This is a genomic window from Nonomuraea polychroma (assembly GCF_004011505.1).
GTDB classification, from domain to species: Bacteria; Actinomycetota; Actinomycetes; order Streptosporangiales; family Streptosporangiaceae; genus Nonomuraea; species Nonomuraea polychroma.
This window is the reverse complement of sequence record NZ_SAUN01000001.1, coordinates 8,486,677-8,597,168: the sequence shown is the minus strand read 5'-3', so window position 1 is coordinate 8,597,168 and position 110,492 is coordinate 8,486,677. Positions and strand designations below refer to the sequence as shown.

At 68.8% G+C, this 110,492-nt stretch carries 113 protein-coding genes, 1 tRNA gene and 2 pseudogenes (1 of these 116 running past the window's edge); 52 read left to right on the top strand and 64 right to left on the bottom strand.

From position 1 onward, the window contains the following. The 3 genes from EDD27_RS39415 to EDD27_RS39405 all read right to left on the bottom strand — a co-directional run. A protein-coding gene (locus tag EDD27_RS39415) for a fatty acid desaturase family protein (RefSeq protein ID WP_421916499.1) crosses the window boundary here: on the bottom strand, positions 1 to 994 show its 5' portion. Its footprint begins 23 nt before the window's first position; 994 of the gene's 1,017 nt are visible here — the first part of the coding sequence; its start codon is at positions 992 to 994; its stop codon lies beyond the left edge, outside the window. Positions 995 to 1,115: 121 nt separating this feature from the next. Next, the gene (locus tag EDD27_RS39410; protein ID WP_127936909.1) at positions 1,116 to 1,853 is read right to left on the bottom strand and encodes a hypothetical protein; all 738 of its coding nucleotides are present in this window, start codon (positions 1,851 to 1,853) and stop codon (positions 1,116 to 1,118) included. Positions 1,854 to 1,897: 44 nt separating this feature from the next. Continuing rightward, a complete protein-coding gene (locus EDD27_RS39405) occupies positions 1,898 to 3,151 on the bottom strand; it encodes an FAD-dependent oxidoreductase (RefSeq protein ID WP_206641857.1) in 1,254 nt (417 codons plus the stop codon). Positions 3,152 to 3,214: 63 nt separating this feature from the next. On the opposite strand from EDD27_RS39405, the gene EDD27_RS39400 reads away from it, so the two are divergent. From EDD27_RS39400 to EDD27_RS39380, 4 genes are all read left to right on the top strand, one after another. Continuing rightward, on the top strand, positions 3,215 to 3,817 hold the full coding sequence (locus tag EDD27_RS39400) for a TetR/AcrR family transcriptional regulator (protein ID WP_127936908.1): 603 nt from the start codon (positions 3,215 to 3,217) through the stop codon (positions 3,815 to 3,817). Between the two features lie 36 nt (positions 3,818 to 3,853). Further along, a complete protein-coding gene (locus EDD27_RS39395) occupies positions 3,854 to 4,822 on the top strand; it encodes an NAD-dependent epimerase/dehydratase family protein (protein WP_127936907.1) in 969 nt (322 codons plus the stop codon). A gap of 218 nt (positions 4,823 to 5,040) precedes the next feature. After that, positions 5,041 to 5,388 carry a helix-turn-helix transcriptional regulator gene (locus EDD27_RS39385; RefSeq protein ID WP_127936906.1) on the top strand — a complete coding sequence of 116 codons (348 nt, stop codon included), beginning with the start codon at positions 5,041 to 5,043 and terminating at the stop codon, positions 5,386 to 5,388. Between the two features lie 10 nt (positions 5,389 to 5,398). Continuing rightward, entirely contained in the window at positions 5,399 to 6,070 is a 672-nt protein-coding gene (locus tag EDD27_RS39380; RefSeq protein WP_241564497.1) for a glycosyltransferase family 2 protein, read from the top strand. Here EDD27_RS39380 and EDD27_RS39375 read toward each other — a convergent pair. Further along, the gene (locus EDD27_RS39375; RefSeq protein ID WP_127936905.1) at positions 6,040 to 6,978 is read right to left on the bottom strand and encodes a beta-ketoacyl-ACP synthase III; all 939 of its coding nucleotides are present in this window, start codon (positions 6,976 to 6,978) and stop codon (positions 6,040 to 6,042) included. The genes EDD27_RS39380 and EDD27_RS39375 overlap by 31 nt on opposite strands. Positions 6,979 to 7,025: 47 nt before the next feature. On the opposite strand from EDD27_RS39375, the gene EDD27_RS39370 reads away from it, so the two are divergent. Further along, complete coding sequence (locus EDD27_RS39370) at positions 7,026 to 7,625, top strand: TetR/AcrR family transcriptional regulator (RefSeq protein WP_127936904.1); 600 nt, start codon at positions 7,026 to 7,028, stop codon at positions 7,623 to 7,625. Here the strand turns inward: EDD27_RS39370 and EDD27_RS39365 are convergent. The 17 genes from EDD27_RS39365 to EDD27_RS39285 form a co-directional block, all read right to left on the bottom strand. Beyond that, positions 7,534 to 8,754, bottom strand: coding sequence for an MFS transporter (locus EDD27_RS39365; protein ID WP_127936903.1), 1,221 nt, complete (start codon positions 8,752 to 8,754; stop codon positions 7,534 to 7,536). The two genes, EDD27_RS39370 and EDD27_RS39365, sit on opposite strands and share 92 nt — an antisense overlap. An 88-nt stretch (positions 8,755 to 8,842) precedes the next feature. Next, positions 8,843 to 9,511: a CGNR zinc finger domain-containing protein gene (locus EDD27_RS39360; protein WP_127936902.1), complete on the bottom strand. Its 669-nt coding sequence runs from the start codon at positions 9,509 to 9,511 to the stop codon at positions 8,843 to 8,845. A 143-nt stretch (positions 9,512 to 9,654) separates the two neighbouring features. After that, complete coding sequence (locus EDD27_RS39355; RefSeq protein WP_127936901.1) at positions 9,655 to 9,867, bottom strand: hypothetical protein; 213 nt, start codon at positions 9,865 to 9,867, stop codon at positions 9,655 to 9,657. A gap of 37 nt (positions 9,868 to 9,904) precedes the next feature. Continuing rightward, entirely contained in the window at positions 9,905 to 10,255 is a 351-nt protein-coding gene (locus EDD27_RS39350) for a nuclear transport factor 2 family protein (RefSeq protein ID WP_241564496.1), read from the bottom strand. 5 nt (positions 10,256 to 10,260) lie between these two features. Next, positions 10,261 to 10,578, bottom strand: coding sequence for a DUF3140 domain-containing protein (locus EDD27_RS39345; RefSeq protein ID WP_127936899.1), 318 nt, complete (start codon positions 10,576 to 10,578; stop codon positions 10,261 to 10,263). A 29-nt stretch (positions 10,579 to 10,607) separates the two neighbouring features. Continuing rightward, positions 10,608 to 11,261 (bottom strand): response regulator, encoded by a 654-nt coding sequence (locus EDD27_RS39340; RefSeq protein WP_127936898.1) that lies wholly within the window; start codon positions 11,259 to 11,261, stop codon positions 10,608 to 10,610. Continuing rightward, positions 11,258 to 12,421 carry a sensor histidine kinase gene (locus tag EDD27_RS39335; RefSeq protein ID WP_206641855.1) on the bottom strand — a complete coding sequence of 388 codons (1,164 nt, stop codon included), beginning with the start codon at positions 12,419 to 12,421 and terminating at the stop codon, positions 11,258 to 11,260. Before EDD27_RS39335 ends, EDD27_RS39340 begins: the two co-directional genes overlap by 4 nt. A gap of 16 nt (positions 12,422 to 12,437) precedes the next feature. After that, entirely contained in the window at positions 12,438 to 13,022 is a 585-nt protein-coding gene (locus EDD27_RS39330) for a hypothetical protein (RefSeq protein WP_127936896.1), read from the bottom strand. A 331-nt stretch (positions 13,023 to 13,353) separates the two neighbouring features. Continuing rightward, positions 13,354 to 14,091, bottom strand: a complete 738-nt coding sequence (locus EDD27_RS39325; RefSeq protein WP_127936895.1) for a CAP domain-containing protein — start codon at positions 14,089 to 14,091, stop codon at positions 13,354 to 13,356. A 223-nt stretch (positions 14,092 to 14,314) separates the two neighbouring features. Further along, positions 14,315 to 15,337 carry a LacI family DNA-binding transcriptional regulator gene (locus tag EDD27_RS39320; RefSeq protein WP_127936894.1) on the bottom strand — a complete coding sequence of 341 codons (1,023 nt, stop codon included), beginning with the start codon at positions 15,335 to 15,337 and terminating at the stop codon, positions 14,315 to 14,317. Between the two features lie 67 nt (positions 15,338 to 15,404). Further along, a complete protein-coding gene (locus EDD27_RS39315) occupies positions 15,405 to 15,674 on the bottom strand; it encodes a sulfurtransferase TusA family protein (RefSeq protein ID WP_127936893.1) in 270 nt (89 codons plus the stop codon). A gap of 94 nt (positions 15,675 to 15,768) precedes the next feature. Next, positions 15,769 to 17,805: a sensor histidine kinase gene (locus EDD27_RS39310; RefSeq protein WP_127936892.1), complete on the bottom strand. Its 2,037-nt coding sequence runs from the start codon at positions 17,803 to 17,805 to the stop codon at positions 15,769 to 15,771. Positions 17,806 to 17,870: 65 nt separating this feature from the next. Continuing rightward, positions 17,871 to 21,863, bottom strand: coding sequence for a galactose-binding domain-containing protein (locus EDD27_RS39305; RefSeq protein ID WP_127936891.1), 3,993 nt, complete (start codon positions 21,861 to 21,863; stop codon positions 17,871 to 17,873). 18 nt (positions 21,864 to 21,881) lie between these two features. Further along, positions 21,882 to 23,678 (bottom strand): glycoside hydrolase family 127 protein, encoded by a 1,797-nt coding sequence (locus EDD27_RS39300; RefSeq protein ID WP_127936890.1) that lies wholly within the window; start codon positions 23,676 to 23,678, stop codon positions 21,882 to 21,884. Further along, positions 23,671 to 24,435 carry a carbohydrate ABC transporter permease gene (locus tag EDD27_RS39295; protein WP_127936889.1) on the bottom strand — a complete coding sequence of 255 codons (765 nt, stop codon included), beginning with the start codon at positions 24,433 to 24,435 and terminating at the stop codon, positions 23,671 to 23,673. The genes EDD27_RS39300 and EDD27_RS39295 overlap by 8 nt, the downstream gene beginning before the upstream one ends. After that, the gene (locus tag EDD27_RS39290; RefSeq protein WP_127936888.1) at positions 24,432 to 25,346 is read right to left on the bottom strand and encodes a carbohydrate ABC transporter permease; all 915 of its coding nucleotides are present in this window, start codon (positions 25,344 to 25,346) and stop codon (positions 24,432 to 24,434) included. Before EDD27_RS39290 ends, EDD27_RS39295 begins: the two co-directional genes overlap by 4 nt. Then, entirely contained in the window at positions 25,343 to 26,623 is a 1,281-nt protein-coding gene (locus EDD27_RS39285) for an ABC transporter substrate-binding protein (protein WP_127936887.1), read from the bottom strand. The genes EDD27_RS39290 and EDD27_RS39285 overlap by 4 nt, the downstream gene beginning before the upstream one ends. Before the next feature lie 111 nt (positions 26,624 to 26,734). Here EDD27_RS39285 and EDD27_RS39280 point away from each other — a divergent pair, with 111 nt between their 5' ends. Beyond that, positions 26,735 to 27,748, top strand: coding sequence for a LacI family DNA-binding transcriptional regulator (locus tag EDD27_RS39280; protein ID WP_127936886.1), 1,014 nt, complete (start codon positions 26,735 to 26,737; stop codon positions 27,746 to 27,748). A gap of 102 nt (positions 27,749 to 27,850) precedes the next feature. On the opposite strand, the gene EDD27_RS39275 is transcribed toward EDD27_RS39280, so the two are convergent. Continuing rightward, positions 27,851 to 29,449: a cellulase family glycosylhydrolase gene (locus EDD27_RS39275; protein WP_127936885.1), complete on the bottom strand. Its 1,599-nt coding sequence runs from the start codon at positions 29,447 to 29,449 to the stop codon at positions 27,851 to 27,853. Between the two features lie 115 nt (positions 29,450 to 29,564). After that, positions 29,565 to 30,206, bottom strand: a complete 642-nt coding sequence (locus EDD27_RS39270) for a TetR/AcrR family transcriptional regulator (RefSeq protein WP_127936884.1) — start codon at positions 30,204 to 30,206, stop codon at positions 29,565 to 29,567. A 96-nt stretch (positions 30,207 to 30,302) separates the two neighbouring features. Between EDD27_RS39270 and EDD27_RS39265 the strand changes: the two genes are divergently transcribed. From EDD27_RS39265 to EDD27_RS39255, 3 genes are read left to right on the top strand one after another with little or no spacing between them, the layout of a single operon-like run. Then, positions 30,303 to 30,740, top strand: a complete 438-nt coding sequence (locus tag EDD27_RS39265; RefSeq protein WP_206642272.1) for a (2Fe-2S)-binding protein — start codon at positions 30,303 to 30,305, stop codon at positions 30,738 to 30,740. Further along, a complete protein-coding gene (locus EDD27_RS39260) occupies positions 30,737 to 31,726 on the top strand; it encodes an FAD binding domain-containing protein (RefSeq protein WP_127936882.1) in 990 nt (329 codons plus the stop codon). The genes EDD27_RS39265 and EDD27_RS39260 overlap by 4 nt, the downstream gene beginning before the upstream one ends. Next, positions 31,723 to 33,981, top strand: a complete 2,259-nt coding sequence (locus tag EDD27_RS39255) for a xanthine dehydrogenase family protein molybdopterin-binding subunit (protein ID WP_127936881.1) — start codon at positions 31,723 to 31,725, stop codon at positions 33,979 to 33,981. Before EDD27_RS39260 ends, EDD27_RS39255 begins: the two co-directional genes overlap by 4 nt. Here the strand turns inward: EDD27_RS39255 and EDD27_RS39250 are convergent. Then, complete coding sequence (locus tag EDD27_RS39250) at positions 33,959 to 34,513, bottom strand: TetR/AcrR family transcriptional regulator (protein ID WP_127936880.1); 555 nt, start codon at positions 34,511 to 34,513, stop codon at positions 33,959 to 33,961. The two genes, EDD27_RS39255 and EDD27_RS39250, sit on opposite strands and share 23 nt — an antisense overlap. A 79-nt stretch (positions 34,514 to 34,592) precedes the next feature. Here EDD27_RS39250 and EDD27_RS39245 point away from each other — a divergent pair, with 79 nt between their 5' ends. Beyond that, positions 34,593 to 35,042: a nuclear transport factor 2 family protein gene (locus EDD27_RS39245; RefSeq protein WP_127936879.1), complete on the top strand. Its 450-nt coding sequence runs from the start codon at positions 34,593 to 34,595 to the stop codon at positions 35,040 to 35,042. On the opposite strand, the gene EDD27_RS39240 is transcribed toward EDD27_RS39245, so the two are convergent. Then, positions 35,035 to 36,318: an ArsB/NhaD family transporter gene (locus EDD27_RS39240; RefSeq protein ID WP_127936878.1), complete on the bottom strand. Its 1,284-nt coding sequence runs from the start codon at positions 36,316 to 36,318 to the stop codon at positions 35,035 to 35,037. The two genes, EDD27_RS39245 and EDD27_RS39240, sit on opposite strands and share 8 nt — an antisense overlap. Before the next feature lie 346 nt (positions 36,319 to 36,664). Between EDD27_RS39240 and EDD27_RS39235 the strand changes: the two genes are divergently transcribed. The 4 genes from EDD27_RS39235 (at position 36,665) to EDD27_RS39220 (ending at position 41,381) form a co-directional block, all read left to right on the top strand. Beyond that, positions 36,665 to 38,251 carry a pectate lyase family protein gene (locus tag EDD27_RS39235; RefSeq protein ID WP_206641854.1) on the top strand — a complete coding sequence of 529 codons (1,587 nt, stop codon included), beginning with the start codon at positions 36,665 to 36,667 and terminating at the stop codon, positions 38,249 to 38,251. 10 nt (positions 38,252 to 38,261) lie between these two features. Further along, positions 38,262 to 39,209 carry a pectate lyase family protein gene (locus EDD27_RS39230; RefSeq protein WP_127936877.1) on the top strand — a complete coding sequence of 316 codons (948 nt, stop codon included), beginning with the start codon at positions 38,262 to 38,264 and terminating at the stop codon, positions 39,207 to 39,209. Between the two features lie 126 nt (positions 39,210 to 39,335). Then, positions 39,336 to 40,574, top strand: a complete 1,239-nt coding sequence (locus EDD27_RS39225; RefSeq protein ID WP_338324684.1) for an FAD-dependent oxidoreductase — start codon at positions 39,336 to 39,338, stop codon at positions 40,572 to 40,574. Between the two features lie 171 nt (positions 40,575 to 40,745). Then, the gene (locus tag EDD27_RS39220) at positions 40,746 to 41,381 is read left to right on the top strand and encodes an HNH endonuclease family protein (protein ID WP_127936876.1); all 636 of its coding nucleotides are present in this window, start codon (positions 40,746 to 40,748) and stop codon (positions 41,379 to 41,381) included. Position 41,382: 1 nt separating this feature from the next. On the opposite strand, the gene EDD27_RS39215 is transcribed toward EDD27_RS39220, so the two are convergent. Together EDD27_RS39215 and EDD27_RS39210 are read right to left on the bottom strand one after the other, a co-directional pair. Continuing rightward, positions 41,383 to 42,060 (bottom strand): response regulator, encoded by a 678-nt coding sequence (locus EDD27_RS39215; RefSeq protein ID WP_127936875.1) that lies wholly within the window; start codon positions 42,058 to 42,060, stop codon positions 41,383 to 41,385. Between the two features lie 10 nt (positions 42,061 to 42,070). After that, on the bottom strand, positions 42,071 to 43,216 hold the full coding sequence (locus EDD27_RS39210) for a sensor histidine kinase (protein WP_127936874.1): 1,146 nt from the start codon (positions 43,214 to 43,216) through the stop codon (positions 42,071 to 42,073). A 210-nt stretch (positions 43,217 to 43,426) separates the two neighbouring features. Between EDD27_RS39210 and EDD27_RS39205 the strand changes: the two genes are divergently transcribed. From EDD27_RS39205 to EDD27_RS39195, 3 genes are read left to right on the top strand one after another with little or no spacing between them, the layout of a single operon-like run. Further along, positions 43,427 to 44,125, top strand: coding sequence for a hypothetical protein (locus EDD27_RS39205; RefSeq protein ID WP_127936873.1), 699 nt, complete (start codon positions 43,427 to 43,429; stop codon positions 44,123 to 44,125). A 33-nt stretch (positions 44,126 to 44,158) separates the two neighbouring features. Next, the gene (locus EDD27_RS39200) at positions 44,159 to 44,707 is read left to right on the top strand and encodes a hypothetical protein (protein WP_127936872.1); all 549 of its coding nucleotides are present in this window, start codon (positions 44,159 to 44,161) and stop codon (positions 44,705 to 44,707) included. Between the two features lie 21 nt (positions 44,708 to 44,728). Further along, a complete protein-coding gene (locus EDD27_RS39195) occupies positions 44,729 to 45,496 on the top strand; it encodes a class I SAM-dependent DNA methyltransferase (protein WP_241564495.1) in 768 nt (255 codons plus the stop codon). Positions 45,497 to 45,502: 6 nt separating this feature from the next. Here the strand turns inward: EDD27_RS39195 and EDD27_RS39190 are convergent, their stop codons facing one another. Continuing rightward, positions 45,503 to 45,886, bottom strand: coding sequence for a nuclear transport factor 2 family protein (locus EDD27_RS39190; protein WP_127936871.1), 384 nt, complete (start codon positions 45,884 to 45,886; stop codon positions 45,503 to 45,505). A 116-nt stretch (positions 45,887 to 46,002) separates the two neighbouring features. On the opposite strand from EDD27_RS39190, the gene EDD27_RS39185 reads away from it, so the two are divergent. After that, positions 46,003 to 46,662, top strand: coding sequence for a maleylpyruvate isomerase family mycothiol-dependent enzyme (locus EDD27_RS39185; protein ID WP_127936870.1), 660 nt, complete (start codon positions 46,003 to 46,005; stop codon positions 46,660 to 46,662). 27 nt (positions 46,663 to 46,689) lie between these two features. Next, positions 46,690 to 47,442, top strand: a complete 753-nt coding sequence (locus tag EDD27_RS39180; RefSeq protein WP_127936869.1) for a DUF429 domain-containing protein — start codon at positions 46,690 to 46,692, stop codon at positions 47,440 to 47,442. A 4-nt stretch (positions 47,443 to 47,446) separates the two neighbouring features. Here EDD27_RS39180 and EDD27_RS39175 read toward each other — a convergent pair whose 3' ends face one another. The 3 genes from EDD27_RS39175 to EDD27_RS39165 form a co-directional block, all read right to left on the bottom strand. Beyond that, entirely contained in the window at positions 47,447 to 48,835 is a 1,389-nt protein-coding gene (locus EDD27_RS39175; RefSeq protein ID WP_164903992.1) for a type 2 periplasmic-binding domain-containing protein, read from the bottom strand. A gap of 8 nt (positions 48,836 to 48,843) precedes the next feature. Then, a complete protein-coding gene (locus tag EDD27_RS39170) occupies positions 48,844 to 50,712 on the bottom strand; it encodes a vWA domain-containing protein (protein ID WP_127936867.1) in 1,869 nt (622 codons plus the stop codon). Positions 50,713 to 50,980: 268 nt separating this feature from the next. Next, positions 50,981 to 51,604, bottom strand: a complete 624-nt coding sequence (locus EDD27_RS39165; RefSeq protein ID WP_127936866.1) for a dihydrofolate reductase family protein — start codon at positions 51,602 to 51,604, stop codon at positions 50,981 to 50,983. Positions 51,605 to 51,893: 289 nt separating this feature from the next. Here EDD27_RS39165 and EDD27_RS39160 point away from each other — a divergent pair, with 289 nt between their 5' ends. Then, the gene (locus EDD27_RS39160) at positions 51,894 to 54,626 is read left to right on the top strand and encodes a SpoIIE family protein phosphatase (RefSeq protein WP_206641853.1); all 2,733 of its coding nucleotides are present in this window, start codon (positions 51,894 to 51,896) and stop codon (positions 54,624 to 54,626) included. A gap of 25 nt (positions 54,627 to 54,651) precedes the next feature. Here EDD27_RS39160 and EDD27_RS39155 read toward each other — a convergent pair whose 3' ends face one another. The 4 genes from EDD27_RS39155 to EDD27_RS39140 all read right to left on the bottom strand — a co-directional run bounded on the left by EDD27_RS39155 (position 54,652) and on the right by EDD27_RS39140 (position 57,464). After that, a complete protein-coding gene (locus EDD27_RS39155) occupies positions 54,652 to 55,362 on the bottom strand; it encodes a hypothetical protein (protein WP_164903991.1) in 711 nt (236 codons plus the stop codon). A gap of 128 nt (positions 55,363 to 55,490) precedes the next feature. Then, the gene (locus tag EDD27_RS39150) at positions 55,491 to 55,991 is read right to left on the bottom strand and encodes a hypothetical protein (protein WP_127936864.1); all 501 of its coding nucleotides are present in this window, start codon (positions 55,989 to 55,991) and stop codon (positions 55,491 to 55,493) included. A 124-nt stretch (positions 55,992 to 56,115) separates the two neighbouring features. Further along, on the bottom strand, positions 56,116 to 56,481 hold the full coding sequence (locus EDD27_RS39145) for a GntR family transcriptional regulator (protein ID WP_127936863.1): 366 nt from the start codon (positions 56,479 to 56,481) through the stop codon (positions 56,116 to 56,118). Continuing rightward, positions 56,481 to 57,464, bottom strand: coding sequence for a hypothetical protein (locus EDD27_RS39140; protein WP_127936862.1), 984 nt, complete (start codon positions 57,462 to 57,464; stop codon positions 56,481 to 56,483). Before EDD27_RS39140 ends, EDD27_RS39145 begins: the two co-directional genes overlap by 1 nt. Positions 57,465 to 57,640: 176 nt before the next feature. Here EDD27_RS39140 and EDD27_RS39135 point away from each other — a divergent pair, with 176 nt between their 5' ends. The 3 genes from EDD27_RS39135 to EDD27_RS39125 all read left to right on the top strand — a co-directional run bounded on the left by EDD27_RS39135 (position 57,641) and on the right by EDD27_RS39125 (position 61,809). Further along, positions 57,641 to 59,941: a winged helix-turn-helix domain-containing protein gene (locus tag EDD27_RS39135; RefSeq protein WP_127936861.1), complete on the top strand. Its 2,301-nt coding sequence runs from the start codon at positions 57,641 to 57,643 to the stop codon at positions 59,939 to 59,941. A gap of 99 nt (positions 59,942 to 60,040) precedes the next feature. Beyond that, positions 60,041 to 60,277 carry a hypothetical protein gene (locus tag EDD27_RS39130; RefSeq protein WP_127936860.1) on the top strand — a complete coding sequence of 79 codons (237 nt, stop codon included), beginning with the start codon at positions 60,041 to 60,043 and terminating at the stop codon, positions 60,275 to 60,277. Further along, complete coding sequence (locus EDD27_RS39125; RefSeq protein ID WP_127936859.1) at positions 60,274 to 61,809, top strand: nitrilase-related carbon-nitrogen hydrolase; 1,536 nt, start codon at positions 60,274 to 60,276, stop codon at positions 61,807 to 61,809. Before EDD27_RS39130 ends, EDD27_RS39125 begins: the two co-directional genes overlap by 4 nt. 101 nt (positions 61,810 to 61,910) lie before the next feature. Here EDD27_RS39125 and EDD27_RS39120 read toward each other — a convergent pair whose 3' ends face one another. Both EDD27_RS39120 and EDD27_RS39115 read right to left on the bottom strand, forming a co-directional pair. Beyond that, positions 61,911 to 62,987, bottom strand: coding sequence for a serine hydrolase domain-containing protein (locus tag EDD27_RS39120; RefSeq protein ID WP_241564494.1), 1,077 nt, complete (start codon positions 62,985 to 62,987; stop codon positions 61,911 to 61,913). A gap of 78 nt (positions 62,988 to 63,065) precedes the next feature. After that, positions 63,066 to 63,710 (bottom strand): response regulator, encoded by a 645-nt coding sequence (locus EDD27_RS39115; RefSeq protein ID WP_127936858.1) that lies wholly within the window; start codon positions 63,708 to 63,710, stop codon positions 63,066 to 63,068. Between the two features lie 515 nt (positions 63,711 to 64,225). Between EDD27_RS39115 and EDD27_RS39105 the strand changes: the two are divergent. Further along, positions 64,226 to 64,420, top strand: a pseudogene (locus EDD27_RS39105) (response regulator transcription factor); the annotation flags it as partial. Between the two features lie 77 nt (positions 64,421 to 64,497). Here EDD27_RS39105 and EDD27_RS39100 read toward each other — a convergent pair. After that, complete coding sequence (locus EDD27_RS39100) at positions 64,498 to 65,022, bottom strand: MarR family winged helix-turn-helix transcriptional regulator (protein WP_127936857.1); 525 nt, start codon at positions 65,020 to 65,022, stop codon at positions 64,498 to 64,500. 40 nt (positions 65,023 to 65,062) lie between these two features. Between EDD27_RS39100 and EDD27_RS39095 the strand changes: the two genes are divergently transcribed. Together EDD27_RS39095 and EDD27_RS54875 are read left to right on the top strand one after the other, a co-directional pair. Further along, complete coding sequence (locus tag EDD27_RS39095; protein ID WP_241564493.1) at positions 65,063 to 65,986, top strand: EamA family transporter; 924 nt, start codon at positions 65,063 to 65,065, stop codon at positions 65,984 to 65,986. A gap of 154 nt (positions 65,987 to 66,140) precedes the next feature. Further along, entirely contained in the window at positions 66,141 to 66,305 is a 165-nt protein-coding gene (locus tag EDD27_RS54875) for a hypothetical protein (protein ID WP_164903990.1), read from the top strand. Between the two features lie 60 nt (positions 66,306 to 66,365). Here EDD27_RS54875 and EDD27_RS39090 read toward each other — a convergent pair whose 3' ends face one another. After that, on the bottom strand, positions 66,366 to 66,983 hold the full coding sequence (locus EDD27_RS39090; RefSeq protein ID WP_127936855.1) for a dihydrofolate reductase family protein: 618 nt from the start codon (positions 66,981 to 66,983) through the stop codon (positions 66,366 to 66,368). Then, positions 66,980 to 67,228 (bottom strand): SRPBCC family protein, encoded by a 249-nt coding sequence (locus EDD27_RS57220; protein WP_241564492.1) that lies wholly within the window; start codon positions 67,226 to 67,228, stop codon positions 66,980 to 66,982. The genes EDD27_RS39090 and EDD27_RS57220 overlap by 4 nt, the downstream gene beginning before the upstream one ends. 29 nt (positions 67,229 to 67,257) lie before the next feature. Here EDD27_RS57220 and EDD27_RS57215 point away from each other — a divergent pair, with 29 nt between their 5' ends. Next, the gene (locus tag EDD27_RS57215) at positions 67,258 to 67,611 is read left to right on the top strand and encodes a hypothetical protein (RefSeq protein ID WP_241564491.1); all 354 of its coding nucleotides are present in this window, start codon (positions 67,258 to 67,260) and stop codon (positions 67,609 to 67,611) included. 36 nt (positions 67,612 to 67,647) lie between these two features. On the opposite strand, the gene EDD27_RS39080 is transcribed toward EDD27_RS57215, so the two are convergent. After that, positions 67,648 to 68,118 carry a hypothetical protein gene (locus tag EDD27_RS39080; RefSeq protein WP_206641851.1) on the bottom strand — a complete coding sequence of 157 codons (471 nt, stop codon included), beginning with the start codon at positions 68,116 to 68,118 and terminating at the stop codon, positions 67,648 to 67,650. A 1,340-nt stretch (positions 68,119 to 69,458) separates the two neighbouring features. On the opposite strand from EDD27_RS39080, the gene EDD27_RS39065 reads away from it, so the two are divergent. From EDD27_RS39065 to EDD27_RS39045, 6 genes are all read left to right on the top strand, one after another. Further along, the gene (locus EDD27_RS39065; RefSeq protein ID WP_127936853.1) at positions 69,459 to 69,884 is read left to right on the top strand and encodes a hypothetical protein; all 426 of its coding nucleotides are present in this window, start codon (positions 69,459 to 69,461) and stop codon (positions 69,882 to 69,884) included. 164 nt (positions 69,885 to 70,048) lie between these two features. Further along, positions 70,049 to 70,420, top strand: a complete 372-nt coding sequence (locus tag EDD27_RS39060; RefSeq protein WP_127936852.1) for a hypothetical protein — start codon at positions 70,049 to 70,051, stop codon at positions 70,418 to 70,420. Between the two features lie 409 nt (positions 70,421 to 70,829). Continuing rightward, a tRNA-Sec gene (locus tag EDD27_RS39055) sits at positions 70,830 to 70,925 on the top strand. 21 nt (positions 70,926 to 70,946) lie between these two features. Further along, positions 70,947 to 71,387, top strand: coding sequence for a rhodanese-like domain-containing protein (locus EDD27_RS39050; protein ID WP_127936851.1), 441 nt, complete (start codon positions 70,947 to 70,949; stop codon positions 71,385 to 71,387). Beyond that, positions 71,378 to 71,512, top strand: a complete 135-nt coding sequence (locus EDD27_RS58050) for a hypothetical protein (protein ID WP_277750787.1) — start codon at positions 71,378 to 71,380, stop codon at positions 71,510 to 71,512. Before EDD27_RS39050 ends, EDD27_RS58050 begins: the two co-directional genes overlap by 10 nt. Before the next feature lie 577 nt (positions 71,513 to 72,089). Continuing rightward, on the top strand, positions 72,090 to 73,364 hold the full coding sequence (locus tag EDD27_RS39045) for an ABC transporter substrate-binding protein (protein ID WP_127936850.1): 1,275 nt from the start codon (positions 72,090 to 72,092) through the stop codon (positions 73,362 to 73,364). Positions 73,365 to 73,868: 504 nt separating this feature from the next. Here the strand turns inward: EDD27_RS39045 and EDD27_RS39040 are convergent. Together EDD27_RS39040 and EDD27_RS58995 are read right to left on the bottom strand one after the other, a co-directional pair. Next, positions 73,869 to 74,234 carry a hypothetical protein gene (locus EDD27_RS39040; protein ID WP_164903989.1) on the bottom strand — a complete coding sequence of 122 codons (366 nt, stop codon included), beginning with the start codon at positions 74,232 to 74,234 and terminating at the stop codon, positions 73,869 to 73,871. Between the two features lie 122 nt (positions 74,235 to 74,356). Continuing rightward, positions 74,357 to 74,533, bottom strand: a pseudogene (locus EDD27_RS58995) (DUF6640 family protein); the annotation flags it as partial. Positions 74,534 to 74,717: 184 nt separating this feature from the next. Here EDD27_RS58995 and EDD27_RS39035 point away from each other — a divergent pair. Together EDD27_RS39035 and EDD27_RS39030 are read left to right on the top strand one after the other, a co-directional pair. Beyond that, positions 74,718 to 74,960, top strand: a complete 243-nt coding sequence (locus EDD27_RS39035; protein ID WP_127936848.1) for a GntR family transcriptional regulator — start codon at positions 74,718 to 74,720, stop codon at positions 74,958 to 74,960. A 103-nt stretch (positions 74,961 to 75,063) separates the two neighbouring features. Next, positions 75,064 to 75,627 (top strand): hypothetical protein, encoded by a 564-nt coding sequence (locus EDD27_RS39030; protein WP_127936847.1) that lies wholly within the window; start codon positions 75,064 to 75,066, stop codon positions 75,625 to 75,627. Positions 75,628 to 75,888: 261 nt separating this feature from the next. Here the strand turns inward: EDD27_RS39030 and EDD27_RS39025 are convergent, their stop codons facing one another. Beyond that, positions 75,889 to 76,143, bottom strand: a complete 255-nt coding sequence (locus EDD27_RS39025; RefSeq protein WP_127941257.1) for a DUF397 domain-containing protein — start codon at positions 76,141 to 76,143, stop codon at positions 75,889 to 75,891. Between the two features lie 21 nt (positions 76,144 to 76,164). Next, positions 76,165 to 77,019, bottom strand: a complete 855-nt coding sequence (locus EDD27_RS39020) for a helix-turn-helix domain-containing protein (RefSeq protein WP_127936846.1) — start codon at positions 77,017 to 77,019, stop codon at positions 76,165 to 76,167. Between the two features lie 252 nt (positions 77,020 to 77,271). On the opposite strand from EDD27_RS39020, the gene EDD27_RS39015 reads away from it, so the two are divergent. Both EDD27_RS39015 and EDD27_RS39010 read left to right on the top strand, forming a co-directional pair. After that, a complete protein-coding gene (locus EDD27_RS39015; protein ID WP_127936845.1) occupies positions 77,272 to 77,724 on the top strand; it encodes an ATP-binding protein in 453 nt (150 codons plus the stop codon). Positions 77,725 to 78,065: 341 nt separating this feature from the next. Then, a complete protein-coding gene (locus EDD27_RS39010; protein WP_206641850.1) occupies positions 78,066 to 78,797 on the top strand; it encodes an HNH endonuclease in 732 nt (243 codons plus the stop codon). A gap of 539 nt (positions 78,798 to 79,336) precedes the next feature. Here the strand turns inward: EDD27_RS39010 and EDD27_RS39005 are convergent. Continuing rightward, entirely contained in the window at positions 79,337 to 79,708 is a 372-nt protein-coding gene (locus EDD27_RS39005; protein WP_127936844.1) for a hypothetical protein, read from the bottom strand. A gap of 104 nt (positions 79,709 to 79,812) precedes the next feature. Between EDD27_RS39005 and EDD27_RS39000 the strand changes: the two genes are divergently transcribed. Then, on the top strand, positions 79,813 to 80,100 hold the full coding sequence (locus EDD27_RS39000) for a cupin domain-containing protein (protein ID WP_127936843.1): 288 nt from the start codon (positions 79,813 to 79,815) through the stop codon (positions 80,098 to 80,100). Here the strand turns inward: EDD27_RS39000 and EDD27_RS38995 are convergent. The 4 genes from EDD27_RS38995 to EDD27_RS38980 all read right to left on the bottom strand — a co-directional run bounded on the left by EDD27_RS38995 (position 80,095) and on the right by EDD27_RS38980 (position 82,463). Beyond that, on the bottom strand, positions 80,095 to 80,310 hold the full coding sequence (locus EDD27_RS38995) for a hypothetical protein (protein WP_127936842.1): 216 nt from the start codon (positions 80,308 to 80,310) through the stop codon (positions 80,095 to 80,097). The two genes, EDD27_RS39000 and EDD27_RS38995, sit on opposite strands and share 6 nt — an antisense overlap. 219 nt (positions 80,311 to 80,529) lie before the next feature. After that, entirely contained in the window at positions 80,530 to 80,964 is a 435-nt protein-coding gene (locus tag EDD27_RS38990; protein WP_127936841.1) for a nuclear transport factor 2 family protein, read from the bottom strand. A gap of 813 nt (positions 80,965 to 81,777) precedes the next feature. Further along, positions 81,778 to 82,107 (bottom strand): type II toxin-antitoxin system PemK/MazF family toxin, encoded by a 330-nt coding sequence (locus EDD27_RS38985; protein WP_127936840.1) that lies wholly within the window; start codon positions 82,105 to 82,107, stop codon positions 81,778 to 81,780. Then, complete coding sequence (locus EDD27_RS38980; protein WP_127936839.1) at positions 82,107 to 82,463, bottom strand: hypothetical protein; 357 nt, start codon at positions 82,461 to 82,463, stop codon at positions 82,107 to 82,109. The genes EDD27_RS38985 and EDD27_RS38980 overlap by 1 nt, the downstream gene beginning before the upstream one ends. Positions 82,464 to 83,186: 723 nt before the next feature. Here EDD27_RS38980 and EDD27_RS38975 point away from each other — a divergent pair. Continuing rightward, the gene (locus EDD27_RS38975; protein WP_241564490.1) at positions 83,187 to 83,450 is read left to right on the top strand and encodes a nuclear transport factor 2 family protein; all 264 of its coding nucleotides are present in this window, start codon (positions 83,187 to 83,189) and stop codon (positions 83,448 to 83,450) included. Between the two features lie 27 nt (positions 83,451 to 83,477). Here the strand turns inward: EDD27_RS38975 and EDD27_RS38970 are convergent, their stop codons facing one another. The 3 genes from EDD27_RS38970 to EDD27_RS38955 form a co-directional block, all read right to left on the bottom strand. Further along, positions 83,478 to 83,846: a DUF6461 domain-containing protein gene (locus EDD27_RS38970; protein ID WP_127936837.1), complete on the bottom strand. Its 369-nt coding sequence runs from the start codon at positions 83,844 to 83,846 to the stop codon at positions 83,478 to 83,480. A gap of 251 nt (positions 83,847 to 84,097) precedes the next feature. After that, positions 84,098 to 84,322, bottom strand: coding sequence for a hypothetical protein (locus EDD27_RS38960; RefSeq protein ID WP_206641849.1), 225 nt, complete (start codon positions 84,320 to 84,322; stop codon positions 84,098 to 84,100). Positions 84,323 to 84,373: 51 nt separating this feature from the next. Further along, positions 84,374 to 84,682 carry a hypothetical protein gene (locus EDD27_RS38955; protein ID WP_206641848.1) on the bottom strand — a complete coding sequence of 103 codons (309 nt, stop codon included), beginning with the start codon at positions 84,680 to 84,682 and terminating at the stop codon, positions 84,374 to 84,376. 372 nt (positions 84,683 to 85,054) lie between these two features. Between EDD27_RS38955 and EDD27_RS38950 the strand changes: the two genes are divergently transcribed. Then, positions 85,055 to 87,043, top strand: coding sequence for a hypothetical protein (locus tag EDD27_RS38950; protein WP_127936836.1), 1,989 nt, complete (start codon positions 85,055 to 85,057; stop codon positions 87,041 to 87,043). Between the two features lie 135 nt (positions 87,044 to 87,178). On the opposite strand, the gene EDD27_RS38945 is transcribed toward EDD27_RS38950, so the two are convergent. Genes EDD27_RS38945 through EDD27_RS38930 form a run of 4 tightly spaced genes read right to left on the bottom strand, consistent with a single transcriptional unit; the run spans position 87,179 to position 90,452 of the window. After that, a complete protein-coding gene (locus EDD27_RS38945) occupies positions 87,179 to 87,877 on the bottom strand; it encodes an IclR family transcriptional regulator (protein WP_127936835.1) in 699 nt (232 codons plus the stop codon). After that, positions 87,874 to 89,148, bottom strand: a complete 1,275-nt coding sequence (locus EDD27_RS38940) for a cytochrome P450 (protein WP_241564489.1) — start codon at positions 89,146 to 89,148, stop codon at positions 87,874 to 87,876. The genes EDD27_RS38945 and EDD27_RS38940 overlap by 4 nt, the downstream gene beginning before the upstream one ends. A gap of 21 nt (positions 89,149 to 89,169) precedes the next feature. Continuing rightward, complete coding sequence (locus EDD27_RS38935) at positions 89,170 to 89,934, bottom strand: alpha/beta fold hydrolase (RefSeq protein WP_127936834.1); 765 nt, start codon at positions 89,932 to 89,934, stop codon at positions 89,170 to 89,172. Next, positions 89,880 to 90,452 (bottom strand): ATP-binding protein, encoded by a 573-nt coding sequence (locus EDD27_RS38930; RefSeq protein WP_127936833.1) that lies wholly within the window; start codon positions 90,450 to 90,452, stop codon positions 89,880 to 89,882. The genes EDD27_RS38935 and EDD27_RS38930 overlap by 55 nt, the downstream gene beginning before the upstream one ends. Before the next feature lie 648 nt (positions 90,453 to 91,100). Here EDD27_RS38930 and EDD27_RS38925 point away from each other — a divergent pair. Beyond that, positions 91,101 to 91,568 (top strand): GNAT family N-acetyltransferase, encoded by a 468-nt coding sequence (locus EDD27_RS38925; protein WP_127936832.1) that lies wholly within the window; start codon positions 91,101 to 91,103, stop codon positions 91,566 to 91,568. 487 nt (positions 91,569 to 92,055) lie between these two features. Then, positions 92,056 to 92,526 (top strand): hypothetical protein, encoded by a 471-nt coding sequence (locus EDD27_RS38920; protein WP_127936831.1) that lies wholly within the window; start codon positions 92,056 to 92,058, stop codon positions 92,524 to 92,526. Between the two features lie 242 nt (positions 92,527 to 92,768). Here the strand turns inward: EDD27_RS38920 and EDD27_RS38915 are convergent, their stop codons facing one another. Further along, positions 92,769 to 93,977, bottom strand: a complete 1,209-nt coding sequence (locus EDD27_RS38915; protein ID WP_127936830.1) for a leucine-rich repeat domain-containing protein — start codon at positions 93,975 to 93,977, stop codon at positions 92,769 to 92,771. A 263-nt stretch (positions 93,978 to 94,240) separates the two neighbouring features. Between EDD27_RS38915 and EDD27_RS54870 the strand changes: the two genes are divergently transcribed. The 4 genes from EDD27_RS54870 to EDD27_RS38895 all read left to right on the top strand — a co-directional run bounded on the left by EDD27_RS54870 (position 94,241) and on the right by EDD27_RS38895 (position 97,374). After that, positions 94,241 to 94,462 (top strand): hypothetical protein, encoded by a 222-nt coding sequence (locus tag EDD27_RS54870; protein ID WP_164903988.1) that lies wholly within the window; start codon positions 94,241 to 94,243, stop codon positions 94,460 to 94,462. A 199-nt stretch (positions 94,463 to 94,661) separates the two neighbouring features. After that, positions 94,662 to 95,318 (top strand): response regulator, encoded by a 657-nt coding sequence (locus EDD27_RS38905; RefSeq protein ID WP_127936828.1) that lies wholly within the window; start codon positions 94,662 to 94,664, stop codon positions 95,316 to 95,318. Between the two features lie 71 nt (positions 95,319 to 95,389). Then, on the top strand, positions 95,390 to 96,514 hold the full coding sequence (locus tag EDD27_RS38900) for a sensor histidine kinase (RefSeq protein ID WP_164903987.1): 1,125 nt from the start codon (positions 95,390 to 95,392) through the stop codon (positions 96,512 to 96,514). A 110-nt stretch (positions 96,515 to 96,624) separates the two neighbouring features. After that, entirely contained in the window at positions 96,625 to 97,374 is a 750-nt protein-coding gene (locus EDD27_RS38895; protein ID WP_127936826.1) for a hypothetical protein, read from the top strand. Between the two features lie 274 nt (positions 97,375 to 97,648). On the opposite strand, the gene EDD27_RS38890 is transcribed toward EDD27_RS38895, so the two are convergent. After that, positions 97,649 to 98,056: a VOC family protein gene (locus EDD27_RS38890; protein WP_127936825.1), complete on the bottom strand. Its 408-nt coding sequence runs from the start codon at positions 98,054 to 98,056 to the stop codon at positions 97,649 to 97,651. A gap of 52 nt (positions 98,057 to 98,108) precedes the next feature. Here EDD27_RS38890 and EDD27_RS38885 point away from each other — a divergent pair, with 52 nt between their 5' ends. After that, positions 98,109 to 98,594 carry a VOC family protein gene (locus EDD27_RS38885; RefSeq protein ID WP_127941253.1) on the top strand — a complete coding sequence of 162 codons (486 nt, stop codon included), beginning with the start codon at positions 98,109 to 98,111 and terminating at the stop codon, positions 98,592 to 98,594. Next, positions 98,591 to 99,025, top strand: coding sequence for a nitroreductase family deazaflavin-dependent oxidoreductase (locus EDD27_RS38880; protein WP_127936824.1), 435 nt, complete (start codon positions 98,591 to 98,593; stop codon positions 99,023 to 99,025). The genes EDD27_RS38885 and EDD27_RS38880 overlap by 4 nt, the downstream gene beginning before the upstream one ends. Before the next feature lie 154 nt (positions 99,026 to 99,179). Here EDD27_RS38880 and EDD27_RS38875 read toward each other — a convergent pair whose 3' ends face one another. Next, on the bottom strand, positions 99,180 to 102,596 hold the full coding sequence (locus EDD27_RS38875; RefSeq protein ID WP_127936823.1) for a tetratricopeptide repeat protein: 3,417 nt from the start codon (positions 102,594 to 102,596) through the stop codon (positions 99,180 to 99,182). Between the two features lie 202 nt (positions 102,597 to 102,798). Then, on the bottom strand, positions 102,799 to 103,041 hold the full coding sequence (locus EDD27_RS38870) for a hypothetical protein (protein WP_127936822.1): 243 nt from the start codon (positions 103,039 to 103,041) through the stop codon (positions 102,799 to 102,801). A 188-nt stretch (positions 103,042 to 103,229) separates the two neighbouring features. Between EDD27_RS38870 and EDD27_RS38865 the strand changes: the two genes are divergently transcribed. After that, positions 103,230 to 104,027 carry a glycoside hydrolase family 12 protein gene (locus EDD27_RS38865; RefSeq protein ID WP_277750786.1) on the top strand — a complete coding sequence of 266 codons (798 nt, stop codon included), beginning with the start codon at positions 103,230 to 103,232 and terminating at the stop codon, positions 104,025 to 104,027. A gap of 441 nt (positions 104,028 to 104,468) precedes the next feature. On the opposite strand, the gene EDD27_RS38855 is transcribed toward EDD27_RS38865, so the two are convergent. Then, positions 104,469 to 105,290, bottom strand: a complete 822-nt coding sequence (locus tag EDD27_RS38855; protein WP_127936819.1) for an NAD(P)H-binding protein — start codon at positions 105,288 to 105,290, stop codon at positions 104,469 to 104,471. 443 nt (positions 105,291 to 105,733) lie between these two features. Here EDD27_RS38855 and EDD27_RS38850 point away from each other — a divergent pair, with 443 nt between their 5' ends. Next, complete coding sequence (locus tag EDD27_RS38850) at positions 105,734 to 106,201, top strand: MarR family winged helix-turn-helix transcriptional regulator (protein ID WP_127936818.1); 468 nt, start codon at positions 105,734 to 105,736, stop codon at positions 106,199 to 106,201. A gap of 411 nt (positions 106,202 to 106,612) precedes the next feature. Here EDD27_RS38850 and EDD27_RS57205 read toward each other — a convergent pair whose 3' ends face one another. Continuing rightward, on the bottom strand, positions 106,613 to 107,878 hold the full coding sequence (locus tag EDD27_RS57205) for a LuxR C-terminal-related transcriptional regulator (protein ID WP_127936817.1): 1,266 nt from the start codon (positions 107,876 to 107,878) through the stop codon (positions 106,613 to 106,615). A 235-nt stretch (positions 107,879 to 108,113) separates the two neighbouring features. Here EDD27_RS57205 and EDD27_RS38840 point away from each other — a divergent pair, with 235 nt between their 5' ends. Then, positions 108,114 to 108,587 (top strand): luciferase domain-containing protein, encoded by a 474-nt coding sequence (locus tag EDD27_RS38840; RefSeq protein ID WP_241564488.1) that lies wholly within the window; start codon positions 108,114 to 108,116, stop codon positions 108,585 to 108,587. 53 nt (positions 108,588 to 108,640) lie between these two features. On the opposite strand, the gene EDD27_RS38835 is transcribed toward EDD27_RS38840, so the two are convergent. Then, entirely contained in the window at positions 108,641 to 109,570 is a 930-nt protein-coding gene (locus EDD27_RS38835; RefSeq protein WP_127936816.1) for a zinc-binding dehydrogenase, read from the bottom strand. Between the two features lie 90 nt (positions 109,571 to 109,660). Between EDD27_RS38835 and EDD27_RS38830 the strand changes: the two genes are divergently transcribed. Continuing rightward, complete coding sequence (locus EDD27_RS38830; RefSeq protein WP_127936815.1) at positions 109,661 to 110,320, top strand: TetR family transcriptional regulator; 660 nt, start codon at positions 109,661 to 109,663, stop codon at positions 110,318 to 110,320. Positions 110,321 to 110,492: the final 172 nt, after the last annotated feature.

The following is a 110,492-nucleotide window of genomic DNA, read 5'->3' as shown; positions in this document are numbered from 1 at the left end:
CCTCGTGCAGGTGGCGCAGTGCCTGCCCGTACGAGTCGAGCAGCCCTGTCTGCAGGTAGCTGACGCCGATCTCGGCGCAGTACTGCTGCACGATGGGTTGCGCCCGGCGCAGGCTCGGGGCCGGCATGTGGGGGAACAGATGGTGCTCGATCTGATAGTTGAGCTGGCCGAGCGCCACGTCGGTGAACCAGCCGCCCCTGACATTGCGTGAAGTAAGCACCTGCTTGCGCAGGAAGTCCAGCTTGTCCTCCTTTGTCAGCACCGGCATCCCCTTGTGGTTCGGTGCGAACGTGCTCCCCAGATAGAGCCCGAACAACCCCTGATGTATGACCAGGAACAGCAGCGCCTTCCCGACCGGCAACACGGTGAAGACCACCCCGAAATACGCCGCGAAATGCGCGATCAGCAGCGCCAGTTCCGGGCCGCGCCTCTTGGCCGACGGATTGAACAGAGCTTTGAAGCTGGCCACGTGGAGATGCCAGGCTTCCAGGGTGAGCAGCGGGAAGAACCAGAAGGCCTGATATCTCGCGATGAAGCGCGGTAGCCCCCGGCTCCTGATGGCCTGCTCCGGCGACCAGACGATGACCGCGGGGGAGACGTCCGGGTCGTGGTCCTCGTGGTTGGGGTTGGCGTGGTGGCGGTTGTGCTTGCTGCTCCACCAGCCCCAGCCGAGCCCGATGCCGAGGTTGCCGATCAGCAGGCCCGCCACATCGCTCGGCCGCCGCGTTCTGAAGACCTGCCGGTGCCCGATGTCGTGGGCGACGAACCCGAACTGCGCGAACACCACGGCCAGCGCTGCCGCGACGAGCAACTGCAGCCACGAGTCGCCCAGCCAGGCGAACAACGTCCAGCAGCCGAGGTAGACGACGACGGCGATGGAGATACGCGTTGCGTAATAAAAGGGACGCCGGTCCAAAAGACCGGCGTCCGCAATGGTGTGGGCTAGTCGGGCGAAGTCGCTTCCCCGAGTGTCGAGCGTGCCAGGAATGACCACAGGTCTCCTTACCTCGCGGTGCACATTGCCCCAACCCTACGTATCGGAGCGGCGTGCGCCAGCCCGTCTTGTCACGTGGCTGAGATCAGTCTCAGTGATTCGAGGCCGAAAAGCGTGCCCCTCACCGCCCGAGCCGCTCCCGTAGCAGCTCGAACGGCAGATGCGGAACCGTGGCCTCGCCGAACGCGGGCAGCCCCACGACCAGCCCGTCCTCCGCGACCCGCAGGCCCGCCTCCTCGGACGGTCCTTTGACGTCCCGCGGCTCGAAGTTGTAGAAGCTCCCCGCCCCGTAGTCGATGCGCACGCTCTCCAGCCCCGGCCGCGCGGCCGCGAGGCACGCCCCCATCGGCATCCCCAGATCGGTCGGCGACGTCAACGTGTGGGCGTTGCCCGCCACGACCAGTGCGGGCTCGGCCCGTGCCGCCAGCACCCGCTCGGCCATCGCGGCGTCCCGTTGCGACCAGTCGTCGGTGAGCGACCCCCCGTCGAACAACGTGACCCGCAGCCCCTCGATCTTCCTGAGCACCGCCAGATGGCCCGCCGTGACGCGCCCGTCGCCCAGCCACCACAGCGGATGGTCGAGCCCGCTCCCGTCGTCCAGGTAGGCGTCGAGGAGCGGCTTCAGGTTCTCCGGCCACTCCAGGGCCAGGTTGGTCAGCCCGAGCAGCCGCATGAGGGCGAAGATGACCAGCGGGTTCTCCCTGACCCCGTGCACCTCGCCGAGAAGCAGCAGCCCGGCCTCGTCGAGCGACCGCCTGGCGCGGTCGAGCGCCGCCGGCTCGACGGCCGGCTCGTAGTGGTCGATGTCGAACTCGGCTATGGCCCGCAGCAGGCCGTCGAGCGTGTCGACGCTTGGCATGCCTCCAGAGTGTTCGCCCGGGTCCCGGCATGCAACAGCCCGCGTCAGGAGAACACCCTGGCCTTGAGTGACGGGACCCTGTGGACGAGGCGGAGGAAGGACTTGAACCCCATCCGCGCGACCCGGCTCTCCCCGGCGAACTGCTGAGCCGCACGCAGCGAGTCGCGTACGGCGGCGAAGCCGTACTCCCGCATCTCGGCTTCGTACCCGGCGATGGCCTGGATCGGCTCGCCGCCGGCGGTCAGGGCGCGGCACAGCAGGCGGGCGTCGCGCAGGGCGGTGTTCGCGCCGATGCCACGCATGGGGGTCATGCTGTGGATGGCGTCGCCCAGCAGCGTGATGTTCGTGGCCGGCCAGGGGTCGATCGGGATGGAGGTACGGATCGGCAGCAGGCTGACGGTGTCGGGATGCGACAGGTCGATCATCCTGCGGAGGTCCGGGTGCCACGATCGGATCATCCGCGCGACGGTGTCCTTCAGCTGCTCGCCCGACATTTCGGAAATGTTGGATGGGAAGCGCCCCGCCGCCGCGCCGACCGCCCACAACACGTAGCTGCTGGTGTTGTCCATGAGCGCACCCTCCTGCTCGGTCACCCCGATCCCGCCGGCCGCGGGCGCGAGGTCGCTCAGGTCGTGCGGCGCGCAGAACAGCCCGATGCCTTTCGGCGGGATGACGTTGTTCGGCCCGTCCACCAGCCGTGGCGCCAGCAGCTTCCTGGTCTCGCCGGTGAGCGGGAACTTGCCCGCCACGGTCGTGACCCCGGTGTCCACCCGCTCGGCGTGCGGCAGGTACTGCCGGCGCACCCGCGAGTTCCCGCCGTCCGCGGCGACCACGATGTCGGCGGTCTCGCTCGTGCCGTCGGCGAAGAACAGCTCGACCCGCCCGTCGGGCAGGCGCTCATACCTTTCGTACGTCTTCCCGAACCGTACGACGTCGTCCAGCCCCGACAGCAGCACCTGCCTGAGTGTGATGCGGCTGACCGAGTGGTGGTCGTCGGCGGGATCGGCCGCTTGGGGCGTCTCGATCAGCGTCAGCAGGTCGAGCTGCTCGGTGAGGAAGCCGAAGTCCTGGCCGCCCCGCCCGGTCGTGTAGAGGAAAGACCGCCACAGGTGGTCCGGCAGGCAGTCGCGCAGCGCGCGGGCGCCGTTCGGATCGATGTGCACCCGGTATCCCTGCAGCCGGTCGGCCGGGGTCCGGTCCCGCTCGTAGACGGTCACGTCGCGGCCTGCCTTTCGCAGCCCCTGGGCCAGGCAGAGCCCGCCGATCCCGCCACCGATGATCGCGATGTGGTTTGTCATATCTCGACTATCAACCATATGGATGATTCTGTCAACCATCCGGTTGGATGATAGAGTTGGTGCATGAGACGAGCGCCGGAGGAACGGCAACGCGATCCCGAACGCACGAAGGCCCGGATCCTGCAGGCGGCGTTGGAGGAGTTCGCCGCCAAGGGGTTCGCGGGGGCGCGGGTCAACGAGATCGCCGCCAGGGCTGGGGTGAACAAGCAGCTGATTTCGTACTATTTCGGCGGCAAGGAGGGCCTCTACCAGGCGATCACCACTCGCTGGCAGAGCGCGGAGAGCGTGTTCGCCGACCGCTCGTCCTCGCTGGGCGCGCTCGTGGCCGGGTACGTGCGGGCCAATGCCGAGCGGCGGGACTTCGGCAAGCTGCTGGTCTGGCAGGGGCTCACCGATGACGGCCCGCCCGATGCCTCGTTCGCCGAGGACGTGCGCCGCGACCTGGAAGGGCTGCGGAAGCGCCAGGAGGCGGGCGAGCTGCCCGCGGACCTCGATCCGGCCGCCGTGCTGGTGGCCTTGTTCGCGATGGCCGCGGCCGGCGTCTCGTTCCCGCAACTCGTCCGGGCGGCCTTCGACCTCGATCCGGCCTCGCCCGAGTTCGCCGAGCACTATGCCGAGCAGTTGGAGAAACTGGTCGGGCACCTGGGCGCGGTCACCGATTCGTAAGATCCGCCGCCCTTGAGCGGGTGTTGGATCGGCGGCATGCGCGTGCTCCTCACCGGCTCCTCCGGCTTCATCGGCAGCCACGTCGCCGAAGCGCTCGAGTGCGAGGTCGTCCCCGCCGACCTGCGTACGGGCGTGGACGTGCGGGACGGCGCGGCCCTGGACCGCCTGCTGCCCGGCGTCGACGCCGTGATCCACCAGGCCGCCAAGGTCGGACTCGGCGTCGACGTGGCCGATCTGCCCGACTATGCCTCGGTCAACGCCTACGGCACGGCGACCCTGCTGGCGGCCATGGCCAGGCACGGCGTCGGGCGGCTGGTGCTGGCCTCGTCCATGGTCGTCTACGGGGAAGGCGCCTACGACTGCCCCCGCCACGGTCGTGTCCGCCCGGGTCCGCGGCGGCTGGAGGACCTGGCGGAGGGCCTGTTCGACCCCCGCTGCCCGCTGTGCGGGAGTGTCCTGTCTCCTTCGGTCATCGCGGAGGACGCCCCGCTCGACCCCCGCAACGCCTACGCCACCACCAAGCTGACCCAAGAGCACCTGGCCGCGAACTGGGCCCGCGAAACCGGCGGCACGGCCGTGGCCCTGCGCTACCACAACGTCTACGGCCCTCGCATGCCCAGGAACACGCCGTATGCCGGGGTCGCGTCCATCTTCCTGTCGGCACTGCTGTCCGGGCGGCCGCCCCAGGTCTTCGAGGACGGAGGCCAGCGCCGCGACTTCGTCCACGTACGTGACGTGGCCAGGGCCAACGTGCTGGCGCTCGGGGCGGGGACGGCGGGGGCGCTGACGGCGTACAACATCGCCAGCGGCACCCCGCACACGGTCGGCGACCTGGCCGCGGCCCTCGCCGCCCACATCGGCGGCCCCGACCCGGTGACGACAGGCGCCTACCGTCTCGGCGACGTCCGCCATATCGTCGCCTCTCCTGCCCGGGCGGTCGCCGATCTGGGCTTCACGGCCGGGATCTCCTTCGAGGACGGCATGAAGGAATTCGCCCTTCGGTAGGGAGACCTGGCGCGGGAACGTAATCGTGCAAGCGCACAGAGTGATGGCAGGCGTCGTATCGGCATCACTTATTGGATCGCGCCACACCGCCGCATCGTGCTGTTGACCGTGTTCCACAAGCCGCGAGCGCGTGACGACCGCGAGGTTGAGCGAGCACGGCGAGCCATGCGGCGCTGTGTTGAGCTGGAGCACACCGTCGACGAGGGAGAAGAAGGGGCATGAGCGAGGAGAACTGGCGGGAGCTCAGAGATCGTCGGATGGCCGAGCCCGGAGCCGCGGAGTCCTACGAGGCCGCTCGCTTGGCCTACGAGCTCGGGAGGTCTGTCAGAGTCATGCGCGAGAAGCGGGGCTGGACCCAGAACGACCTGGCGCGTGAGGCGGGAATGACCCAGTCCGCGGTGGCCAGGTTCGAGGCCGGCGGGACGATACCGACGTTGCCCGTTCTCGAGCGGCTGGCGCGTGCCCTGGACGCGGACGTCGAGGTCCGCCTGACGCCCCGCGCCCCGCCGCGTGACCCGGCGGAACGTCATCAGTCTGTAAGCGTTGGAACGGGACGGGCGCTCTAGCGTCGGAGCTGTGATCGATGTCGTGTTGCCTTGCCTGGACGAGGCCGAGGCGTTGCCGTGGGTGCTGGAGCGCATGCCGCCCGGCTACCGGCCCATCGTGGTCGACAACGGATCCACCGACGGCTCTGACCGGATTGCCGCTGACCACGGAGCCCTGGTCGTACGAGAGCCGCGGCGCGGGTTCGGCGCCGCCTGCCACGCCGGCCTGCTGGCCGCCACCAGCGAGGTCGTCTGCTTCATGGACGCGGACGCGTCACTCGACCCGGGCCGGCTACCGCTCCTCACCGCGCGACTGGGCGAGGCGGACCTGGTGCTGGGCCGCCGGGTGCCCGCGGCGGCGGGAGCGTGGCCGGCCCATGCTCGACTCGGGAACGCCGTCCTGGCCCGCCGGCTGCGGCGCGCGGCGGGGGTGGCGGTCCACGATCTCGGACCCATGCGGGCCTGCCGCCGGTCGGCGCTGCTCGCCCTCGACCTGGCCGACCGGCGGTTCGGATACCCGCTGGAGATGGTGCTGCGGGCGGCGGCCGCCGGATGGCGGGTCACGGAGGTGGACGTGGACTACTTGCCGCGTGCCGGGCGCTCGAAGGTCACGGGCACCGTACGGGGGACACTGCGGGCGATCAAGGACATGCGCGCGGTGTTGTCCGCCCATCAGGGGCAGCGGACCACCATGCCCGCATAGGACAGATTGCCCCCGAAGCCGAAGAGCAACATCGGCGCCCCACGCCGCACCACCCCCTGCTCCAGAAGCTTCGACAGGGCAAGGGGAACGCTCGCGGCCGACGTGTTCCCCGACTCCACCACGTCACGCGCGACGACCGCGTTGACCGCGCCGAGTTTCTTGGCGATGGGCTCGATGATGCGCAGGTTCGCCTGGTGCAGCACCACGGCCGCCAGGTCCTCGGGGCGCACGCCGCCGCGCTCGCAGGCCCGCCGGGCGATCTCGGGCAGCCGGGTGGTGGCCCACCGGTAGACGGTTTGGCCGTCCTGGGAGAAGCGCGTAGGCGTGCCCTCGATGCGTACGGCACCGCCCAGCTCGGGCGCCGACCCCCACACGACGGGCCCGATCTCCGCCTCGGCCGCCGCGCTCAGCACGGCGGCCCCGGCGCCGTCGCCGGTCAGCACGCACGTGGTCCGGTCGGTCCAGTCGGTGACCGACGTCATCTTGTCCGCGCCGACGACCAGCGCGTTCGTGGCCGCGCCGGCGCGGATCGTGTGGTCGGCCACGGCCAGGGCATGCGTGAAGCCCGAGCACGAGACGCCGACGTCCATCAGGGCCGCGGAGGGCACACCGAGCCGGGCCGCGACGCGGGAGGCGATGTTCGGGGCGCGCTCGGTCTGCGTGCAGGTGGCGATCAGGACGAGGTCGATGTCGGCCGGGTCGAGGCCGCTGCCGGCCAGGGCCTTCGCGGCGGCGTGCCCGGCCAGGTCCGCCACGCTCTCGTCGGGACCGGCCACATGACGGGTACGGATGCCGACCCGCTGCCTGATCCACTCGTCGCTGGTGTCCACCATGCTCGCCAAATCATCATTTTTCAGGACCTGGGCGGGTTGGTAGTGACCTGTGGCGACAAGTCGTGATCCACTCATGCACCCGGACTATAGCAACCGAACGTTCGGACGCTAAAGTGGCTCGCATGAGCCCGCGTAAGTCCGCCGCCGAAGCCCTCGGCACCCGTTCCGCCATCCTCGACCGCTCGGTCGCCGTCGCCTCCCTCGAAGGGCTCGAAGGGCTCACCATCGGCCGCCTCGCCGCCGAGCTGGGCATGAGCAAGTCCGGTGTGCTCGGGCATTTCGGCTCCAAAGAGGCGCTGCAGCTCGCCGTGCTCGACCGGGCGGCGGACGTCTTCCGCGCCGAGGTCTGGGAGCCCGCCCGGCCTGCCGATCCCGGCCTGCCCAGGCTACGCGCGCTCTGCGAGGCGTGGATCTCTTACCTGGAACGCGGGGTCTTCCCCGGCGGGTGTTTCTTCGTGGCGGCGGCGCACGAGTTCGACGGTCGTGAGGGGCCGGTCCGGGACGCGGTGGAGGCGCAGTTCGACGCCTGGCGCGGACGGCTGTGCAAGGAGGCGCGACGCGCCGCGGCGGCCGGTGACCTGCCGGCGGGCACGGACGCCGGCCAGCTGGCGTTCGAGCTGCTCGGCCTGATCATGGCGATGAACCATACGCTCCAGCTGCATTGCGATCCCGATGCCGCGGCCCGCGCCCGCCGCGCTGTGAACGCCCGCCTGGGCGGCTGATCAGGAGGGCGAGCCCAGCCAGGCTGAGAAGTCCTCCCACGAGTGCCGTGCTGCGTACGCCGAAGCCGGACAGCAGGCCGCTGCCGATGAGCGCCCCGGCGGTGATCCCGACGTTGAAGGCGGTCGACGAGCCCGCCCCGGCGAGATCGACACTGCCGGGGGCGACTTGCAGCACCCGGCCGGCCAAGGCCGTGGCCAGAGCGGCGAAGGACATGCCGGACAGCGCGACCAGCGCGGCCGCTGCGACCGGCACGCTGCCGAGGACGTACAGCCCGAGGAGCGCCACGGCCTGTGCCGCCACGGGGACGGCGATCGCCGCCCCGGCGTAGCGGTCGACCAGGTGCCCGCTGACGGCGACGCCCAGGACCGAGGCGATGCCCCGTAACAGCAGCAGCGGCCCGATCGCTGCGGCGGAGAAGGCGCTCACCTCGGTCAGGAACGGGGTGACGTAGGTGAGCGCAGTGAACGTCCCGGCGACCACGAGGGCGGACATCGCCAGCAGCCTCCAGTACGCGCGGGCGTCAGGGGCGGTCCCCTTGGTCACGGGGCCGCGCCCGGCCACGGTGGCCGGCAGCAGCAACACGATCGCCACCAGGGCGAGCAAACCGACCGCGCTGAGCGCGACGAAGGATGCCCGCCAGCCGGCCTGCTGGCCGAGCCATGTCCCCGCAGGCACGCCCAGCACTGTGGCGAGATTGCCGCCGGCCAACACCACGGCGATCACACGGCCGTGTACGCGTGGCGGGAACAGGCCGGTTGCGGTCGAGATGACGACGGCCCAGAACACCGCCTGGCTGACCGCCATGATCACCCGGGCGCCGAGAAGGACCGCGTAGCTCGTCGCGGCGGCCGAAAGGCAGCCCGCCACGACGAACACGGCGAGCAGGCTCGTCAGCAGGAGGCGGCGCGGCATCCGGTACGTCAGCCGGGTCAGTGGGACGGTGGTGATGACGACCACGAGCCCGTAGCCGGTCACCAGCAGGCCGACGGCCGAAGGCGAGGTCGACAGATCCGTCGCGATCAATGTGAGCAGACCGATGGGGAGTGTCTCACTGGTGACGTAGATGAACGTGGACATCGAGAGCGCGGCCAGCGCGCCGATCGACCGTGCGGTGCTACGCCTGTCCATTGTGCTTCTCCTGTAGCCGCTTTTGCTGGTAGCAAATCGACGGGGTTTCAGGTCTGTGGCCGATCGGTCGGCGTCGGCGAAGCCGGTTTCAGGATTCGGCGGACGTCGCCTGCCGGGCAGCCCGCCGGCGTTCGGTGAGACGGCGCGCCTTGACCTCGGTCCCGCAGTCGGCCATCCGGCACCATCTCCGCGAGGCGTTGCGGCTGCGGTCGAGGAAGATCCAGCCGCAGCCGCCGCTCTCGGTCGGGCAGCGGCGCACGCGCCCGATGTCGGCCGTGCGCAGCAGGTCCAGGGCGGCGTCCACGGCGCGGTCCGGCACCAGGGACGCGGGGACGAGACCGACCACCAGCCGGAGCGCGGACGCCCCTCGCGGATCCGGTGTCAGCCTGGAGCGGCCCGCCGCGGCGAGCCAACGGCAGTGCAGCCGATCGAGCGCTGCGCTCGAGGCCGCGACATCGATCGGCGCCACATCCAGCGCGGCGGTGGCGAGCAGAATCAGGTGCAGTGACTCGCGGATGTCCTGGCCGGCGGCCAGCGCGGCGTGCGCCGCATCAGGGTCGCGCTCCCACGCCTCGGCGACCGTCGTGGCCTCGGCCTCGGTGATCAATTCGGCGCGGCGCGCCCACAGCAGCAGCGTGGCCGGTGTCGACACGTAGTCCCGTGGCTTCCAGCCGGGGGCCGGGACCCCCCTTTCCAGGGTGTTGACCAGATCCAGGGCCGGATGGCCGCCCACCAGCGGCAGCTCGGACACGTCCATACATGGATGCTACCGGTCAACTCCATTTTGGAGGTAGCACAGAAGGGATACATTAAGGTCGCCCCAGCCGAGCAACGCTTGGAGCCTGGCACGTCGAGAACCGGCCCGGCGGCGCGGGCGGGCCGGCGCGGTGCCTCGGGCGGTCAGTTCGTGGCGAGCCGGTCGAACAGCTCCAGCGCGGCCTTGCGCACGTCCTCGGGCGACAGCCCGTCCAGCGTCTTCCTGGCGTGCGTGATGTCGCGCGTCGTGGCCAGCGTGATCGCCACCGACGAGGCGGCAGCGCGGTCGATCGATCCCGTCGGGGCGGCGTCGGCCAGCTGCTGGGCGCTCGCGGCGAGGTCGAGATTGTCTCTCAACGGTTCTCCTCGGGTGAAGACGGTTCGGCCCATTGCATCATCTGGCGTCGTGTCTCATCCACCATTCGGTGAATTCCCGGCATCGCCCGTCTGGCACGAACCGGATCACCCAAAGATTGCTATAGGTTTTGTCGGGATACGTGGTGACCCCTTGAATGACGCCGACGTCTTCCGCGACGGACACAGGATGCCACTCGAACGCGGCCTCGCCTGGTTCGTCCTTCCGGTCCAGCCAGTTCGCGACGATCTCCTCGCGCCCGCGCCACGGCTCGCTGTACGGCTCGGTGTAGTAGACGGCGTCATCGGTGAACAGGGCGGAGATGTCGTCGGGATCGTTGGAGTTCCACGCCCGCACGTACCCCTCGATCCACGGGCGCAGCTCGACCACGGAATTCATCCCCTCAGCGGATCGTGTCCGACGGTCATGAGCTCGCGCCGCGAGTCGTCGTCCGTCCTGTCGCCCATGGTCTCGACGAGCTCGACGACCTGCCGCATCACGTCCAGGTCGTCCTTGGTCAGGTCGCCCTTGCGTTTGCTCAGGACGTGCAGCACGCCCCGCCCGAGCGTGTCGATGCCCATGTCCGGGTCCGGGGGGAAGCCATCCTCGTCGGAGGCGTCGGCCAGCAGGTACGCGCGCAGTTCCTCGGAGTTCATGTTGACCACGCGATGGAACTCGTCCCAGAGCATGTCCGTGTCAAACCCTTCAGTCATACGGCCCCGCCTACCCGCCACGCCTCAGGTTACGCACCCGGCACGGCAAGCCCGGACTCGTACGCGGCGATGACGGCCTGCACCCGATCCCTCAGCCCCAACTTGCTCAGCACGTTGCTGACGTGCGTCTTCACCGTGTGCTCGCTGACCACCATGGCCTGGGCGATCTCCGCGTTGGACAGGCCGCGCGCGATCAGCAGCAGCGTCTCGCGTTCGCGTGCCGTCAGCACCTCCGGCGCCGCCGCAGGAGGCCGGGCCGCCGGCCGCTTGGCGAACTCGGCGATCAGCTTCCCGGTGACGGCGGGGGCGAGCAGCGACTCGCCGGCCGCCACCACCCGGACCGCGTTCACCAGGTCGTCGCGCCGCACGTCCTTGAGCAGGAAGCCGCTCGCTCCCGCCCGCAGCGCGTCGAACACGTAGTCGTCCAGGTCGAACGTGGTCAGCATCAACACCCGGCACCCGCTTTCCGCGCACACGATCCTGGCGGCCTCGATGCCGTCCATCCTGGGCATGCGGATGTCGAGCAGCAGCACGTCGGGGGAGTGCTCACGGACCGCGGCGACCGCCTCTGCCCCGTCGCCCGCCTCGGCCACCACGTCGATGTCCGGCTGGGCGTCCAGGATCATGGCGAACCCGCCCCTGACCAGCTCCTGATCGTCGGCGACGACGACGCGCACGCTCATGACGCCGCCAGCGGCAGCCGTACCGACACCAGGAAGCCCGGACCGTCCTGGCGCGGCCCCGCCGTGGCGTCGCCCCCGCAGGCGGCGGCGCGCTCCCGGATGCCGATGAGCCCGTTGCCGCCCGAGGGCAGCGCCCGGTCCCCGCCGGTGCCGTTGTCGCTGATGTCGATCACGAGGTTGTCGTCCTCCCAGGTGAGCCGGATGTCGGCGCGGTCCGCGCCGGCGTGTTTGACGATGTTGGTGAGCGCCTCTTGCGTGATGCGATAGGCGGCCACCGCGCTGTCGGGCGCGATCGGGCGCGGCTCGCCCGTTTCGGCGAAGGCCACGTCAAGGCCCGTGCGGTGCACCTGCCCGGCGAGTGCGGGCAGGTCGCCGAGCGTGGGTTGCGGCAGGCGCGGCGGGTGCTCGTCCTCCTTCAGGACGCCCAGCAGGCGCCGCAACTGCACCATCGCGTCGCGCCCGGCCGCCGCGATCGCGTCGAACGCGGCCTCCGCCCTGGCCGGGTTGCTCCGCACCACCACGGGCCCGGCCTCGGCCTGCACCACCATCAGGCTGACCGCGTGGGCCAGGATGTCGTGCATGTCGCGGGCGATCCTGGCCCGTTCGCGCTCGGCGGCGCGCTCGGCTTCCATCTGACGTTCCCTTTCCAGCCTGGCGGCGCGTTCCTCGAGCGCGGCCGCGTGGGCGCGGGAGGTGGCGGCGGCCCGGCCGATGGCGTACGCGGCCACGACCTGCACTGTCCCACGCAGCAAGGTGTCCCACGAACCGGCCGTCAGCAGGGTGCCGGCGAAGGCCAGCATGAGCACGGAGATCCTCGGCACCCGGGAGCTGTAGGCGGCCACCGTGTAGAAACCGACCAGGACGCCGTACCAGATGGGCTGCCGGGCGACGTTGTCGGCCAAATCGTAGAGCTCGCTCGTGCACAGGCTGAGCACCAGGACAGTCACCGGCGCCCGCCGCCGCCACGCCAGGGGAAGCGAGGCGCCGACCGCGACCACATATGCCCACCAGTGCCACGGCCGGCCGGTGGCGCTCTGCGCCGAGAGCAGTGGCCATAGCTGAATCACGGTGATCAGCCCGGCGAGCACCCCGTCCACCCACAGCTGCGGCAGCGCCTGGAGCCTCCGGCGAGCGACGTCGACCAACGTCAAATCAGACACGGTGTGCCATTGTCCCTCACGCATGGACGAGCGCGTGCCGGGCGGCCGGTGCCTCACGCCGGGCCAGCGGCCAGAACGACACCAGCAGGAAGACCGCGCCCACGGGGATCAGGTCCTTGTCGATCAGCGGGAGCATGAGGTCGATCAGCACCAGGACCGGCGTCCAGGCCTTGACCTCCTTGCGGAAGGCGGCGTGGATGACGAGCGCGAGTTGCGCCACGTAGAACAGGTACGGGCCCGCGTCGTAGATGGCGAGCTGCACCCCGGGCACGGCCTGCACCTGGTCGAAGAGCGGGCCCATGGCGTCGTGGTCGGCCGCCATGAACCCGATCACGATGTCGATGCCGAACTGCGCGAGCAACGCCACGATGCCGGCGGTGCCGGCCACCGCGCTCATGGTCGCCAGGGCCTTGCCCCCGGCCATCTGCCGCAACCGCCAGAAGATAGGGACGAAGAGGACAAGGGCTCCGATGAACGCGAGATGGCCCGTGGTCCAGGCGATGCCCGGGCCCCGGCTGCCGTCGAGACCGTCGAGGATGCGGATCACCCCGTAGGCGAGGACGAGCAGCGGTGCGGCGATGAAGGCGAAACGAGGATTCATGGGGAAATCCTCGGCTCGCCCGGGGGTGGCGGACATCGCCGGTACGGGCGATCATCTCCCTCCCTCGTAGGAGTGAGGGCGAATGGCTCACACCGGCGATCCGATCCAAGAATCTGGTGAATTCGATGAGGTATGGAGGTACTCAGGCGGATGGTCGCGCACTCAGTAACGATGGGAGCCGTGTGGGGGCCGGCTCCAGGGCGCTTTGCCGCGAAGGAGGGGACGGCACGTGCCGCGGCTCGGAACGAGCGGTCTGCCAGCCGCGAAGCCGAACCGCGGCACGTGCCGGATTCACGCTGACAGAGAGCGTGGACCCTTTCGGCGTGCGGCTTCAGTGCGCGGCGAAGACCTGGGTCCAATACGAACCGGAGGAGACGTAACCGACGCCGATGTGGGTGTAGGAGCAGTCGAGGATGTTGCGTTTGTGGCCCGGGCTGCTCATCCAGTCCGCCATGACGGCCGCCGCCGTACGCTGCCCGTACGCGATGTTCTCGCCCCACGAGCTGACAGGTGAGAAGCCGGCTGCCTCGATGCGGGCGTCGGCGTCCTTTCCGGTGGGTGAGGTGTGGTCGAAATAGTCCTTCGCGACCATGTCCTTGGAGTGACCGTAGGCGGCCTCGCGGAGCTTGGCGTCGTGCTTGAGCGGCTTGCATCCGGCCTTGGCCCGCTGCGCGTTCGCCAGTTGCACGACCTGGTTCTCGAGTGTCGTGCCGACGGTCATGGGAGCCGGCTTCGCCGTCGAGCGGGCGGAGGGGGACAGGGTGCTCTTCGAGGGCTTTGGGGTTGCCGTCGGCTTCTTGGGGACTACGGGCTTCCGGGTGGCGGTGGGCCGAGGGGTGGCCTTCTTGGTCGGGGTCCGGGTGGCGGTGGGTTCGGGGGTGATCTCGACGTCGTCGGGGTAGCCGAGGGCCCCGGCGGCCGATGTGGAGGTGGGCGTGGCGGTATAGGCCATGTTGTCGGCGGCGCTCTGCTGGGTAACGGCCGCGAGCAGCCCTCCCACGACCGTCGTCAGAACCACCGCACCGGCGCCGAGACCCACCCTGGTTGCAAACTCTCTGTTGAGCGGCACGACGAAGCTCCTCGTTGCCAATCGCGGTGTTTCTGAGGTCTGGAAGGAGTGCGGCGATCGAGCGCCGCCAGGTCGGCGGCTCGTCGGCCCGCTCTGCGAGTTCGGCGTCGGCGGCGACGAGGTGGGAGTTCGGGAGGAACAAGCATCGAGCGCTACTGTAGCGCCCAGTGGCCTGTTTGTGGCCGAATGGGTGATTTGCCGCCTTAGAAGCTGATGGGGTGGATTATGCCTTCGCCGGGGCGGACGCGGGACCTGTGCTGCCGCGCGGCGTCAGCACCGCCGCCTGGTCCTCGTACGGGGGCACGCTCTCGCCCGCGATCAAGGCCAGCAGCCGTTGGGCCGCGTGCGCCCCGTAGGCCGGGATGTCGCGGGTGAGCGCCGTCAGCGGCGGCCGTACGACCTGAGCCAGGGGCGAGTCGTCCCAGGCCACGATCGAGAGCTCGCCCGGCACCTGCACCCGCATCTCCTGGGCGACGGACATGCCGGCCACGGCCATGATGTCGTTGTCGTAGATGATCGCCGTGGGCCGGTCCGGTGAGCTGAGCAGCCGCCGGGTGGCGCGGGCGCCTTCCTCGCCGGTGTAGTCCGTGTGCACGGTGACGTGCTCGGCCGCTCCATGGCACGCCTCGGCGAACGCCTGATCGCGTACGGCGGTGTGGACCAGCTCCGGCAGCCCCGCCACCCGCGCGATGCGGCGGTGGCCGAGCGCCACGAGGTAGCCGACGGTCTCGCGGACGGCCTGGCCGTCGTCGGACCAGATCGCCGACAACGAGCCGGACTCGGAGGGGTGGCCGATGACGACGACCGGCATGCCGAGCCGCTCCAACTCCGTCACGCGGCCGTCCGCATAGTGCAGGTCGACGAGGAAGACGCCGTCGATGCGGCTCTCACCCCACCAGCGCCGGTAGACCTCGCTCTCCTGCTGGTGGCTGGTCACCACCTGGAGCAGCAGTGCGTACGACCGGTCGGCGAGCACGCCCTCGATGCCGCTGATCAGCTCCATGAAGAAGGGCTCGACGCCGAGGATCCTGGCGGGACGGCACAACGCCAGGCCGACGCAGTTGGCCCGGGCGCCGTTGAGCGCCCGCGCGGCGCTGTTGGGCCGCCAGCCGATCTCGTCGGCGATGGCGATGATCCTGGCCCGCGTCGCCTCCGACACCCCCGGTTGCCCGTTGAGCGCGTAGGACACCGCCACCTTGGAGACGCCCGCCCGGCTGGCGATGTCGGCGATCGTCGGTCGCTTCACGGACTTCCTCTCTGAACCGGGTAACCACTCATACTTTAGGACAATCCGGATCGGAGGCATTAACCGCTTAAGCCGCGTGCCAGGGTCTCGTGTCGTCCGTTTCTTGGGCGGCCCCGGTCACGCGCAACGCGTACGTGGGGCGTTCGGCGCCCTCCACCTGCCCCAGGTAGGTGTGCCCGGTGAGGTGGCACCAGGCCGGCAGGTCGACGGGGGCGGCCGGGTCGGTGGCGATCAGATGGATGACGGCGCCGGGACCGGCCCGGCGGACGTGGCCGCGCAGCTCGATGAGCAGCTGAACGCACAGCTTGTCGCCGCCGTCCACAACGAGATCAGGCATACGCCTAGGAAACCACCCCGGGAAGCGATCAAGCACGTCAACGTGGGCCGTCCCCAGGTCAGGTACCTCGAATGCTACCGGCTCCCGATGTCCCTCAGGTCAAGGCCTGGCTCGATGCGGTCAGGAGAGGAAGCATGACCTCCACACGGGTGCCCCCGCCGGGCTCGCCGGCCACCACGCAGATGCCGCCCAGCTCGGCCGCCCGCTCGCGCATCGACCCGAGGCCCACACCTGACCGGTAGGACTCGGGCAGCCCCTTGCCGTCGTCGCTGATCAGCACGCGCAGCACGGACCGCTCCCGATGGAGCACGATCCGGGCGAGCGACGCCTCGGCGTGCTTGCGGATGTTGGTCAGGGCTTCCTGGACGATCCGGTAGACCGCCACCTCGACCGCGGCCGGCAGGTCCCGCAGGTTGCCCTCGACCTGCACCTCGACCGCCGTGTCCGGTGAGGACTGCCCGGCCAGCTCGCGGACCGCCCGGGCCAGGCCCAGGTCGTCGAGCGCGGGCGGGCGCAGGCCGTACACGAGCTCGCGGATGTCCAGCGTGACCGCGCTCATCCCGGCGTGCAGCTCTTGGAGCAGCTGGTCGGCGGCCTCCGGGGACCTCTTCAGGCTGAGCCTGGCCATGTTGATGGTCATGGCCATGGCGGAGAGGGTCTGGCCGAGCCCGTCGTGCAGGTCCCGGCGCAGGCGGCGGCGTTCCTCCTCCCTGGTGGTCAGGATGCGCTCGCGGGAGCGCTGCAGGTCGGCGGCCATACGGACGGCGTGGGCGACGTCGGCGGCGTACGGGGCGAGCGTGGCCAGCACCCGCTCGTTGTGCGCGGCGGGGAAGCGGCGCGGACCCGGAGGCCCGACGAGGAGGCGGCCGACGCGCTCCCCGTGCCACACCAGGGGCACCTCGCGCGGGCTGTCGCCCACCCGGCCGCTCTCGACGTACCGGGGCTCGCCGTCGGCCACCTCGACGGCCACACCCTCGACCGCCAGCCCGTCACGCAGCACGCCAACCACCGAGGTCAGCGCCTCCGCCGGGTCGCCGCGGCGCACGGCCTGGGTGAGGCGCTCGGCGAGCACGCCGGGGTCACCGACGGCGCCGTACAGGAGCCGGTCCACGGCCCGCTGCAGCGCCCGCCGCAGCGGCTGGAAGAACGCGCCCGCGAAGAGCGCGGCGGAGATCCCGGCCACCTGGCCGTAGCCGGAGACCAGGACGCTCGACAACGTGCTGGCGGCGAAGTAGACCGCGCTGACCACGGCCACCAGCCCGGCCGCCACGAAGGCGCGGCTGATCACCGTGTCGATGCCGTAGAGCCGGTAACGCATCACCGAGAACGCGACCGCGACCGGGATGAGGGCGGCCCAGACGACCGCAGGCCACATCAGGTCCTGGTCGAACGCGGCGGCGACCAGGAAGGCGATGTATCCGGTGAACGCCAGCAGCGGCCAGCCGATCTGCCGCCTGGTGACCGGGTCCGCGCGCCGCATCCGCAACGCCAGCGACAGAGCCGCCAGCGCCATGGAGACGTAGATGCCGGTCCAGGCGATCACCGAGATCGTCTGCCCGTACGGGGCGAACGCGGGGATCTGCAGCGGATTGGGGATGACCACCGGGAACGGGTAGCCCTCGGGGGGCGGGGGCGGCTGGAACGTCGTGCGCACGAGGTTGGCGGTGATGGAGGCGTAGCCGAGCACCAGGGCGACCCGCCACCGCTTGGAAGGCAGGTGGCCGTCCGGTGAGTACAGCGGCAGCACCATCGTGAGCAGCACGCCGCACACCGCCCAGCCGATGTTCGCGGGAAGGCGCAGGTAGCCGGCGGTGAGCAGGTCGCCGGAGGAGGCGGCGCGGAACATCAGCGCGGCGGAGACGTCGCTGAGCCCGGCCGCGAGGCCGCCCAGGCACATCAGCCACGCCATGTTCAGCCGGGGGCGGTGGAAGAGCAAAAAGGCGCCGACCGCGGGGAACGTCAGCCCGGCGGCCGACTGGGGCGACACGGTCCTGGCCGGGATCCACTCGGCGGGCAGCCGGCTCCAGATGACCACCGCGGCGACGGTGAGGACGGGAGACACGACCGCCATGACGACGGCCACGACCCGCGCGGCCTTCCCCCGGCCCGAGAGGTCGCTGAATTCGACCATCGGCTTGTCCGTCCTAAGCGCTGTCCTGGCCCCGCGAATGTGGCGGGGCCAGGACAGAATAGGCGCTACTGGACGGTGACGGTGGCCTGAGCGGTGATGGTTGTGCCCTGGACCTGGCCGGTCACGGTGAACGTGCCCGGCTGGGCGTACCGGTCAGGGCTGATGGCCTCCCAGGTGACGGCGACCGAGCCGTCCTTCGACCCGTCGTTGTACGTCGCCACGACGGTCTTCGGCAACGGCGGCGCCACCCCGGCCCGGGTCGTGACCGCTTCCTCGGCGATCGAGGTGATGGTCACGGCCGCGGTGGTGCGGACGTACACCGTTGCCTGGACGGGCTGGCGGACGCCCTCGGCGAGTCCGGAGACCGTGAAGCTGGTGCCACCCGTCTTCACCTGGTCGGGCGTCACCTGCTGCCAGGTGACGGCGGCGGTGCTGCGGGCGCCGTCGGCGTACAGGGTCTCCACGGTGGCCGGCAGCTTGGGCAGCGTGTCGACCAGGGTGGGGACGTGCACGGGGCGCACGGAGTCCGGCGGGACCTCGTACACCTTGGCCTCCAGCAACCCGACCGACGCCCCGCCGGCCTCCAGTTGGACGCGCAGCCTCGAGGTCGTGACGGTGTCGAAGGAGACGGTGTTGTAGGCGTCGATCACCTTCGGGTAGGAGGCGACGCCGGTGACGTCCTCGAAGGAGTCCCCGTCCCACTGCTGGATCTTCCACGAGGCGGGCAGGCGCACGCCGCCGCCGTCGTCGAAGAAGTACACGTCGGCCTTGTTCACTCGCACCGGCGACGGCCATTCGAGCTGCACCCACTGGGTGCCCTGCTGCGGCCAGGTGCCCCAGCGCGGGTTGGCGCCGTCGTTGGAGCGCGGCGGGTCGATGCCGTCGTTGATGGCGGTGACCCGCTCCCACGGCGAGGTGTAGGAGGCGGTGGGCGTGGCCTTGGGCGCCACGTTCACCTGTGCGGCCTGGGCCGTGGCGGCGACGGTCACGGTCGCGGAGCCGCTCTTCTCGCCGTCCGAGGCGGTGAGCTCCAGTCGATACGTGCCCGGCTCGGAGAACGACACGACCGTGCTCGTGCCCGCCGGGTCGGTGAAGAACGCCTCACCGGGCCCGTCCGCCTTGGCCCACTGCGTGGTGAGCGTGCCCTTCGGCAGCGCGTCGTCCTTGGCCACCGCGTCGATCCTGGCCTGGCCGGGACGGCTGAAGGTGGGATCGACCACCGCCGCCACGTACGGGGCCCGGTTGGTGACCGAGCCGGCGTCCGCGCCCGTCTGGTACGCCTGGATCTCCTTCAGCCCCGTGGCGTAGCCGGGCCGGTGGGTGACCAGGACGCGCAGCTTCTGCGCCGTGACGGCCGGGAAGCGGACCTCGTTGAGGTTCGCCCGCGGGTAGACCGGCTTCTTGGCCTGCCCCGGCACGTCCTTCCAGGTGTCGCCGTCCTGGTACTGCACCGAGTAGAAGGCGGGCTCGCTGTACCCGGCCGCCTTGCGGTCGTTGTAGAAGTACAGCTTGACCTGGTCGACCTTCTGGGCCGAGCCGAGGTCGACCTCCAGCCAGTCCTGGGTCTTGCCGGAGCCCTTGCTGCCCCAGTACGGCTCGTTGATCGTGAACCCGTCCACCGCGCCGGCCGGGTCGCCGTGGGAGGCGGTGGCGGACTTGACCAGGTTCGGGCGGGTGGAGCGCAGGTCCACGCCGGCCTTCTGGAACAGGTCCTCGACTCGGTCGCCCTCGAGCTCGACCTGCGCGGGGGCCTTCATGGCGCCGGCCTTCTCGGAATGCACCACGGTGCCGCCCTCGACCTTGCCCGTCGCCGGGTCCCAGACCGCGTGCGCGAGACCGGAGAGCGTGACCTTGCGCTTGCCGTCGATGAGGATCGAGTACCCCTCGGGCACGCCGGCGTAGTGGGTGGTCCCGTCGCCGGGCTTGTCCCACACGATGGTGAGGTCGTTGCCCCGGTAGTTGATGCCGTTGACGGTGAAGTGGTCCCAGCCGATGTCCACCGGCCACAGCTCGACCTTGCCGTCCGAGCGCGGGCGCAGGCCCATGACGTCCTCGATGACGGTCCAGTTGCTGCTGCCCAGGATCGTGTGGTGGATCCAGGAGCGGTAGCCGATGGTCTTGGTGGTCTTGTTCCAGTCGGCCCAGAACTCGTTGGCGTCGGGGTAGCGGGTGTCGCCACCGACGTACTGCGACCAGGCGTTCCAGTAGAGCAGCTGCTTGTACTGGTCGGCGGTGACGTACGGAGTCTGGTACTCGCGGATCGCCTTGGAGAAGAAGGCGAAGTTACGCGTCGAGTTGATCTGCGAGAAGTTGTTCGACCCCGGGATCCCGGCCTCGGCCGCCTCGGCCTTGTCCTTCTGGTTGGCGGTGTACGCCGGGAAGATCGGATATTCCGTAGGATCGGCCCACAACCGCAGCGCCTCCCGATATTTCGGGTCGTCGGTGGGCACCAGGCCCGTCGCGTACGGGATGTAGTTGTTCGACTCCTTCCACGGGATCAGGTTGCCCGTCTGCAGGTCGCGGTGCTTGAAGAGCTTGTTCTGCTCGTCCCAGAGCAGGGTGAGGATGGCGTTCTTGACCCTGTCGGCCACGCCCCGCATCTCGGCGGCCTTCGCCTGGTCACCCGACAGCTCGTACGCCTGTGCCGCCGCCATCGCGTTGGCGTAGACGTAGGCGCCTTCCAGCCGCTCGTTCGCCCGGTCGTAGTAGTGGAACGACACCGCGTCGGCGTCGTTGCCGGTCATGGCCTCCCAGTCGTACTCGATGACGCCGTTCTTGTTGGAGTCGTAGGCGTTGAGCTGCCCGTAGACGTCCTTCTCGGCATACCGGGCCAGGTTGCGCAGGATCTGCGGCTGCCCGCCGTGGATCTGGTAGCTCTCCAGCGCCGCCGCCGAGATGTACTGCGTGTAGCTGTTCGACCAGTTCTCCGGGTCGCCCGGGTTGTCGGTGTACTTGGAGTTACGCGACACCTCGCCCGCCGACACCCACGGCCCGTACGAGTAGATCGGGTTGCGCAGGTACTTCAGGTCCTGCACGAACATCGGCACGGTCAGCACGATCGCGTTGTTGTAGCCCAGCGCGCCCTCCACCGACGTCGGGAACTGGAAGTCGTTCCCGGGGATGTCGGCGTCGAGGAAGTTGAAGCGCATGAGCCACCAGCGGTAGTACACGAACTTCTTGATGTTCTCGTCGGGCACGTCGATGTAGGGGACGTTGTCCGCCCACCAGGCGTTGTAGTCCTGCAGCTGCCGCCGCAGCGCCTGCTCCGGTGAGCGGCCCTTGTAGCCGTCGTACTCGGCGCGCGAGCCGGCGAGCTCCTCGGTGACGAAGCCCATCTGGACCTTGGTGCGCACGGTCTTGCCCGGCTCGACCGTGACGGCGCCCTTGAGCGTGCCATCGTCGGCCTTCAGCCCGTCACCGCTGAGCCTGGGGAAGATCGTGGTCAGCTTGTTCTTGGCGAACACCGCGCCGGTCAGCTCCCGGTCGCCGTCGGCCGCCTTGGTGTAGGGCGAGGTCACCGTGATCGGGACCGACTTCGCCGCCGACCCCGTGTTGGTGATCTCCAGCGTCGTCACGGCCACGTTCTGGTGCGTGATGAACTTCTTCACGCCGACCGACAGCCCGTCCCCGGCGTACTGGCCGGTCCAGTGGCTGGGCATCTGCAGCCGCTTCGACACGTCCTCGGTGAGCGTGGTGCCGAGCGAGATCGTGTACGCGTCCCGGTTGTCGATGCTCTCCCAGTACGCGACGTACCCGCCGAAGCCGATCTTCCGAGGGTCGTGCTCCTTCATGAACAGCGCCCGCCCGCGTGACATCAACCACGTGCCTGCCGGGTCGTCGCCCGGCCGGGCCAGCATGCGGTCGATCCAGTACGAGTCGCCGCCCTTCTCCTTCTTGTAGATCTCCTCCATCATCTTGCGCGGGTGGTATCCGACCGGCTCGTCGGGCACGGGGTCGGCACCCGTGAACACCGGCATCCCGAGATCATCCACGGCGACCGCCGAGGTCGGCAACGCGACAAGAGAGGCTGTGAGCGCTAACACGGCTACGAAACGCATGGGCATTCTCCAGAGGGTTCAGATCGGCAGCCAGACACGCATGGTCGCGGGACCCCGGTTACCCCACCGGTGGTAAGGGATGAGCCGCAGCCGCGCGTCCGAGGCGTCCACGCGGCCGTTCCGCGACGGCCCGTACGGCCAGCCGTCGCCGTCGCTGTCGCCGAGCGAGGCCTCGACCTCCAGCTCGACCACGCCGTTCGCCTCGTGCTCCACGGGCGGCTCGACCCGCACGGCCAGGTCGGCGAGCGGCGGCTCGTCGCCCACGGACTCCGCGCAGTAAACGAGCGGACCCCGCTCGACCGCCGCGCACGCCCGAAGCGCGTCGATCTTGCTGTTGGGGAACGTCCACCTCGGCGACATCGCCAGCTCCAGCCGGAGCTCGTCACCCGCCCGCCACGGCCCGTCGACGGAGGCGTACCCGGGCGCCACGGGACGGACCGTGCCGCCGTGCGCGAGCGTCGCGTCCGAGGCCCAGGCCGGGACGCGCAGCTTGATCCGCCCGTCGCCGTCCTCCAGCACCCGGACCGTCACCGCGCCGTGCCACGGGTAGCCGGTCTCCACTCGCACCGCGACCCCGCCGCCGCGGATCTCCGACGGCGTGAAGTGGTGGATCTGCAGACCGTCCGCCGCGGTCGTGGCCATGTAGGCAGGCAGGGAGGCCAGCGTGCGGGCGATGTTGTTCGGGCAGCAGGACACGTCGAACCAGGGCGAGCGCAGCCCGCCCTCCGCAGCGTGGTTCACGCCTTCGAGCGGGACGGCGGCCACCCGCACCTGCAGCGGGTTGGCGTAGAAGAACGACCGGCCGTCCAGCGCGACGCCGGTGGCGAGCATGTTGTACAGGGTCCGCTCGGCCAGGTCGGCGTAGCGGACGTCGCCGGTGGCCAGCAGCAGCCGGTGCGCCAGCATGATCGAGGCGATGCTCGCGCAGGTCTCGTTGTAGGCCCGGTCCGGCGGCAGCTCGTAGTCGTCGCCGAACGACTCGTCGATGTGCCGCGAGCCCATGCCGCCGGTCAGGTGCGTACGCCGGGCGACCGTGCGCTCCCACTGCGCCTCGACCGCCTTCAGCAGCTCCTCGTCGCCGGTCTCGACGGCCACGTCCACGACGCCGGAGGCCAGGTAGAGCGCCCGCACGGCGTGACCGCGGAACACCTGTGCCTGGCGGACCGGCATGTCGTCCTGGTAGTAGGCGCGGCCGAAGGGGATGTCGGCGAGCGCCGGCAGGCCGCGCCGCTCGACGAAGCGCCGGGCCATCTCCAGGTAGCGCTCGGTCCCGGTCACGCGGTAGAGCTCGACGAGCGCCATCTCGATCACGGGGTGCCCGCAGGTCTCGGTGCCGTCCATGAAGCGGCGGCAGACGTGGTCGGCGGCCCGCACCGCCACCTGCGTCAGCCGGTCCTCGCCGTGCATGCGCAGCCGGGCGACCGCCGCCTGGATGAGGTGGCCGTAGCAATAGAGCTCGTGCCCCCATTCGAAGTCGGTGTAGCGGCTGCCGGACCAGCGGGTGTTGATGTAGCCGTCGCCCTCCTGGGCCTGGGCCACGGTCTCGGCCAGTGCCGGCAGCCCGGGGTGGTCGGCCCAGGCCATGGCCTCCAGCAGCTTGTAGATCTCGGAGTCGCTGAACTCCCGGCCCCTGCGCGGGCGCTCGCCCCGGAAGTTGCCGATCCAGCCTTCGCGTTCTTCCCATTCCTGGCAGTGGGCGATGGTGACCTCGCGGTTGAGCGCCACCCGGTCGCCCCAGAAACCGGGCGAGAGCCGTACCGCGTCGAGGCCGAGGGGGGACAGGACGCCCGATGAGGGCAGGACGGGATTAGCCACGCAGAGCTCCTGACATGAATCCGCGCACGTAGTGGCGCTGCAACACGATGAAGAGGATGAGACAGGGGAAGGCCATGACCATGACGCCGGCCTGGAGCATGCCGTAGTCGATCGCGCCGAACGTCTGCTGCGTCATGCTCACCACGGCCACCGGCAGCGTGAACGATGCTCCGTCGTTGAGCAGGATGAGCGGCGCGAAGAAGTCGTTCCACGAGGCGAGGAACGCGAACAGGCCCACCGTGATCAGCGCGGGCCGCACGGCGTGCAGCAGGATCCTGGTGAAGGCGCGGAACGTGCCGCAGCCGTCCACCAGCGCCGCCTCCTCCAGCTCACGGGGCAGCGCCTCGAAGGCGTTGCGCATCATGAACAGCGCGAAGGGCAGCTGGAACATCACGAACACCAGCGACAGCCCGACGAGCGAGTTCTGCAGCCCGATGTAGCCGAGCAGCACGTAGAGCGGGATGAGGATGGTCGCGTACGGCACCATGAGGATCGCCAGCGTGGCGAGGAACAGCAGATTCTTGCCAGGGAAGTCGAAGCGGGCGAACCCGTATCCGCCGAGCGCGGAGACGACGAGGGTGCCCGCCACCGTCATGACGGAGACCAGCACGCTGTTGGTCGAGTACGTGCCGAGGCCCTCGCCGAATTGGGCCATCTCCAGGTAGTTGGACGGCTCCTCCAGCGAGGCGTAACCGCTCCACACCAGCGGGAACAGGAACAGCACCGCCAGGGCGGACAGCGTGAGGTAACGGCTCATCGCAGCCTCCGCATCATCAGCGTGTTGAGCCCGACGAGGGCCACGAGCAGCACGACCGACAGCGCCGCCGCGCCGCCGAGGTTGAAGCGGAAGAACGCCTCGCGGTAGATGACCATGACCATGGAGACCGTGCTGTTGTCCGGGCCGCCGTTGGTGAAGACGAAGAACTGGTCGAAGGCCAGCAGCGAGCCCGTGACGCTGAGGATGAGCATCAACGCCAGCGTCGGGCGCAGCAGCGGCAGCGTGATCTTGGTGAAGACCTGCCAGCGGTTGGCGCCGTCGCTGCGCGCGGCCTCGTACACCTCGGTCGGGATGGCCTGCAGGCCGGTCAGCAGGATGAGCATGTTGAACCCGGCGAACCGCCAGATGACCAGCGTGATCGTGGAGAACAGCGCCATGTTGGGCGTGCCGATCCACTTGATCGGCTCGTCGGTGATGCCCAGAGATTGGAGCATCGGGTCGATGGGGCCGAAGTCGTTGTTCAGCATGCCGTAGAACAGCAGCCCGGCCGCGGCGAAGCCGACCGCGCCCGGCAGGAAGAAGGCCGTCCTGAAGAACCCGATGCCGGGCTTGCGATCCTGCACCAGCAGGGCCAGGCCGAGCGCCACAGCGGACAGCAGCACGGTGGTGATGGCGGTGTACTTGAGCGTGAAGAAGACCGCGTCGACGAAGAGCGGGTTGTCGGCGATCTTGGTGTAGTTCTCGGGGGCGTTGAACGTGGCCTGGCCGAGCAGGGGCCAGCGGTTGAGCGACATCCACACGACCAGCACCAGGGGCGCGATGAAGAGCACCCCCACGATGACGGCCGTGGGGGCCGCGTACAGCCAGCCCTGGACCTTCCTGCTCCGCCACCGGGCGGGCGGCGCGGAGTGTGCCGGCCGCCGCCCGGATCGCGTGATCGTCAAGGTCATTGTTGCAGCGACTTCGTGATCTCGGCGTTGAGCTGTGGGAGCTTCGAGACGTCACCGAACACGGCCTCGCGGGCGTAGCGCAGCCACGGACCCTGCGGGTCGTTGAACGTCTGGCCGAAGCGCAGGGCGAACGGGGTCTGGCCCTTGGCCACCAGCGAGTTGATCAGCACCACGCGCGGGTCCTCGGCGGAGTACTTGTTGCTGGCCAGGTCGGTGCGGGCGAGCACGTCCTTGTTCTTGGCCATGACCTCGACCTGGGCCTGGTCGGAGACCGTCCAGGACAGGAACTCCCAGGCGGCGTCGGCGTTCTTGCTGGTGGAGGAGATGCCGATGGAGTCGCCGCCGACGAACGTCGACTCGCCGCCGTCGGGGCCGGCGATCGGGGTGACGCCGATCTTCACGTCCTTCGGCATGAGGCCGAGCGTGGTCGAGGGCATCGGCATGACGCCGATCTCGCCCTTGGGGAAGAAGCCGGTCCAGGTCGGGCCCTGCTCCTCCTTGGTCGTCGGGCCTGTGACCTTCTTCTCGTACAGGTCGCGGTAGATCTTGAAGACGTCGGTCATCGCGGGCTGGTCGTTGAGCGACTGCGTGCCCTCGGCGTTCATGACCTGGCCGCCGGCGGCCCAGACGGAGGGCCAGAACGTGAAGACGTAGCAGCCGCCGCAGTTGCCGCCGAAGAACGTGCCGTGGACCTTGCCGTCCTTGCCGAGCTTCTCTTGAATGGTGGTGGCGTGCTGGGCGAACTCCTTCAGCGTCTTCGGGCCCTGCTCGGGGTCGAGCCCGGCCTTCTCGTACAGGTCCTTGTTCCAGAACCAGACCGACAGGTCGAGGGTGTGCGGCAGGGTGTACATCTTGCCGTCGAGCGTGCCCAGCTTCATGTGCGAGGGTGCGAGCCCGGCCTTGTACGGCAGCGCGTTGACCCTGTCCGTGATGTCCATGAACAGGCCCTGGGAGGTGTAGTTCGGGACGAAGATGACGTCGGCCGCGAACACGTCGGGGAGCTGCTTGGCGCCGGCCGCGGCGGCGATGCGCGGCTGGTAGTTGTCCGTGGGGATGACGGTGAGCTTCACCTGGTTCTTGTGGGTCTTGTTGTACTCCTGGACCAGCCGCTCGCTCTGCGTCTGCGTGGCAGCGCGGGTCCACATCGTGATCGTCACGGGACTGTCCGCTGCTTGCGTGCTGCCCCCACCACCACCGCCGCCTCCGCCGCTGCCGCAGGCCGCTGCTGTGAGCGCTAACACACCGAGGAGGGAGATCCCGGCCAGCCTTCGTCTCATGATGTGCTCCTGGACTTAAAGGTTTTCGGAAACGTAGAAGAAACCTGTCTCACTGTCAATGGGTGTTAGGGTTCTATGCAGTTCACAGCCGACCGAAAAGGGTTTCGAAGCATGGCGACTAAGCGGGCGACCATCAGTGATGTGGCCTCGCTGGCGGGGGTGTCGATCGCCACGGCGTCCAAGGCGCTCAACGGGCGCCAGGATGTGCGGGCGGCCACGCGCGAGCGTGTGCTGGCCGCCGCGGCGGAGCTCTCCTTCCAGCCGAACGCTCTGGCCAGGGGACTGCTGTCGGGCCAGACCCGCACCGTGGGGCTGCTGACCTCCGACAGCGTCGGCCGGTTCGGCATCCCGGTGCTGCTCGGCGCGGAGAACGCGTTCGGGGCCGGCGAGATGGCCGTGCTGCTCTGCGACGCGCGCGGCGACGCGATCAGGGAGCAGCACCACCTGCGGGCGCTGCTGTCGCGCCGGGTGGACGGGCTGATCGTGGTGGGCGAGAGCACCAACCCGCGCCCGTCGGTGAGCAAGGACCTGCCGGTGCCGGTCGTGTACGCGTACGGGCCGTCCGAGGACCCCGACGACGTGTCCTTCGTGCCGGACGACGTGGGAGCCGCCGCCATGGCCGTCAACCACTTGCTGGCCATGGGACGCCGCAAGATCGCGCACATCACGGGGCCGGCCCACTACAAGGCCGCCCGAGACCGCGAGGAAGGTTTCCGGCTCGCGCTCGCCCAGGCAGGTCTGGAGCAGGTCGGTCAGACGTTGTCGGGGCCGTGGTCCCAGCGGTGGGGGCGGCACGCGGCCGAGATGGTGCTCATGGCCGAGCCCGAGATCGACGCCGTCTTCTGCGGCAGCGACCAGATCGCGGCCGGGTTCGTGGAGACGGCGCGGGAGCGGGGGCGGCGGGTGCCGGACGACATCGCGGTGGTCGGCTACGACAACTGGGAGGTGCTGTCCACCGAGACCCGGCCCGCGCTGACGACCGTGGACATGAACCTGGAGCTGCTGGGCCGGACGGCGGCGCAACACCTGTTCGCGGCCATCGACGGCAAGGCCACGCCGGGCGTGCACAAGATGCCCTGCCAGCTCGTCATCCGCGACTCCACCTCCCCGCCCGGCGTCTCCTGATCCTTTCGGCGTCCTCCCGGCCTGCCGACCCGCCGCCGTCGCCTTCGCCGGCCTGGCCGCCGTGTCCTCGCCGGGCCGGCCCGGCGAGGACACGGCGGGTGGTCAGGACGGGGTGCAGGTGTAGGGGCCGGGGATCGCGGAGTCGCCGCTGGGGCGGCTGGCCTGGAAGCCGAAGTTGGCCGAGGCGCCCGGGGGGAGGGAGCCGTTGTAGCTCATGCCGCGGGCCGTGACGGCCTGCCCGGTGCTGCTCATCGTGGCGTTCCAGCCTCCTGTGATCGTATGGCCGTTCGGCAGCGTGAACGTGACCGTCCAGCCGTTGATGGGCGTGGAGCCGGTGTTGGTGACGGTGACCTGGACGACGTAGCCGCCGCCCCACTGGCTCTGCACGGTCCCCGTGGCCGTGCAACTGCCCGGTCCGCCGCCTCCCGACGTGGTGGTGAAGGTCGTGGTGGGGGAGTTCGCGGACAGGTTGTTCGCGCCGTCACGGGCGCGTACGTACACCTGATAGGGGGTCGAGGCGCTCAATCCCGTCAGCGTGATGGAGTTGGTCGTGGTCTGGCCGAGCAGCGGGTCGGTGGTGCCCTGCTCGCGGTAGACGTTGTAGCCCGCCAGGCCCGAGCCGCCCGAGTCGGTGGAGGCCGCCCAGGTCAGAGTGGCGCCGCTGGAGGTCACGTTCGAGGCCGACGGCGTGCCGGGTGTCGTCGGAGGGGTGGTGTCGGTGCCGCCGCCGCCGAAGTACGTGGCCTCGCGCGAGGTCTGCCCGATGCCGTTGGCGCCGTTGAAGATCCGCTGCCCCCACGAGGTCAGCTGGGCGGGGTTGAAGTTGGTGACCATGTCGAGGTATTCGACGCCGCCGCCGTTGCCGCTCCACGACCACCCGATGTAGCCGAGTCCGCGCTGCTGCGCCTGGGCCATGATCGTGTCCTCGTCGGGGTTGCCGTCGGAGTGGTTGTGCCCGAACTCGCCGATCACCAGCGGCAGGCCGGCGGTCTGGAACGCGTTGAGGTAGGAGGTGATCTCCGCGGCCGTGTCGAAGACCCCGTACATGTGGACCGAGAAGACCGTGTTGCGCTGCGGGTCGGCGTTGAAGACGGTCTGGGCGTTGTCCCGCATCGTGAACTGCCAGTCCTGGCCCCAGTTGGGCGCGTCGACCATCAGCAGGTGCTGGAAGCCCAGGCTGCGCATCCGGCTGATGGCGCTGGTGGTCGCGCTGGTCCAGGCGGAGACGTTGTTGTTGCCGTAGGGCTCGTTGCCGATGTTGATGACGATGTAGTCCTCGGCGCCCGTCACCGCGCTCTTGACGCTGTTCCAGTAGGTGACCGCCTGGTCGAGCGTGTACGCGCCGCTCTGCTCGCCGTATCCGGTGGTGTCGTGGTTTTCGAGCACGCATATTAACCGGTTCTGCCGACACAGCGAGACGATGTTGGCCACGTCCGAGGCCCCGTTGGCCGGCCATCTGCCGCCGCTCAGCACCACGCGCACCGTGTTGGCGCGCAGCGCCTTGATGTTGGCGAAGGAGCTCGTCTGGCTCGTGTACCAGGTGTGCGCGTGGCTGACGCCGCGCATGACGAACGCGTTCCCGTTGGCCTCCACGATCCTGGCGCCGTTGACGCGGAGCCCGACCGCGGCGTGCGCGGGAGCGGCCGGGACGACGATCAGCATCGAGACGAGGAGCGCGAGGAACGCCGCGAGTCTGCTCATAACGGGTGCCTTTCCTTAGATTAACCGGTTAGGTACACACGCTGATCCCAATCCGCCGTGATGTACAGGAATCAGCCGAGTGGCCGCGGAGAATGCCTGGACTCGGGTGAAACTTTCACCGGAGCGTCGGCAGGCCGGCGGCGAGCGCGCTGAGCATGCGGACGAGCGTGGGCACCATCTGCGGGCAGGTGGCGGCGAGCTCGGGGTCGCGGGCGTAGACCTCGGCCAGCGTGGGGGAGGGGTTGGCGGCGGGATAGAGCAGACCGCCCAGGCCGGCGGCTCCCATGACGAGCTCCCCCGCCTCGGTATCCGTGAGGTCGGTGACGACCGCCACCTCCGAGGCCAGGTCGGCGAGCACGCTCACCACGGCCCGCTTGAACGTGTGCGCCGCCTCGACCGACACGTTGTGCTCCAGGCTGGTGGAGGTGTGGCTGAGCAGGTCGCAGAAGAGCGGCCGCTCGGTCAGCGTCTCCGCCAGCACCGTCACCACGTCGGCCGTGCCGGAGGCGTGCCGCAGTCGCCCGCTCACTTCCTCGGCCCACTCCCGCCACTCCTCGGCGGCCAGCTGGAGGTAGATCTCCTCCCGGGTGCCGAAATAGCGCACGATGTTGGACTTCGCCAGGCCGACCGCCTCCGCGACCGCGCCCAGGCTGACGTTGCGCACGCCCGAGGCCATGGCGAGCTCGCGCGCGGCGTCGAGGATCGCCTCGCGCCGCTGCTGCTTGTGCTCCGGCCGCCTGGCCCTGAGGAAAGTCATCGTGGTGCCAGGATAAGGCTCAGAGTTAAAAGAACGCCGTTCTCTTGTTAAGAGGACATCGTTCTGTTAGCGTCCCGAGGTGTGACCGAGATACGGATGCGAGTGAACGGCACGGACGAGAAGCTCGACGTCGAGCCGTGGGTCAGCCTGCTCGACGCGCTACGTGAACGCCTGGGCGTGACGGGCCCGAAGAAGGGCTGTGACCAGGGTGCCTGCGGCGCGTGCACGGTCCTCGCCGACGGCGTGCGGATCAACGCCTGCCTGGCCCTGGCCGTCCAGTACGCGGACAGGGAGATCACCACCATCGAGGGTGTGACCCCGCACCCGCTGCAGGAGGCGTTCATCCGGCACGACGGGTTCCAGTGCGGCTACTGCACCTCGGGCCAGATCTGTTCGGCGATCGGCATGCTCAGCGAGTGCGAGGACCCCGCCACGCTGACCGACGACGAGATCCGGGAGCGCATGAGCGGCAACCTGTGCCGCTGCGGGGCCTACAACGGCATCGTCGATGCGATCAAGGAGGTCGCGCGATGAGGCCGTTCGCGTACGTCAAGCCAGCCGATGTCGCCGAGGCCGTGCAGACGGCCGCCGCCGACCCCGGCGCCAAGTTCCTGGGCGGCGGCACCAACCTGGTCGACCTCATGCGCGAGGGCATCGAGCGGCCCTACACGGTCGTGGACGTGACCGGTCTGCCGCTCGACGAGGTGGCCGAGCTGCCCGGCGGCGGGCTGCGGATCGGCGCGCTGGTCCGCAACAGCGTCCTGGCCGCCGACCGGCGGGTCCGCAGCCGCTATCCGGTGTTGTCGCAGGCCATCCTCGCCGGCGCCTCGGCCCAGCTGCGCAACATGGCCACCGTGGGCGGCAACCTGCTGCAGCGCACCCGCTGTCCCTACTTCTACGACCAGGCGTCGGCCTGCAACAAGCGCGAGCCCGGCGCCGGCTGCGACGCGATCGGCGGGTTCAACCGCTCCCACGCGATCCTGGGCGTGAGTGACAGCTGCATCGCCACGCATCCCTCCGACATGTGCGTGGCGCTGGCCGCCCTGGACGCCGTCGTCGAAGTGCGGAGCGTGCGCGGCACGCGCCGGATCCCGCTGGCGGACTTCCACCTGCTGCCCGGCGACACGCCGCACGTCGAGACCGCGCTCGCGGCCGACGAGCTGATCACGGCCGTCGAGGTGCCGCCGATCGCGGCGCCCTCCCGCTATCGCAAGGTCCGCGACCGGGCGTCGTACGCGTTCGCGCTGGTCTCCGTGGCGGCAGCGCTGGAGGTCAAGGACGGGACGATCATCGAGGCCCGCCTGGCGCTGGGTGGCGTCGCGCCCAAGCCGTGGCGGGCCCGCGAGGCCGAGCGGATCCTGCTCGGAGGGCCGGCGACGGAGGAGACGTTCCGGCGGGCGGCCGACGCCGAGCTCGCATCCGCCGTCACGCGGCCGGGCAACGCGTTCAAGGCCGGCCTGGCCCGGGCCACGATCGCGGCCACACTGCGCGACCTGACCTCCGGAGAGGAAGCGGCATGACCACCACGTACGCCGAGCGCACGGCCACCGAGAAGTACGTCGGCCGCCCCGTCGATCGGCTCGACGGCCCCGCCAAGACCACCGGCGAGGCCCGCTACGCCGCCGAGCACCGATATCCGGACCTCGCGTACGCCGCCCTCGTCCACGCGACCGTCGCCCGGGGCCGCATCACCGCCATCGACACCGCGGCCGCCCGCGCCGTGCCGGGCGTGATCGAGGTGCTCACCCACGAGAGCGCCCCCGCCATGAAGCCCTTCAAGGTCAGCCTCCTGGACCCCCTCGGCGCGATGTCCTCCGGGACGTCGGTCAACTACCTGGCCACCGACGAGGTGCACTGGAACGGCCAGCCGGTGGCCGTCGTGGTCGCCGAGACGCACGAGGCCGCGCGGCACGCGGCGTCCCTGGTGCGGCCCGCGTACCAGGAGCTGCCGGCCGTGGTGGACTTCTCGGCCGAGGAGCCGAACGCCACCCCGCAGAAGAGAAGCATGCTGTTGGAGAGCGAGGCCGACAAGGGCGACGCGAAGGCCGCGCTGGAGGCCGCGCCGGTGTCGGTGGACCTGAGGTTCACCACGCCGCCGCACAACCACAACGCCATCGAGCCACACGCCACCACCGCCGCCTGGAACGGCGACCACCTGACCGTGCACGAGGCCACGCAGGGCATCCCGTGGGTGCGCAAGCAGCTCGCGCTGCGGTTCGGCGTGCCGGAGCGGAACATCCGGGTGCTGTCGCCGTTCGTGGGCGGCGGGTTCGGCGGCAAGGGCCCGATCTGGGCGGGCACGCTGCTCGCCGTGCTGGCCGCGCGGGCGACCGGCCGGCCGGTGCGGCTGGCCCTCACCCGGGCGGGCGTCTACCACACGGTCGGCGGTCGTACCCCCAGCACGCAGCGGGTCGCGCTGGGCGCCGACAAGGACGGCACTCTCACCGCCCTGATCCACACCAGTGTGGCCAGGACGGGAAGGGTCGGGGGTTGGCAGGAGCAGATCACCTCCGCCTCCCGGCACCTCTACGCCGCACCCAACATTCACCTGCGCCAGCACCTCGTCCAGCTCGACCTGCTCCCCAACACCCCCATGCGGGCGCCGGGCGAGTCCATCGGCACCTTCGCCCTGGAGTCGGCCGTGGACGAGCTGGCCTGGGAGCTCGGCATGGACCCGATCGAGCTGCGCATGCGCAACGAGCCCGAGCGCAACCCGGTGGACGGCAAGCGGTTCGCCCGGCGATTCCTGCGGGAGGCTTACGCGCTGGGGGCCGAGCGGTTCGGCTGGAACGAGCGGGACCCGCGGCCCGGTGCCATGCGGGACGGGCGGTGGCTGGTCGGCATGGGCGTCGCCACCGCGTACCACCCCGCGATGCACCTGCCGGTGAGCGCCACCGTGCGGCTGTCCGCGGACGGCGGGGTCGTGGTGCGCTGCGCCATGGCCGAGATCGGGGTGGGCGCCGCCACGGTGCAGGCGCAGATCGCCGCCGACGAGCTGGGCGTGCCGCTGGACGCCGTACGCGTCGAGTCCGGCGACTCCGAGCTGCCGCTGGGCGCCATGGCGGGCGGCTCGGTACAGACCGCGAGCGTGGCGGCGAGCGTGCTGGCCGCCTGCCGCAAGCTCAGGCAATCCGCGCTGGCGCTGGCACGCCGGTCCCCGGACTCGCCGCTGCGCGGCCGGCGGCTGTCCGACCTGGAGGCCCGCGACGGCGGACTCTTCTATGGCGCGAGCGGCGAGACGTACGCGGCCATCCTGACCCGGGCGGGCCGCGATCACCTGGAGAGCGAGATCAAGTCGGGCGCGATGGGTATGGTGGGCGCTCTCCGCGACCGTAGGCGCTGGGTGAAGGCGGCGTGCGGCGCGCAGTTCTGCGAGGTGCGGGTGGACCGGGACACCGGCGAGGTGCGGGTGTCGCGCTGGCTCGGCGTGTTCGACGTCGGCCGGGTGATCAACGCCAAGCTGGTGGCCAGCCAGCTTCGTGGCGGCATCGTGATGGGCATCGGCCTTGCGCTGTCGGAGGAGACGCAGATCGACCCGCGCACCGGACGAATCGTGAACGCGAGCCTGGGCGAATACCACGTGCCCGTGCACGCCGACATTCCCCGCATCGACGTCCACTGCCTGGACGAGCCGGACCCCACCATGCCGCTGGGTCTGGTCGGCGTGGGTGAGGTCGGCATCACCGGGGTCGGCGCCGCCGTCGCGAACGCCGTGCGCCACGCCACCGGCAAGCGGGTCCTCGACCTGCCGATCACTCTCGACAAGCTGCTGTGACGGATGCGGCGGCGGCTTGTCCCGCCGCCCGTGCCACCGTCGCCGCGCCCGCAGGATTCACCATCGCGGTGACGGTGGCCCCGTCGACCAGCACGAGCAGCTGCTCGGCCAGCACGTCCGGATCCGCCGCGCCCGCCTCGGCGGCCAGCCCGCGCAAGTAGTCACGCAGCCGCTGCTTGTGCCGCCACACCACCTCGCGCACGGGCTCCGACGAGGCGCCCAGCTCCCCGTAGGCATTGACGAACCCGCACCCGCGGAAGTCGTCTTCGGCGAACCACCGCTCCAGCCACTCGAACACGGCGGAGATCGCGTTCTGCCGCTCTTCGACGTATGTCGTGAGCGAGGACATCCACCGCTCGTCCCGTCGCTCCAGATACGCCACGACCAGCGCCTCCTTGGACGGGAAACTCTGGTAGAGCCGCTTGAGCGACACCCCGGACGCGGTGCGCACGTCGTCCATGCCCACCGCCTGCAGGCCGCGCCGGTAGAACAGCTCGCCCGCCGCGACGAGGACCCGCTCCGCGTGTTCCATGCCACCTCGCTTGTCCTGGAGAACCATCGTTCTCTAAGCTACCGGAGAACGCACGTTCTCCATCTGTCGAGGAGGCCACATGACCCGCCCGCCCGTCCCGCCGTTCACCGAGGAGACCGCCCGCATCAAGGTCCAGGCAGCCGAGGACGCCTGGAACACACGCGACCCCGACCGCGTCGCGCTGGCGTACACGGAGGACTCCGTCTGGCGCAACCGCGACGAGTTCCTGAAGGGCCGCGACGAGATCAGGGAGTTCCTGCGCCGCAAGTGGGCCGGGGAACTGGATTACGCGCTGCGGAAGGAGCTGTGGGCGGTGCTGGGCGACCGCATCGCGGTCCGCTTCCAGTACGAGTCCCGCGACGCCTCGGGCCAGTGGTGGCGCAGCTACGGCAACGAGCAGTGGGAGTTCGACGAGTTCGGGTTGATGCGGCGCAGGGAGGCGAGCATCAACGACGTGCGCATCGACGAGAGCGAGCGCCGCATCTTCGGCCCGCGCCAGGGTCCGGAGGAGCCGTTGCCGCTCAGGTGAGGTAACGCAACCACAGGTACGGCGTCGCCAGCGCCACGGTCACCAACGTCACCACGATCCCGTATTTGGTGAACTGCCAGAAGCTGATCGGGGTGCCGTTGCGGGCGGCGATGCCGAGGATCACCACGTTGGCCGCCGCGCCGACGGCCGTGGCGTTGCCGCCCAGGTCGGCGCCGATGGCCAGGGCCCACCAGAACACCTGGGCACCGTCGTTCGCCTGGGCCAGGTCGGCGACGATGGGGCTCATGGTGGCGACGTACGGGATGTTGTCGATGACCGCCGACAACCCGGTGGAGGCCCAGAGCAGCAGCATGGTCGTGAGCGCCAGCTGCCCCTGGGTGGCCTGCGCCGCCGCCTGGGAGATCTGCCGGATCACCCCGGTCTCCACCAGTGCCCCGACCATCACGAACAGCCCGGCGAAGAACACCAGGGTCGGCCACTCGACCTCGCCGATGGCCTGCTCGGTCGTCACCTTGGTGGCCGCCACCAGCACCCCGGCACCGAGCAGCGCCACGACCGACGGCTCGTAGTGCAGCACCGGATGGAGCACGAACGCCGCCATCACCAGCGTGAGCACGGCCAGTGACTGCCAGAGCAGCCTGCGGTCGGCGATGGCCTCCCGCTCGTTCAACATCATGATCTCCGCGGCCAGGTCGGGATCGTAGCTGAACGACTTCCTGAACAACCACCGGCACAATCCGACGAACACCGCGACCAGCACGATGATCAGCGGCGCCATGTGCACGAGGAAGTCGTTGAAGGTCAGCCCCGCGCGACTGGCGATGATGATGTTCGGCGGGTCGCCGATCAGGGTGGCGGCGCCGCCGATGTTGGACGCCATGGCCTCGGCGATGAGGAACGGCGCCACGTGCAGGCTGAGGCGCTCGCACACCAGGAACGTCACCGGCGCGATCAGCAGCACGGTGGTCACGTTGTCCAGCAGCGCCGACGCCGACGCGGTGATCACGATCAGCAGCGCCATGAGGCGGAACGGCCTGCCCTTGGCCCGCTTGGCGGCCCAGATGGCCAGATACTCGAAGACTCCGGTCTGCTTGAGCACACCGACGATGATCATCATGCCGAGCAGCAGGAAGATCACATTCCAGTCGATCCCGGTGTCCTCGTCGAAGAACGCGCCGCCGGCATCGGTGGCGTGGATCAGCAGCATGATCCCGGCCCCGCCGAGCGCCGCCGCCACCCGGTGCACCTTCTCGGTGGCGATCAACGTGTACGCGGTGACGAAGGCGGCCACCGCCACCCAGGCCGTAACCGTCAAAGCGTCTCCAGGATCAGCGCACGGACCACCGATTCGGACTTTCGGCCCACTTGCCGCAAAACCTATCAAGCATCGCCGCGCTCCAGCACAGGTCGCGTTCTACAATCGCTTGCACGATCTGCTCTCGAGCCTGGGGCACTGCAACAAAACTGCACACCCCTACGCATTGACTCGCCTAACAATCGGTTGCATAAAGGGGTGAAGCTCGCGAGTTTACGCGCAACACCACACGCAGTGAGGGACCCGTTCATGTCGCGACGGGTTCCGGTTCGCCACTGCGATCGGGCGCGTACCCCGTCGCGAGGGTCGAGTGCGCCCGGTCGCCTTCACAACCGGAGGCTCCACGGTGCGCAGAAGCAGACGATCAGTGCTCGCCGCGCTCGCGGCGGGCGTTGCCGCCGCGACGGCCGCGGCAACGGTGCTGCTGGGGGTGCCCAGCGCGTCCGCCGCCACGCTGTTCGGCGACGACTTCGAGGACGGTGACGCCGCGGGCTGGTCGAGGTCCGGCGGCAGCTGGTCGGTGGTGACCGACGGCTCCAGGGTGTATCGGCAGTCCGGCACCAGCGCGGACGCCCGCGCCGTCGCCGGCGCCGGATGGGGCGACCAGGCGGTGCAGGCGCGGGTCAAGCCGATCGCGTTCAACGGCTCGGGCCGGCACGTCGCGGTGCTGGCAAGGGCGCAGAGCACCAGCACCTACTACTTCCTCGGCCTGAGCAACGCCGGCACGGTCGTTCTGGGCAAGCGGACCGGCGGCGCACCGATCACCCTGGCCACGGCCACGGTGGCCGCCGGTGACTGGTACACCCTCCGCCTGGAGGCGTTCGGCACGACGTTACGCGGCTTCGTGAACAACGTGCGGGTCGCCACGGCGACGGACGCCTCGATCGGCTCGGGGCGGGCGGGCCTGGCCGGCTATTACGCCAGTGCCGCGTTCGACGACGTGCTCGTGACGGACATCGGCGGCCCGACCGACCCGCCGACGAGCCCGACGTTGCCGCCGCCGGGCACCTGTGACACCTCCGGCACCCCCACCGGGTTCGCCGCCGTCAACGCCTGGGGCCAGAACGGCACCACGGGCGGCGCGGGCGGCCCGACGGTCGAGGTGGACACGGCCGGCGAGCTGATCAGCGCGATCGGCCAGAGCGGGCCGCTGAACATCTGCGTCCGCGGGATGATCACCGTGCCGGCCGGCATGCACAACGTCACCTCCGACAAGACGATCGTCGGCGTCGGCGCCGCGTCCGGCATCACCGGGGGCGGGTTCAACATCGGCCTGCCCGCCGACGACTCGATCACCTCGCCGCCGGCCGACGCCGTGCACAACGTCATCGTCCGCAACCTGGTCTTCAGGAACGCCACCGACGACTCGATCAACGTCCAGATGTTCAGCCACCACGTCTGGATCGACCACAACGACCTGGCCAACGGCTACGACGGGCTGATCGACGTCAAGCGCGGGTCGTCGTACGTCACCGTCTCGTGGAACCACGTGCACGACCACACCAAGACCATGCTGCTCGGCCACGACGACGACAACGACGCCCAGGACGTGGGCCGGTTGAAGGTCACCTATCACCACAACTGGTTCGACCGGACGCCGCAGCGTAACCCGCGGGTGCGGTTCGGGGAGCCGGTGCACGTGTTCAACAACTACTACGTCTACAACACCGACATCGGAGTGGCCTGCCAGGCGAACGCCGGCTGCCTGGTCGAAGGCAACTACTTCGAGCGGGTCGAAGAGCCGGTGAGCAACTCGTACGCCGGTCCCGCCGGAAGATGCGTCGCGCGCAACAACGTCTTCGTGGACGAGTCCGGCACCCCCGACTGCAGCGGCAGCGTGCAGGAGCCCAGCACCTACTACAGCTACACCCTGGACGATCCGAACACGGTGAAGGCTTCGGTCACCGCCGGGTCCGGGACCGGGAAGATCTGAGGAGGCCGCCATGCTGTTCCGACTCGCCGCAGCCGCCGCGCTGCTCCTCGCCCTCGTCCCGGCGCCCGCGAGCGCCGCGGACGGCCCGATCGGGTTCGCCTCCGTGAACGCCCTCGGCCAGAACGGCACCACCGGCGGCGCCGGCGGCACCGAGGTCACCATCACCACGGGCGCCCAACTGCGGGACTACGCCGGCCGGGCGGGGGCGTACATCCTGCGCATCCAGGGCCGCATCCAGATCAGCGACATGGTCACGGTCGTCGCCAACAAGAGCATCCTCGGCGTCGGCTCGACCGCCGAGATCACCGGCGGCGGCCTCCAGCTCGGCTCCACGACCCGCCCCGGCAACAACGTGATCATCCGCAACATCAGGTTCACCAACGCCGAGGACGACTCCATCAGCGTCACCAACAAGGCCCACCACGTGTGGATCGACCACAACGACCTGTCCGCCGGCTACGACGGCCTGCTGGACGTCAAACGGGAGTCGGACTACGTCACCGTCTCCTGGAACAAGTTCCACCACCACAGCAAGGCGATGTTGCTCGGCCACTCCGACACCTACACGGCCGACATCGGCAAGCTGCGGGTCACCTACCACCACAACTTCTTCGACGGCACCGACCAGCGCCACCCGCGTGCCCGCTTCGGCGAGCCGGTGCACGTGTTCAACAACTACTACAGGAACAACTCCCTGTACGGCATCGCGTCCACGCAGAACGCCGGCGTGCTGGTGGAGGGCAACTACTTCGAGAACGTCGCCCACCCGATCCACGTCGGCTACGCGGAGAGCGATCCGGGCCGGGTGGTCGAACGGCGCAACGTCTACGTCAACTCGGGCGCACCGGAGACGGCGGGCAGCGTCGTCGAGCCCGGCACCTACTACGCCTACACGCTCGACGACCCGGCGACCGTCCCGGCGAAGGTCCAGGCCGGGGCGGGCGTCGGCAAGATCTGACCCGACAGGCGAGGGCGGCACGGCGGATCTCCGTGCCGTCCTCGCGACTTTTTCATCCTGTGTTGAATTCCTGCGAGTAGGAGCGCATGCTAGTGGGCAGGGGGTCCGTGCACGAAAGGGACGGTCATGATGGCTGAGAGCACCGGCGTCCTGGTGTGTGGCGGCGGCCCGGCGGGCATGATGCTGGGCCTCCTGCTGGCCAGGGCGGGCATCGAGGTCACCGTGCTGGAGAAGCACGGCGATTTCCTGCGTGACTTCCGGGGTGACACCGTGCACCCCTCAACTGTCCGGCTCATGGACGAGCTCGGCCTCGGCGAGGGCTTCCGCGCCCTGCCGCAGAGCCGCCTGACCAAGGTGGCGTTCCCCGTCTCCGACGGGAGCATCGCCGTCCTGGGCGATTTCGAGGCGTTGCCGCCGCCGTACAACTACATCGCGATGGTGCCCCAGTGGGACCTGCTCTCCTTCCTCGCGAAGGCGGCCGGCGAGGAGCCCGGCTTCACCCTGCGCATGAACACGGCGGCGACCGCGCTGCTGAGAGAGCGCGGCAAGGCCGTCGGGGTCCGCTATCGCACGGCGGACGGCCGGGAAGGGGAGATCCGCGCCGAGCTGACGGTCGCGTGCGACGGCAGGCACTCCACGCTGCGGCGGGACGCGGGTCTCGTGCCCAAGGAGTTCCGCGTGCCGTTCGACGTCTGGTGGTTCCGCCTGCCCAGGTTCGAGCACGAGGCGGGCGTGCCCGCCGGAATCACGCCCGTCGCGCGGGGGGCCGAGGCGCTGATCGCCCTGACCCGCGAGGGCTACTACCAACTGGCGTATCTCACCGCCAAAGGCTCCGACACGCGGCTGCGGACCGAGGGCGTGGAGCGGTTCCGCGAGCGCATCGCCCGCCTGCGGCCGGACTTCGCCGACCGGGTGGACCGGCTGCAGAGCATGGACGAGGTCTTCATGCTCGACGTCAAGCTGAACCGGCTCAAGCGCTGGTACCTCGACGGGCTGCTGCTCATCGGCGACGCCGCGCACGCCATGTCGCCCGCCGGCGGAGTGGGCATCAACCTGGCCGTCCAGGACGCGGTGGCCGCCGGCACCATCCTGGCCGGACCCCTGCGCCGGCATGCCGTCACCCTCAAGGACCTGGCGGCCGTGCAACGGCGCAGGCAGCTCCCCACCGTGATCATTCAGGGCGCGCAGCGGCTGGTGCAACGGGTCATCTTCGAGGCGCAGTTCACGGGCAAACGGTCCGGCCCGCCGAAGTCCCTTCTCTTCCTCGCCCGGGCGATCCCGGGGTTCCGCAAAGTTCCTCCCCGGCTGGTCGGCTTCGGACCCCGTCCGGAACACGCGCCGGCTTTCGCCCGCAGGTCCGGCTGATCAGCACAGTGAAGCGTTGTGGCCATTGCCGCGCTTCGTCCCTGTCCCGAACGGAAGCCGCGTCAATGGCCGATCGCATTATGGGGCGACACGCCGTGATCGTGAGACCGCAATCCGCAATGTTCCCTTTGCCGGTGCCTATGAGCTCCTTTACCGGGTATGGACGACAACATGATCTTCTGGAGGGGGACGATCGTAGCCGTACTCACGCTTCTCGCCATCCCGTTCGTCGCCGTCCCGCGGGCGTCGGCCGACACGCGCGAGCAGACCGATACCGCGGCGGCGGCCCGCCGGATGCTGGGCCAGTTGAAAGTCGCCAAGGCCTTATCCATCCGTGGCTACAGCCACCGGCGCTTCCAGCCCCGATGGGCGCATCACAAAGGCACGTGCAACGCCCGCGAGATGGTCCTGGCGCGCGACGCCCGCCGCATACGCAAGAACGCGGCCTGTCACCCGGTCAAGGGCCTCTGGTACAGCCCGTACGACGGCAAGTGGCTGAAGAGCGAGAAAAAAGTCGACGTCGACCATGTCGTGCCGCTGGCCTACGCCTGGCGTTCGGGCGCCAGGAGGTGGAGCCAGGCACAGCGGCGCGCCTTCGCCAACGACCTCACCCGCCCCGAGCTGATCGTGGTCAGCCACTCCGTCAACATGGCCAAGGGCGGCCAGGGACCGCAGAGCTGGCGCCCGCCCCGTCGCGCCTACTGGTGCCGCTACGCCATCTCCTGGATCACGGTGAAGCACCACTACCGGCTCTTCGTGACCCGGAAGGAGCGGGTGGCCCTGCTCAACATGCTCCGCACCTGTTGATTCAGCGTTGGTCATGCTCCCCGGGCCGTACGAGACCGCTCTCGTAGGCGAAGACGGCCGCCTGGACCCGGGTCGTGAGATTGAGCTTCATCAGGATCCGGGACAGGTGCGTCTTGACCGTGGCCTCGCCCAGGTAGAGCCGGGCCGCGATCTGGGTGTTCGTCAGGCCCTGGGCCAGCAGCTTCAGCACGTCGGTCTCCCGGTTGGTGAGCGACTCCAGCTCGCCCGCCCGGCTCGTGGTGTGGCCGGGATCCGGCTGGCCGGCGAAGGCGGCGATCACCCGCAGGGTCACCCCCGGGTCGAGCAGCCCGCCGCCGGCCGCCACCGTCCTGACCGCCTCGACCAACTGCTCGGGCGGGGCCACCTTCAGCAGGAAACCGCTGACTCCGGCGCGGAGCGCGGCGGCGACGTGCGCGTCCTCGTCGAAGGTGGTCAGCACGATGACCTTGCTCTCGGGGTGGTCGCGGACGAGCCGCCGCGACGCCTCCAGCCCGTCCATCTTCGGCATCCGGATGTCGATGAGCACGACGTCGGGCCGGGTACGCGCGACCAGGTCGAGGGCCTGGACACCGTCGGCCGCCTCGCCGACGACCTCGATGTCCGGCTCGCCGCTGAGCACCAGCCGCAGGCCCACGCGGATCATCGCCTCGTCGTCGACGAGCGCTACCGAGATTGTCATGTCGCCTTTCCTACCAGGTGCGAGGAATGGGGAAGCGGGCGCGGACCGCGAACCCGCCGTCCGGCTCGACACCGGTGTGCAGGCTCCCCTGCACCATCGCCAGCCGTTCGCGCATGCCGACCAGCCCGTGGCCGCCGCGCCTTCCGCCCTGCGCCGGCCGTCCAGGCTCGTTGCGTACTTCGAGGGTGAGCGCCTGGTCGGTGTAGCCGATGGTGACCGCGGTCGGCACCTCGCCGGCGTGCCGCAGCACGTTCGTGAGCGCTTCCTGGAGCACCCGGTACGCGGTGAGGTCCAGGACCGGCGGGAGCTGCGGCGGCTCGGCGGGGGAGTCCAGGGTCACCTTCAGTCCGGCGGCGCGGACGTCCGAGATCAGCTCGTCGACGCGGGCCAGCGACGGCACCGGTGCCGGCCGTTCGCCGTCGACGTGCTCGCGCAGGATGCCGACCAGGCCGCGCATCTCCTCCACCGTCTGCCGCCCGAGCCGCTCCAGCCCGGCCACGATCTCCTGCTCGGCGGGGCGACCGGCGAGCACCCGGCGCAGGCCGCCCAGTTGCAGGGTCATCACGCTGACCGAGTGCGCGACCGCGTCGTGCACCTCGCGGGCGATGCGCGTACGCTCCTGCGCGACCGCCGCCTGCGCGTTCGCCTCGCGTTCGGCGTCGAGAGCGGCGGCCAGCTCGGCCAGCTTGGCCGCCCGCTCGCCGCTGCGCCGGGCCAGCAGCCCCATGCACCAGCCGGGCAACAGGATCGCCGGGATGAAGAACAGCTCCCACAGCGACAGACCGGCGGCCATCGACGCGCTCGTGAACGCCACGGCCGCGGCGCCGAACGCCGCCAGCGAGCGCCGGGGCGGCTCACGCCAGCCGGCCCACGCCACCACCCCGATCATGCCGATCATCGCCGCGCCACCGACTCCCGGCGCGTCGAAGACGACCACGGGTATCGGCAGGCAGGCGGCCGCCATGACCGTGCCGGCCAACGGATGCCACGCCGCGACCACCACCCCGGCACCCAGCAGGACACCCGACACCCACGTGGCGGTGGCGCTGGCGCCGAAGAAGTCGTCCAGCTGGGTCTCCAGCACGGCCAGGAAACCGATCAGCGGTCCGAACACCAGCGGGATGAGGCGGACGTCCCTCAGCCGGGTCATCGTCATGGAAACCGATGGTAACCAGGCACGCCATCGGCCGACTCCCCCAGATGACGGACCCCCGCAGGCCAGAGCATCCGCCGTTCAGCGGACCCGGCTCGGCGGCCGTCCGTCGAAGCGGGGACCGATCACGGTGCGAAACGACTGACGCGCCTGAGGGGGCCGCGGCGGAAGAGTTCTCCCCGCAACGACATTGCGACACGGAGGTACGACGACATGGCCCCCCTCACCCACACCACCACGCCCACCGCGGACGTGCTCCCCGACGACTCCGGCCGGACCAGCCGGTTCCTGCGCCGCGCCGGCGGCGCCGCCCTGATCAGCAGCCCGCTGCTGATGTTCGCCGGCATGATGACCTGCCCGCCCCAGGCCTCGGAGTCGGCTGCCGACTACATCACCTCGCTGGCCCGCGACAGCTTCCTGACGGAGCTGTCGGCGATCCTGCTGCACTACGGCCTGATCGCCGGCGCGCTCGGCGCGCTCGCGGTGCCCGGACTGGTCCGCGGCCGCAAGGGCCGCTGGCCGGTGCTGTTGGGCGTGCTGGCCACCGCCCTGGGACTCCTGAACGTGTCCGGGGCGGTGCGGGACGACTGGTGGCGGATGGTCATCGGGCAGCAACTCCCTCTCGACGCCGCGGTGCGGATCTCCGACACGGTGGACGGGTCGGCGTTCATGCCCTTGTGGAGCGGGACCGAGATCTTGGCCTTCCTCGGCCTGCTCGCGCTGAGCGCCGGACTCGCCCGGGCGGGCGTCGTGGGCTGGTGGCTGACCGCGGTCTACCTCGCCGCCTTCGCCGGGATGATGTTCATCCCGATCGGCATGACGTACGTGGTGGGCATCGTCTTCGCCCTGCTGTTCCTGCCCCTTGGGGTGGCCGGCGTGCGCATCTTCCAGCGCGCCCGCGCCGCCGCCTGACCCACCCGCTCGTGGGATGCCGCTGAGGAGGCGGTGCTCGCGCTCCGCGACCACTTCGCCTCGGCTCGCTTCGCCGACGAGACGACGTACGGAATCCTGCTGGTGCCTGACCCGGGCAAGCTGGACACCCGGCGGCCGATGACCGCCGACGTCAGAGCGGACCAACTCGGCACGCCGGTGAATGACGTGTTCGACGACCGGCTACCCGCAGGGGTCCTCGGCGTAGGGAATGGCGTGCCGTGGACCATGGTGGCCACCGTCACCAGCGTCTACGGGCCCTCTCTGGGCAGTCACCACCATATCGTGGCCGGTCCGGCGGCGGCTTTCACGGTCGCCGGCGTCGACACCAGGGCGCTGATGATCCGTCAGCTGTGGGGAGCCCGGGTCCTGCAAGGCGGCCGTGACCTGCCGGACTGCGAATCCAACCCGAGATGGACGTTCACCCTGTTCCCCGGCGAAGGTCTCACCAGTGGCTTGGCCGAGTCCGGCACCGTGCTCAAGGGCAAGGTACGTTTCCGGCTCGGCAAGCCGGACCGCGGCATCGGGTCCGCACGTGTGGCCCCCGCCATCGCCGTCGTCTGACCGAAAACCGTTGGACAACGCATGCACCTCACGACCATCGTGGGCGGCATGCGTCAGGAGGAGATCTGGGACGCCGAGACCGCGCAGCGCTATGACACGCCGGGGACCGGCATGTTCGCGCCCGAGGTCTTGGAGCCGACCGTGGATCGTCTGGCAGAGCTGGCGGGTGACGGACGGGCCCTCGAGTTCGCCATCGGCACCGGCCGGGTGGCCGTGCCGCTGGCCGAGCGGGGAGTGCCCGTCACCGGCATCGAGCTGTCAGCTCCGATGATCGACCAGCTACGTACGAAGGTGGACGAAGCGACGATCCCGGTGATCGTCGGCGACATGGCGACGGCCGTCGCCCCGGGGACGTACTCGCTCGTCTACCTGGTCTTCAACACGATCTCCAACCTGCTCACCCAGGCCGAGCAGGTCGCGTGTTTCCGCAACGCCGCCCGCCACCTCACCCCCGGCGGGCGGTTCGTGATCGAGCTCTGGGTGCCTGAGCTGCGCAAGCTCCCGCCGGGGCAGCAGGCCACGGTCTGGCACGCCGAGCCGGGCTACATCGGCTTGGACACCTATGACGTGCTGCGCCAGCACGTGGTGTCGCACCACTTCAGGTTCGACGAGAGCAGGCAGGCACACCTGTCCCGCAGCCCGCACCGCTACATCTGGCCGGCCGAGCTGGACCTCATGGCTCAGCTGGCCGGGTTCGAGCTGGAGAGCAGGCACGCCGACTGGGCCGGAGCCGAGTTCACCGCCGAGTCACGGTCCCACGTCTCCGTCTATCGCCTTCCGCCGGACTAGAGGGTTTTACCAGCGCTCCACAAGGTGCTCGCGGCCAGGCAGCGGATCGTACGGCTCCGGCCAGTAGTCAGTGATCCGGCTGATCAGGCCCTGGTCGGAGAGCTCGAACCACACGCATGCGTCCTGATGCTCGGCGCCGACGCGCGCGTCGATCCACGCCGCCGCATGGCGGCCATCGGCGACGACGCGCCGAACCTGAAGGTGCCAATCGCCGGGATATTCCCTGTTGAACTGCAGGTAGGCAGATTTGCCGCGGATGCGTTCGCGGCTCTGCGGCATCTCGTAGACCACGTCCTCGGCGAGCAGGGCGGCGAAGGCTTCCCAGTCGCGTCGCTCGGCGCTGTCGACGTAGGCGTGTACGACGTTTCGGGTCCTGGAGGTCTCGTCCACGCACGGGACCTTATACGCGAGCACCCACACTTGTTCCGTGCAAGCGACGATTCTGCCCCACAGGTGGAGTCCTACCTGGGAGCCATCAGCACCGACCTCGCCGGGAGGACCCCGCCATGACCACCCCGAAACCAGCCCTGCGCCGCGGCGCCGATCTCTGGCCGCTGGTCCACTCCGAGCGCGCCGCCCTGGCGACCGACCTCGCCGATGCGACCGATGAGCAGTGGGCGACGCCGTCCCTGTGCGCGGGGCTGACGGTGCGTGAGGTGCTCGCCCACCTCACCGCCGCGGCGCGCCTCAACGGCGTACGGTGGCTGGCGGGCGTCATCCGCTGCCGGTTCGACTTCGACGAGCAAGTGGTCATGCGGCTGACCGAGCAGCTGGGCACATCCCCGGCGGAGACCCTGGACAGGTTCCGCCACGTCATCACCAGCACCACCAAACCGCCCCTGCCGACCATGGCGATGCTGGGAGAGACGATCGTGCACGGTGCGGACATCCGCCGCCCGCTGGGCATCCACCGCGTCCATCCCATCGAGACCCTCACCCTGGTGGCCGGCTATTACAGCCGCACCGACCAGGTCGTCGTCGCCAAGGGCCGAATCCAGGGCCTGCGCCTCGTCGCGAACGACGGACCCTTCAGCATCGGCTCCGGCCCTCTCGTCACCGGCAGCACGCTGGCGCTGACGATGGCGATGACGGGGCGCGTGACGTACTGCGACGAACTGGACGGCCCCGGTGTCGCGACCCTGCGCGCCCGCTGCGGCACTTCCTGACGCGGCTGTCCCGCCTATGGTGGGGAGATGGTGACGGCCGGGATCGATCTCGCCGCGGAGGCGGTGCGGACCGCGGTGGCGTGGCTCGACTGGCCGGCCGGCCGCGCTCGGCTCGTCCGGGTCGAGGTCGGGGCGGACGACGCTCTGATCGTTGACGCGGCGATGGGTGCGGACAAGGCGGGGATCGACTGCCCGCTCGGCTGGCCCGACCGGTTCGTCGACTTCGTCACCGCCCATCGCGCTGGGCACGTCCACGTGCCGGAAGGGTTGGTGGGCCGGGCCTGGCGGCGGGACCTGGCGTTGCGGGTCACCGACCAGGTGGTGCACGAGCAGACCGGGCTGACGCCGTTGAGCGTGTCGGCCGACCGCATCGGCCACGCCACCATGCGGTGTGCGGCCGTGCTGGCCGAGCTGGCGCGGCGAGGCCGGCCGGTGGATCGGCGAGGTGGCGGGGTGGTCGTGGAGGTTTACCCGGCGGCCTGCCTGAAGCGGTGGGGGTTGCCGTATCGCGGCTACAAACGCGCCGCCAACCTCGGTGAGCTGGGGCGGCTCGTGGATTGCTTGCGGGAGATGGCGCCGTGGCTGGATCTGGGCGAGTACGAGGCGATCTGCCGGGCCTCGGACGACGCCATCGACGCCGTGATGTCCGCGCTGGCCGCCCGCGCATCGGCTCGCGGTCTCGTGACCGTGCCGGCGGGAGAGCAGGATGGCGCGGCAGCCACGGAGGGCTGGATCGCCCTGCCTACCGCACCCTTGGAATGCCTGGTCAACGACAGGTGAAGGCTCAGCAGGGTGGCCGGTCGTCGGGTACCCGGCCGTTCAGGGCCGCCTCCAGCGCGCCGACGGACGAGAAGAACGCCTCCTTCGTCACCCTTTGCTCCCAGACGCCTCGGGCGCACCGGCGGAAGACCTCGCTGAACTGGGCGTAGTAGGGCGACTTCGGCCGCGGCTGGGCCCGTTCGATGGACTTCCTGATCTCCGAGGCCAGCGTGGCGAGCTCGGGCAGGCTCGCGTTGGTGATGTCGGAGCCGTCCTGGCGCGGGCACGCGTGCCCTCCGCCGGCCTGGTACCTCTCGTACACCTCGGTGAGCACGGGGCTGTACCCGCCGCAGGCGAACAGGCGGGCCTGCACCTCCTGGCTGGTGAGCCGCTTGATCAACCGCATGGCCGGGTCCAGCTTGTTCGGCTTGATGTGCCGGGAGATGGCCAGGACCGAGCCGCCGAGCACGCCGCCGTCCGCCGCCGGCGCGCGTACGCCGAACAGGAGCTTCATGTCCGGGCCGCGCATCCGCGGGTCCGACGCGAGTTGATGGAACGCGATCGGCCAGTTGCGCATGTAGGACACCGGCCGCTCGCCGATCCGGCCCTCCTTGAAGGCCACGACACTGCGATCCTCGTCCACCTGGAGCGATTCGCGCAGCACGGTGACGCCCTCCTCCGTGCTGGACAGCACGCGCTTGGACGACCTCAGCGCCTCCCAGGTGTCGTCGCGGTCGTCGTCGAGGGCCACCCGGGTCCTGTCGTCGCCGTCGAGCACCTTTCCGCCGCCGAGCTCGATCATCTCCAGGAAGTTGATCGTGCCCATCTCGTTGTCGTCCAGTTGCAGCAGGTATCCCCCGGACTGCCGGTCCAGCCGGCGGTACTCCAGCGGCGCGTCGGCGGCGAACGGAACGCCGTACTGCTCGCCGTCGATCTGCCCGGCCTCCAACGGACCGGTCAGGAAGCCGGCGCCCTGATCATCCAGCTCGATCGGCTGGATGTAGCCGTGCCTGGCGAACTCGGTCACCCATGCCACGTCGAGCACGAGGACGTCGTACTCGCAGCTGCCGGCCTGGGCCAGCGCCGCCATCTGGGCGCGCCGCACGTCGGTGCTGCCGGAGATCTCCAGCAGCTTGGCGGTCGGGTCCGCGGCCGGCTTGATCAAGTCGTTCCACTCGTCGAACACCTCGCGCCGCACGCTGCCCGTGCTGACGTCGTTGCCGGTGGCCACGACCAGTTCGCCGTCGTGGCCGCCGCATTCCTCCTGAGGCGTCGAGGGCATGGGGATCGGGGTGACGGCGGCCGCCGGCGGGGCCGGTTGAGGCGGTCCCGCCGAGCCGCGGGACTGCAACAGCAGGATCAGCAGCATCAGCAGCGCCCCGCAGCCGAGCGCCAGGAGGCCGTGGTTGCTCACCGGCGGCTTCATCGCCACCCCCGCACCGTGATGATGGCCCGGGTGATCGCCTCTTCCGCGCTGGTGCCCGCCGTCACGCACTGGTACGGCTTCCGCGTGCCCGGCAACGTGGTCACGGCGCACCGATCCTGTCCGAAGACGACGACGTACAGACCCGAGACGGTGGAGGCCTTCTCGAGCGCCCCGGCGATCGCCGTAGCCGCCTGGCCGCCGCCCTCGTTGTCGAACAGGCGGCCGTCGGTCAGCAGCACCACGGGCGCCGGCACCGCCTCGTCGCCCGCGCCGAGCTTGGCGAGCCCGGCCGAGGTGGGCGCATCCCACTTGTCGAACGGGGTGTTCTCGATCTTCGCGGCCACGGTGCCGAGCTGCTCGGGGTCGCTTCTGGCCGCGATGCCGGTCACCTCGGCGGGCCCGTTCCTGGTCTGCGCATGCAGGCCGAACACCTGGACACGATCGCGCGGCCCGAGCATCCTGCTGTTGGCGCGCAGCGCCTCGGCGGCCTGGATGCGTACCGGACGATCCGCCGATCCCGACGTGTCGACGATCAGCCGCAGGTCGAGCTGCGGGCGCAACTCGTCCAGCAACCGCGTCTTCAGCTCGCCGAGCCGCTCGTCGACATCCCTCTCGCTGGACACCGGCACGTTGGGGAAGAGCGGGTGGCTCAGCAACCAGGCGCCGAAGTGATCGACCAGCTTCTCCCGTTCGGCGGAGCGCTGGCCGGGCCAGGTCACCTTGACGTACCGATAGTCGAGCTTGCTCAGTCCGGGATGACGCACCGCGATGAGGTGCGTGCTCTCGCCGGTCCCCGGGCAGCCCTGGACGCGGCCGGCATTGAAGTCCTCCACGCTGTGACCAGGCACCAGCAGCACCATCTTGGGATCGGTCTGCCGGCGCTGGGACTCGTCGGCGAGGTCGTCGAACGCGCACAGCAGCGAGGTGACCGTGTCCGCGCCGAGCCCGTTCTCGACGAGCTCCTGCTCGGCCTGAACGTACTTGTCCTCGGCGAGCTTGCGGCCGGCGAACACGTCGCTGGTGCCGATCAGCGCGGCCATGGAGGTCTCGGGAAACGGGCGCGCGATCGTCATGCCCATCTGCTCGGTCAGGATGTTCCAGACCTTGCTGAACGCGTACTGGCCCGGATCGTCCATGTGTTTGCCGAGCTCCTCGCGCCGCTGCTCGGTCATCGCCAGGACGAGCTGATCCTGGCCCACTTGGACCTCCGGCCCGTTGCCGACCTCCGACTTCAGCCCGCCCGCCGTGAGCTCGGCGACCTCGGCCGCCGTGGTGGCGACCCAGGCGTCGGGCTGCAGGTCGTACAGCCGGGCATACGGCTGGTCGCGGCGGTCCTCCCGCCATTCCCACCTGTTGGTGAACGCGTCCGCGAGGTGGACGGGAGGCGGCGCGACCGCCACGGTCAGCCGGATCGAGGGGCAGCCATCGATGCGGTTCTCCCGCATGTACTGCTGCGTGCGCGTGGTGAGCTCGGTGACATTCTCCGGTGCCGTGACCAGCCGCAGCTCAGTCGGCGCCGGGCACTGGTCGTCCGCTGTGATCACCTGGAACACCAGCCAGCCCCCGGTCGCCAGCCCCGCCCCGACCAACACCAGCAGGCCCAACCGGATGGTCTTCGCGTACGTCTCGTAGAAGCGGCGTAACGCCGGAATGTGCAGCAGGGCCGCGACGACGATCCCGATGCCCACCGGCAGCCACAACTGCATGTGGAAGGGCAGCGTGCGGAAGAGGTTGGTCCACGGCACCAGCACCACGCCCACGATGGCGGCGGCCAAGGCACTGATCAGCGCCTCCTTCGCCGACCTGCCGATGGTCGGCTGATTCGGCTGCGGCGCGGGTGCCTTGTTCTGGCCGGGATCGCTCATGTGAAGGGCTGCCCCCATGTGATCGGGATCACTTCGAGCTTAATTCGCTTCACATGTGTGTGCAGGTGTTAGCCGATAGCTCCGCTTATCGTCCGCGATGCTTCGTCACAACTCATCTTTCGGCCGCGCAGGCGTTCGGCGACCTGCAGCCCCGACAGGCCCGGCATCTCGATGTCGAGCAGGACGAGTCAGGTCGACTGTGCGGGACGCCGGCCGGGCCGACCTGTGAGTACAGCAACAACAGCGATATCACCAGCCACTTCTGCTTCTATGGCTTGACCTCCCTGATCACCCGGTACGTCAGGTGGGTGACGAGGCTGGTGCCCGAGGGGTCGCCGACGGGTTCGAGGGTGATGTCGCCGACGTTGTGGAGCAGCCGCTCGCCTCTGCCGAGAATCATGGGCGCGACGTGCAGGCGCAGCTCGTCGATGAGCCCTGCCGCCAGGTACTGGTTCACCGTCTCGGCGCCGCCCGCGATGGCGACGTCGCGGTCGCCGGCGGCCTCGCGCGCCCGGGCCATCGCCGCCTCGATCCCGTCGGTGACGAAGGTGAACGTCGTGCCGCCCTTCATCGTCAGCGGGTCGCGCGGGTGGTGCGTGAGGACGAAGACCGGCGCGTGGTACGGCGGCTCGTCGCCCCACCAGCCGTTCCAGTCCAGGTCCCAGGCGCCGCGGCCGGGGCTGAACATGTTGCGGCCCATGATGAAGGCGCCGGCCGCGGTGATGCCCTCGATCACCGCGGCGTGCCGCTCGGGCTCACCCAACATCCATTGGTGCAGCCATTGGTGCAGCCGGTCGCCCACGCCGTCGCCGAACGGCTGGTCCAGGCTCTGGTTCGGTCCTGCCACGAAGCCGTCGAGGGACATCGCCATGTCACAAGTGACCTTGCTCATCTCACTGCCTCCTGTGTCTCCGGCGCTCGTCTGGCGCCGCCTTCACGGGGAGGTCGGAGCCGTCCACTCGGTTCTCTACATGCCGGCGCGATTTTTTTCCCGGATGTGCCGGGGGAGACGGGGGAAGGAATCGCCAAAGTGGGTGCTTGCACAGTTGTAATCTGGACATATCCGCCATACGTGAAGATTCCTCCCGGATCGGTAGACGCGTCCCAGAGCCCGGGCTCCGCAGGATCGCCCTTGACCCTGATGGAGGTCCTGGTGACGTGGTGAAGGGCAGGGGATGGGGATGGGCGAACGGGGTGCGCAGGATCCGCAGATCATGTGGACGGAGCTGGTTTCCGAGCAGCGGAAACGGCTCCTGGCGGTGGTCGGTGACGATCTGTGGGGGATCGAGCTCCTGCGGTTCGCGATCCAGCAGGCGGTGGCCGAGCTCGCCGGGCTGGGCGGCATGGTGCACCTGGGCACTCCCGGTTACGGCGGCGGGCTGCGCCTGGCGGTGACCAGCGGACTCCCTCGGGCTTTCACGCAGCAGTGGGAGCGCATTGACGGGACCGGTTCGCTCGCCCCGGCGCGTGCGTTCCGGGATGGTGCGTTCGTGAGGGCGCCCATGGCCAGCCTCGCCGATGGGATGCCCGAAGACGGCGCGACGGCGAGCTGGCCACCGGACAGCGCCGAAGCCGGATCCTGGTCCTGGCCGGTCGGCACGGCGATGGCGGCCGTCCCGATCCTCGGCCCCGGCGGTCCGATCGGCACGCTGTCGATCGTGACGGTCTCCCCGCACGAGCCGTCGGCCGGGCAGCAGGCCTTTCTCGACACGCTGGGCCGCTGGGCCGGCGAGCGCCTGAACAAGTCCGCCGCACCTCCGCCCGGTTCGGCCCTCACGGAGTGGCAGGAACAGCCCGCCGACTCGCAGCCACAGGACCCGCAGGCGGTCGGTACGTGGGACTGGGACATCCGGACCGGAGACGTCATCTGGAACGACGCGATGCTCACCGTGCTCGGCCTCGATCAGAACGCCTTCGACGGACGCATCGAGACCTGGACGGGCGCCATCCACCCTGAGGATCTGCCGTGGGTGCTGTACGACATGGACGAGGCGATCCGCACAGGGAGGCTGCACAGCACCGAGTATCGAGTGTGCCGCCCGGACGGGACGTCCGGCTGGGTGAGAGTTCGCGGCGAAATGGTGCACGATGAGAACGGCGAACCGGCACGCATGGTCGGCACCCTGTGGAACGTCACCAAGACCCATGACGTCCTGCAGACGATCATCGAACCGCCGTCGCGTAACGCCGAGCGCGCGTCCGTGGAGCTGGCCTCCCATATCAGGCAGTTGACCAAGGCGCTGGCCGAGGCGGTCACCGTTCGCGACGTCGTGGACGCCTCCGCCGATCACATCCTGCCGTTGTTCGGCGCCTCCGGGCTGGTGCTCGCTTTCCTGGAGGGCGACCATCTGAGGCCGGTCGGGTCCACGGGGTATCCCAAGGAGTACATTGATCAGCTGGCCCGGATGCCGGCCTCCTGGGGCCTCCCGATCGCGGGGGTCCTGCGGGAGCACACCCCGATCTTCATCAGCTCGCTCGAGGAGTGCATCGAGCGCTACCCCATGACAGCCGATCTTCCCGTGGTGGGAGGCAAGCAGGCGTGGGCCTTCCTGCCGCTGATCGCCTCGGGACGGCCAGTGGGCAGCTGTGTCGTCTCCTTCACCGATCCGCGGGAGTTCACGGACGAGGAGCGCAACCTGCTCACCGCACTCACCGGGCTGGTGGCCCAGGCCATGGAACGCGCCCGGCTGTACGACAGGGAGCACACCCGCGCCAAGGAACTGCAACGCGGGCTGCTCCCGCGCGAGCTGCCCAGCCTGCCCGCGATCACCGCCGCGGCCCGCTACCTGCCGGCCGGCATGGACATGGAGGTGGGCGGCGACTGGTATGACGTCATCTCGCTGTCGGCGGACCGGGTCGCCATCGTCATCGGCGACGTCATGGGGCACGGCGTGTCCGAGGCGGTCACCATGGGCCGTCTGCGCACCGCGGTCCGTACCCTGGCCGACCTGGAACTGTCTCCCGACGAGCTGCTCTCCCACCTCAACGATCTGGTGAGCGAGCTCGGCGACGACTTCTACGCCACCTGCCTGTACATGGTCTACGACCCCACCAACCGTTCCTGTGCCCTGGGCCGCGCCGGCCATCCCCCGCCTGCGGTCGTCCACCCGGACGGCAGCGTGCATTTTCCCGACGCCGACCCGAACTCACCCCTCGGCGCCGCCACCCCGCCCTTCGACACCGTGGAAATGGAGCTGCCCGAAGGCAGTCTGCTGGTGCTGTACACCGACGGCCTGGTCGAATCCTCGATCCTCGACATCGACCAGGGCATGGCCAATCTGGCCACGGCGCTCAGCGGCACGATCTCCGGAGTTCTGCCCAAGCACCAGGAGCACGCCGCCGCGTCGGACGCGACCAAGCTCGAGTGCGCCGAGTGCCTCGAATCCCTGTGCGACAACCTCATCAGCATCCTGCTGCCCCGGCAGGGGACGGCCGACGACGCCGCCCTGCTGGTCGTCCGCACCCATGCGCTGCCGGGCGAGGACATGGCCTCCTGGCCGCTGCCCGAGCACCCCAAGGCCGCGGGCGAGGCCCGCGAACACATCCGGGCCCAGCTCAGCGCCTGGGACCTGGATGAGCTGTCGATGACCACGGAACTGCTGGCCAGCGAGCTGGTCGGCAATGTCATCCGCCACGCCAAGGGCCCCATCCACTTGCGCCTGCTCCGTAGCAACGTGCTGACCTGCGAGGTCTCCGACGGCAGCCTGACCACTCCGCGTATCCGCCGCGCCGCCGAAACCGACGAGGGTGGACGCGGACTCCAGCTGGTCGCCGCGATCGCCCATCGCTGGGGCACCCGCTACACCGGCACAGGCAAATGCATCTGGACCGAACAGCCCTTGAGAGCCGCCGTGCCCGCCCCGTTCACCGAGGCAGACGGCCTGGACCTGCTGGACCTGTTCGACGATGAGTAGAGACGGGTTCCGGCCCGCATGTCGCTCACCAGCTCAGCACCTTCGGCCGCCCGGCCGAAGCCGGCAGCCGGTCACGCAGCACCTGCACGCCCAGCGGAACCAGGGCCACGCAGAGCAGGCCGGTGACCAGCACATCGGGGATCGAGGCGCCCTTCAGCACGCCCATCCAGGTGCCTCCCGCCAACAGCAGCATCACGGCACGGGCGGTGCCGAACAAGCCTGAGCGCCATGCGGCGACGGCCAACAGGAGCGAGCCCGCGTACTGACCGACCGAGGCCCAGACAGGCAACCGCCACGGTCCGTAGGAGATGTCCACATACTCTTTCATGATCGCGCTCGTCGCCTGATCCAGCCCGATGACCTCGGTGAGCTGGGAGGCAGTCTGGTCGGCACCGGCGAAGTACAGGCGGGCGAAGAGCCCCGCGAGCAGCAGAGTGGCGCCCCAGAAGGCGAGGGAGCCACCGACCCGCTGGGCCAGGGCGACGAAGGCGGGGAAGAGCAGCATCGCCCCCAGTGCGAAGACCGCGTAGGAGAGGGTGAGCAGGGCGGGTTCTGAGGTGTAGGCGAGGAGCTGGCCGTAGGCGGCGAACGGCTGCGCCTCGGACCACGCCTGCTGCGCAGGAGTGAGGGCGGTGGCCGTGCTCAGGTAACGCAGCAGGTATCCGGCGCACATGACGACCGGCCCCAAGACGAGCGTCATGCCGCCGATCCACCGTCCGGGAAAGCCCATGTTCATGGGAGTGAGCCTGTCAAGGATGAGCCGGGCGGATCATCTGCCGATCGTCAGCCGGCACCCCTGTCGAAAGTCAGGTCAGCACGGGGAGCCCGGGATGGGGCCGCGACGGTCGCAGCCGCGAGCCCTGATCAGGTCCGCCGCCGCGCCTTCAGCATCGGCTTGAGCGCCACCAGCGCGCCCACGACGAACACAATTGTGGCCAGGTAGATGAGCCCGAGGTGGCCGAGCGTGGCCAGGCCGTACGGGTAGTGCGCGGGCAGCGCGACGGCCACGGCCAGCACGGGCACCGCGACCGCCGTGACGTACGCCCACCACAGGCCGTGCCGGACCCCGAACCAGGCGAGTGCCGCGGTTGCCAGCCCGGTCGACGCCATGAATCCGGACACCGCGAGGTGCAGGTGCGAGATGTACTCGTACAGGTCGGGACTGAACGCGCGGATCTTGGCCCGACCGACGTCGACCTCGGTCGGGCCGATGCCGAGCTCCAGGAAGCCGGCCGTGAAGTTGCGGATGAAGAACATCACGGCGTATCCGATGAACGCCAGACCGGCGAGTGCCATGAGCGATGCGCCGAGCTCCAGCGCACCGGACCCCGCGCGGGTGGCCGGACGATGTGCCGTGGTCGCCATGGTCGCCCCCTCCCCATGGACGTGCTGCTCAGGGGATCATCTCTATTTTCCCATGTAGGCGAGGGTGTCGGCCGGCGAGGTGCCATGAGGCCGGGTCCCGGATGAGGACCGGTCCGCCCTCTGATCAGCCTCGCATGGCAAGCAACGCCGCTCGCGCCGCGGCGAGCGCCTCTTCCTCGGAGGCTCCGGCATGCAGCGCGGCCCTGGCGAACTCTTCGGCCGCTTCGGCCAGCCGGAGCCGCAACCGGTCGGCCGTTTCGGTGATGACGGCCGCTCGGCCGCGGCGCAGCTCCACCAGCCCCTCGTCGCGCAGCTGCTGGTAACCCCGCAGGACGGTGTGCAGGTTGATGCCGAGTGTGGCGGCGACGTTGCGTGCCGAGGGGAGCCGATCCCCGGGCGCCGCCGTGCCATTGGCGACCGCGGCCCGGACCGAGGCGGCCACCTGGTCGGCGAGCGGCTGGGGCGATGCCGGATCAATGGTGATCAGCATTACGCCGTCTCTCCCTGCCGTTGCCTGCTCAGCCACCCGTTGACCAGCGCTGCGGCGGTCTCGGCTTCGCGCGTGGAGTAGACGAACCACCGGTCGTCACTCAACGACAACGCGAGGACTGGTCCTTTCCCGCTGACGACGCCCCAGCCCGCCTCACTGTCGTCCACCTTGTATCGCCCGGGCGGAGCCTCGCTTCTGGCCTCCGCGAACCGTACCAGGGAGTACGGCACCGTCCGCCGCAGGACAGGCAGCCAAGAGGCCCTCACCGTGATCCCCGAGCCGTCGATCTGCAGGCTGGTACGCGCCTGCACCGCTTCGAAGATCGTCCACAGCGCGAGCAACGCCGTTCCTTGCCATGCGGAGGAACCGTTCGACACGGTCAGCGCGGTGACCGCGCCCAACGCCACGGCGACCAGCAGTCTGTGCCTGGACCAGGCTGACGTCACGAACAGGACCCGCTGGTGCGGGCCGAGCGTCATGGTGGGCGCGTCCGCCGGTGGTGTGGCGGTCGCCTCCGGCGGCGACGGCATCGGACCCGCCGCCAGATAGCCCAGCACGGCCGCCGCAGCAGTCGCGCCGATCTCCACCGGCAGGTGCCAGGCGGGCCGGGCCAGTGGGCCCGAGGCGCCGACCAGCATCGTCAGCCACAGTGCGGCCGACACCGAAAGGGATGCGCCGACGAGAAAGCTGAGGGCCACCATGATGCGCTGGGCTTGCGGGACGCGCCAGTAGCGCAGGAACGGGAGGACAAGCGCTGCTTCGAACAACAGCAGCGAGAAACGCTGTCCCGAGAGCCAGCCGTCCCACGTGGGCGCGTACTGGGGGTCGGCGGCCCAGCTGTCGACGTAGGCGCGGTCGGGGAGACGCCCCCCATACAAGCCGACCAGGACCATGGGCACGATCAGCAAGAGCAACGGGGGAACGGCCGTCAAGGCCAGGCGGCGAAGGCGCCCTGGCGCGGCGGGGTCGGCGAATCGGGACACAGCCACCTCCAACTGTTTGCTTTTGACTATAACATTCCAAACAGTCCCAACAAGGTCTCAGCCAAGGCTCGTCGACGGCTGTTGCGCCACGGCCGGTAAAGCCCAGGCAGGAGGCACAGGCTGCGATCAGGTGACACACTGGGCGGCATCACCTGTTCTGGGGGAGCGGAGGCCGGATGGCTCTGCAGAACGAGCGGCCGCCTGCCGCGCCAGGGCTCACGCACCCACTCATCAACGGCAAACTGCTGGTCCCGCCAGTCCGGCCGGGGACCGTCGGCAGAGGCAGGCTGACCACGCTGCTCGACGACCACTCCCAGCGCCTGGCCGTCGTGGTCGCGCCCGCGGGATGGGGGAAGACCACCCTGCTCGCCGACTGGGCCCGGCGAATCGCCCCCGCAGGCGGCACCGCCGTCGCGTGGCTCACCCTGGACGACTCCGACGATGAGCCGTACCGGTTCTGGACCTACCTGATTTCAGCCCTGCGGACGGTGAGCCCGGCGCTGGGCGGCGCGGCGCTGAAGGCCTTACGGGTGACCGAGGTCGACCCGCTCGAGGTGGCCGTGCCCACCCTGCTCAACGACCTCGAAGCGATGACCGGGCGGTACGCCCTCGTGCTCGACGACTACCACGTGCTCCGGGACCGGCGGATCCACGAGGCCGTCGAGTTCTTTCTCGGCTACCTGCCGCCCTCCCTTCGCTTGATCGTCGCCTCCCGGCTGGACCCGGCGCTGCCGCTGGCCCGGCTCAGGGCCGGCGGAGAGCTGGCCGAGATCCGCGCGGCCGGGCTGCGCTTCACCGGCGACGAGGCGACCGGCCTGGTCGGCGGGGTGGCAGGCGACGCCCTCGACACCGATGGGGTCGCCGCCCTGGTCCACCGGGCCGAAGGCTGGGCGGCCGGGATCAAGCTGATGGCGCTGGCGATCCGGGCCGCCCCGAGCCCTCCGGCCACTGTGGACACGCTCGGCGGCGACGAGCGGCACGTCGTCGACTATCTCACCAGCGAGGTCCTCGACGGCCTGCGCGCCGGGCAGCGCGACTTCCTCCTCCGCACATCCGTGCTCGATCAGCTGTGCGGCCCGCTGTGTGACACCGTCCTGGAACGTGCCGACTCCCAACTGGCGCTGGCCGAGTTGGAACGGGCCGATCTGTTCCTCGTCGCGCTGGACTCCCAGCGGTTCTGGTACCGCTATCACCGGCTGTTCCGCGAAGCTCTCCGGCGCGAGCTGGCCACTGTGGCTCCCGAGGCTGGGCCGCAGCTCCTGAGCCGGGCCGCCGGGTGGCATGCCAACGCCGGAGATCAGGAGCAGGCGATCCGGTACCTGATCGCCGCCGGTGACCAGCACGGCGCGGCGGAACTGCTGGCCGCCGCCGACGACGACTTCCTCGCCCGCGGCGCGATCGGCGCCTACCTGCGGCTCGGTGACAGCCTCGGCGCAGAGGCCGTACGGGCCAATCCGAGGCTGGGCATCTCGCTCGCGTCGGCCGCGGGCTTGACCGGCCGCCTCCACCGCGTGGCCCCGCTGCTCGACACGGCCGAGGCCGCCATGACCGCCGGCACCGCCCCTCCGGCCGGATGGCGGTCGGGGCACGCGGCGGCGATGACGCTGCGAGCGGTGTACGCCCAGGACGGCTGGACTCCAGAAGAACTGCTCGCCATGGCCCGTCGCTCCGTCGAACTGGAGGTGGACCCGGAGATCCCCGGGTGGGTGATCTCCCGGATCGCGCTCGGAAGCGTACTGTCGGGCACGGGTCACCACGATGACGCGGCGCGGGTGCTGGCGCAGGCGGTGGAACGGGCCGCGCCGGTCGGCCTGCCCGCGTTCACCCGGCTCCAGGCCACCGGCCTGCTCGCCATTGCCCTGTCGAACCGAGGCCATACCGAACACGTACGCGTGCTGTTGCGAGGCGTGCTGCCCGCGGTCGCGGCGATCGAGGCCGAGCTCGGGGAGGCCGCTGCGCCGGCGGTGGTCTTCCTGCGGCTGGCCGAAGGCGTCGTCGCCCATCGCGACGGGCAGCTCATTCGGGCGCGGGATCTGCTGCTCCACGCCGTGGACCTGGCCCAGATCACCGGCCATCCCACCCAGGTCGTACGGGCCCTGGTCACTCTGGCCGAGCTGGAACTGGCCTGCGGGGACCGCCGGGCGGCGTCGTCCGCTCTGTCCGAGGCCGACGAGGTGGCGCGGAGCGGGCCGGTGTTCCCCGCGGTGGCCGCCGCCCTCACCGACACGCGCCTGCGTGTCGGGCGGAGCACAATGCCCATGACCAGCGGGGCCGGCGGGCCGGCGGAACCGCTCACCGACCGGGAGCACTCCATCCTGCGTGCTCTGCGCGGTCCGCTGAGCCAGCGGGAGATCGGCGCGGAGCTCTACCTGTCGATGAACACGGTGAAGGGCTACAGCAAGAGCCTGTACCGCAAACTCGGCGTAGCGTCCCGAGCCGAAGCCGTCCAACGCGGGCGCGACCTCGGCCTGATCTGACGCCGCCCCGCCTTCCACCCTGGGTGGTCCAGCCCCTGGGTGGTGTGCTCTCCCCCCGTTGCCCGCGATGCTTCGCGCCATGCGACGAAAGGGCGCGAAATGACGACGAACTACCAGGTGGAGGTCCGCGGGGTACTCCCGAGCGGCCTCAACGACGAACTACGCCGCCGATTCGGGGCGGTGGTCGTCCAGTCGGACGGCGACCGCACGATGCTGCCGAACCTGGCCGTCGACCAGGCCGGCCTGCGGGCCGTACTCGATCTGCTGTGGGACGTGGACGGCGAGCTGCTGCTCGTCAAGGCCATCCCGTCAGACGCGGAGCGGGGGAACCGATGAGGTCGTGGCTCTGGCTGCTGGCCGGTACGGCCCTGCTGCCGTTCACCCTTCTGCAGACCACCATTCCGCTGGCCGCGTGGGTGGCGCCGGTGCTGCTGCTGCGTTTCGCCCGGACCACCCGCGCCCGATGGGCACTACCGGCTCTGGCCGTCGCGGTCGCCGTCGGTGCCGCGATCAGCTTCCGAGGCGTCTTTCCAGGTGACCAGATCGCGATGATCGCGGTCGGCGCCGGCGTGCTCGGCGTGGTCCCGTACGCGCTGGACGGGCTGCTCGGCCGGAGGCTGAGCGGGCTGCCGCGCACCCTCGTCTTCCCGGCGGCCGACGTCGCGCTGGCATTCCTGTTCAGCACCGGCGAGATGGGCACGATGGGGCATCCGGTGGGCAGCCAGGTGGGAAACCTGCCGCTGCTGCAGTCGGTGTCGGTGACCGGCCTGTGGGGGCTGGCGTTCCTGATCGCCTGGACCGCACCGGTCTGCAACGAGCTGTGGGAACGCGGCTTCGACCTGCGAGCCGCCGGCCGGAGTACTGTCGTCTGGGTCTGCAGCCTGGCCGCCGTCCTGCTGTTGGGCGGGGCGAGGCTGGTGTTCGACCCACCGGCCGGCTCGACCGTCCGGGTGGCCGCACTGGCGCCGAACCGGGCAGCCGACGACGCGTCCGTGGCCGCCGGCATCAAGGCCGGGCCGCGTAGCGCGGCGGAACGCGCGGAGCTGAGACGGCGGTACTACACCCCGACGGTCGACGACCTGTTCGACCGGACGGTGACGGCCGCCCGGTCGGGAGCCAGAATCGTCCTGTGGTCCGAGGCCGCGGCCTACGACTTCGTCGAGGATGGGGCAGCGGTGGTCGAACGAGCGCGGGCGGTCGCCCGAGCGGAACGGATCTATCTTCAGATCGGCGTGGTCTACCTGCTGCCCAGAGAGCAGAGCCCCAACGTCGAGATCCGCGCCATCATGATCGATCCGGGCGGCACGGTCGTCTGGAACTACCTCAAGACGTCCACGCCCGTCGGTGACGGCAATGTGCCCGGCCCCGGGGTGGTGCCCACCATAGACACGCCGTACGGCCGGCTGGCGACCGTCATCTGCTTCGACGCCAACTTCATGCCGCTGGTCCGGCAGGCCGGGCAGGCCGGGGCCGACATCCTGCTCCTGCCCTCCAGCGACTATGCACAGGTCACCGACGCGCTCGGGCAGCAGGCCGTGTTGCGCGGCGTGGAGAACGGGATGAGCGTCGTCCGGTCCGCTCGGCTCGGGACCTCCATAGCCGTCGACCACCAGGGCCGGATGATCGGGTACGAGGCGAGCTGGTTCTCCAGCGACGCCCGCACCACCGACCACACGATGACTGTCACGGTGCCCGTCCAGGGACGGCCCACCCCGTACAGCCGGTGGGTGGGCGACGCCGTCGCCTGGCTCTGCCTCACCGGCCTGCTCGCGATGACGGCTGTGGCAGCCGTCCGCCGGTTCCGCCGGACGGCCGCCGCAGAGCCCGATATGGCCACGGAACCGGCTCTGCCTGCCGTACGAAGCTGAAAGTCGAAAGCGCTTCCGGGCCCGCTACGCCGCCTTCACACGCCAACTCGGTGAGACGTCCCTTGTCTCACCGAGTTGGCGTGTCCCAGCCGGTCGTATCATCAACTGCGCCGCTGGTCCGCCGTCCCGCAGAACACCTTGATGGCCATGCCCATGACCTCCTCGGTGGACGGGTTGCGGGTCGAGGGGTTGATCGACAGGTTCATCGACTTGCCGGAGTCCGAGCGGAACGCGAACGTCAGATAGCCGATCAACTCTCCGCTGTGCCCCCACACGGTGCCGCACGGCAGCTGGTAGGCCTGCAGCCCGAGACCGTAGCTGAACCCCTCCCCGGTGTTGACCGTCGTACGCATCGCCTGCAACGACTTCTTGCTGATCAGCTCACCGCCGAGCAGCGCCGACATGAACCGCTCCAGGTCGGCCGTCGTCGAGATCATCTCCCCCGCGGCCCAGTCCAGCGAGGGGTTCATCCGCGTCGCGTCCACCAGGTCGGGCATCGGCTCGTATCCCTTGGCGTGCGGCGACGGCAGCCCTGCCCGGTTGCCCGGCACCAGCGTGCGGCGCAGCTTCAGCGGGTGCAGGATGCGGCGCTCGACCTCCTCACCGTAGGGGTTGCCGGTCAGCTTCTCCACCAGCAGCCCGAGCACCACGTAGTTGGTGTTGGAGTAGCGCCACTTGCCGTCGTCGGGCAGCTTCTTGGCGAAGGCCATCTTGAGCAGCTCGCGCGGCTGGTAGGAGCGGAACCGGGCGTCGCCGCGCCAGCGGTTGGTCGAGTATCCGGGCTCGCTCATGTAGTCGTACAGGTGGCTCGTGTGGTTGAGGAGCTGACGGACGGTGATCTGCTCGCCGCCCGGCACCAGGCCGGGCAGGTGCTTGTCGATGGGGTCGTCGAGCCGCACCTCGCCCTCGTCCACGAGCTGGAGCACCACGGTCGCGACGAAGGTCTTGGTGACGCTGCCGATCCGGAAGTAGCCGCCTGGCGAGGGCCGTCCTCCGCGCTTGATGTCGCGCACGCCCGCGGCGCCCGTCCAGGTGCGTTCGCCGTCGGAGACCCGCGCCAGAGCCGCCGTCGCCCCGTCGCCCGCCACGATCTTCTCCAGGTCGCCGCGCACGTCCACGCCCTGTCCGCCCGCCGCGACAGCCGTCGCTACCAGCACGTTCATCATCGTCTGCATCATGGGCTCGACGCTACGGAGATCGACTTCGCCGCAGAATGCGGTGCACCGCCGACCCCACCTGCGGAAAACCGCAGCGGCTCAGGAACCGAGGTAGCGCAGCACCGCCAGGACCCGGCGGCTGTAGCCGGTGGTGTGCGACAGCGCGAGCTTGTCGAACAGGGCGTTGACGTGCTTCTCCACCGCGCTCTGCGACACGTGGAGGGATTGGGCGATCGAGGCGTTGGTCAGGCCCTGGGCCATGAGCTCCAGCACCTGGTGCTCGCGGGCGGTGAGCCGGGCCAGCGGGTCGGCGTGGCTGGTGCGCGCGAGCAACTGGCGCACTACCTCCGGGTCGAAGGCCGTCCCGCCCGAGCCCACCCGCTCCAGCGCGTCCAGGAAGTCGCCGACCTGGGCCACGCGGTCTTTGAGCAGGTAGCCGACGCCGTCGATGCTGCCGCTCATCAGCTCGGTGGCGTACTTCTTCTCCACGTATTGGGAAAGGATCAGCACCTTGACTTCCGGCCAGCGCCGCCGGATCTCCAGGGCGGCACGCAGGCCCTCGTCGGTGTGGGTGGGCGGCATCCGTACGTCGACCACCACCGCGTCGGGCCGCTCGCCGGTCACCGCCTCCAGGAGCGCGTCGGCGTCGCCCACCGCGGCCAGAACGTCGTGCCCCTCCTCCTTCAGCAGCCGTACCAGGCCCTCGCGCAGCAGGGCCGAGTCCTCGGCCAGCATCACGCGCACGGCATCTCCGCTTCCATCACGGTCGGCCCTCCGGGCGGGCTGGTCAGGGTGAACCGGCCGTCCAGCGCGGCCACCCGCTGCGCCAGCCCGGTCAGTCCGCCGCCGGTGGCATCGGCTCCGCCCATGCCGTCATCTTCCACTCGCACGACGACCATCGTGCCCTGCCGGCGTACGTCGATGGTGACCAGGGTGGCCCGGGAGTGCTTGGCGGCATTCGTCACCGCCTCCCCCGGCCCCCCGACCACACCAGCATGACCGCCGCGCCGAGGCCGATCACCAGCAGCAGCACCACCATGCCGCCCAGGAGCCCCACGGGCGCTGGCGATGACCGCGTTCGTCCCCACGCCGACGTAGGACTCCACCACCGACCAGTTCTCGCCCAGCATCCAGCCGGCCGGCACGAAGGCGGTGAAACCGGCCAGCGGCAGGATCACCTCGCTGGGAAGGGGCGGGAAGAGGTTCTCCAGCGCGATCGCGATCCCGGCGCGCCGCGCACCCCGCTGAAGGAGCGCGTGGGCGACCTGACCGGACGCGAGACCGAAGTGCTGTCGCTGGTCGCGCAGGGTCTGTCGAACGCGGAAATCGCCGAGCGGCTGGTGGTCGCCGAGCAGACCGTCAAGACGCATGTGAGCAGGATCCTGATCAAGCTTGGGCTGCGCGACCGCACCCAGGCGGCGGTCTTCGCGTACGAAACGGGGCTGGTGCGCCCATCAGGCTACTGGAGACCGGCTGGACACGGCCATCGGCCTGGCCGCGGATCGGTTCGGCACCGAACACGCCGAGACGGTCACTCCCTGCCGGGAGGGCGCGGGTGTTCCATGCGGGAGAGCCAGGTCGTGAGCAGTGTTTCGAGCGTCTCGGCCTCGGTGGGCGTCAGCAGATCCAGCAGGTCGCGTTCGTTGCGCATGTGGTCGGTGAAGGCCCGATCGATCAGTTCCCGTCCGGGTCTGGTGAGGGCGACGATTCGGCCACGCTGGTCGTCATCGGAACGGCGGCGGGTGACGAGCCCGGCTCGCTCCAGACGGTCGATCCTCTTCGTCATCGCGCCGGTGGTGACCATGGTGTGCGCGGCGAGCTCGCCGGGGGCTCGTTCGTAGGGCTCACCTGCGCGGCGCAGGGCGCACAGGACGTCGAATTCTCCCTCGCTGAGACCGTAACGGCCGTATACGAGGCAGAGTCTCTCGGTGAGCTGGTCGGCCAGGCGGTGCAGTCGGCCGATCACTCCCTGCGGGGAGACGTCGATGTCGGGCCGTTCGCGGCGCCAGTCGGCCTGGATACGGGCCACACGGTCCAGCGGTTGCCGGTCTTCCATGGATACCAATATAGCTTCCCGGGAAGCTATATTGTCTTCCGTGGAAGCTAATGTGCGGTGGGTGGCACTGACCGCGGTCGCGCCGGTGGCCTGGGGGACTAACTACTTCGTCACACACGAGTTCCTCCCCGCAGACCGCCCGCTGTACGGAGCAGCTCTGCGGGCGCTGCCCGCCGGACTCATCCTGCTGGCCTTGTGCAGGCAGCGGCCACGCGGCGCGTGGTGGTGGCGATCCGCCGTGCTCGGGCTGCTCAACGTGGGCGTGTTCTTCGTCCTCGTCTACGCCGCTTCCCAGCTGCTTCCGACGAGCGTCGCCTCGACCGTCATGGCGGTGTCCCCGCTGACGATGATGCTCATTGCCTGGTCCCTGGTGTCCGAACGGCCCGGCATTGCGCACCTGGCCGGCGCCGCGATCGGGCTCGCCGGGGTGTGTCTCATGCTGCTCACGGGGGTGGGAGGGGTGAGCGTGCCGGGAGTTCTCGCCTCGGCCGTCGCCATGCTGGTGTCGTCCTTCGGCCACATATTGGCCAAGCGGTGGAGCGCCGGTGCCGATGTGCTCGCCTCGACCGCCTGGCAGCTCACCGCCGGAGGTCTGTTCCTGCTCCCGATCGCCGCAGCCGTGGAGGGCCCTCCGCCCGAGCTCTCCACGCCGGCGCTCATCGCGTTCGGCTATGTCGCCGTGGTCGCCACTGCACTGGCCTTCGCCGCCTGGTTCACCGGGCTGCGGCACCTGCCCGCTGGGACAGTGGGTCTGATCGGCCTGCTCAACCCCGTTACGGGCGTGCTGCTCGGCACCGCGGTCGCCGGAGAGGTGTTGACGGCCCAGCAACTGTGCGGACTGATACTGGTCCTGATCGGAGTCGTCCTCGGCCGGCCCATGCGCGCGGGCCGACGGGGAGTGATCACTCCAGCAGTCGTAGGCGCGGCATCGTGCCCACGACGGCCAGGTGGCCGGCCAGGATGATCAGGTTGCCGGGTGGCCGTAGCGGCGGATGTGCTCGGCCACGCCCAAGGCGGCGATGTGCTCGGCCAGCTGCCGCAGCTCATCCTCGCTTCATCGCTCCTCCTCCAGTACTGCAAGCTTCTGGGTGCAGCTCTCCAAGGGATACGCGTGACCTGTGCGTTTCAGGAGTGGGCGCGCCGCGTTGAGGTCCGTGGGCCAGGCCGCTCGCCACGCACAGGCCACCCTCCTGCTGCCGGACAACCTCGCGAACCTGCTCCGGTACGGCAAGGCGACAACCGTACTGACCGAGATCAACCTCAACCTCAGCGAACGCTACTGAGCCGGACGGGGCCCGCCGCGACCGTCCGCATGGATCGTCCGCAGCGGGCCACGTCTTCATCTAGCCGCAGTGCACGTTGTCCAGGAAGCAGTCGCCGCGATCATCCAGGGCTGCGCCCCCGAGCAGGCATGGAGTTACACAGAGCGTCCACTCCGAAGCCGGCAGGCCATCGTCGAACAGTCGCTGCCCGCCTCCGGCGATCTCGGGGAAGATCATGAGGTACAGCCGGTCGAGCAGGTCTGCCGACAGGAGCGGTTTGATGATGCTCGCGCTGCTGTTGACGAGGATGTCGCCCTCACCAGTGGCCTTGAGGTCGGCAACGACGTCGGCGGGGGCGTTCACCACGCGGGTGCGTGCCCACGGGGCCTCGGTCAAGGTGGCCGAGAAGACCACCTCCTCCGTGTCGACCAGCCACTTGGCATATCCGCGATCACATGGGTTGGCGTTTTCGTCTTCGGCGACCGAGGGCCAGTAGCCCATGAATCCCTCGGCGTTGAGCCGGCCGAGCAGCGCCGTCGTCGCGTTCTCCCAGATGCGGTTCATGTGGTTTCGCGCGACCTCGCTGGTCACATAGGGGGCGAACGCGGCGAAATCGCTAGGCCCGCCGGGACCGTTGTAACGTCCGTCGAGGGTGAGGCTCAGGTTCGCGGCCACCCTGCGGTCGGTCGAGTTGGTCATTTGGTGCTCCTTGTATTGGTGCTGTGCGTACCTGCGGCGAGAGTCGCCGCGAGCTTGTCGAGGCTTTGGCCGAAGCCGATCTCGATGCCTGCGATGAAGTCCGCATACTCGACCGCGCTGTCGGTGATCCGGAAGTGGACGTCGAGGTCGGTGCCGGTGCCGGTGGGCCGGAGGTCGAGCTCGAGACCTCTTCCGGGTGCGCCGCCAGCGACCGGAGGAACCTGAACGAGCGGCCGTCGGCCCACCCCGGCTCCTTCGCGGCGAGCCGCTCCGCGTGGAGGCTGAGCCCGTAGCGATCGTAGGTCTCGCGCGAGCCACCGACCTGGTCCGCAGTGTCGGCCAGTCGAGTGAGCGCAGCCGCCGGCTCTCGCAGGGGCGCGGTCCGGAGCGCATAGACGCGGTGCTGGCGGGAGCGCTGGGAGATGACGACGCCGGCACGCTCAAGGGCCTGCAGGTGCTTGGTCGTCTGCGGCTGGCGGGCCTCGGCGAGCTGAGCGAGGACACCGACCGGCCCGGGCCGCTCGGCCAGCAAGCGGCGCCGGTCATGGCTGCACCCGCGAGCGCCTATCGGAGCCGGCCGGATCGGCCGCGCCCAAGCGGGCGCCCCTTGCTGCCGAACGGCGGATGACCAGCACAGCGCTGGCCGCGGGAGAGCGCTGCAGCTCTACTGGCCGAACGAGAGCGCCAAAACGACGATCAAAATCAGCAGGAGCGCCAACCAGCCGCAAAGGATCGTCAGTAGCACGATCACGCAGCCCTTTCCGTTCCATGGCTGGGGGGCGGGGCCGAGAGCGCCTCGGGAGTAAGCCCACATGGGGGCGCGGTATTCGAGTTCGAGTGCCATCCCGGGCTGGAGCCAGACCGTCAGTTCCGCAGGACCGATCCGTGCGGGGAGGAAATAGGGCAGGTGGACATGAAGGTGGTACTGGCCGGGAGGAAGCGGGATCGTGTTCAGGCCCCATCGGCCCAGCATCTGGTGGCCATTAAGGATGATCTTGGGCGTGATCATACCCAGCATGAAGCTGAGCCAATGCCGCTTCACCTCGAGGACGAGATGCGCCTGCCCCCCGGCGGGAACGGGTTGCGGCGGCCGGCTCCATGGGGTGTGCGGCGCGGGCGGATGCATGGCGCTCATGCTATTGCCACCTGACCTCTCACGATCTTCCGTCAAGCTGCCTGAAACAGGCGGCACGTCCCGTCAGGCATGGCCGGGGCATCCGTAGCCGCCTGGCGGGGCCCGTACGGAACCAGACGATCACGGGCCGGGCCGGTCGCGTGGCGGTCTGACCATCAAGATGCACATGGCCTGTGAGTGGCGGCAGAAGGTGCTGTCTTTGATCACGCGGGATCACCTGCACGATCCCGAGAAGAGCGACCAGATCCGCCACCGCAAGGACCGCGGCAGCCGCCCTCTCCAAGTTCTGCACGATCGACTACCGCGAGCGGCACGCCGTCGAGTGCGCCATCAACGGGCTCAAACGCCACCGCGCCGTCGCGACCAGATACGACAAGCTCGCCGTTCGCTACAAAGCCACCGTCCAGATCGCCAGTCATCAACGACTGGCTGACCTGCCTATAAAACAGGCCCTAGTGACATCCGCCGGAAATTCTCCCGGACACCGCGCGGTCAGCACGAGCGGACGCCTCGGTTTGCCCGCCAGCCATCTTCCTATTAGACGGCGAAACTCAAGACCGGGACACCAAGGAACTGTCGACGGAAGGCTCAGGACCAGTGCTGGTAGTCGCTGCCGTTGCAGGTGTTGAGGCGGACACCTTGGGAGATGCTCCCATCGAGGCACTTACCGCTCTGCACGTGCGTAATTATCGGGAATTCGACAGTACCGGATAGCTGCGACGATCCTGATTGCGTTACGGCGGCCGGCCGGCGTGGCGACAGCCATGGCGATCGCAGTTGCTGCCACTGCGGTTTGGATATGGCACGGGGACCCATCGTTCTCCTTGGGGTGTCGCGGCAAGGTTTGGTGCTGCCGGTTGGACAGCAAGGAACGTCTGCCGCATGCCACTGATATGGGGCGATGACCTGGGTGAAGCGCTTGACCATGTGGCCCAGGCGTGCGGGCTGTTGACCCGGGAGGACGCTATATCGCAGGTATAGCGTGATTCGCGCAATCCAACCTGACACCGACTTCGTCGATCTCGGCCGCGATTTCTACCCAGCGCCGTCTCAGCACCGAACGCTGCAGACGCCACCACATCCGCGAGCTGAAGACCCTCGGCTACCGGGTCCTCCTCGAACCAGTCCCGGCCGCTACTGCACAAGAATTTCAGGTGCGAAAGCTGGCAAGACCAACACGTTCGTTGACAATACGGGTCTCGATGCCTTCGACGAGTCCGGAGCCGGGGGCGGCGCGGGGCGGAACTATGTGCGAATCCTCACATCGAGTACGACTCGTGGGTGGGGGTCGTGAGCCAGTGGTAGTCATGATCACACCAATGGCGATCGAAAGGATTTTCGTGCGCACACGAAAGCTGGCGACCCTCCTGGCCGGCGCGGCCCTGGCTGCCTCTACCACGCTGGTGGCGGGCGCCGCCCCGGCCGGCGCAGCTGGACCCTGCGGCAGCAGCTACTCCCGGGTCGGTGTCTACAGCATCGGCATCGACAAGTACGGGTACCGTACGGGCATTCTGGAGGTGTACTACAGCTCCAGCACCGGCAAGAACTGCGCCCTGACCTACGGCGACGGCCCCTACGCCAACACCACGAGCTGGAAGGGCGTCACGATATCCAGAGGCGATGGCAGCGGGAAAGACGCCGACGCCGACAACTACAAGTACTACGCCGGCCCGGTGTACGTCTCCGCGCCCGGCCAGTGTATTGACGTAGAAGGAATCTCACCGGCGTGGACGAGCGTCAAGCTCAACAACGTGCACTGCGGCTGAACCTCTTGTGACCAGACCGGGTGGCCTCCACGGGGATGTGGAGGGCACCCTGTCCCACACCAGCACGATCGACGCGAGTCGTGGAGAGTCTGAACGGAAACCAGTGAACTTCTTGATCGGACACGGTCTCTGATCCGGTGTTCGATCTATGAAGGGAACGCGACGTGTTCCTGTCCGCGAAGACGACCGTCGCCGCAGCCCTCCTTGCCGCTGGTGTGCTCGCCGCCGCCGCGCCCGCGCAGGCGGCCACCGAGACGCCGCAGAGCGTTTGCGGCGACGGTTTCCGTGTGGTGAAGGACGGCGTCCGGACGATCAGGGACAGGCAGGGCCGCCAGCTCGGCCAGGTCTTTCTGCTCTACAGCAGGAGGACCGGCTGCAACTGCGTAGTGACGTTCCGGACCCTGTTCGATGTTGCCCACGCCAAGATCCGGATGGGCGCCACGCTGACCGTCCAGACCACCACTCCTCCGCTGCGAACGGTTCTCCCGGGATCGGTCCAGTACCAGGGCGATCGCCGCGCCCCGCCGTACACATGAGCGGACCGGCACCTGTTCCACCACCTCCGGCTCATTCGGCCACTCCTCAGGCCCGACCGGGAAGCAATAAATGGCCTTCTCCCGCGGCCAAGTGCCACCCGCCCGCAGGAACAGCCCGTCGCCAAGAGGCAGCCGGATCAGGTATGGCGGGCGCGAATCGGGATCGGGGTTGCGGATGATGACCAGCTCGCGCGTCCCATCAGAGTGCTCGAGGCCGCTCGCCGGTTCGCATCCCTCCGGGGTTTGTCGCGACGCGAATCTGCCCTCCCCCTTACTGCCTCGTGGACCTGCGGGTGGCCGCGGTCGTGGCGGGCACGTGATCGCTCCCGCTTCATGGCCAAAAGTCTGACGATCTTGAGATGGGCGAAAAGCCTTCACCTTCGCGTTCGGGAGGATTAAGATCACGGCCGGAGGCGTCCAGGTGCCTGGTGGCTCTCCCGGTCTTCAAAACCGGTGGCGCCGAGTATCTCGGCGCGGCGGGTTCGATTCCCGTCCGTCTCCGCCAGATCACACCTTCTGGAGCGCCGTGAGCATCGACGAGTTGCTGGCTCAGACACGTGCCGGACTACGTCGCCTGTTGCCTGTCGAGGCCTGGGCCGCGGCGGGCAGCGCCGATGCCTTCATCGTGGACACGCGGCCGGAGTTTCAGCGTCGACGCGGTGGCGAAGTGCCCGGCGCCATCGTGATCGAACGCAACCATCTGGAGTGGCGGCTCGATCCGCTCTGCGACGCGCGGATCCCCGAGGCCACCTCCGCGGACATCCAGTGGATCATCCTGTGTGACGAGGGCTACTCCTCCAGCCTCGCCGCATCGTCCCTCAGGCAGGTCGGGCTGGCGAACGCCACCGATGTGATCGGTGGCTTCCAGGCATGGACGACAGCCGGGCTCCAGGTCGTCCGCCTCGCCATCCCCACCCGCCCACGAGGCCCAGGCGAGCCTGCCCACAGCGAGCTCACATGTGGGTGATCCCGACCGCAGGTCACGTGGATCACGGCAGGTCGACTCTGATCCGGGCGTTCACCGGGATGGAGCCCGACCGCTGGGCCGAAGAGCGACGCCGGGGCATGACCATCGATCTCGGCTTCGCCTGAACCACGCTCGGGTCGGGACGGCAGTTGGCGGCCCGATGCCGCAGGGCGCACCATCACCTCCGGTCAGAGGCTTCACGTTGAGCAGCCCCGTACGACGCTGTCCTCGTCAACGCGCGGATCGGCATGTGGAGGTGGTCTCGCCGTTCGGCTCAGATCACGTAAATGGCGTATTCGTCCAGCTCATCCGCGCAATTCCAGACGATGGAATTGCCGCCAAACGGTGCAGCAATCGAGGCATGAGCGACCTCATGATCCGCCGCCTCACCGGTGAATCCGCCTCCGCATGGCGCGTTACCTGAACGCGGGATCGGAAAGGACTAAACGCCCATTTGGGCACGGATCGACTTTATCAGCCTTTCCCTCTATCTGAATAATTTCCGACAACCTCACTGCCCCGGTAGCCTTGCAGGATTCTTTGACTCCGGTGGAGAGTCGTCGTGGGCCCCGATGCTCGCCATGCCGATCAACGCGCGCTCGGGCTGATCTTCGACCTCTTCCTGGCCGGACGAAGTACCTGATCCATGGTGTGACCACCCCCGGACCGAAGCAGGTCCTCCACCGCCCAGGAGGTAGAGCCGTGGGCTCTGGCAAGAAGATGTGGACGGTAGCGTTGCTGGCCACTGCTGTGCTGGTGATCACTGCGGCCTGCGGCGGCGAAGGCACCGACGGCAAGATCAAGCTGCGCTTCTCCTACTGGGGCACTGACGCTCGGCAGAAGATGACCGAAGAGGCGATCAAGAGGTTCGAGGCGAAGAACCCGAACATCGACGTCGTGGGAGAGTTCTCCGGCTTCGGCAGCTACTACGAGACGCTGGCTACGAAGGTCGCGGGCGAGGATGCGCCTGACGTCATCACGATCGAGATCCGCGGCCTGCGGGAGTACGCCGAGCGCGGCACGCTCGCCGACCTCTCCAGCAGGGTCAACACTGCCGACATCGACGGCAAGGTGCTGGCCACCGGCGCGATCGACGGCAAGCAGTTCGCCATCCCCACCGGGGTCAACGCCTGGTCCCTGGTCGTGGACCCGAAGGCGATCGAGAGCGTGGGGCAGAAACTACCCGACGACACCAGGTGGACCTGGGAAGAATACATCGACTTGGCGGCGAAGATCACCGCGGGGGCCGGCGGCAAGGTCTACGGCACGCAGCAGGCTTTCAATCCGGCCTTCCTGCAGATCTTCGCCGCTCAGCGGGGCGAGCGCTTCTATGACGGCAACAAGATCGGCGTATCGCCCAATACGCTCAAGGCATGGTGGGCCATCCACCGGAAGCTGGCCAAGACCAAGGGTTCTCCTGACATCGCCAAGAGCGTTGAGCTCGGTGCCCAGAACGCGGACCGGTCGCTGTTCGCCACCGGAAACGGCGCGATGGGGATGTGGTGGAGCAACGAGCTCGGCGCGATCAGCAAGGCGTCGGGCGGCAAGGTAATGGAGCTGCTGCGGATGCCGAAGGTACAGGGCGCCTCCGCCGGCGGCATGTTCCTGCAGCCCGCGATGTTCTACACCGCCTCGGCGAAGTCCGAGCACGCGGCCGAGGCCGCCAAGTTCATCGACTTCATGATCAACGACCCGGAGGCGGGCCGGATCATCCTCAGTGACCGCGGCCTTCCGGCCAGCTCCAAGGTACTGGCGGCGGTCCAGGACAAACTTTCGGAGACTGACAGGAAGACGCTGGCCTTCCTCGGCGAGATCAAGGGCGAGCTCACGGATCCGCCTGCCGCCCCGCCGAAGCTCGCCAGCGCCATGGAGGGCATCCTCAAGCGGTATACGGATGAGGTGTTGTTCGGCCGGATGACCCCTGACGACGCCGCACGGAAGTTCATCACGGAGGCCAACGCCTCCATCGCAGGCTGATGCCTGCCAGACACCGGCCGCAATAACGCCTATTCTTCGTGTTCGCAAGCTCGTCGTCGCTTGCCGGTGTGAGTCCGGTCCGGGTAGCTGCCAGGAGGCCCGGTAGCAGGCTGGCGGCATCGGGGGGAAACGCCTGGTGTCGAAGCCCAGCGGCAAAGGCCCTTATGGGGAGCGAGGATGCGGTCCGTGGCATGAAGCGAAGCTTGCGGCGTCGTTACTCAGCCTGCTTTCGGGGGGAACAGGGAGAGCCGAGCCCTTCGAAATCGGGGTGAAGGCCATGGAAGCGGTAAAGACCCTGGAAGCGCAGCCGTGAAGGACTCCCCGGCGTATGGGGCGCGGAACGTATCGATAGTGACGGCGGGAACTGGGGAGGCCCTCCCCGGCCCGGTGACCTGCGGGAATTGTCATCGGAGCGTGGCGTCCTATAATCGCAGGTAGATGTGCAGATGCCGGTGCCGTTGAGGTGGGTTCAAGGGCTTGCCGACGTACCACTGGTCCGGAGCGTCATCCCCCTGGGCCGTAGGCCGTCATGAGGATGTGCACGACGATGAGGACGACGACCCAGACCATGGCGCGTCTGGTCGGCGGGGGGCCGCTGCGCAGCAGGGAGATGCCCAGGGGGATGAAGGCGACGCAGAGGCCGCCCACGGCGATGAAGGACTGCGGGATTTGGGTGCCTTTGAGCGGCCCGAGCGCGAGCGCCGACATCAGGCCGAGCGCGATCGAGCGGCCCGGCCCCAGGGCGCCGGAGCGGTAGGCGCCGATGGCCAGTACGACCCAGCCGAGGAACGCCGGTCCGGATATGGCCTTGAACGGATGCCAGCGCGTATCTCCCCATGCTGTGTAGTAGTCGTCGATGCCGTTGAGCATGGTTCGCAGGGCCAAGGCTGTCGGTCAGGTGGAAGGCCAGGTGATCCGTGCCGAATTGGAAGGGCTGCGGTCGTGGCGGCGAGCAGGCGGTCATGGGAGAGCTCCGTGCGCCGCAACCACAGCGCGGCCAGCGTGGACAGTCCCAGCGCCGGTCCCATGCTCATGGTCTGCCCGTTGTGGAACTTGGCGTGCGGCGGCCAGTTGGGGTTGTGGATGTGGGTCTCGTTCCAGTCCGCCACGAGCGGGCTGATCGCGGTGAACAGCGCGGTCGCGGTTAAGATGATCTTGCCTGCGCTCATCGTGCCTCTCCCTGGTGAAGTCAGAACGTGACCACGACCTTGCCGCGGGTGTAGACACCCGCGACCAGGTCGGCCACCGCCTGAGGGGACCGGGCGAACGGCCGAGCGGCACTGGCCGTTCGAACGGTTTCACCTAGCCCGAAGAGCAGCAGGCTCTTCGCCGGAGATCGCCTAGCGTGAGGCCATGGACGCCCGCTACCTGCTCACCTCGGTTTCACCGTGTTGTCGGCGCCGCCTGGTGAGATGCTCGCCCCACTGTCACCTCATCGCGCTCGACCAGCCCGCGCCCCTGCAGCAGGAGCACGGCGTCGCCCGCGGCTCGGTACGGCGTGCCATGGAGCTTCTACGCAAGGAAGGCTGGGTGGTCACGATTCAGGGCAGGGGGACCTTTGTGGCGCTCAAGGAGAACTGGCCCAATGAGGGGTAGCCGCAGTCATTCAGCTGACGGCCTTACCCAGTCGGGGAAGTAGGCGACATGGAGATTCGGCCATCTCTTCTCTTCAGCCGCCACTACGCGATGCAATGGAGCGGTGCCCTCGAAAAACACCCGCCGCTACACCTGGATTGCTTACGTCCTTGAAGGACTCGGCATCTTTGCTGTCTGCCTCTTCCTCATCGCCGTCATACTCATGGCCATCGACGAACAGCGGTTTCTGGAACCTGCCGCCTTTGGCATGGGCATCGCACTGCTATTGGGGTTCATCGTCGCGCCCGCTCAGGCAATCCACCAGGGCCTTCACTACCTCAAACGACTGAGGCAAGCCAAGGAAGACCCACGCCAGCAGCTCCGACGCCGTGTCGATGCCGTCAACAACGCCTTCGCGGAAGCGGCCACCCTGATGGATGAACTCAGACGCGATCTTGAAGCTCAGCAGGCCGCCCGAGACCAACTCCTCGCCGAAGCGGAGCACCAGCAGCGCCTTCTCGAACTCAATAAGGAAGAAGCCAAGAAGATTCGCCAGATACTGGTCAATGAGACGAAGGCCACCATCCGCGCTGCCTGGCGTCGCGAAGTGGGCTTCTTCCTTGCGGGTGTACTTGTGTCCGCTGCGTTGTCCGTCCCCATCGGCATCTGGGTCAACAGCATCAGCTAGACCGCGGCCGCGGAACGGCCTTCGGTTTGCCGCCCTGCGGCCGCAGGGCGGCAAACCCTCCTCCTCCACAAGACGGTGCACGAACCCGTACGAACGACCCGTAGCGGGCCCATACCCCGGGGCGGTGGCATCGGAGCGATCGAGGGCTCTTGGCGCGCGCGATTGCGTTCCGAAAGCTATGCCGGTCACAGTCCGGGGCATGCGCGTTGGCTGCAGTGGCGTGCAGCAGGGCGGCCACGCCGTTCTAACAGATTGAGCCACTCAAATTAGATCGTCGAACTCACCGTCTTTGACGCCGCCAAAGAATGCTTGAAGCTCAGAGCGAGTAAAAGCCAAGACGGGACCCGTTGGGTTCTCGCTGTCACGGAAGAGCACCAAGGGTCCTCGGCCGGCCTTGTGGGGCGCGTCGGCTGGGATGGCGCCGGACAACGCGACTTCTACACATCCGTTGCCGCCGTCGCTCCGCCGACTCTTCCGCCAGGTGAGAGTGGTGGGATCGATTGGACTTGTGTGCATGTCTGGCAGATCCTCTTCCATCTATAGACGGCCAACCACTTCTGAGATCAGCTCTACCGATTCATGTGGGCTAAGCGCCATTGCACGCATTTGGTCAAAGGCGAGGCTATAGCGGTGAACCTCCCTATCGTCCTCAATCCAGAGGCTGCTCGTCATGGTCTCGATGTAGACCACGTCAGGGTCGTACACCTCGGGAAACGACAGGATGGAGAACGGGGTGTTGGCCCCGGGGTGGGCGCCGACGGAGCTGGCCAGGATCTGGATCGTCACGTTGGGCAGTTCCGACAGTTGGATCAGAGACTCACACTGGGCTCGCATGATGTCCGCACCGCCGATCAGGCGATGAAGGGCGGCTTCATCCAGGACCATCCAAATGCTGAGAGGGTTGTCCCGATGGAGGATCCTCTGCCGCGTCATGCGGATCTCGACGCGACGATCAACCTCAGAAGCGGACGTGAACGGGACCAGGGCCGCCTTGATGACCGCCCGTGCATAGTCCTCTGTTTGTAGGAGGCCGTGGATGAGGGTTTGAGAGAAGCACCGGATGTCGGTGGCCTCAGATTCCAGGCTGATGTAGTTCGCGTAGTCGGTTGAGATTGTCTCGTACGTATCCCACCAGCCGCGCTGCATAGCAGTTCGCGCGAGATCCGCGAGAGCATCACGCCTGGAGCCTGATACGCCGTAAAGGTCGAGAAGCGCCGTAAGATCGCCGGTGCGCACCCCAACCTGCCCTGTCTCGATGCGGCTGACCTTGCTGACGGACCACCCAAGCCGTTCTCCAGTCTGCTCGCCCGTGAGTCCAGAACGTTCCCGCAAGACGCGGAGCTCTGCTGCGAGCCTGCGGCGCCGGAGCGTGGGACCTCGCCCACCAGCCATTGTCAACCTCCTCTCAGCGTGTGGCCCACCAGTCTTCCGTACGTTGCAGACCTGTGCATCGTATGCAGGCAAGAGAATCAAGTAGCAAATTTGCAGTTCTGCTTGCACTGACTGTCTGAGTGAGTCAGGCTTCGATTACACGGCGTGACTGATGTGTCACACCGGGATGTCACCAGGCAATCCACGCCGTGCGATCGACGTGTGGATGCGAATGACCTGTGTACGACCGGATGGTTCTGAGGAGGTGGCGTTATGCGCGAAGAGTTCCTGGCCGAGTTGGTGTTCCCTGGAGTTTCGCGTTCTGTGTCGACAGCCCGGCATTGTGTCGGGCACGTCCTGACGATGGCGGGGCATCTCGACGTGAGCGGTGCTCAGCTGGTGGTCAGCGAGTTGGTCGGGAATGCCGTAGTGCATACCATCTCGGGCTTGCCCGGTGGGCTCGTCGCAGTGGACATCACGGCAATCGGCGACGACCTGGCCCGGATCGATGTAATCGACGGCGGCTCGGCTACGGTTCCCCGGATGCGCGAGCCGACCGAGACAGATCCTCGGGGGCGCGGCTTGCGGATTGTCGACGAGATGGCGGTCAGGTGGGGCGTGCGTGGCGACGCCTGCGGAGGGACCGCGGTGTGGGCGGAGGTGTTCACAGTCCAAAGCGCGCCGGCCTGCGCGGCTGACCTGTCTGTCTGCAACGTGGCGTCGTAGTGTGGCAGTCCACCGGAGCCAGAGGCGCTTCCGATGCGTAGCGAGGATGGCGTGCCGTGACCTCCGGCCAAACCGCACAGCCGTTCTTGACGGGTTCCGGTTGCTGGTCCTGCTATGTATCTAGCGGGTGCGCTGGTCGCAGGTGTAGGAACTCGGTTGTGATCACATCACTGGGCGACGACTTGGACAGCCGGGTACGAGCGGCGGCCATGGCGTGGCTTCGTCAGCGATGCACGCCCGAAGATCCGGTCGTTCGGCGTGACGAACTGCTTGGCTTCCAGTTTGAGGGCCGAGCGTTCCCACTGATCGACAACCAGTTGGGCATCCGGAAGCCCTAGGGCATGGCCGCTGCACTGTCGATCCTGACCACTTACACCTCCGACGGTGCACGCGCGCCCTACGAGGACGCCGTGGGTGATGACGGCCTTCTGCGGTACAAGTTCCAGGGCAATCCACAGCATTACACCAACGTCGGGTTGCGAGTCGCCTTCGAGCGCAGCGTGCCGCTGATGTGGTTCTTCGGCATCAAGCAGGGGTTGTACCTGCCCTTCTTTCCCGTCTGGATCGTCGCTGTCGAGGCCGAACAGTCCCAAGTCGCGGTTGCGTTGGATGAGGCTCAGCGGTACCTATCAATAGACAGCGTGACGAGCGAGATCGAACGCCGATATTCCCACAGGATTACCAAGCAACGGCTGCATCAACCGGTATTTCGGCAAAGGGTAATCCAGGCGTACGAGAGTAGTTGTGCGATGTGTCGCCTGCGGCATCGATCACTCCTCGATGCCGCCCACATCATTCCTGATCGCGACACCCGTGGTGTCCCGGCTGTGTCCAACGGCGTTTCCCTGTGCAAGATCCACCATGCGGCGTACGACGAGAACATCCTCGGCGTCCGGCCTGACTACGTCATCGAGGTACGCGCCGACATCCTGGAGGAGATCGACGGACCGATGTTGAAGCATGGGCTCCAGGAGATGCAAAACCTCAGGCTCGCGATTCCTCGTCGACGTGCTGATCATCCCGACCCTGGCCTTCTTGAGGAACGCTATGAACGGTTCCGCGCTGTGTCATGACAGAAGTAGAGCTCTCTCCTGGCCGAGCCATGAGGCGGGTGTCAGGCGGGATGCAGAGGCTCGGGCCGGCGAAAGCGCGGACTGAGCCGGGCGTGCGCTGTGGGAGTCAAGCGAGCAAGAGAGGGTCGGCGGCGGGATCCCGGTGTCGCTCTGTGGCATTTGCCAGAGAGATTCTGATCTGTTGCCCGCGTGCCCGCGGCGCGACGGGCAGCGCTGGTGGCCGTGCATCCCGATTACCGCGTGGGGCACGCGTACGCCGTGGGCTGGCTGACCGCGCCGCATCGGCGACCTGTCCCGGGTGCTCGCGCCCCACCGAGTGGGTGCCGCGCCTATGGCGCACGGTGCTGGAGATTACTTCAGCGGTCGCGGGCGCGCTTGTGCTGCCGTAGCTCGCCGGGCCATGACCGCCGCTCCAACGTCAACGGCAAGATGTTCCTCGCGGTGAGCGAGTACGCCGAGATGATCCTTTACCGCGCGATCGGTTCGACTATCTCCACCGACGCAGGCGATTCCCGGTTCGAGCTGATCTGGTGTTCGGCCTAATACCCCTGCGGCGGGTAGGGCGGATGCTGGACGTGCTGCACCGGCAGATGGCGAGTCACCCTCCAGCCGATGAACGACACCGGGATGGCCACGATCAGCCACAGCCCGATGGTGAACAGCGCCAGCCACCAGTGCAGGAACACCCACAGACAGCCATGAATGATCATGGTTATCGGGTTGAATCCCCACTCCTTCACCGTCGTGTACTGCACTGGCCCATACAGGGGACCGCTCGGCACCGGCCCGTACGGCTGGCTGTAGGGCTGCGGCTGGTACGGCTGAGGCTGGTACGGCTGCGGGTACTGCGGGCCGGACTGGGCGCCGGACTGCTGGCCGTACGGGTCGTGCGGCTGGGGCGGGTAACCCATAGAGCGGCTCCAGAGGTAGGGGACACGACGCTGTGGGACGTTCCAAGCATCATCCAGGTTGACGAAGACCACGTGTCCAGATCCGGACACCTCGGAGCGCGATCATGCACGTGCCCGCGGGCTGCCCACACGCCTTCTTCAACGCCGAGCCCATGCCCGCGCGGATGCTCTTCATGGTGTCCCCGAGCGGCCACGAGGACTACCTGCAGGAACTGGCCGAACGGCCGGCGGCGGGCCACCGGACCAGGCGGCGATCGCGGCGCTGCGGGCCCGCCACGACATCCACCAGCTCACCCCGTTCGGCCGCCATCGCCCAAGGTGTGTGGCCTGTCAACGGCATGGTCGCGTGCTCGTACGGTGCGGCGGTGTTCCTGTGGGGCGGGCGGTCATGAGGCGATCCAGTTCCTGGGTGGTGAAGCTGCGGTAGAAGTGCTTGGGGTCGGCCAGCATCCGGCCGACCGGCCATCCATGGCGTCGACAAAGGAGTCGGTGTCGCCGGGCCGGCTGGTGATGTCGAGCATCCAGTCGCGGGTGCCGGGCGGCGGCATCTTGCCGTCGCGGATCAGCGATCTGGACAGCTTGGCGCCGGTGTCGGTGGTCACGCTCACGTGGTAAGCGCCGTGGTCGGTGGCCTACACGTGTCCCCGCAGGTCGATACCCAAATCCAGGCTCACTTGTGACTACCGACTACGGAACCCCGGTTTCTCCGTGGCCCGGGCAGCTGAGCCCAGCGGCCCTCCAGATCGGGGAAGGACGAGCGGCGGGAACCCGCCGGCGCTTCCGCCCGTACACAGGGAGTGACCGACGGACCGGCGCGGCGGTCACCCAGTCAGGGCGGTGCCGGCGTCGGCCGGGCTGACGTGCCCCGCGATCAGGCGCCATTCTCCGCCATCCCGCACCCAGGTACGGGTGTAGCGCACTCGGGCGTGGAACCGCTCGCCGTTCATGACACCTTCCAGCGTGCCGAGGAACCACGTCACGCCGGTGTCCCCGGCGACGAGCACCTTCAGGTCCTCCTGCTCGACCCGCGTCATGGACTGCCGGCCGGACCGGTGTATCTCCAGATCGTCCTGCTTGGTGTAGTGCCGGCCGTCCGGCCCGGTGAACACCAGCCGGTCGTCGATCAAGCGGTCCAGCTCCGCCACGTCCGAGGCCAACTGGGCCTGCTGCAGGCGCTGCTCGGCGGCGCGTAGCGCCTCGGCGGCAGCGGAGTCCGTACCGCCGGGCTGCTGCTCGGTGCGGGACGTTTGAGACATGAGACCACCATAGCGAGGCCGATCGGATCACACGCACCGCTGGTCAGGGCGGTGTCACGGTGGCGGGCCCGGCTCACCGGCAACGGGCAGGCGGTGGCCGACGAGCACCGTACGTCTAACTCCGCGCCCTGCGCTCACAGGGCCGCTCCGCCAACCGCCGCGACTCGTCCAGCGCGCCGCCCACTCCACCCGCTGCTCGTCAGTCAACTCGGCCTCGCCAGACCATGATCGCCCAGCCCTGCGGTGTCGCGATGGTGCGTGTGGCCACGTGCAGCTGAGCTATCCGCTGAGCACGGAGGATGCGTGTGTGGATAAGGTGCCGGCCGCCCAGGCTCCAGTGTCTGGTCTGGCTGCGCGTCCAGGCCTCGAATCGTATGTCGACTCGCGCTTCCTGCCCGTGCAGGGGGCGTCGTCGACATGGAGCGCGGTCAGGCCCCGTGATTGCCAACCGGCGTCGTACTCGAACACGATCCATTCCAGGGCATCCCCGTGAGAGAACAGCGCCGCTGTAAGATCGCCTTCGATAACGTCACGGGACAAGCGTCAGACAAGGGCACCAGATCGGTATCGTGCGGAATATCCAGTCCGTGCTCGATGATCTGGCGTCCCTGTTCGGCCAGGGCCGGGTGGAACTCTGGCATGTTGACGGTATGTCCGCCAAGCCCAGGGTGTCGAGAACGTCATCCCATACAGAAACGCGGTAGAACGGCCGAGCCGCCCCTTCAATGCCGAAGATAGATTTACCTCTGCCCCGACGCCCGTCGACGCCTGGATGAAATTGCTCGTGGCTCTGGACCGCCTTTGCTGGGCTGCCTACAGCGCGAGCGCGTGCCGTAGTCCTTGACTGATGCGCATCATCGTCTGGAGACTCATACCCCCCAGGTCGCGCCGCAGATCCTCGGCGAAAAGGATCACAATGTCGTCGCAGAGCGCTCGCCCGACGACTGGGTCCTCGGGCGCGAGTTCGATGATGCTCGGCAGAGGAGGCTTGGAAGAGGTGGTGATCCGTACGGCGAGATAGGTGGCCAGGGCACGGTTGCGAGCGTTGTTGCTGACGATGACGTACGGCTTTTCACCGTACTCCTCGCCCAGATCAGCCATGTAGATGCGCCCGCGAAGCGGGTAGCTGTTGCCGGAGGACATCAGTCGGTGGCGACCTCGGCGGTGCGGCGGCGCGCGGCCCGTCTGAAGGCGCGATCCTCATTGTCCTGTGCTGCGGCGAGGGCTGCGTATCCGGTAACCATGACCTCTTCCAGGACCGCCTTGCGCGCCACATCAACCAGCGTGTGCAGGGCCGCCGCAGTGGATGTGTCGGGTCCAAGGGTCTGGCCCGCCAGGTGCTGGATGGCCATGTTCTCCGCACTGCCGGGTGTACGGATGGCCTCCAGCAGTTCTCGATCCTGGTCAGTGAGGGGTACGGGAGTGCGGCTCACGCTCATGATTACATGATGCAAGATATGGCGCATGATCTGCAACATCAGATGGCGCAGAACGCGCACGGGAGGCGAAGTGATTAGCCAACACGTCAAGCCTTGCCTCTGGTACGCGCCGATTGCTGCGAGGTCCCATCGCACCTCGTCTCGTCCTCCTGCAGCGCCGTCGTGAAGCGGACCACGTCGGGAGCCGTGGTGAAGCCGTTGCCACCGCCCGAGCCGATGTAGGTGCGGACTGAATCGCTGGGCCGGCGCCCCATGATGCCGCCCTTGTCCAGATGGCGGCCACACGAACAGGCGCTTGAGCGCTGTGGGCTCCGAAGGCCAAAGGGGGCGTCACTGTCGGACGCTGGGTGCGCTACTTTTGAGGATCCGTCGGGCGGCGCTGCTCAACGCGGTTCTGGATGTTACGGCGGAGCGCCCCGGCGTTGACCGGTTGCACGAGGCTGCGACGCGCCGGGATCCGGCCGCCCTCATCACGGTCACGTGCGGGTTTGGGCCGCAGACCCGATCGTGTTCCGTCGCCTTATCGGACTCGGGGCGTTGGACTTTGGCGTGGGGCAGGCGGACGACGGCACTGCCCAGAGGATCCATGACCTGCTGCGGTGGCACCTCCGAGGGAAGAAGGGACGATTAGGGCCTGTTGCGAAAGTGGATCTTGACGTTCCGCGCCGTTACCTGGGAAGTAATGGCGCCGATCTGTCGGCGCTGGCCAGAATGCTGATCTCGCCGCGTCAGTCGGACGTGGACTTCGGATCGGAGTGATACGTCGTGTCCATAGCCGTACCCGTGACCACCCGCGCTGTCGTGGAGGAGCTGTTGCGCCGGATCGGCGAGGGCGATCCCGAGCGCATCGCTGAGATGTATGCCGAGCGGGGCGACTGGAAGCTGGACTGGCCGGAGGCCGCCCGCTCCACCGGGCGTGCTTATGGCGCTCGGTTCGCCTTGCACCTCACCGTCGAAGACGGCCTGGTCACCCGTCACCATGTCTACGAAGACAGCCTTGCAGTCGCCCAAGCGTTCGACACGAAGGGGCCGAGTGAGGCTTGCTGAGGCAGCCGCGAAGTTAGAAGCTAACGGTCACAGCCCGCTCCGGCGGATACGCCGCCGCCGGCGGCCCCGCGACAGCTTGGTCACCACCTCGTGGAACTTCACCATCCACCCATGGGGCTCGATGGCCACGCACCACTCGCCGGCCTGGGAGACGCCCACGTAGCCGCCGCCATCCCCGCCATCCGTCTCGTTGACGAACTCGTCGGCTTTGTCCTCGAGTCCGCCGAAGTCCGACTCCTGGCCGGAGTCCTCGCCGCAGCTGAAGCGGCGCACCACCTCCGCCGGGTCGAGCCCGCGGAAGAAGGCTACGCTGAAGATCACGCCCAGTGGGCCGCCGCCCTTGCTCTCGGACACGTTAGGCCACTGGAACGGGGCTAAGGGATCGGTCGTCGTCATGCGGGTCATGGTGGCAGGGCGTACCGACAATCAGCCGAGATCCGGCGCCGCCCCGACATGGTCGCTGGCCCACACCCTTGTCATCGGCCGGTTGAAGATACGCGTGTACGAGTCCGCCGATCTCGATGCGCTGGTGGCCCTTCTGACGGACGACGTATTCATCCCCATGCCACCCATGGCCCCTCGAATACGAGGGCCGAGACGTTGTGGCCCGCCTCTTCGCCGGCATCTTCGGCGACAGGTGGATTCTGTCAGAACAGGACTACGCGGGTCAGGACGACTTGCTGGTTCTTCCTGTCGATCCTGTACTCCGCGATGCCATACCCCTTAGGTATCAAGATCTCTCTCCAATCGGGATCGGCACCGACTTGGTCGCTTCCAGCCAGCCACGGGTCCTCACAGATCGCGACCGTGAGTGCCGCCACTGTCGAGAACACCTCCGCTGAGACCGATGGGTCAGCAAGCGTGTCAGCCACGATCTCCGAAGGGACAACCGGCCATAGGTCGTCGTCCTCTTCGCTTCGCGCTCATCGGACGCCGCGCTCCTGCCGTCGGCGGAGGACCTCCTCCATGCTCGTGGTCGGCAGGGTTCCAGCTTCTGCCGCCGCGCGTACCCGGTCCCGATCAGGATCGGTGTCGAGCATCGCGCGGCCCCACCAAGCGGTCAGTACCCCGTCTAGCTCAGGGCCCTGCTGCGCTTCCAGAAGCTCGGCGAAGAACTGAGCGCGGCGGCTTCCGCGCAGCGCGTTGGAGATGCCGCCGATCGTCTTCGGAACTCTCGGATGGTCTACCGGGCCTCCGCCAACGGGCTGAGCGCTCATGACACCGCCTTTCATGGTTTCAGCGTACGACGTGAACGCGATTGCTCGCAGGGTTCCCGCGGCACCGGCCGGCTCTGAGTGGGGCGGGCAGCAGGCCTCCTTTGAGGATGAAATGCCGACCGCCCAAAGGGGACGCCGCCAAGCGGTAGAGGAAACGTTCGAGCACGTACTCGACCATGAGCTCCTCTGTGGATCGTCTGCTTTGTTCAGCTAGGTATCGGCCGGCGGTGTCCTGGCTCGGCATTTGGAGGAGTCGTCGGCCGCGGGCGTGATTTTCCGTCCCCGTGCCCGCCCAAGGGGCCGTTCGGACCATCATGGGGAGCCACTGGTTGCTGTGGTGCCATGGCCAGCGGGCAAGAAGACCGACCCCCGGGATCACGAGGAATCATGCGCACTTTTTTCGAGCCGGACGAGTACGAGGAGTTCGAGGCGGCCAAGGACGTGCTGATCCGCCGCTGCCTCGGCTGGGCCGGTGGTCGCGGGCTGAGGGCCGACGCCACTGTGCTGGAGGCGGCCCTGGACGCACGTCATCGCAGCACGGACGGGCGGCTGGCCTTCTGGAACGCCGAACAGGTGGGGCGGTTCCTGGGGGAATGGATTCCCCGGTACGTCATCGCGCCGCGAGAGATGCTCGAGGCCGCGCCGGAAACTCTGCTGACGCTGCTGCGCTACCTCGACGCGACTGGCCTGCGGGATCCGCGCGGCGCCACGCCGGTCGAGCTGGAGACGGCCGTGGCGGAGGCCGCGAACGACTACCCGGCGGTGCTGGACGACCCGCTGCGTCTCGGGCTGGCGAAGTTCTGGGCGCAGGTGGCGCTCGACCACGGGGTCGATCTCACCGATCAGGAGGTCCTGAACAGGTTCCAGCGAGACATCGACGCGGGGCGGGTGGCGTACGACGCCGACCTGCTCGAAAAGATTGCGGAGGCGCGCTTCTTCGACCCCGGGCTCGACGAAGAGCGGGCGTTCCCTCAGCTTCCCGTCACCCTGCCGCCCGCCCCGGAGCTGGCCGCCGCGGCGGCGCGGAGCCAGACCGTACGGCGGCTGACGGCTCTGGCCGACTGGGTGGGAAAGGACGGACGGCCGCTCACCACCGCCGGGAACCTCCGCCTGGCCGACGCCCGTGAGCTGGCCGAACTCCTCGGCACCGGCGAGCAGGACCTCAAGGCCCGCAGTGCCACGGAGCTGCCCAAGCTGAGCTTCCTGCTCGAATGGGCGAAAGGCATCCGCATGGTCCGCGTGCACAAGAGCCGTCTCGTCCGCGTGGCCAAGGCCGCGCCGCTCCTGCGTGATCCGGAACAGCTGTGGGCGCGGGCCTTCGAGGCATTCTTCGAGCTTGGCATGGAGCTGGGCCCGCCGGAGAGCTGTGCGTCGCTGCTGGCCGAGGAGTTCGACGAGGCCATGCCGGATGTGCTGAACAGCGTGTACGGCCTGCCGGGCCGCGTCCCCGTGGCCCGGCTCCAAGAATCGGTCTGGCTGGCCTGCCAGGAGAACTTCCAACTCGACGACGATGACCCCCGGCACGACCTGTGGCGACAGGAGGTCGACCGGGACCTGGTCGCGGCGCTGGAGGCGCTGGCCGAGCTGGGCGCCGTGGACCTGGACCACGGCATGGCCGACGAGCTCTACTCCAGCGACCTCGACGACGAAGAGCAGATGTTGCCGCCGGCGGCGCGGGACCGCCTCCGCGCCCCCCTCGCCAAGCCGGGCCCGCTCGTCAGCCTGACACCGCTGGGCGTGCGAGCCATGCGGGAGCGGATGCTCGCGGAGGGCCGGGACGCACCGCTCGTCGGCGAGCTGGCGCAGGCCGCACCGGGCGAGCTGCTCGGCGTGCTCGCGCAGCACTACCCGCCGGACATGGCCGCGATGGAGCTGGACGGTTGGCTGGCGGCACACGGCGGCGAGGTCGAGCCGCTGCTGGACGCCATCCGCGTCTGCCCGTTCCGTACCCGTGCCGCCGCCATGCTCGACGCCCTGGCGGATGCGCTGCCCGACGGTCAGCCGCTCCTCAGGCGGCTGCGCGGGGATCGGGCGCTGGGACCCATCGCCGTGACTGCTCTCCTCGAGGAGGACGCGCTGCGTCCCGACGACCTCACGTCGGAGGAGCACCTGCTGCTGATGGCGGAAGGAATGCTCACGCTGCTGGAGCTGGGCGGCCCTGACGAGGTCATGAACCAGGTCACCCAGATCGCGGGACGTGAGGCGCCGGAGATCATCGACACGGTCGTGCGCTCCGGCCATCCCGCCGAGGTCGGCATGGACGAATTGCGCAGGCTGGTGGCCGAGCCGCTGCGCGCCCGCACCCACCGGCTGCGCTTCGTGGAGGGGCCTCGCCCGGGCGCTCGGGGCCACCATGGGAAGAGACGCAAGCGCTGACCCGCACCCATGGCTCACCCTTGAACGCAGGGCCGCTGCCGGCGTGACGTGCCGGCCCTGTCCCATCGGAGGGCGCATTCACCCGAGCGTCCTCTTCAATGGAGGTGCAGGGGCGAGGTGGCCTGCCCTGTCGCGCTAGAGGAGCCGCGATATCTCGGTCGCGGCGCTGAGCACCAGTGGGACGATCGTGCTCTCATCCCGCACGCCGATGGTGACCACGCCCACGCTGGCGTTGGCCGGGCGCCCGGGCGTGGTGATCGGGGCAGCGACGCCCCACGCCCCGGGCTGCAGCTCACCCGCGGTGACCGAGTAGCCGGAGACGCGGGCCTCGGCTATCGCCGGGCGCTCCCCGGAGCGGGGCGGGCGGCCGGCCAGGATGGCGATCCCTGAGGCGCCGCGGTTCGCGGGATGCCGGGTACCGGGGCGATAGCTGACGTGGATCTGTGAGGCGCGCGGCTCGGCCACGGTGAGCACGACCGCCTGGCTCTCGTCGATGTCGAGCACCGTGATGAAAGCGGTGGCGTTGCAGGTGTCGGCCAGCATCTGGAGCGCGGAGGCGGCCGCGCTGCGGAGCCTGTGCTGCACGGCGGCGTTGAGCTCGACGATGCCGAGGCCGAGGGTGAAGCGGGTGCCGATCCGTGCGACCAGCCGGTGGTTGCCGAGGGCGGCCAGATGGCGGGAGACGGCGTTGCGATGGATCCCGGCCGACTGCGCGAGTTCGGTGATCGTCAAACCGTCCGGGTGGTCCCTGAGGATCTCCAGGAGCCGCAGTCCGGTGTCGATCGTCTTCGAGCCCGCCATGGAGGCGGCCGTGCTGTGGTGCTCCGCGGTCATCGGACGCCTTGGCGAGGTACGGGTGTGTAGCGTACGGGCAGGTGCTTGATGCCGCCGATGAAGTTCGACACCAGCCGGACAGGTGGTCCGGCGAGCTCGACGTCGGGCAGCCGCCAAAGAAGTTCGCGGTAGAACGCGCGGAGTTGCAGCCGGGCGAAATGGGAGCCGAGGCACACGTGCGGGCCGTTTCCGAATGAGATGTGGTCATTGGGCCGGCGTGCGATGTCGAACCGCATCGGGTCGGGGAACTGCCGCTCGTCGAAGTTGGCGGCACCGTGAAAGACGACGACCTTGTCGCCCGCGGCGATGGCCTGTCCGGCCAGGACGGTGTCGCGTACTGCTGTACGTCGGAAGCTGAGGACGGGGGGATGCCAGCGCAGCATCTCCTCGATGGCCGAGTCGAGGAGCTCAGGCTGATCGAGCAGCCGACGATGCTGGTCTGGATGGTCGAGCAAGGCGAGCATCCCGCCGGGCAGGGCCGAACGCACCGTGTCGTTGCCCGCGATGACCAGGAGAAAGAAGAACATCGAGAGTTCGGGATCGGTGAGACGCTGCCCGTCCACCTCCGCCGTGGCGAGCGCGGTCATGACGTCGGTTGCCGGGTTCCGGCGCTTGTAGGCGGCGAGGGAGTGAGCGTACTCGAACATGTCGCTGAGCATGGCCGGGGATCGCGGATTGACCGGCTTGCCGTCCGGGCCGCGTACGACGGTCGCGTGGTCGGGATCCTGGTAGCCGATCACGCGGTTGGTCCACTCCAGGATCTGGCCGCGATCGGCGGAGGGGATGCCGAGGAGATCGGCGAGGTTGTGGATCGGGTAGTCGTCGGTCACGTCCACCGGCAGGTCGCACTCGCCTCGCTCGGCGATCTCGTCGACGAGCAGGCGCGCCCGTGCCGCGATGCCGGTCCTGAAGCGCTCGATGCGCCTGGCGGTGAACACGCCGGAGACTATCCGCCGGAGCCGGCCGTGGTCCGGCGGATCGAGGTTGAGCATCGTGCGCCGGATGAACGACAGGTCGGCGGGGTCCGGGTCACGGATCTGGGTGGCGCCGAGCCAGGAGCTGTACTCCATCGGCGTGCGCAGCACGCGTACGACGTCCGCGTGGCGGGTCACCGCCCAGAACCCGGGCCCTGCCGGCCAGTCACCGACCTCGTGCTCCTCGTGCCAGTGCACGGGGTCGTGGTCGCGCAGCCAGCGGTACGTCTCATGCGGGATGCCTTGTGCGTAGATACGCGGGTCGAACACGTTGACCGTCGTATTCATGTCGATCATGGACATCCCATCTGGAGATCGTCAGGCGGACAGGAAACGTTCGATGGCGGACACCAGGGCCAACGGTGTCTCATCCATCGCGTAGTGGCCGGCGTCCGCGAATGTCAGCAGCTCGGCGTTCGGGTACCACTGCAGCCACGTACCCCGCATGACATCGGCGGAAAGTGCGGGGTCGTGCTCACCGGCGATGACGAGCACGGGCGTGGCGGCGCCGGCCACCTCGGTGTGGAAGTCGGTGCGCGCCCAGGCGTCCAGGTAGGCCCGGTAGGCGGTCACCGTGGAGTTCCGCAGCGAGTTGTCCACCATCTCATCGAGCCATGTGCCCGGAAGCCGGTTGCCGGTGGTGAGATCGATGATCGCACGACGGTTGGCGGGCTCCTCGGCGGAGCCGGAGAACAACGCCCAGCCCTGCTCGTCGAACGGCACGCCGGAGGCCGGCACCGGAGAGATGCCGACGAGCTTGCGGACCCGGCCGGGCGCGTCCAGCATCACCCGCTGCATCGCCGTGCCGCCCATGGAGTGACCAACCAGGGAGAAGGTCTCCCAGCCCAGCTTGTCGGCGAGTGCCGTCACGTCGGCGGCGATCTCGGCGAGGGTGTACTCGCCGGTGAGGTCGCGGGCCTCGCCGTACCCCCGGTAGTCGGGGAAGGCGTAGGTGAAGGCGTCGCCGTCCAGGTAGGGCTGGATCTTCCTGAAGGAGCCGCGGTCTCCGAACCAGCCGTGCAACGCGATTACGCGGTGCGGCCCGGAGCCGTGGACGTCGTGAGGAAGGACGACGGGGGACATGGGGGATTCTCCTTCGTGTTCGTGGCGCCGGATGGGGAACGCTCAGCGAATGTCCTGCCAGTCGGCACCTCGCCCGCCCGTCGGGCATCGCCGAGGCACTCCAGGCTGAACCAGACGTACTTGCCGGCTTCGTGCTGGACGGCGCCCCACTGGTCGGCCTGCGCCTCCACCAGGAACAGCCCACGCCCGCTTTCGGCGAGGAAGTCAGGGGCTCGCTGCGTGGGGAGGGTGGGATCGGAGTCGCAGACCGCCAGCCAGACCGTGGTGTCCCCCACCCGCACGTTGATCCTTATGTCGGAGGATCCCCGAGCGGGAGGGGCCGCGTGTTGGACCGCGTTCGTGACCAACTCGCTGGTCAGCTCGATGATCGTCGCCTCATTGGCGGCGCAGAGAGGCAGATCCCAGGAGGCGAGCATCGCCGACACCCAGCGGCGGGCGATTGATGACGCGATCGGGGAGCAGGGCAGATCGCACCAGCCGGAAAGCCGCCTGCTCGTGAGGTCGGTGACGACGGTCATCGCGCGCTCGCTCCGATCGGCGGTGAAGGGCAGGCCGGCGTGCCGTTACGGCACCGTGCGACGCCTCTCTCCTTGGTGGCTCCCGGGCCCGCGCCACCCTCCATGAGGCTCCTTACTAAGGCGGCGGCAGGTCCGGCCTCGGGTTTCAGGCAATGCATCGCGGACACGGCGTGAACTTCTCCCGGAATGCCCAAATATTGGGCATGGTGGTCAAAAGATGGGCGCGCAGCGATGAAAGCATCGGTCGGAATAAGGCTGTTGTCAACGCGAATGGAACAAAATGTGGATCATTCGTGTTGCGGCCGGTATGCCAGAGACACCCCTGCAGGGTGGGTATGCCGGGAGACATCGCTGTCAGCGTTGGTCCGTGAGGGCGGCAGCGAAACGCGAAGCGAGCGTCGTGACCGCGGCTCGGAGTTACGGTCCCGACGAGTCGCTGAAGGAGATTAGGTTCACCGGGTCGTGGGTCGAGCGAGGGCATTGAGGTCGCGACGTGAGCCTGGTTGGACATCGACTGCTCCGAAACCCGTTGGACACGGCCCAGGGCGTTCCGCGAGCATCTGCGCTGTGACAGATGAGTCCAGACGCCTGCCCCCAGCCCCTACCGGACTGAAGTCAGTGAGATTTGTCGATCTGACGAGCACGGCCATGACCGCCTTGCTAGACGACGATCTTGCCCGGGCCAGTGTCGAGGCAGGAGTCGAGCTCACGGAGTACTTCCTCACCGATCAGGCGAAGTGGGTCTGGCGGTATCGGATCAATCAGCTGGCCTCGGATCCGGGTAGCGCGGGGTGGCTCACCCGGGCCGTAGTGGCCGAGCCCGAAGGCGTCGTGGTGGGGTATGCCGGGTTCCACGGGCCGCCGGACGAGACGGGCATGGTGGAGATCGGTTATTCGGTGGCTCCCGGCTATCGTCGTCAGGGGTACGCCAGGACGATGTTGACCGAGTTGATGCGTCGGGCCGCAGCCGAATCGGGAGTCACGACTGCACGGGTGACGATCAGCCCCGAGAACACCGCGTCCCTGTCCACGATCTCCGGATTCGGCTTCGTTGAGGTCGGAGAGCAGTGGGACGAGGTGGACGGCCTCGAGCTCATATTTGAAGTGCCGGTCTGAATGAGCTGCTGCAAGAAAGCGAACCTCCGCTTCGGGAAGCCACACACACCAACCCGGTGAACGTTTCCGCTCATGCCATTAGGTGTAGCTGGGTGCGAGGCGCGCCTGGGCTGCTTGCGGGGCGAGGGGTCATGATGCGGTCCAGTTCCTGGGTGGTGTGGACTTCCAGCAGTCGGTAAATGCGGCAGCCGGATGACGAGCGCTGGGCATATTCCCGGCGGCGCCGTTCACGCGGCCCCCGAATCGGGCTCTCTCGACTCCGTCGTCAGGGCAATCAAGAAGCAGTTCGCGAAGAAGAGCAGCGTGCGCTTCTCCGTCAAGCGACGCGGCGGGCCCCGGCTGTCTGGGACATCAAGGTGTCTGGTGCATACCGCTTCAGGGCTTCAGGCGTTACGCCGCCGACACCACGACGATCTCCCAGGAGACAGGGGAGACAGGCCGGTCCCGGGAAATCAGCATCGGCCGGGAGTTCTACTCACAGGGCTACGTGCGTGCCAAGAACGGCAAGTACGTCTGGAAGTCGCCGTCGACGGTGGGGAAATGGACCTACGGGCGGAACTATGCCGGGGTCATCTGGGGAGAGGACCTGATCAACGGGATCAACCCAGGCTTCCTCAAGCTGGACGCCTCTCACGGTGCGACCAGCGCCGACGGCGGAACTTTCGAGGGAGTCAGGACGACCCTCCACAGCGGCACGGTGACGGTTCCCGAGCTTGGTATGAGACAGGCCGGGATGACCTTCGGGGCAGAGGAAGAGGGCGGCTCGTGGCACGGACCGATCACCTGGAAACTCTGGGTGGGCCCAGACAACCTGCCCCGACGTTTCCACGCCATCATGAGGTTCACTACGGAGGGCGGTGAGGCCGACACCATGACGATGAACATCATCTATCGAGGATGGGGAAAACCCCTCAAGATTACGGCCCCGCCCAAGCACCTCATCACCGACGAATGGTGATCGACGAGCTCTTGTGTGAGCGGACAGGGAATTCTCCTGATGGGCGGCCAGCCTGATCCAGGCTGGCGGCCATCGAAATTCCAGATTGGTGGCCAGGTGGAATCCTGGTGGATGGTCAGAGGATGTTCCGTGAGCTTTCGTCCGGCTCAGTTTGAGCGGCGAGCGTCTGGGTGCGATGGCTCGACAGCTCGGCGATCTGCTCGCGCAGCCGGTCGGTCTCGGCCTGGGTAGCGGCTTCCCGTTCAGCGCTGGTGCGCCTCGATGCCCGAGGCCATGAGGTCGGCGGCTGTGGTGGCGGGTAGCTTCGGACAGCCCTGGATCAAGACCTTGGACAGCGCCGGCAGTCCAGACAAGTCGCCGAGATCCGTCAGGGACTCGCAGTCGTACAGGCTCAAGGAGCGCAGCGCCGGAAGCTCGATTGCGCCCAGGCTGCGCAGCCGCTGGCCCTGGTGGATAATGAGCCGCTCCAGGTGTGCCAGGCCGCTGAAGGCGGACAAATCGGCCAGGTGATGCAGCCGGTGGAGGCTCAGCTCGCGAAGGACGGGCATGGCGGCCAGGGCGGAATAGTCCTTAAGACGTTCGGTCTCGACCAGATGGACCTCTCTGATCGACGGATGCCCTTCGAGCCCGTTCAGCGAGGTGAGCCGGTTACGCTTGAAGATGGTGATCTCGGTTAGCGCCGGCAGGCGGGACAGCGCGCCCAGATCGGTGAGCGGGCACGTCGGTGCGCCGAGCGAGGTCAAATGCGGGTGGTGGCCCAAGCCGTCGAGACCGTTCAAGTTCGGGCTGCCGCTGAGCCACAACGCGGTCAGATGCTGCAGGCCCGACAAGGGCGCGATGTCCCGGAGAGAGCGGCAGGACTGCAGGTTGAGGTCCTCCAGCCGGGGCATGCCCTCCGCGATGCCGTCGAGGCTCGCCACCGAGGTTCCCATGAGGCTCAGGGTACGCAGCTCGTGCAGCCTCATCAGCGGGGAGATGTCCGACACCAGGAAGCAGCCTTGCAGGTCGAGGCTGCTCAACGCGGTCAAACCGGCCAGCGGCCCCACGTCGGCGACCGACACGCAGCCGCTCATGTCGAGTTCCGTCAGGCCAGTCAGCCCGGCGAGCTCGGAGAGGTCGGACAGGTTCCGGCAGCGTTCGAAGCGCAGGGAGCGCAGAGCGGTCAAGTGGCGCAGGCCCGGGACCGAAGCGACCTTGATCAACGTCAGCTCAGTACGCCCTTCCCGCACGAACGCGGGCGCCAGCACCAACTCCGCGAATACCTCGGGATCGGTCGACTCCGGCCACAGCTTCAGCAGCTTGTCGGTGTGCGGCGAGGTCAGCTTGGCCGCGAACTGGCCGGCCAGAGTCAGCGCCGTACGCGCCTGACCGGCGGGCGCCGGATGCCGGGCCAGCTCTCGTACGGCTTGCCATGCCCGCGCTTCCGACGTTGTCGCTAACTTGGGCCGCAAGGCCGTGATGTAAGGCGGCTCATGTGGTCGTGTGATCATCACGCGACACCCTACGCGCGCTGCAACGTGAGAGCATCCCCGAGCGTCCCCCACGCGTAGACCGGATCCACCACTCAAACCTCGGCGAGGAGGGAGTCGTACCGGGACACACAGGCAAGATCGAGAGATTGACCTGGCCATCGACCTGGATTTTCGATGTCCGCCAGCCGGGACCCCTATGTCCGTCCGCCTGGACGCAGATGTCCGCTGACCAGGACTTTCTGATGGCCGCTTACACTCTTGTCCAGCCCTTCTCCGCCGCCGGGGAGAACTTCCCGGCGGCACTTGGGGCGAACCTGATCAGCAGACCACCACTCACCACTCGATACGGCACGGCGACCGCGATGGCCTGGGACCGACTGCAACCCAAGCTGACCCACCTTGCAGCCTGGATCCAGCACGCCATCGAACTGCCGCTCATAGAGGGGCACCGTTATCTCGGCTGACCGTCGAGCACCTGCCCGGCGGCGGAGAACCTGAGCCCGTCCGGCTGCGGTGGTCGCACACCGGCGCCAGCCGTGAAGCGGAGGAGGGCTCCGCCGAGCGGCGGGGACCGGGCACGAACGGCTCCGCGTTACGGCCGTAGTGGTCACGTTCCTGGGCGGATAAGGTCGGGCCCGTGCTCGCAGATACGCGGAACCCCCAATGACGATCAGGGTGGTCATCGCCGACGACCACGCCATGATCAGAGCGGGCTTGCGGCTGGTCGCGGAGAACGCGGACGGCATCGAGGTGGTCGGTGAGGCGGCTGACGGGAGCGAGGCCATCGCCGTCACCCGGCGCGAGCGTCCGGACGTGCTGCTGCTTGACCTGGCGATGCCGGTCGCCGACGGTTTGGAGGCCGCCCGTACGCTGCTCGCCGAGCCTGCGCCGCCCAGGATCGTGATGCTGACGACGTTCGGCAGCGACGAGAACCTGCACCAGGCGCTGCGTACTGGCGTCAACGGGTTCCTGCTGAAGAGCTCGCCGCCCGAGCATCTCGTTGAGGCGATACGGGTCGCGGCGGCCGGCGACGGCCTCATCGATCCTGCCGTGACCATGCGGCTGATCGCTTCCTTCGCCGCGCGGCCAGTGCTGGTTCCGCCGCCGGAGCTGGACACCCTCACCGAGCGCGAGCGCGAGGTGCTGCTCCTGCTGGCGCGTGGGCTGTCCAACCGGGAGATCGCCGCCGAGGCCGGTGTCGGGGAGGCCACGGTCCGCAGCCATGTCGCCCAGATCCTGCGCAAGCTGGGCCTGCGCGATCGTGTGCAGGCGGTGGTTCTGGCGTACGAGTCCGGCATCGTACGCCCTGGCGAGGCGTGATGTCCTACGTCCGAGGGGGCCGGCGGCTTCTGGCTGGGTTCCGCCTGCCCGGCGGATGGCGGCCGAGCTGGATGGACCTTCTGCTCGCTCTCGCCGTGGCGGTGGCCGGGCAGGTCGAGTCGTTCGGGCGGCAAGGGCTGGAGCCGGGCCAGATCCGCCACCCCGTGCCGCTCGCCGTAGGCGCCGTCGTCGCCGGGGCGCTACTGGTCGTGCGCCGCAGATTCCCGGCGGGTGCGCTGCTGGTGCTGGTGGCGGTCGGCGTAGGCGTACGGGTGGTCACCGATGGCCTGTACTACCCCGCCTGGCACTTCTACTCCACCCTCATCCTCGTGCACACCGTAGCCAGCGCGGCGGAGCTGCGGAGCCGCCGGGGTGCGGCAGGACTCGCCTGCGTGCTGCTCGCCTACCTCTTCCTGCAGACCTTCCAGGACAACGACCTGGCCGAGGTGATGATCGGCGCCATCTTCATCGGGGTCGCGTATGTCAGCGGCATCCTGCTTCGCCGCCAGATCGACGAGACGCTGCGCCTGGCGAGGCAGGCCGCCCGGCTGGAGGCCGAGCGCGAGGAGCGCGCCAGGCACGCCGTGGCCGGGGAGCGCGCCAGGATCGCCCGCGAACTGCACGACATCGTCTCGCACAACGTCAGCCTGATGACCCTGCAGGCGGGTGGGGTGCGGACCATGCTGGCCGAGGAGGCGCGGCGCGAGCGCGAACTGCTGCTCGGCGTCGAGCGGGCCGGCCGCGAGGCCGTGGAAGAACTGCGGCTCATGCTCGGCATGTTGCGCGATCCCGGCGGGACGGGCGTCCAGCTGCCATCCGCCGGGCTGGACCAACTGGGCACGCTGGTCGCGCCGGTCAAGGACACGGGCGTGGCGGTCAACGTAAGCGTGGAGGGCCGGCCGCGACCGCTGCCGCCGGGGCTCGATCTGTCGGCGTACCGGGTGGTCCAGGAGGCACTGACGAACGCGCTCAAGCACGCCCGCGCGAGCCGCATCGATGTCACGGTCAGCTACTCGCCCGGCGTGCTGATTCTCGAGGTGGTCGATGACGGCACGGGCGATGGCGGCGGCCAGAGTGGCGGGCATGGCTTGATCGGGATGCGCGAGCGGGTGGCGATGTTCGGCGGCGAACTGAGCGCAGGGCCCGCGCCGGGCGGGCGCGGCTACCGTCTGCAAGCGAGGTTTCCGCTCGGCTGAGCCCCCGCACGATTGCGGAGACGAGGTCGTCCGGCAGGTGGACGACCACTGCGACCGGCCCGCCTTAGCGTCCTTCCGCGACGGTTCGTCGCCGATGAAGGAGGGTGCCTGTGTCACCGCTGTCAGATCCGACCCGTTTGCGCCGCCTGGCCGCCGGGATGTGTCTCATCGCCGCGCCGGTCACGTACGTCGCGGGGATTCTCGCAGACCCCGCGCTGCGGCTGGGCGGTAGCGCCGATGCGGTCGGCGCCTATGGGCGGCACCTGGAACAGGTTTCGCTGAGCGCGGCGATCCTGCACTGGAGCTGGGTGCTGCTCGTGCCGGGCGTGATCGGCATGATTCACCTCGTACGGCGCCGCGCGGTGCTGCTCGGGCACATCGCGGGCGCTCTCGCGCTGCTGGGCGTGGTGAACTTCTCCGCCCTCATGCTGGGCGACTTCTTCTACGCCCGGCTGGAGCGTGAGCTGGGCCCCGCCACCGGCGCCACGCTGGGCGATCAGGCCTTGGCCGATCCCGGGGCCGTGTTCGGCTTCCAGATCCCGGGCTTCGCTGGGGTGGCCGGGGTGTTCCTGCTCGGCCTGGTCTTGGCCTACGGCCGTCATGCGCCGTGGTGGGCCCCGTTCGCCATGGTGGCGGGCATGTTCACCGCGCCCATTTTCTGGGTCGGCACGGTGGTCGGCGGGCTGCTGTACCTGGCTGGGTCGGGCGCCATCGGGATGCGCATGATCCGGATGACCGACAGCGAGTGGGCCCACCCCGGCTCACGTGGCGCCGGCCCCGATCCCGAGCACGACACATCCGGCGCCGATGGCACGCGACCGGCCGGGCGTGATGCTCACCAGGCGACGACGAAGCGGTGACAACGATCTGTGGCTATGACGGCGTCTGCGAGCAGGGACCTGCGGCTGGGTGAAGGGCGTGGAACGTCGTCAAGCGCTACTCGACCTGGGCCGGATAAGGACGTCGACACCCTTGTCGTTCCAGGTCAGGAGCGCTTTCTGGGGTTGCCGGGTTCGACCCGTGTTGACCTTTGGCGGGCGCCGGCCGAGACGGCGGACCAGCGCGCCAGACGCGCGCTCATGCTGAGATGGGTGCATGTCTGGCGTTGCGCCGAGAAGTCGGCGTACGCCGTGATCAATGCCCGGCGAGCTTCTCTGATGGCTGCAACACACAGAACTCGTTGTCGTCGGGATCGGTGAGCACATACCAAGTCCAGCCGTCTTCCTCGACGGGACTGTCGGTGATGCGCCGCCCGCCCAAGGCCACCAGCCTGGCCACCTCCGCCTCCAGGTCTGGCACGCGCAGATCTAAATGCACCCGGTTCTTGGTCACCTTCGGCTCCGGAACCCGCTGCAACAGCAGTTCGACGCCGTTCCCTCCAGCGGGTAGCAGTCGCCGATAACGCCCCGTCACGCTGGACTCAGCGCTGTAACCAAGTGCCCCGCACCAGAACGCCGCGGACCGGTCCAGATCGGCGCAGTCCAGGACTACCACCAGGACAACATCATCTCGCCCGCCAAAACGAGCCGGCCCACCAGTCATAGCAGCACGCTACGCCAGTGCCGAACTGGACGTAGTGATCCGGCTGAGCAGCATGGTCGCGTACCGGAGAGCAGTGGTGACAGGATCATTTCGGCTAGGTCTGCGCGTTGCCGACGTCAAGGCGGCCGGGGATTTCTACCGAGGACTTGGCTTCGACGAGGTAGGCAGGGTGCCCGACGCGGATGGACGGCCGGTGTTCGTCATCCTGGAGCGCGGTGAGGCGCGGCTGCTTGTCGACGCGCTGCAGGGCATGCCGTTTCCCGACACGGAGCGTGAACAACGGATCCAGCGAGGCCCGCGGGGCCTGGGAGCGGCGATCGGCCTGCACGTGGACGATCTCGAGGCCGTCTACGCCTATTGCCTCAGCAACGGCTGCGAGATCACCTGCGAGCCGATGAAGGAGGCGTGGGGAGACCGGATTTTCGAATGCCTTGATCCGTTCGGGTATCTGTGGGAGTTCTTCAACCCCAGCCAAGACCAGGAGCTCGCGGCCGGTCTTGCGGCGACCCGGGACGCCTGGTTCGGGGAGAGGGCATGAGCGAGTTGGACGACAGCCCGACCGCATGGGTGGCTCGCCACATCCGGGAGTACGCGGAGTCGGACGGCGAACGTGGGCATCGCAAGTGGGGCGTGAACACGCTCCTGTTCACCGTACGGGGGCGGGCGACCGGCAAGCTCCGCCGTACAGCGTTGATCTACGGCACGGACGGACCGGGCAGGTACGTCGTGGTGGGGTCCAACGGCGGCCTGGCCACGCATCCGGCCTGGTATCTCAACCTGCTCGCCAATCCGCAGGTCGGCGTACAGGTCGGCCCGGAGAGCTTGCCCGCGCGGGCGGCGGAGGCCACCGGCGCCGACAGAGAGCGGCTGTGGCGGATGATGGCGGAGCTGTGGCCGCAATATGACGCATATCAGGACAAGCTCGACCGCCGGATTCCGGTGACCGTCCTGGAGAGAACGAGTGCCTAGCGCAACGGCGGGCCGAACGTGGTGCCGGGCTGGTGCGCTGAGCGGGGCCGGACGGCGGGTTCTCGTCGCTCCGCCGTGCCGATGTGCCTGCGGCGTGGTGACGCGCCTATCGGCTCAGCGGGCGAGGGGCACACGTCCTGCCCTTTGGACGAAGTCACTCATCCACCAGGCCCTGTTCAGTGAGCAGTTCTGTCAATCGCTTGGCGGCTCGTAGGCCATCAATACCGGCCTGAGCGATCAGCAGCGCGATGGCCTCGTCAGCTCGGCCCTGCCCACAGAGCAGGCTCACCAACTGCTCGACGGCCTCCCAGTCTCCGGCATCGGCATGAGGGCGTAGCAAGGCGATGGCCTCGTCCACCCGCCCCTGCCCGGCGAGCAGGCCCGCCAGCCGCCCAGCGGCCCACCTATCTTCGGCATCGGCACGCGCTCGTAGCTCATCGACTCGGCCCTGCTCGGCGAGCAGATCCGCCAGGCGCTCAGCCGCCCTCAGCTGCCCAGCCCGAAACTCCCCGGCGTCGGCGCGAGCGCGTAGCTCATCAACCCGGCCCTGCTCGGCGAGCAGGTCCACCAACCGATCGGCGACGAAATAGTCTCCGGCATCAGCAGGGCGGATCAGGAGCGCGATGGCCTCATCCGTCCGGCCCTGCCCGGCGAGCACGTCCGCCAGCCGTACGGCGGCCCACCCGTCTCCGGCATCGGCACGAGAGCGCAGCTCATCCACTCGCCCACGCTCGGCGAGCAGACTCGCCAGTCTTATTTCGGCGTCCAAAGCTCCGGCATCGGCATGAGGGCGTAGCAAGGCGATGGCCTCATCCACCCGCCCCTGCCCGGCGAGCAGACCCGCCAGGTGTAGGGCAGCACATAGGTCTCCGGCATCGGCACGAGCGCGCAGCTCATGCACCCGCCCATGCTCCGCGAGCAGACTCGCCAGGCCCTCGCCGGCAAAATAGTGTCCGGCGTCGGCATGAGGGCGTAGAAAGGCGATGGCCTCATCCAGTCGGCCATGCCCGGCCAGGCGCGCCAGGCGTACGACGGCATGAACGTCTCCGGCATCGGCACGAGCGGTCAGCACTGCGATGGCCTCATCGGTCCGGCCCTGCTCGGCGAGCAGGCCCGCCAGCCGTACGGCGGCCCACCCGTCCCCGGCATCGGCACGAGCGCGTAGCTCATCAACCCGGCCATGCTCCGCGAGCAGGTCCACCAACTGATCGGCGACGAAATAGTCTCCGGCATCGGCACGAGCGGCCAGCACCGCCAGGGCCTCATCCATCCGGCCCTGCCCAGCGAGCAGGGCCACCAACCGCTCCGCAGCAGGATGGCTTCCCCCATCGGCATGAGGGCGTAGCAAGGCGATGGCCTCATCCATCCGACCCTGCCCAGCGAGCAGGCCCGCCAGCCACCCTGCGGCCCGCCCGTCTCCGGCATCGGCACGAGCGCGTAGCTCTTCCGTCCGGCCCTGCTCGGCGAGCAGGTCGATCAACCGTGCGTCCGCGTCTTCGTCGCCGGCATGGGCACGAGCGCGGAGATGGTCTGCGCCGATGGCGGTGGCCAGATGGGTTTGGAGAAGGACGTGGCGAAATTGCCAGGCGCCTCCAACTTGGCGCAGCACGCCACGCAGATGCGCATCCTCAAGGAAGCGCCACAACCTCCAAGGCAGCAGGCCACGCGCGGCGAGCGACAAGTGGATTGTCCGATACCGGATCCAGGTACGCCACCCAGAGGCCAGACCGGCATTGGCGCCAGACACCAGCATCGTGACGAGTGCGGCCGCACGTACATCGGGCGCTAGTGGATGGATAGTCGCGGCCAGGGTGACTATGAGTGCGGCGGGCACGGCGTGCCGGATGGCGGCACCTGCCGCCGCGCGATGGTTGGCGCGCACCGTGGCGCGCGGGCCAGCTCGGCGGCGTGTCGTCGGCGTCCGTCGGCTGCCGGACCAGGCTCGGCCCGGTTGGGCTCCGCTCACGCTGTGGCGGCTCCACCGGATCGGTAGCGCGGCCACTAGACCCGCAGTGATCAGGCCCACCGCCAGGCCGAAAAGCGGCACGGACAGCAGCAGCCCCGCCATCATGGGCCCGGTCGCGGCGAAGACCATCCGCAGCAGGCGCACCCGGCGTCGGGACGCCGAGCGGTAGGAGGGTGGATAGCCCGTGGGCCATAGCGGTCGCCACAGGTCCGCCACATTGACCGCCACCAGCACCGTGGCCGCCGCCGCGACAGACAGGCCGGCCGCCATGGCAAGGCCCGCCCCGAGGAGGATCGCCCCCACCACGATCATGGCCGCTGCGTGATACGGACGCACCATCAGCAGGCCGGCAGGCATCTGCCACCACCACCAGTCCACCCGGCCCGCCTCGGTCAGCTGGAAAGCGAGACAGGCCAGCCAGCGACCGGCTCGCTCCGGTGGGTAGCCGCGCAACCGCCGCCCATGTAGCGGTTCCCATCGATCTAGCTGGTACGCGCCCGCGACGAAGCCATCGATCAGGGTGGCCCTAATGGCCGAGACACGGTTAAGGGTCACGAGCTCGCCAGGATTAGCGGCGGGATCGGCGTAGGCGGCCCGCGCGAGTGTGGTCATCAACGGGGTGGACAGCACCACTGCCAGAGCCCCGTCAGGGTGGGCACGCAAGTGGTCGAAAACGGGCTGCCAGCGGGGCCGGGCACGGGCCGGCTGCGAGAGAAACTCGATGGCCTGCTCGACGGTGACCGGCTGCAGCTCCACCACCGCGGCCCTGGCCAGCTCCATCCCAGCTTTGCCGACGGCTTGCTCATACTCGCGACTGCGGCAGGTCACCACCAGCCCACGGCCCAGGCCGGCGTAACCGTTGAGCTGGCTTACCGCCCGCTGGTGCTGATGCTCGGGCAGTTCATCCAGCCCATCCAAAATCGCCAGCAGCCGCCGGTCGGCGATCAGCGCCGCGGCCAGGCTAGCCGCCCCCTCGCCGAGTTGCCGCAGACGCGGATAGTCCTCACTCAGGCGACGAGCCAGGAAGGCCTGCAGGTGCTCGACCTGGGGATTCCAGGAGGCGATCGGCACCAGCACCGGCACCGGCACCCGCTCTTGTTCCCCTGGTGGAAGGGCCTGACGGTGCCGCAGCAGGCCCAAGGTGAGTAGCACCGCCAGGACGCTCTTACCCGCGCCCGGCTCGCCCAGCACCACCAGCCGCTCATGGGGCAAACCCAGAAATGCCTGGGTGATCTCCTCCGCCTGACCATGCAGCGGCAATGACTCCCAGTCGGCTTCGGCCGGGCCGTCGAGCACCAGGTGACGGTCGGCGACCACCGGCCGGCGTGTAGAGCGCCAGCGCACCTGCAAAGGCATCGGCTCGGCCAGGCGGCGCAGTACCGCCTCGTGCTCCCATTGCTCACGCACCTGCCTGGCCAGCCAGTCCGTGACCTGGTTCAGCTCATGGGCCTGGCCGGCCTGGCTGCGCCGCTCACGCCACTCGACGATGATGGCGCCCACGATCAGGAGCACAGTCAGCGCCCACACCAAAGGCGCCCACCAGGGCTGCTGGACCTGAACGGTCCCGGTGGCCAAATTGATCATCGCCGCCAGGGCGGTCGCCACCAACACCACCGTGATTGAGGACGGTCTGCGCACACGCGCATCATCGCCCCTCAATGACCCCGCTCACCATTAATACGAGGAACAAGCACAGGCCTCTGACGAGGCGGCGGACGCTTCTCCGCTGCATGCCGAGGGGCTGGCAAGCCAAGTGGAGGAGCCGGCCTGACCGGTGCCGCGCTGGCTCCCGAGGTGGCGGGTCTCGTCAGGCCAGGTCGAGTACGGCCTTGCCGTGCAGGCGGTGCTCGACCAGGGCGCCCACCGCATCCGGCACGTCGTCCCACCCACCGCGCCAAGTGATCTCAGGGCTCAGTACGCGGTCCGCGACCTGCTGGGCCAGCCAGGTCAGATCTCGATCCAGCCCATCGCAGAACAGCAGCATGAACGTGACGGTCCAGCACGCCGTCGAGTCGTCCAGCACACGACTGTCCACTGGCAAATCTGGCACGAGCACCATGAAAGCGGCAAAATGATCTTGGGATATCGGCCGGATTCTCGCCCGGAAGCGGGTGCGTCGGCGTGAAACTTTCACGCCGATCCCGCCGCCTCTCGCCGCTTGACGTGCGATGGTGAGGATTTCTTTCTCGGTGGTGTTTCCTCTGGTCGGATGCGGACTTACAGTGACTCCACTTCCCGTTGAACCCGGTCCTCGGCCGCGTCGGAATTTCGTCGAAGCGCTTCGATGCCCCGGATTCGACAAGTGGTGCCCGCCATCTGCGGACAACAGCGGAAAGGGAGATCATGCTCAGGATGCTCCGCCTCTTCGTCTCGGCATTCATGCTCGTCCCGCTCATCGGGGTGCTCGCTCAGCCGGCCCAGGCCGCCGTCTGGTATTCGTCGGACCGGTGGGGCACCTGGACCAACGGCGGCTATACCCTTTACAACAACATCTGGGGCAGCGGTGCCGGTCCACAGACAATCTGGGCCAATTCGTACAGTAACTGGGGTGTCTGGGCAAACCACCCCAACACTGGTGGCGTCAAGTCCTACCCCAACGCCACGAAGAACGTCAACCGGCGGCTGAGTGCCCTCGGCAGCGTGACCAGCAGCTTCAACGTCAGCGTGCCGAACGGCGGCGCCTACACGAGCGCGTACGACATCTGGTGCGATGGCCACACCTACGAGATCATGCTCTGGATGAACAAGTACGGCCCGGTGGGCCCGATCGGGTCGTGGCAGACCGGCGCGTCGGTGGGCGGCCACAACTGGGACGTCTACCGCGGCTCCAACGGGTCCAACCAGGTGTTCTCCTTCGTGCGGCAGGGCAACGTCAACTCCGGGACCGTGGACATCAAGGCAATCCTGAATTGGCTCCGGGCCAGGAACTGGTTCGGTGACGTGACGCTCGGCGACGTCCAGTTCGGCTACGAGATCACCTCGTCCAGTGGCGGGATGGACTTCCGTACCAACAGCTTCTCGGTGTCGGCCGGCTGACGTCGGCCGGAGGGAACCGATACGCCGTGGGCGGCGGAGTCGATCTCGGGCACGAGCGGCGGCAATCGCCTGCCAGCCGCACCAGGCGCAACACATCCGGCAGCAGCCGCAGCGCCTCCCGCAACAGGCCACCGCGGGGCCGGACGACCGCGAGCGTCGCGGTCAACGCCGCCCAGGCCACCAGCAACGCGGCCACGATCCCGATCAGCAGATCCCACATCCGCGACCCGGTCATGACACCTCCCCGCGCACACGCATCCGCGGCCATTCGGAGCCGTTCAGAGCGGGCGGGGCCTCGGCCGCCAACGCCGCCTGCTCGAAAGCGGCGCATGCGTGTGGGTGTACAGCGGGATACCGACGCGTCGCTTGATTTCTGGGGCGGGGCGCGGGCCGGGATGGACGTGCGGTTCGGCGGACGTGCTGGTGGCGGCCGCGGGCGCGTCAGCGTGTGAAGGCGGCCGTGTGTTCCTGTGCCCAGGCGGTGAACGTGCGGCCGGGCCGTCCGATCAGCCGCTCGAGGTCCGTGGTGATCTCGGCCGGAACACCGTCGTTCGACCGCCACCAGTCCAGCAGCGCGTCGGCGATGGGCCCGGGCACGTGGTCGGCCATCTCCGCTTTCCACTCCTCGTGGGTGACGTTCCGGATGGCGATGTCCTGGCTGGTGACGCGGCCGAGGATGTCGATCTGTTCGGCGAATGTGATCGACTCGGGGCCGGTCAGCGTGTACGCGCGGCCGCTCAGGGCGGGGTCGGTCAGGACGGCGGCGGCCGCCTCGGCGAGGTCGGCCTCGTGGATGGGATCGTTGTGCGATCCCGGGTACGGCAGGCTCACCGGGGTGCCGGCCTTGATGGGCCAGGACCAGGCCAGGGCGTTACCGGCGAAAGAACCAGGACGCAGCAGCGTGGTCCGGACGGGGGCGGCGGTCAGGGCATGTTCGACGTCTACATGAGACTTGGCCAGCGGGTTTGTCTCGGCGTCCGGGGCGAGCACTGCGGACGACGAGAGCAACACGATGTGCTCCGCCCCGGCGGTGACGGCCTCCTTGACGAAGGCGTCGATGTGCGACGACTCCGCGTACAGGAAGATCGAGCTGACGCCCGCCAGGACGGCGGGGAAGGTGGCCGGGTCGGTGAGGTCGCAGATGGCGATCGAGGGATCGCTCGGACGGCTCGAGGCGGGGCGAACGGGCAGGCCGCGCTGGCGGAGGAGGGAGATGAGCTTGGTGGCCACACCGCCACGAGCGCCGGTAACAAGGGTGGTCATATCGGGACATGCCTTTCTGATGATGGAACCTGGGCCATGAAGGGCTTCGGTCGGACGGGTGATGTGTCCGGGCCGCTTCAGCTGTGGGCAGGGCCGAGCTGATCCGCGGCGGCACATTGGGTCCGCCGGGGCGGACGTAGGACGTAGACGGTGGTCACAGCGCCAGCGCCGATGGCGTTGAGGAGTTGCCGGATTGCGGTCAGCGACCCGCTGGGCGCCTCTTCTGGGCCGAGGTTGGTCGCGATGATGGGGGCTGAGTGCCTGCTTGCCCGGAGTGGCGCGATGCGGATGGGCGTGGACGTGCGGTCGCCTTTCCTGACTCGGTGGCGGGTAAGATGCGAGCGTGACACAAAGGGTGCGTGGCACAAAGATTGTGTGACGCAAGTAAATGTGAGGTATGAGGCTGTCCGGTGTCAAATCGAGCTGAAACGCTGAAGCGGATCATGGACGAGAGTCAGCGGCACTATGCGGCGTACGTGCTGTTCAATCAGGCATTGGCCGACCATCTGCGGATTCACTCCACCGACCTGCAGTGCGTGGCGCTGCTGGATCTGGAGTCAGGGCCGGTGAGTACCGGTGACATCGCGCGACTGACGGGCTTGACGCCCGGCTCCGCCACACGCCTGGTGGATCGGCTGGAGAAGGCGGGTCTGGTGGTACGACACCCGGACCCTGCCGATCGCAGGCGGGCCCTGGTCTCTTTGGCGCCCTCGGCGCGGGAGAGGGTCAGCGTGGCCTGGGACCTGCCAAGTAAGGCTTTCGCGGAGGTGCTGGAGAGGTACGGGGACGCGGAGCTGGACGTGATCGCCGACTACCTGCATCGAGCTGCCGAAGTGGGCCGCGCCCAGGCCGATCGCCTCGCCAAGGAAAACCGAGGGAACGGCGCCGCCGTCGTCACTGAGGGAGACTGACCCTTGGTCCATAGGGCCGGTCCTCATACTCCGCGCTGCGTCTTGCCGGTCTTCGACACGTTGGAATTGACAGGGAGGCCGACCCTGACGATGACGGCGTCGTACGGACTGCTTGCTCGGCCGGCTACATTCGCAGCTGGATCTCGCAACGCCGGTGTCGGGCACCAGCACGGGAGGGCCGGCCGCCTCGGGCGACCTGGGCTCGGCGACGCTCGCAGCGACCGTCACCGCCGGTGAGGCTCCGTCCGGGCGGTTCGGCCGGAGCGGCAGGTAGTGCTCCGGACATGCCATGAGTGGGGACCGGTCGTCGGCCGGCCCCCACTTCTCACTTGTGTTTGATGATTGCCCAAGAGGGCTCCCTTGCCGGCGCCGTGGTGATCCAGCATGCAGGCAGGATGGGTCCCAAAAGGGCTAGGCGTAGCTATGTGCGAGGGCTGCGGCCTCGGTACGGGTGCCGACCCCCAGCTTGTCCAGGATTTTGGCCACGTGGAACTTCACCGTGTGCTCGCTGATCATCAGCTCCTCCGCGATCTGCCGGTTACGCAGGCCACGCGCCAGCCGTTCGAGCACCTCCAGCTCGCGTGGCTTGAGCCCGGCCAGCGCCTCGTCCTGGAGTTTGGGCGCGGGCGGCACGAGTGGCAGCACTGCGGTCACCGTGGTGCCCCAGCCGGGAACCGCGTCGAGGGAGAGGGCGCCGCCCACCGCGGTTGCGAGCTCGGTCAGGCGGCGCAGCGGCAGGGCGTCGGCGGTCAGGACGCCTGGTCCGTCGTCGCGGACCTCCAGGCGGAGCTCGGACCCGGACGGCTCCCAGGTCACGCGGATCCTGGTCAGGCCCTTATAGCCGAGCATGGTCACGACGGTGTTGTGGGCCAGGGCCTGGGCCGCGTTGGCGATGTCGCCGGGCAGGACGCGGCCGCGATCGCGTGGGCCGGCCAGCTCCAGCGACACCTCGCCGTAGCGGGTGAGCGGTGCCAGCTTCCCGGCCAGCCGGTCGAAGGCGGGGCCGGCCTGCTCCTCGCTCAGTGAGGAGTCGAGGTCGGCGGCGGCACGCAGCTCGATCAGCGCCGATACCGCCAGGTCGGTGGCGTGCCGCCGGGCGGCGGCGTCGTCGAGCCTACGGCTGCGCAACGTGCTGAGCAGCGCTTGGAGCGTGGCCGCATGGGCGCTGGTGAGCTCGGCGATGGCGCGGGCGCGCTCGCCGGCGGCCAGGCGGTTTCCGCTGAGGTCGGCCGGTGGGAGGTTGACGGCCCGATGCGGCAGGTGCAGGGTGACCAGGTCCCACAGCTTCTGCATCAGATCGCGTACGGCGGCAGTGGGCTCGATCTCACCGGCCGTCACCACCACGAGCAGGGCGCCAGAGGTCCCGGCCGGCCGGGACGCGACGGCGAGCGCCGGGATGAGACCGCCGGCCAGGTACGCGTCCCCGAACCAGGGCCTGCCCACCTCCACTGTTCCACCTACACGCGCCAGCTCGGCGCTGGTGATCTGCTCGGTGAGCACGGTCTCGCCGTACGCCTTCATGGGATGCCTGGCGCAGTCGCCGGTGAGCATGGCCAGCGCCTGGTGCGGCAGGAACTCCGACACGGCCTGGGACAGGGGCTCCAGCATGCCGCCGATCGGAGCCTGTAGCACTGAGGCGGCGGCGGCCAGAGCGGCGGACGGGTCGGGCACGCGCATGGCTTCATGCTAGGTGGTCTCTCTGGCCTGCTGGTCTGCTCGATCGGGCAGCGGATACCACCCGAACGGCCAGTGCGTTAGTCGGCCGTCGGTCAGCAGGCTTTCCTCGGCCGGTCACTCACCGCGACGCGCCCCGCTCGCTCACCTCGCCGTAGGTACGCGGCCTCGGTTGTGCGGCTGGTCTCCACACCATGCGGTCCCGTCAGGCGGCATGGCTCTGTTGAGGAGGAACATCATGATGACGCTGCTGAACCTTCCCGCCCGCTCGGGCGATCGTCCCCGTACCGGGCCGTCCGTGCCGCACGTCCAGCTCAGCCAGAGAAGCCCCGACGAGATCCGCGAGCAGCTGAAGCAGTGGATGAGCACCGAGCTGCCCTCGACCGAGATCAGGCCCAGCGAGATCGCCGAGCCCCGGTCCATCGCCTTCTTCCTGGCGGGCGACGCGGTCCCACCGCGGGGAACGGTGCTCCTGCCGCCCCGCCTGATCGCTGAGTTCGCGCACATTCATGTCGATGGCAGCCTGCATGTGGCCCTGTCGCAGGAGGATCAGCGGGAGCTCATCGACAAGGGCTGGGGTGAGCGGCATCCTCTGTATTCGCCCACCATCAACGTGGTGATGCTCTACGGCCCTCGGACGGTGGAGGAGCTCGAGGTGGCCAAAGGCGTCGTCGCGGCGTCCTACCGGTACGCGACCGGTAGGACGTTGTAGCGCCTCCGAGGGGTCGGCCTGACCGGTGCCGGCTCCCGAGGTGGCGGGTCTCGTCAGGCCAGGTCGAGTACGGCCTTGCCGTGCAGGCGGCGCTCGACCAGGGCGCCCACCGCATCCGGCACGTCGTCCCACCCACCGCGCCACGTGATCTCAGGGCTCAGTACGCCGTCCGCGACCTGCTGGGCCAGCCAGGTCAGATCTCGATCCAGCCCAGCGCAGAACAGCAGCATGAACGTGACGATCGAACGATTATCACGGCCAGGTCCGCTGAACATGGCGCCGAACGGGAAGTTCTCGCCCTCACCCGTGGAATGACCGACGGCCACCAGGGTGCCGCCCGCGCCCATTTGGTCGAAGGCCTCCACGAGTTGCGGGCCGCCCACCATGTCCAGCACACCGTCGAGCCCGCCGCCGGCCTGCGTCGGGCCGGACACCACCTCGTGGGCGCCCAGAGCGCGCAACGCCTCATCATGCTTGGCGGGGTCGCCGGTGGAGGCGATCACGTGGGCGCCGCCGAGTCTGGCGAGTTGGACGGCGTAGCGGCCGACGCCTCCCGTGGCGCCGGTCACGAGGATCCTCCTCCCCAGGATGGGCCCGATCCGGTGGAGCGTGCGCAGCGCGGTGCCGGCCGCGACCGGGATGGTGCTGATCGCACCTGGCTCCGCGTGCTCGGGCACGACGCCGATCCAGTCGGTACGTACGGCGCGGAGCTCGGCCCAGCCCCCACCCTCCTCGAGGGTCACGACGGGAGTGCCCACGGCCGGACCGGACCCGTCCGCCGCCGCCTGGACGACGACACCGGCGGCGTCCCAGCCGAGCACCGTTCCTTCCTCGGCCATCTCGATGCCGTGCTTCACCTCGCCGTAGTTGAGCGAGGTGGCCGTGATAAGCACCAGCGCCTGGTTCGGGGCGGGCACCGGCTCGGGCACGTCCCCGATCCGCAGGCCACCGGGTACGGAACGATCAACGATCAAGGCGCGCATGGCGATCCTCTCATCAGACGTCAGCTCAAAGTGCCACTCAGGAGCATAAGCCTATGGAAGGCATCTGCGTTCCAGGTACACTAAGAACCGATGACTACTACGTCCGAGGCGGGAAAGCTCACCCTCCGGGAGCGCAAGAAGCTCAAGACCCGGGCCGGGCTGGTGGATACCGCCCTCGCGCTCTTCACCGAGCGCGGCTTCGATGGGGTGACCCTGGACGAACTGTGCGAGGCAGTCGAGGTCTCCAAGCGCACCTTCTTCCGGAATTTCGCCAGCAAGGAGCAGGTCGCCTTCGCTCCGCTGGAGGCGCTGTGGAACGGGCTGCGGGATGACGTCGAGCACCTGCCGTTGGGTCGTGCGCCCGTACTAGAGGTGCTGCAGGAGGCGCTGCTCGCCGCGCTCGCGCGCCTGGACGACGGCGGCGCGGCGTGGGTCACCCGTGTGCGGCTGAGCCAGGAACTGGCCGCGCGCACACCATCGATCGCCGCGTACGGACTTCAGTACTGCGACCGCACCAGCGCGGCCGTCGAGGCGACGCTGCACCGGCGGCTGAGCCTGGACCCCGATGACCCGCGGCCGAGATTGGCGCTGGACCTGGTGATCGCGGCCTTCCATGCCGCCTTGCGGGGCTGGACCTCCAAGCCCGGCGCCCATACCCACGCGAGCCTCGCCACCGAACTACGGTCCGTCTTCACGGCCATCCCCGGCGCGGTCACCTTCAGCGGGACGACCCGGCGTAGTCGGCCGTAATCGCGCAGCCCGACGTCCTGCGGGCACAGCCGGGCACGGCGTGATTTGAGGAACTCGCTCAGCTCGGTCCGGTAGTCCAGCGACAACCCTACGTCTGAACGTACGGAGGGTGATCACGGCGTGAGTACGCACAACACGGACCTGGTCGCGCGGTCGCGGCGGCTCCACGCGA

What these genes read in the sequence shown, in the direction of transcription:
- EDD27_RS39165 (WP_127936866.1), bottom strand. Translation starts at nt 51,604, where the DNA reads ATGAGCAAGGTCACTTGTGACATGGCGATGTCCCTCGACGGCTTCGTG.
- EDD27_RS39290 (WP_127936888.1), bottom strand. Translation starts at nt 25,346, where the DNA reads ATGACCTTGACGATCACGCGATCCGGGCGGCGGCCGGCACACTCCGCG.
- EDD27_RS39125 (WP_127936859.1), top strand. Translation starts at nt 60,274, where the DNA reads ATGAGGTCGTGGCTCTGGCTGCTGGCCGGTACGGCCCTGCTGCCGTTC.
- EDD27_RS38885 (WP_127941253.1), top strand. Translation starts at nt 98,109, where the DNA reads ATGGTCGCGTACCGGAGAGCAGTGGTGACAGGATCATTTCGGCTAGGT.
- EDD27_RS39230 (WP_127936877.1), top strand. Translation starts at nt 38,262, where the DNA reads ATGCTGTTCCGACTCGCCGCAGCCGCCGCGCTGCTCCTCGCCCTCGTC.
- EDD27_RS39210 (WP_127936874.1), bottom strand. Translation starts at nt 43,216, where the DNA reads ATGACGATGACCCGGCTGAGGGACGTCCGCCTCATCCCGCTGGTGTTC.
- EDD27_RS39285 (WP_127936887.1), bottom strand. Translation starts at nt 26,623, where the DNA reads ATGAGACGAAGGCTGGCCGGGATCTCCCTCCTCGGTGTGTTAGCGCTC.
- EDD27_RS39215 (WP_127936875.1), bottom strand. Translation starts at nt 42,060, where the DNA reads ATGACAATCTCGGTAGCGCTCGTCGACGACGAGGCGATGATCCGCGTG.
- EDD27_RS39315 (WP_127936893.1), bottom strand. Translation starts at nt 15,674, where the DNA reads ATGCCTGATCTCGTTGTGGACGGCGGCGACAAGCTGTGCGTTCAGCTG.
- EDD27_RS39025 (WP_127941257.1), bottom strand. Translation starts at nt 76,143, where the DNA reads ATGCACACAAGTCCAATCGATCCCACCACTCTCACCTGGCGGAAGAGT.
- EDD27_RS39155 (WP_164903991.1), bottom strand. Translation starts at nt 55,362, where the DNA reads ATGAACATGGGCTTTCCCGGACGGTGGATCGGCGGCATGACGCTCGTC.
- EDD27_RS57205 (WP_127936817.1), bottom strand. Translation starts at nt 107,878, where the DNA reads ATGCGCGTGCCCGACCCGTCCGCCGCTCTGGCCGCCGCCGCCTCAGTG.
- EDD27_RS38990 (WP_127936841.1), bottom strand. Translation starts at nt 80,964, where the DNA reads ATGTCTCAAACGTCCCGCACCGAGCAGCAGCCCGGCGGTACGGACTCC.
- EDD27_RS38945 (WP_127936835.1), bottom strand. Translation starts at nt 87,877, where the DNA reads ATGACCGCGGAGCACCACAGCACGGCCGCCTCCATGGCGGGCTCGAAG.
- EDD27_RS39305 (WP_127936891.1), bottom strand. Translation starts at nt 21,863, where the DNA reads ATGCGTTTCGTAGCCGTGTTAGCGCTCACAGCCTCTCTTGTCGCGTTG.
- EDD27_RS38955 (WP_206641848.1), bottom strand. Translation starts at nt 84,682, where the DNA reads ATGAAAGGCGGTGTCATGAGCGCTCAGCCCGTTGGCGGAGGCCCGGTA.
- EDD27_RS39360 (WP_127936902.1), bottom strand. Translation starts at nt 9,511, where the DNA reads ATGGACGTGTCCGAGCTGCCGCTGGTGGGCGGCCATCCGGCCCTGGAT.
- EDD27_RS38900 (WP_164903987.1), top strand. Translation starts at nt 95,390, where the DNA reads ATGGACCTTCTGCTCGCTCTCGCCGTGGCGGTGGCCGGGCAGGTCGAG.
- EDD27_RS39385 (WP_127936906.1), top strand. Translation starts at nt 5,041, where the DNA reads ATGAGCGAGGAGAACTGGCGGGAGCTCAGAGATCGTCGGATGGCCGAG.
- EDD27_RS39295 (WP_127936889.1), bottom strand. Translation starts at nt 24,435, where the DNA reads ATGAGCCGTTACCTCACGCTGTCCGCCCTGGCGGTGCTGTTCCTGTTC.
- EDD27_RS39120 (WP_241564494.1), bottom strand. Translation starts at nt 62,987, where the DNA reads ATGATGCAGACGATGATGAACGTGCTGGTAGCGACGGCTGTCGCGGCG.
- EDD27_RS39255 (WP_127936881.1), top strand. Translation starts at nt 31,723, where the DNA reads ATGACCACCACGTACGCCGAGCGCACGGCCACCGAGAAGTACGTCGGC.
- EDD27_RS38985 (WP_127936840.1), bottom strand. Translation starts at nt 82,107, where the DNA reads ATGTCCTCCGGCAACAGCTACCCGCTTCGCGGGCGCATCTACATGGCT.
- EDD27_RS39005 (WP_127936844.1), bottom strand. Translation starts at nt 79,708, where the DNA reads ATGGGTTACCCGCCCCAGCCGCACGACCCGTACGGCCAGCAGTCCGGC.
- EDD27_RS39410 (WP_127936909.1), bottom strand. Translation starts at nt 1,853, where the DNA reads ATGCCAAGCGTCGACACGCTCGACGGCCTGCTGCGGGCCATAGCCGAG.
- EDD27_RS38835 (WP_127936816.1), bottom strand. Translation starts at nt 109,570, where the DNA reads ATGCGCGCCTTGATCGTTGATCGTTCCGTACCCGGTGGCCTGCGGATC.
- EDD27_RS39220 (WP_127936876.1), top strand. Translation starts at nt 40,746, where the DNA reads ATGATCTTCTGGAGGGGGACGATCGTAGCCGTACTCACGCTTCTCGCC.
- EDD27_RS38830 (WP_127936815.1), top strand. Translation starts at nt 109,661, where the DNA reads ATGACTACTACGTCCGAGGCGGGAAAGCTCACCCTCCGGGAGCGCAAG.
- EDD27_RS39040 (WP_164903989.1), bottom strand. Translation starts at nt 74,234, where the DNA reads ATGCTCAACGGCATCGACGACTACTACACAGCATGGGGAGATACGCGC.
- EDD27_RS39310 (WP_127936892.1), bottom strand. Translation starts at nt 17,805, where the DNA reads ATGGTCGAATTCAGCGACCTCTCGGGCCGGGGGAAGGCCGCGCGGGTC.
- EDD27_RS39185 (WP_127936870.1), top strand. Translation starts at nt 46,003, where the DNA reads ATGACCACCCCGAAACCAGCCCTGCGCCGCGGCGCCGATCTCTGGCCG.
- EDD27_RS38950 (WP_127936836.1), top strand. Translation starts at nt 85,055, where the DNA reads ATGCGCACTTTTTTCGAGCCGGACGAGTACGAGGAGTTCGAGGCGGCC.
- EDD27_RS39130 (WP_127936860.1), top strand. Translation starts at nt 60,041, where the DNA reads ATGACGACGAACTACCAGGTGGAGGTCCGCGGGGTACTCCCGAGCGGC.
- EDD27_RS39225 (WP_338324684.1), top strand. Translation starts at nt 39,336, where the DNA reads ATGATGGCTGAGAGCACCGGCGTCCTGGTGTGTGGCGGCGGCCCGGCG.
- EDD27_RS39090 (WP_127936855.1), bottom strand. Translation starts at nt 66,983, where the DNA reads ATGACCAACTCGACCGACCGCAGGGTGGCCGCGAACCTGAGCCTCACC.
- EDD27_RS39340 (WP_127936898.1), bottom strand. Translation starts at nt 11,261, where the DNA reads ATGAGCGTGCGCGTCGTCGTCGCCGACGATCAGGAGCTGGTCAGGGGC.
- EDD27_RS39280 (WP_127936886.1), top strand. Translation starts at nt 26,735, where the DNA reads ATGGCGACTAAGCGGGCGACCATCAGTGATGTGGCCTCGCTGGCGGGG.
- EDD27_RS39245 (WP_127936879.1), top strand. Translation starts at nt 34,593, where the DNA reads ATGACCCGCCCGCCCGTCCCGCCGTTCACCGAGGAGACCGCCCGCATC.
- EDD27_RS39000 (WP_127936843.1), top strand. Translation starts at nt 79,813, where the DNA reads ATGCACGTGCCCGCGGGCTGCCCACACGCCTTCTTCAACGCCGAGCCC.
- EDD27_RS38850 (WP_127936818.1), top strand. Translation starts at nt 105,734, where the DNA reads ATGGACGAGAGTCAGCGGCACTATGCGGCGTACGTGCTGTTCAATCAG.
- EDD27_RS38840 (WP_241564488.1), top strand. Translation starts at nt 108,114, where the DNA reads ATGATGACGCTGCTGAACCTTCCCGCCCGCTCGGGCGATCGTCCCCGT.
- EDD27_RS39400 (WP_127936908.1), top strand. Translation starts at nt 3,215, where the DNA reads ATGAGACGAGCGCCGGAGGAACGGCAACGCGATCCCGAACGCACGAAG.
- EDD27_RS39365 (WP_127936903.1), bottom strand. Translation starts at nt 8,754, where the DNA reads ATGGACAGGCGTAGCACCGCACGGTCGATCGGCGCGCTGGCCGCGCTC.
- EDD27_RS39330 (WP_127936896.1), bottom strand. Translation starts at nt 13,022, where the DNA reads ATGAATCCTCGTTTCGCCTTCATCGCCGCACCGCTGCTCGTCCTCGCC.
- EDD27_RS39035 (WP_127936848.1), top strand. Translation starts at nt 74,718, where the DNA reads ATGGACGCCCGCTACCTGCTCACCTCGGTTTCACCGTGTTGTCGGCGC.
- EDD27_RS38940 (WP_241564489.1), bottom strand. Translation starts at nt 89,148, where the DNA reads ATGATCGACATGAATACGACGGTCAACGTGTTCGACCCGCGTATCTAC.
- EDD27_RS39080 (WP_206641851.1), bottom strand. Translation starts at nt 68,118, where the DNA reads ATGAGCGCCATGCATCCGCCCGCGCCGCACACCCCATGGAGCCGGCCG.
- EDD27_RS39405 (WP_206641857.1), bottom strand. Translation starts at nt 3,151, where the DNA reads ATGACAAACCACATCGCGATCATCGGTGGCGGGATCGGCGGGCTCTGC.
- EDD27_RS38855 (WP_127936819.1), bottom strand. Translation starts at nt 105,290, where the DNA reads ATGACCACCCTTGTTACCGGCGCTCGTGGCGGTGTGGCCACCAAGCTC.
- EDD27_RS39370 (WP_127936904.1), top strand. Translation starts at nt 7,026, where the DNA reads ATGAGCCCGCGTAAGTCCGCCGCCGAAGCCCTCGGCACCCGTTCCGCC.
- EDD27_RS39170 (WP_127936867.1), bottom strand. Translation starts at nt 50,712, where the DNA reads ATGAGCGATCCCGGCCAGAACAAGGCACCCGCGCCGCAGCCGAATCAG.
- EDD27_RS39015 (WP_127936845.1), top strand. Translation starts at nt 77,272, where the DNA reads ATGCGCGAAGAGTTCCTGGCCGAGTTGGTGTTCCCTGGAGTTTCGCGT.
- EDD27_RS39150 (WP_127936864.1), bottom strand. Translation starts at nt 55,991, where the DNA reads ATGGCGACCACGGCACATCGTCCGGCCACCCGCGCGGGGTCCGGTGCG.
- EDD27_RS38935 (WP_127936834.1), bottom strand. Translation starts at nt 89,934, where the DNA reads ATGTCCCCCGTCGTCCTTCCTCACGACGTCCACGGCTCCGGGCCGCAC.
- EDD27_RS39260 (WP_127936882.1), top strand. Translation starts at nt 30,737, where the DNA reads ATGAGGCCGTTCGCGTACGTCAAGCCAGCCGATGTCGCCGAGGCCGTG.
- EDD27_RS38970 (WP_127936837.1), bottom strand. Translation starts at nt 83,846, where the DNA reads ATGACGACGACCGATCCCTTAGCCCCGTTCCAGTGGCCTAACGTGTCC.
- EDD27_RS58050 (WP_277750787.1), top strand. Translation starts at nt 71,378, where the DNA reads ATGTGGGTGATCCCGACCGCAGGTCACGTGGATCACGGCAGGTCGACT.
- EDD27_RS39010 (WP_206641850.1), top strand. Translation starts at nt 78,066, where the DNA reads ATGGCCGCTGCACTGTCGATCCTGACCACTTACACCTCCGACGGTGCA.
- EDD27_RS39100 (WP_127936857.1), bottom strand. Translation starts at nt 65,022, where the DNA reads ATGGAAGACCGGCAACCGCTGGACCGTGTGGCCCGTATCCAGGCCGAC.
- EDD27_RS39345 (WP_127936899.1), bottom strand. Translation starts at nt 10,578, where the DNA reads ATGACTGAAGGGTTTGACACGGACATGCTCTGGGACGAGTTCCATCGC.
- EDD27_RS39270 (WP_127936884.1), bottom strand. Translation starts at nt 30,206, where the DNA reads ATGACTTTCCTCAGGGCCAGGCGGCCGGAGCACAAGCAGCAGCGGCGC.
- EDD27_RS39195 (WP_241564495.1), top strand. Translation starts at nt 44,729, where the DNA reads ATGCACCTCACGACCATCGTGGGCGGCATGCGTCAGGAGGAGATCTGG.
- EDD27_RS39135 (WP_127936861.1), top strand. Translation starts at nt 57,641, where the DNA reads ATGGCTCTGCAGAACGAGCGGCCGCCTGCCGCGCCAGGGCTCACGCAC.
- EDD27_RS54870 (WP_164903988.1), top strand. Translation starts at nt 94,241, where the DNA reads ATGGCCGCTTACACTCTTGTCCAGCCCTTCTCCGCCGCCGGGGAGAAC.
- EDD27_RS39395 (WP_127936907.1), top strand. Translation starts at nt 3,854, where the DNA reads ATGCGCGTGCTCCTCACCGGCTCCTCCGGCTTCATCGGCAGCCACGTC.
- EDD27_RS39205 (WP_127936873.1), top strand. Translation starts at nt 43,427, where the DNA reads ATGGCCCCCCTCACCCACACCACCACGCCCACCGCGGACGTGCTCCCC.
- EDD27_RS38880 (WP_127936824.1), top strand. Translation starts at nt 98,591, where the DNA reads ATGAGCGAGTTGGACGACAGCCCGACCGCATGGGTGGCTCGCCACATC.
- EDD27_RS38925 (WP_127936832.1), top strand. Translation starts at nt 91,101, where the DNA reads ATGACCGCCTTGCTAGACGACGATCTTGCCCGGGCCAGTGTCGAGGCA.
- EDD27_RS39160 (WP_206641853.1), top strand. Translation starts at nt 51,894, where the DNA reads ATGGGCGAACGGGGTGCGCAGGATCCGCAGATCATGTGGACGGAGCTG.
- EDD27_RS39250 (WP_127936880.1), bottom strand. Translation starts at nt 34,513, where the DNA reads ATGGAACACGCGGAGCGGGTCCTCGTCGCGGCGGGCGAGCTGTTCTAC.
- EDD27_RS38905 (WP_127936828.1), top strand. Translation starts at nt 94,662, where the DNA reads ATGACGATCAGGGTGGTCATCGCCGACGACCACGCCATGATCAGAGCG.
- EDD27_RS38890 (WP_127936825.1), bottom strand. Translation starts at nt 98,056, where the DNA reads ATGACTGGTGGGCCGGCTCGTTTTGGCGGGCGAGATGATGTTGTCCTG.
- EDD27_RS38930 (WP_127936833.1), bottom strand. Translation starts at nt 90,452, where the DNA reads ATGACCGTCGTCACCGACCTCACGAGCAGGCGGCTTTCCGGCTGGTGC.
- EDD27_RS39020 (WP_127936846.1), bottom strand. Translation starts at nt 77,019, where the DNA reads ATGGCTGGTGGGCGAGGTCCCACGCTCCGGCGCCGCAGGCTCGCAGCA.
- EDD27_RS39275 (WP_127936885.1), bottom strand. Translation starts at nt 29,449, where the DNA reads ATGAGCAGACTCGCGGCGTTCCTCGCGCTCCTCGTCTCGATGCTGATC.
- EDD27_RS39375 (WP_127936905.1), bottom strand. Translation starts at nt 6,978, where the DNA reads ATGAGTGGATCACGACTTGTCGCCACAGGTCACTACCAACCCGCCCAG.
- EDD27_RS39145 (WP_127936863.1), bottom strand. Translation starts at nt 56,481, where the DNA reads ATGCTGATCACCATTGATCCGGCATCGCCCCAGCCGCTCGCCGACCAG.
- EDD27_RS39180 (WP_127936869.1), top strand. Translation starts at nt 46,690, where the DNA reads ATGGTGACGGCCGGGATCGATCTCGCCGCGGAGGCGGTGCGGACCGCG.
- EDD27_RS39265 (WP_206642272.1), top strand. Translation starts at nt 30,303, where the DNA reads ATGCGAGTGAACGGCACGGACGAGAAGCTCGACGTCGAGCCGTGGGTC.